Here is a 111,405-nt window from a genome sequence, read left to right on the forward strand (position 1 = left end):
CGAGGCCACCGGGCACTTCCTGGACCTGATCCACGCGCACGCGTCCACAGTGGACGGAATCAAGGTGTCGCTGCTCGACGCCGGGCACGAGATCGACCTGCGCAGGCGGCTGCCGGAAGGCGTGCGCTGCTACACCGGCGACGACTACCACTACCCGGAGCTGATCGCCGGCGACGAGCAGGGCCACAGCGACGCCCTGCTGGGCATCCTGGACGGCATCGCCCCGATCGCCGCCGCGGCACTGTCCCTGTTGGACGCCGGGGACACCGCGGGTTTCCGCGCGCAGCTGGCCACCACGGTCCCGCTGTCCAGCCATTTGTTCGCCACCCCGACCTACCACTACAAGACCGGGCTGACCTTCCTCGCCTGGCTCACCGGCCACCAGGCCAACTTCACCATGGTCAACGGCGCCCAGTCGGCCCGCTCCCTACCCCACCTGGCCGAGGTCCTCCGCCTGGCCGACCGGACGGGGCTGCTGCCCGACCCGGACCTGGCCGCCCACCGCTGGCGCACCTTCCTGGCCACCGCGGGAGTCGAGTCGTGAACCGCCTGTCCATGAACCAGATGACCGTCCGCAGCCTCACCGTGCCGCAGTTCCTGGACGCCTGCCGGCGCCACCAGGTCCCCGCGGTGGGCCTGTGGCGTGACCCGGTCCACACCAACGGCGTCAGCAAAACCGCCCACCAGGTAAGGGAATCCGGCCTCACAGTCACCTCCCTCTGCCGGGGCGGCTTCCTCACCAACCCCGCCAACCAGCCCGAGGCCCTCGCCGACAACCGCCGCGCCATCGACGAAGCCGCACAACTCGAAGCCCAGTCCCTGGTCCTGGTCGTCGGCGGCCTGTTCGACCGCGACCTGCCCGCCGCTCGAACCCGGGTCGCCGACGCGGTCGCCGAACTCGCCCCCTACGCCGCCGAACGGAACGTGGTCCTGGCCCTGGAACCGATGCACCCGGTCTTCTGCGCGGATCGCGGCGTGCTGTCTACGCTGAAACAGGCCCTGGACATGGTGGAGGCCATCGGCAGCCCCGTGGTGCGGGTGGTGGTGGACACCGTGCACGTGTGGTGGGACCCGGAGGTAGAGGCCCAGATCGCGCGGGCGGGGGAGCGGATCGCGCTGTACCAGGTGTGCGACTGGATCACTCCGTTGCCGGCGGATGTCCTTGCGGGGCGCGGGATTCCGGGGCAGGGGCACATCGACTTCGGGGTGCTGGGCGGGTGCGTGGCGGCTGCCGGGTACTCGGGGTTCGCGGAGGTGGAGGTGTTCCACGAGGAGGTGTGGGCGGCCGATCCGGAGGACGTGTTCGCCCGGGTGATCAAGGCGCACCGGGAACTCGTGTTGCCGGGCTTGGAGCGTCACCTCTCCGGGTGATGGCGACTGCGCTGGGATCCGCTTGCCTGGAGGCATGCGGATCTGGATCGCGATCGGCTCGGCGATGGGCCGGACGGCCCTGGTCGCCGCACTGGCCTGGCTGGGCTCGTCTCTGGCCGGTGTCCAGCCGCCCTGGCTGGGTCTGTCTGGTTTGCTGCTGGTCACCAGTCTCGCGGGCGTGCTGGCCACCCTGGCCCAGCCATGGACTCCCACGGAAGTGGTCGTATTCGGCGAGGCCCGCTACCGCAAGCTGGCGGCCCGGGTCGAGATTCTGATCAGTGCGCTGATCCAGGCCGTGCTGGTTTACCTGCTGCTGATCCCGATCGGCGCCGGGCTGGCGGTGCCCGTTCCTGGCACGGGTGTGCTGGTGGTGCTGGTCTGCCTGACCGCGCTGCCCGCGCCGTGGCTGGTGCCGCGTTCCGAGGTCAGCGGAGTCCGGCGGCTCGAAGAAGATCACCGCACCGCCCGCGCCATCGCCGATCGGCTGGACACGGTCATCGCCCGGCTGCTCGACCGGCCCGAGGTGCTGGGGCACACCGGCGGCGTCGTCGAGTTGCGCCGCCAGTTCGAGACGGACGCCCGGCGCACCCTCGCCCGGCACAGCCGGGCGCAGTTTCCTGGCCGGACCGAGCGCAGGCTGCGCGAACAGGCCGACCAGACCAGGCAGGCCGTGCTGCGCGCGGTCCCGGCGAGCTGGCCGGTGCGCCTGGCCCGCCACTGGCTGTTCCCGCTGCTGTGCTGGGTGGTGCTCGGGGCGGCCATCTCCGCAGCCGGGGTATTGGTCCTAGCCCCGCTGTCGCCGCTGGCGCGTGCGGTCGCGGTCTTCCTGGCGCTCACCGTGGCCCTGGTGGGCGCGCACCTGATCCGGCGGATGCGATGGGCGGCGGGACTCCCCGGTTACCTCCTCGGACTGGCGACCGCCGTGCTGGCGCTGGCCGGGCCCACCCACCCGGCCACCGTGGCGGCGGTGGTCCTCCCGGTCGCCGCCGTGCTGGGGTTGCTCATGCTGTTGCAGCGGCTGCGCAGCCTGCCCTACGGCGAACTGCTGCGCGCCCTCACCAAGACCGCCACCCTGGACTGGGACCGGGTTCCGGGGGTACCGCTGACCCTGGTCCACCAGGCCAAGACGGCCGAACTGGAGTTCCTCGACCGGCTGGTGGGCCTGCTGCTGCCCAGGCAGGACGCCGAGGCGGTGCCACGCCGGTACGGCCTGCTGCTGCCCGATCTCAACATCTGCTTCCTCGGTGAGCTGTCCCGCCCCGAAGGCTTCGTGCGCAGCGACACCAGCGACCGCATCGAATGGCTCGTCGACACCCTCGCCCAGAGCAGCGTCGGCGTCAGCGGCCCCCGAGGCGTCGGCAAGAGCACCCTGCTCCGCCGCCTCTGCGGCCGGGACCTCGCCGACCACCTCACCGTCTTCGTACCCGCGCCCACCAGCTACGACCGCCGCGAGTTCCTGGTGCACCTGTTCCAGACCGTCTGCGAACAGGTGGTGCGTACCTCGCCCGGCGGCCTGACCGAGCCCAGTGAGACGCCCTCCGCGCGCCGGTTGCTGGGCACGGGACTGGTCACGCTCGGCGCCCTGATCGCGGTGCTGGGTTTCGGCTGGGATCTGGTCAGCGCGGGGCGCGGCTGGGTGGCGGGCAATCCCGAAGTCGCCATTGGTATCGGCGGACTCGCGGTGGCACTGGCCGGGGTGGTCGTCGCCGAAGCGGACGCGCGGGCGGAACGGCGGCGTGGGCGGGAAGCCAGTTCGGTGGTGACACTGGCCAGGCAGAACCTGCGGACACTGCGATTCCAACGCAAGGACACCGCGAATCGGACCGGCGGGATGAAACTCGCCGCCGGGCTGGAATTCAGTGCCGGACGTGGCCGGGAACACACCGAACTCGTCCGCGGCTATCCGGAGCTTGTCGGTGACCTGCGGGAATTCCTGGAGTTACTCGGCCAGGACGGAAAGGTCGTCATCGGGATCGACGAGCTGGACAAGATCGACACCGCCGAGGACGCGGAACGATTCCTCAACGACCTCAAGTCGCTCTTCGGGGTCCGTGGCTGCCACTTCCTGGTCTCGGTCTCCGAGGACGCCCTCGCTGCCTTCGACCTGCGGGCGCTGACCGTGCGCAGCACCTTCGACAGCGCCTTCGACGAGGTGGTCGCGGTGTCCCGGCTCGACCTCGCCCACGCCCGGCAGTTGCTCGCCGGACGGGCCCTGGTCCTGCCCGAACCCTTCCTCTGGCTCTGTCACAGCCTGGCCGGAGGGCTGCCCCGTGACCTGCTCCGTGCCGTGCTGAACCTGGTGCACGCCAAGGAGAAAACCGGCTCCGCCGAGTTCACCGTCCTTTCCGGACACCTCATCGCCGCCGACCTGCGTTCCGTTGTGGACGGTCAACTCCGCCGCGCGGCCGCCCTCGACGACCCCACCGCCGCCGAGTTGACCGGCTGGCTCGCCAGGGCCACTGACCCCTCGCGACTCGGCCCGCTGCTCGCCGATCCGCCCGCGCTCCAGGGCGACGCGGTCGTGCTGGGCAGGCAGTCCGCGGCCTATCTCGGGTACCTCGCGACCATGGCCGGGCACGCGGCGGAGCCGGGGGAGTGGCGGGATCTGCCCGACGAAAAGCTGGACCTGCTGGCCCGCGCCCGTGCCGCGCTCGCGGTCGATCCGGATCTGGCGGTTGTGCTGACCAAGCGTTTTAGCAGTGAATGAGACCTGGGTCACCAGGTCCTTTCGTAGCACTTAATTCGGTGAAAGACGGGCCGTTGTCGAGTCAAATCGGACGCGCGTACTCTTCCGCCTTTGACAGGTCCGGTTAACCCGGGCGGTGTGACATCAGGAGGGACCTCACCGTGAGCGCGACCGTCAACGAAGCGGCGCCGCAACGCGGCTTCTTCGGCCAGCCAAGAGGGCTGTCCAGCCTCTTCTTCACCGAGATGTGGGAGCGGTTCTCCTATTACGGGATGAAGGCGCTGCTGGTCATCTACCTCTACAAGGCCGTGAGTGAGGGCGGTCTGGGCATCCCCAAGGAGACCGCGATCGCGGTCGGCTCGGTCTACGCCGCCGCGGTGTACATGGGCTCCCTGCCGGGTGGCTGGATCGCCGACCGCCTGCTCGGCGCGCAGAAAGCGCTGCTCTACGGCGGCATCCTGATCATGTTCGGGCACATCAGCATGGCCATCCCGGCCGGCGCCTCGACCACCTATGTGGGCCTGGTGCTGATCGTGCTGGGCACCAGCCTGCTCAAGCCGAACATCTCCAGCATCGTCGGCCGCCTCTACAGCGAGGACGACCCGCGCCGGGACGCCGGCTTCACCATCTTCTACATGTCGATCAACATCGGTGGCGGTATCGCGCCGCTGCTGTGCGGTTTCCTGGCCGCCCAGTGGGGCTACCACGTCGGCTTCGGCGTTGCCGCGGTCGGCATGTTCTTCGGCCTGGTTCAGTACGTGCTGACCCGCAAGAACCTCGGCGAGGCCGGGCTGCACCCGACCAACCCGCTGCCCGAGGACCAGCGCGCCAAGATCGTCGGCCGGCTGGTCGGCATCGTGCTCGCGGTGGTCGCCGCGGTGGTGGCCGCGATCCTGCTCGGCGTGCTGGAGGTCGGCGGCGTGGTGCTGCTGATCAGCGGCATGTCCATCCTGCTGCCCGCCGGCTACTTCGCCTTCATGCTGCGCAGCGACAAGACCACTCCGGTGGAGCGGGACCGGGTCAAGGCGTATATCCCGCTGTTCATCGGCGCCACCCTGTTCTGGATGATCTTCGAGCAGGCCGGCACGGTGCTCAACATCTACGCCGAGGAGCGGGTCGACCGGAACATCTTCGGCTGGGAGTTCCCGGCCCCCTGGTTCCAGTCGGTGAACCCGGCCTTCATCATCCTGCTGGCCCCCCTGGTCGCCGCGCTGTGGCTGCGCCTGGGCACCCGGCAGCCGTCCACCCCGCGCAAGTTCGCCGTCGCGCTGGTGCTGATCGGCCTGTCCTTCGGCATCCTCGCGGTGGCCGGGCTCAGCGGTGAGAAGGTCGGCGCGCTGTGGCTGCTGCTGGTCTTCGCGGTGCAGACGGTCGGCGAGCTGTGCCTGTCCCCGGTGGGCCTGTCCGCGACCACGAAGCTGGCCCCGGCCGCCTTCGCCTCGCAGATGATGGGCCTGTGGTTCCTGGCCACCGCGGCCGGCAACGGCATCGCCGGTCAGATCGCGCCGCTGTCCACCACCATGTCCGAACTGGCCTACTTCGGCCTGCTCGGCGGCGCCGCGATCCTGCTGGCCGTGTTCCTGTGGATCGGCGCCAACCGGGTCAAGCGACTCATGCACGGCGTCAACTGATCATCTGACGTCGCTGCCCGCGCCGGGTCAGGCCGCCGAACTGGCCGCCCGGCGCGGGCAGTGCACGGGCAGGCTGGTCAGCATCGGCAATGTCCGCCCGTCACCGCGTTCCGGCGCCCCGGCCAGCTCTAGCCGAGGGTGCCGCTGGAACAGCGCGCGCAACGCGATCCCGGCCTCCAGCCGGGCCAGCGCCGCGCCGACGCAGAAGTGGATCCCGCCGGAGAAGGCCAGGTGTTCCCTGGCGTTGGGGCGGGTCGGGTCGAACTGGTCCGGGTGGTCGAACACCGCCGGATCCCGGTTCGCCCCGGCGAGGGAGAGCACGATCTGCTCGCCCCGCCGGATCCGGAACCCGGCCACCTCGGCGTCCTTCCTGGCGAAGCGCGAGGTCAGGTGCACCGGCGGGTCGTAGCGCAGGGTCTCCTCCACCACCGCGGCGGCCAGTCCGGGATCGCGGCGCAGGTGGCCCAGCGCGTCCGGATGGGTGAGCAGGCCGAGCGCGCCCTTGCCGATCAGGTTCACCGTGGTGCCGAACCCGGCCAGCAGCAGCAACCCGCTGGTGGCCAGGAGATCCTTGGTGCTCAACGATTCCCCGTCGACCTTGGCGTGCACCAGTCCGCTGAGCATGTCCTCGGCCGGATGCCTGCGGCGGAAGGCGATCAGCTCGGTGAAGAACTCCTGCAGTTCGAGCATGACCTGCCGCAGCCGCTCGAACTCCCCGACCGAGTTGACCCCGTCGAAGGCGGGCGCGATCCGGTTGGCCCAGCCGCGGAAGCGCTCGTGCTCCGGCGCCGGCACGCCCAGCAGGTCGCAGATCACCTGCACCGGCACCCGGTTGGCGAACAACGGGATCAGGTCGACCTCGCCGGCGTCCTCGAACTCGTCCAGGCAGTCGGCCACGATCCGCTCGATCTCCTCGGCGCGCCGGGCCATCGTGCGCGAGGTGAACCAGGGCGCGACCAGCCTGCGCAGCCGGGTGTGGTCGGGCGGGTCCATCATCAGGAACGAGTCCTCGATCGGGTGCACCGGTTCGGTGGCGGCCCGTTGCGGGAACACCCCGTGCGGGCCGGGCATGCCGAAGCGCTCGTCCCGCAGCAGCCGCGCGGACAGCTCGTGCCCGGCGCCGACGTAGAAGCCGAACCGGCTGCGCACCAGCGGCCCGGCCTCGCGGATCTCCTCATACAGCGGGTACGGGTCGGCGGTGCCTCGGCGCACCAGCCGCGCGCCGGGATCACCGATCGCGGACGCTCCCCACAGCGCGGCGCGATGGCTCAGGAAGGTCAGCTGCGACCTCAGATGTCCCAGCACGGTCATCGGGCGACCCCTCTCAGCACGGTCTCGACCACCAGTTCCGGCGCCGCTCTCGGGGCCAGCTCGCCGTTGTCCACGGCCTCCCAGGCCGCGCACAGCACCGCCACGAACACCTGCACCACCCAGTGCGGCGCCAGGTGCGGGGCGAAGCGGCCCGCGGCCTGTTCGCGTTCCACCAGTTCGCTCAGCGGCCGGGCGACCCGCTCGAAGCCGGCCAGCACCTCGCGGTTGGCGGTCAGCGAACGCTCGTTGGCCAGCCAGGACACCCGGGGACCCAGCGGCAGCAACGCGGTGGCCAGCGCGAGCAGTGCCCGCTCCGGCGGTTCGGTGGCCATCGGGACTTCGCCGACGCCCTCCGCGATGGCGGCGAGGGCGTCGAAGGCCAGTGCCTGCAACAGATCGTCCCTGGTCGGATAGTGCCGGTGCACGGTGGTGCGCCCGATTCCGGCGGCCGCGGCGATCTCGCCCAGGCTCGCGCCCGGGTCCTTGGCCAGCAGCCGGGCGGCGGCGTCGAGCACCCGGTGCCGGGTGCGGGCCCCTCGGGACAACTGCGGTGTACTGGGCATGTCCTGCTCCAAGTGGAACAACTTTGTTCCACTGTCCCGTCACCCACTGCCACGGACAAGCGGCCGGACGGCGGGAGTGCCTTGACCCGTTCGGTTGGCCGCCGGTCCGCTTGACGAGAACTCTGCGTCACGAAAGAATCTCGCGCACTGAGAGAACCAGGGGGGACTGTCATGGCCGCCGAGGACGATCGTCCGGTGCTGCGGATCACCGACCAGGAGCGGGAGGTCGCGGTCGCCCAGCTCAACACCGCGGTCGCCGACGGCAGGCTGACCTGGCCCGAGCACAATGAGCGACTGGCCAGGGCCTATGACGCGCGCACCTCGGCCGAACTGTTGCCGGTGCTGGCCGATCTGGGCGCGCCCGCGGTGCCCGCGCAGCGGGTGGTCGCGGTGGGCAGCAAGATCCAGCGCGCGATGGAACCGGGGCGGGTGGAGGTCAAGGCGGTCTTCGGCGCGGTGATCCTGGACCTGTCCGGGCTCTCCGGGGACACCGAGGTCGAGGTGGTGGCCACCGCCTTCTGCGGCAAGGTGATCATCACGGTGCCGCCCGACGCGACCGTGCTGGACGAGGGCAGCGCGGTGCTGGGCAAGCGGGCGCTGCCGGGCGCCACCCAGGCTCGGGGGCCGCGGGTGCGGATCACCGGGCGCAGCACGTTGAGCAAGCTCGCGGTGCTGCGCGGCTAGATCGGGGCGCGCCGGGTGCGGTAGGCCAGCAGGCGCAGTGCGTTGGCCACCACGATGAGGGTGGAGCCCTCGTGGATGGCCACCGCGGGGCCGATGCCCAGGCCCAGGATGGTGGCCGGGATCAGCACCGCGACCACGCCGAGGCTGGCGAACAGGTTCTGCCGGATGATCCGCCCGGCCTGGCGGCTCAGGCCGACGGCGAAGGGCAGCGTGTCCAGGTCGTCGGCCATCAAGGCGACGTCGGCGGTTTCCAGGGCCACGTCGGAGCCGGCGGCGCCCATGGCGATGCCGACCGTGGCGGTGGCCATGGCCGGGGCGTCGTTCACGCCGTCGCCGACCATGGCGACCTTGCCCTCCCGCCGCCGCAGCCGGGTGACCTGGTCGACCTTGTGCTCGGGCAGCAGGTCGCCGTGCGCCTCGGTGACCCCGACCTCGGTCGCGACGGCGGTGACCACCTGCTGGTTGTCCCCGGAGATCATGATCGTGCGGCGGATGCCGAGCCGGTGCAGGCGGTTGATCACCGAGGCCGCCTGGGGCCGCGGCAGGTCCATCAGGCCGAGCCCGCCCAGCCAGCGCTGACCGGCGCGGACCAGCATCGTGGTGCGGCCGGCGGCTTCCAGACGGGTCAGGGCCTCGTCCAGTTCGCGCGGCGGCGTCAGGTCCACCTCGGTGAACAGCTCGCGCTTGCCGATCCAGACCTCGGTGCCCTCGACGGTGGCCAGCACGCCGCGTCCGGTGACCGAGCGGACCGCGGTCGCGGTCGGCGTCGGCGCGTCGCCGAGGCGGGCCCGGCCGTCCCGCACCACGGCCCTGGCCAGGGGGTGGTCGCTCTGGCTCTCGACGGCCACGGCGACCGCGAGCAGTTCCTCGGCACTGACACTGGCGGCGGTCACCACGTCGGCCAGGCGCGGGGTGCCCTGGGTCAGGGTGCCGGTCTTGTCGAAGGCGATCGCGCGCAGCCTGCCCAGCTGTTCCAGGGGCGCGCCGCCCTTGACCAGCACGCCGGCCCGCGCCGCGCGGGCCAGGGCGGAGAGCACCGCGCTCGGGGTGGCGATGGCCAGCGCGCACGGGCTGGCCGCGACCAGCACGGCGAGCGCCCGGTAGAGGGTGGCGCTGAACGGTTCGTCGAGGACCAGGCCGGCGAAGAGCAGCAGCACCACGATGGCGAGCACCACCGGGACGAAGATCCGCTGGAACCGGTCGGTGAACCGCTGGGTCGGCGAGGTCTCCTGCTGGGCTTCGGTGACCAGCCGGACCACCCTGGCCAGGGTGCTGTCCGCCGCGGGCCGGGTTACCCGCACTTCGAGCGCGCCGGCGCCGTTGATGGTGCCGGCGAACACCCGTGAGTGCGCCTGGATCAGCTCCGGGTTTGCCGCCGCGATCTCGGGGTCGGGCACCGGGCTCTTGTCGGCGGGCACGCTCTCCCCGGTCACCGGCGCCTGGTCGACGCTGCTCAGCCCGGCGATGACGAAGCCGTCGGCGGGCAGCCGCAGGTTCGGCCGGACCAGCACCACCTCGCCGATCCGCAGCTCCTCGATGTCCACCTCGGTGAGGTCGGCGCCGCGGCGGACCAGCGCGGTCCTGGGGGCCAGGTCGGCCAGTGCCTCGATGGAGCGCCGGGCCCTGGCCATCGCGTAGCTCTCCAGGGCGTGGCCGATGCCGAACAGGAACAGCAGCAACGCGCCTTCGGCGACCGAGCCGAGAGCCGCCGCGCCCGCGGCCGCCACCAGCATCAGGAAGTCGATCTCGAACCGCCTGGCCCGGATCTTCTGATACGCCTCGGGCACGGTGTGGTAGGCGCCGAACGCGAACGCCAGCACGTTGACGCCCAGCGTCAGGCCCGGTGCGGCGCCCAGCGCGTCCAGGGCCACGCCCATGCCCAGCAGGGCACCGGCGAGCAGCGCGAACACCAGCTCGCCGCGTTCGCCGAACAGTCCGCCATGTTTGGTGCTCGCCATCGTGTCGCTCCTGCCTCCGCCATGTGACTCATGCATACATTGCAATGTGACTATATGATGGGCTCACCAGCACGGCAACCGCAAGGGAGAAGTGAGATGAATCAGCTCAACAGGTACGTCGAATCCGCCAGGACGGCGGCAGGCTCCGGCGCGGCCCGGGGCGCCCGCCGGTTCCTGTTCCGGCTGCTGCTCGTGGGCGGCCTGCTGGCGGCGGTGCTGGTGATCGGGGCCGTCGCGATCGGGGTGTGGCTGATCGTCAACGCCGACTCGGCGCTGGCCTGGCTCAACGGCGTGCTCGACCGGCTCGGGCCGATCGCGACCTTCTTCGGCCGCTTCACCGGCGGCTGAGCTAGTCCGACTTGGCCCTGAGCATGCGGTAGGCGGTGAAGGCCAGCAGCGCGGCGAAAAGCACCACCGAGAGGCGTGGCGGCAGCAGTAGCGCGAGCAGCACGCCGCCGTAGGCCGAGACCACCCCGGCCAGGCCGAGGATCGCGGCCGACCGCAGATCGGTGTTGCCGCGCTTGAGGTTCTGCACGGTGGCGATGATCCCGGTCGGGATGACCACCAGCAGCGAGGTGCCCTTGGCCACCACGTCGCTGATGCCGAAGAGCAGGATCATCGCCGGCACCATGATGATCCCGCCGCCCACGCCGAACATCCCGGACAGCGTGCCCACCAGCAGGCCCAGCGCGAGCATCAGCGCCGCCCCGCCCACGCCGAGTTCGACCTCGCTGAGCCGTTGCGGGGTCTCGAAACCGAGCCGGATCGCGGTGAACAGCAGCACCGCGGCGAAGCCGTAGCGCAGCCAGCGCACCGGCAGCACGTGCAGCAGCCAGGTGCCCAGCACCGCACCCGCCATGGACCCGGCCGCCAGCAGCGCGGCCACCAGCCAGTTCACCGACCCGTCCACGGCGTAGCCGATCGCGCCGGTGATCGAGATCGGCACCACCGCGGCGAGTGAGGTGCCGTGCGCGAGCTTCTGGCCGAAACCCGCCAGCAGCACCAGGGCCGGAACGATCAGGACCCCGCCGCCGACACCGAACAATCCGGAGAGCAGACCGCTGGTCAGCCCGATGGCGAGCAGGGCGGTCGGCGCCTGCCGGACGGGGGAGTGCTGGACCTGGTCGAGCTGGTCGGGCATGCGCATCCTCGGTTTGGCGGCGGACGGAAATGGCTACAGTATTTGCAGCAGATTGTTGATATGGCAACTAGGAGGCGCTCGTGCCCAGGCCGCGCAATGACACGCCGACGGCCAAGGTAACCGAGCTGCCCGGACTCAGCGCGCCGACCCCGTTGGGACATCAGCTGTATCGCCTGCTGGAGGAGGCGATCCTGGACGGCGCCCTGACCCCGGGACAGCGCCTGGACCCGGACGAGCTGGCCCAGCATTTCGGGGTGAGCCGCCTCCCAGTCCGTGAGACGCTGCGCGCGCTGGACACCGCGGGCTGGATCGAGCTGCGGCCGCGGGAGGGCGCGTTCGTGCGCACCTGGTCCACTCAGGAGGTGGTGGACCTGTTCGAGGCGCGCACCGTGCTGGAGGGCGAGATCTCGGCCAAGGCCGCGTTGCGCCGCACCGAACCGCAGCTGGCCCGGCTGACCGAACTGGTCGAACTCGGCCGGGAGGCCCTCGACTGCGAGGAACCCGAGCGGCTGCCCACCATCAACGAGCACTTCCATGCCGCGATCGCGGCCTGCGCGCACAACGAGGTCCTCGCCGGGATCCGCGCCGGCCTGGCCAAACGGGTCCGCTTCTACTTCGCCGCGGTCGCCCCCGCCCGCGGCGCGGACAGCATCGCCGAACACCAGGCCCTGGTCACCGCGATCCGCAACCGGGACGCCGGCCTGGCCGCCGAACTCGCCCGCCAGCACGTCCGCCGCACCCGAGCCGCCCTCGGCGAACACCTCACCGACACCACCCCCACCCCCTAACCCACCCACAACAGCCAACACACCGTCCACAACGGCCAACACGCGCGCGGGCTTGGACCCCCGCGGCGTGTTGGCCGTTCTCGTACGCCGCGTTGGCCGTTCTGGTACGGCGTGTTGGCCGGTTTCGTACGTCTTGGTGGCGAATTTGCCCTGCGGTGCCGGGCTTTCGGCGAGTTGGGCCAAGTGGTACGCCGGTTTGGCTCAAGTGGGCGTGCCAGTTGGCCCAAGTGGGGCGGGGCAGGGGCTAGGGCAGGGAGCGGCGGTGGCGGCGGACGGTTTCCTCGACCAGGTCCAGCACTGGGTCGAGGTCGTCGGCGGGCAGGCCCATGGCCAGGTGCGAGACCAGGCCTTCCAGGACCAGTTCGAGGAATCCGGTCAGCACGTCGACGTCCACGTCGTCGCGGAGGTTTCCGGCCTCGCGCTGCCGTTGCAGCCGGGCTTTGGTGGCCGCGGTCAGTGCCTCGGAGCGTTCGGCCCAGCGGGCCCGGAAGTCCGGATCGGTGCGCAGTCGCCGGGAGACCTCCAGGCGGGTGCCCAGCCAGTCCGCCGGGTGCTCGCCGCCGTCGTGCGACTCGTGTTTGAGCAGCTCGCGCATCACCTGCACCAGGCCCTGCTCGGCCACCACCTGCGCCATCCGGTGCGCGTCGTCCTCGGCCAGCGCCAGGAACAACGACTCCTTGTCCCGGAAGTGGTGGAAGATGGCGCCGCGGGAGAGCGCGGTGGCTTCCTCCAGGCGGCGGACCGTGGCACCCTCGTACCCGAAGCGGGCAAAGCAACTCCGCGCCCCGTCGAGGATCTGGCGGCGGCGCGCGTCGAGGTGGTCCTGGCTTACCCGTGGCACCTACTGATCGTGACAGTCCGAACCGGGCGGGTGCAAACCGTACGTACGTACTTCACAGTCGGGATTCATCCCACGGCCGATCGGGTTCATTCCTGCAAACGTTCTCGCATCCCGACGACCGGCCGTTGACAGCCCGGGGTCGCGGTGGTGTTATCTGGCCCGCGGGTTAGGAAACTTTGTTTACTGTCCGCGTTTTCCGGCCAGGCACCAGGTGAGTCCGCCAGCTCGCGCACGTCCGCCGCCCCTGCAGACGACCGCACTTCCGCAAGCTGTGTGAGGTAACTGTGGCAACGAGTCCAGCCCGGTCACGACGTGTGACCGCGGCCTCCATCGCTGTGGCGCTCGCGGCGTTCGCCGTGGGCTCCGCTCCCGCCGCGAGCGCGGCGCCCACCGACTACGAGGCAGAGGACGCGTCGATCTCCCAGGGAGTCGTCGAGTCCAACCACACCGGGTTCACCGGACGGGGCTTCGTCAACTACACCAACGTGACCGGCAGCTACGTCGAGTGGACGGTCACCGCGGCCGCCGCGGGCGCCCAGACCCTCACCCTGCGCTATGCCAACGGCACCGCGGTGAACCGGGCCATGGATGTGGCCGTGGACGGCGCGATCGTGGCCAACGACCTGGCCTTCGAGGGCACCGGCGCGTGGACCACCTGGACCACCAAGAACATCACCGCCACCCTGAAGGCGGGCGCGAACAAGATCCGGGCCACCGCGGTGACCGCCAACGGCGGCCCGAACGTGGACAAGCTCTCGGTGGAGAGCAGCGACACCCAGGCGCCGACCCCGCCGCCGAACCTGCGCTCCACCGGCAAGACCGCCAGCTCGGTCTCGCTGGCCTGGGACGCGGCCAGTGACAACGTGGGCGTCACCGGCTACGACATCTACCAGCACGGCCAGCTGATGAAGAGCGTCGGCGCGGTCCTGGCGGCCACGGTGGACAACCTGGAGCCGGACACCCTCTACGACTGGACGGTCTTCGCCAAGGACGCCGCGGGCAACGTCTCGCCGGCCTCCAACGCGGTGCCGGTGCGCACCGACCCGGCCCCGCCGGACAACGAGAAGCCGACCGTCCCCGGTTCGCTGCGTTCCCCCGGCAAGACCTCGACCAGTGTCGACCTGGCCTGGAACGCCTCCACGGACAATGTGAAGGTCACCGGCTACGAGATCTTCACCGACGGCGCGCAGACCGGCACCGCCGACGGCAGCACCACCACGCACACCGCGGCCGGCCTGGCCGCGAACAAGGCCTACACCTTCCAGGTGCGGGCCAGGGACGCCGCGGGCAACCGCTCGGACCTCTCCGGCCCGATCACCGTGACCACCAGCCCCAGCGGCGGCACCGGCGTGCCCGAGCCGGGCGCGGTCAGCCAGATCGTCGGCGGCGTGGACGTGGCCTGGGGCCTGGCGTTCCTGCCGGACGGCTCCGCGCTGGTGACCGAGCGGGAGAGCTTCAACGTGCTGCGGGTGACCCCGGCCGGCCAGAAGACCGTGCTCGGCAAGATCCCCGGCGCGCAGAGCACCGGCGGCGAGGGCGGCGCGCTGGGCCTGGAGGTCTCGCCGAACTTCGCCAGTGACGGATTGGTCTACATCTACCACACGGCGTCCTCGGGCAACCAGCTCGTGCGGGTCAAGCTGGAGGGCAACACCCTCTCCGGCTGGCAGACCCTGCTCAGCGGCACCCCGAAGAGCCGCTTCCACAACGGCGGCAGGCTGCGCTTCAGCCCGGACGGCAAGCACCTGTTCATCTCCACCGGTGACGCCCAGAACGGCCCGAACGCGCAGAACCTGAACAACAACGCGGGCAAGATCCTGCGGCTCAACGCCGACGGCAGCATCCCCGCGGACAATCCCTTCCCCGGCAAGGCGATCTGGAGCTACGGCCACCGCAACGTGCAGGGCCTGGACTTCGACTCGCAGGGCCGGTTGTGGGCCTCGGAGTTCGGCAACTCCCAGCAGGACGAGGTCAACCTGATCACCAAGGGCGGCAACTACGGCTGGGACAAGTGCGAAGGCACCTCCGGCTCCGGTTGCGCGGGCACCATCCCGCCGAAGAAGACCTGGTCCACCAGTGCCGCCAGCCCCAGCGGGCTGACCATCATCAACGACCACGTCTTCGTCGCCACCACCAGGGGCGAGCGGATCTACCGGATGCGCATCGACGCCAGCGGCAACCTGGTCGACCAGAAGATCTACTTCCAGGGCAGCTACGGCAGGCTGCGCACGGTGGAGGTGGACAAGCAGGGCGACATCTGGCTGACCACCAGCACCGACAAGGACGGCACCACGGGCAACGACCGCATCCTGCGCATCGACGTCCAGTACGAGGGCGGCGAACCGCAGCCCGGCGACTTCAAGCTGTCCAGCACGGCCTTCGCCGACGACGCGATGATCCCGGCCCGGCACACCTGCGCCGGGGACAAGGTCGCCGGCCAGGACCCGTCCCCGCCGCTGGCCTGGGGCGCGGGCACGGTGGGCGCCAAGGCGTACGCGATCGTCTTCGCCGACCGGGTCAACAACGGCAACAAACTGCACTGGGCGATCTGGGACATCCCCGCCGCCACCCTCAAGCTGCCCGATGACCTGCCAGCGGGCTTCACCGTCCCCGGTCAGGGCGGCGCCAAGCAGAAGGCCATGGGCAGCGGGGCCAACGCGCAGAAGTTCTTCGGTCCCTGCCCCGGCGGCAACACCAACCCGTACACCTTCACCCTCTACGCCCTCAACACCACCACCGTCCCCGGTCTGACCTCCGGTTCGACCATGGCCCAGATCGAGGCCGCGATCAAGGCCAACAGCACCGCCAACACCGTGCTGCGCGGCCGTTCCAACGCCAAGGCCGGCTGACCACCCCAGCCGGTAGCCGCTGCGGGCGCAGACACCCAGCCCTGCGCCCGCAGCACCCCGGCATCCCTGCCCCGGTGTCCGGGCCACGATCGTCGCCCCCGGCGGCACCGTCTCCCCAGCTAGCCGATCGTTGGAGTGCGAGGTTCACTTTCGGCGTGTAGCTTCGGATGTCGGTCGATCACAAGGGGTGATCAAAAGTGATGCCGTCAGAAGCCACCACCTTCGCGGAACCGCTGTCCCAACCGCTGCACGACCGGGCGGAGGCAGAGGCATATGTCGCCTCTGTCTGCTTCAAAACCGGCCCACCCGAGCTGGTCGGGGTCGAACTGGAATGGACCGTGCACCACGCGGACCAGCCCGGTCGACCACTCAGTCTGAACACGCTCCGTGACGCACTGGGCACGCATGCACCACCGCTGCTGGTCCAGGGCAGCCCGCACCACCCGCTCCCGAACGGCTCCCTGATCACCGTCGAACCCGGTGGCCAGGTCGAGATTTCCACCCAACCGGCGCCCAGCCTGGCCGGGCTGCTGCCCGTGGCCACCGCCGACATCGCCTATCTCATCGAACTCCTGCGCGGCGCCGGACTCCGGCTGGGTCAGCACGGCATCGACGCGCACCGGCTCCCGCACCGACTGCTCCAGGTCCCGCGCTACGCGGCCATGGAGACCGCGTTCAACCGCCGCGGACCGGACGGCCGGACCATGATGTGCAGCACCGCCGGACTCCAGGTCTGCGTGGACGCGGGCGAACCCGGCCGGGTCGCCACCCGCTGGGCCGCAGCGCACGCGCTGGGGCCGGTGCTGGCGGCGGCCTTCGCCAACTCCGCGGAGTTCGCCGGGCGGCGCACCGGCTGGGCCTCGGCCCGGATGCGCACCCTGTTCGGCACCGATCCCAACCGCACCAGAGCCGGCGAGGTCAGCACCGACCCGGCCGCGGACTGGGCGCGCCGGGTCATGGACACCCCGCTGATCTGCCTGCGCCGCCCCGGCACCTGCTGGGACGCGCCGCCGGGCCTGACCTTCGGCGCCTGGGCCGACGGCGCGCTGGAGCGCCGCCCGAGCACCGACGACCTGGACTACCACCTCAGCACGATGTTCCCGCCGGTCCGCCCGCGCGGGTACCTCGAGATCCGCTACCTGGACACCCAGCCGACCGGCGAGTGGACCGTCCCGGTGGCACTGCTGATCGCGCTGTTCCACCGGGAGTCCACAGTGGACAGCGCGCTGGACGCGGTGAGTCAGGCCGCCGACCGCTGGGTCGAGGCGGCGCGGCACGGCCTCGCCGATCCGGTGCTGGCCATGGTGGCGCCACGGGTCTTCGACCTGGCGCTGCGCGCGTTGCCCGAGCTAGGGCTGCCAGCCGCCACCAGGGCGCTGGTCGAGGAGACCGTGGGATACCTGTTGGCCGGCCGTGCTCCGGTCGGCGCGGCCGAGGAGCTGGCATGACCGTCAACCCAGTCGATCTGCCCATCGAGCAGCTACGCGACACGGTCGCGGAATCCTTACAGCGGGCCAGGAATCGCAGCACCGGGCTCACCGAGTCCATCGACGAGGCCGATCTGGTCAAACAGCACTCCAAGCTGATGTCGCCGCTGATCTGGGACTACGCGCACATCGGCAACCAGGAGGAACTCTGGCTGGTGCGCGATGTCGGCGGCCGGGACCCGGTGCGCCAGGACATCGACGAGCTGTACGACGCCTTCAAACACCCCCGCGCAGGCCGTCCGCAACTCCCGCTGCTCAACCCGCGGGAGGCCAGGACCTATGTGCGCGAGGTGCGGGAGAAGGTCCTGGACGTGCTCGACACCTCGCCCCTGGAGGGCGGCCGGCTGCTCGACGGCGCGTTCGCCTTCGGCATGATCGCCCAGCACGAGCAGCAGCACGACGAGACCATGCTCGCCACCCACCAGCTCCGCATCGGCCCGGCCGCCCTGCACGCTCCACCGCCGCCGGACCCACCCTCCGATGTGGACAGACTGCCGGCCGAGGTGCTGATTCCCGGCGGCCGGTTCGAGATGGGCACCTCCACCGAACCGTGGGCGCTGGACAACGAACGCCCAGCGCATCCGGTGCAGGTGGCCGACTTCTTCCTGGACACCACCCCGGTCACCAACGGCGCCTACCGCCAGTTCATCGCCGCCGGCGGTTACGACGACGAACGCTGGTGGAGCGAGGCGGGCTGGGCGCACCGGCAGCGCGCCAACCTCTCCGCCCCGCTGTTCTGGCGTTCCGACGGCCACGACGGCTGGCTGCGCCGACGCTTCGGCGTGCTGGAACCGGTGCCGGACAACGAACCCGTGCTGCACGTCAGCTTCCACGAAGCCCAGGCGTACGCCCGCTGGGCGGGCAAGCGGCTGCCCACCGAACCGGAGTGGGAGAAGGCCGCCCGCTTCGACCCGGCCACCGGCCGCTCCCGCAGATATCCCTGGGGCGACGCCGATCCCGGTCCCGAACACGCCAACCTGGGCCAGCGGCACCTGCGTCCCGCGCCCGCCGGGTCCTATCCGGACGGCGCTTCCCCGCTGGGGGTGCGCCAGCTCATCGGCGATGTCTGGGAGTGGCTGGACAGCGACTTCCTGCCCTACCCGGGATTCGCCGCCTTCCCCTATGACGAGTACTCCAAGGTGTTCTTCCGCGGCGACTACAAGATGTTGCGCGGCGGCAGTTTCGGCACCGACCAGGTGTCGGTGCGCGGCACCTTCCGCAACTGGGACCACCCGGTCCGCCGACAGATCTTCAGTGGATTCCGGTGCGCGCGCGACGCGCGTGCAGAGGAAGTGAACCGCTAGGCGTGTGCCGCCATCTGGCTTACCTGGGCCCCGCCATGCCCTTGGCCGACCTGGTGCTGACCCCGCCGCACTCGTTGCTGCGGCAGTCCTGGGCGCCCGCGGACATGCGCGGCGGCGGCACGATCAACGCCGACGGTCACGGCGTCGGCTGGTACCCCCAGCCCGGCGCCGCCCCGGTCCGGCACCGCAGCGCCAGTCCACTCTGGACGGACACCTCCTTCGCCTCCTGGGCGGGCGCGGTGTCTTCCGGCGCGGTGCTGGCCGCGGTGCGCTCGGCCACCGTCGGCATGCCGGTGACCGAATCCGCCAACGCCCCCTTCCTGGACGGCCAATGGCTGTTCAGCCACAACGGAAAAGTCACCGGCTGGCCGCACTCCCTGGCCGCCCTGGCCGAGACCCTCCCGGCGACCGACCTGCTCACCCTGGACGCCGCCACCGACTCCGCCCTGCTGTGGGCGTTGCTGCGCAGGCGATTGCGCGCGGGCGAACCCGCCGCGACCGCGGTGTCCGATCTCGTCCGGACGGTGGCCGCGGCCGCCCCGGACTCCCGGCTCAACCTGTTGCTGACCGACGGCACGAACATCGTGGCCACTACGTGGTGGCACTCGTTGTCCGTGCTTCATACGGGAAAATCCGTGATCGTCGCCTCCGAACCCACTGATGAGCGCGACTGGCAGCCGGTCCCCGACCGGCATCTGGTGCTGGCCAATTCGTCCACTCTGGACATAATCTCCCTTGAGGATCATCGATGACCCTGCCTGTCCTGGACATCCATCTGACCGAGCACGACGCGGCCGCCGCACTGCGCGCCGATGTCCTCAGTGGACTCACCGCCAACCCGAAGTCCTTGCCGCCCAAGTGGTTCTACGACGAACGCGGCAGTGAGCTGTTCGAACAGATCACTGAACTACCCGAGTATTACCCCACCGGCGCCGAACGCGAGGTGCTGGCCCAGGTGGCCGGGGAGATCGCCGCCACCACCGGCGCGGAGACCATGGTGGAACTCGGCTCCGGCTCCTCCGTCAAAACCCGCCTGCTGCTGGATGCCTTGCGCGCCAACCACACCCTGCACCGCTTCGTGCCGCTGGACGTCTCGGCCGCCGCGCTGCTCCAGTCCACCGCCGCGCTGGCCGAGGACTACCCGGGCCTGGAGGTCCGCGGCGTGGTCGGCGACTTCACCCGCCACCTGGACCGGCTTCCGGTCGGCGGCAGGCGCCTGGTCGCCTTCCTGGGCGGCACCATCGGCAACCTGCTCCCGGCCGAACGCGCCGACTTCTTCGCCGACATCCGCGCCGCCCTGCAACCGGGGGAGTGGCTGCTGCTGGGCACCGACCTGGTCAAGGACCAGGACACCCTGGTCCGCGCCTACGACGACAGCCAGGGCGTGACCGCGGACTTCAACCGCAACGTGCTGCGCGTGCTCAACCGCGAACTGGCCGCCGACTTCGAGGTCGACGCCTTCGAGCACGTCGCGGTCTGGGACGAGGACTGGGAGTGGATCGAGATGCGGCTGCGCGCCACCAAGCCGATGAGCGTGCGCGTCGACGCCCTGGACCTGGAGGTCAAGTTCGACGCGGGGGAGGAGATGCGCACCGAGGTCTCGGCTAAGTTCCGCCAGTCCGGCGTCCGCCGGGAACTCGCCGCCGCAGGCTTCGACCTGCGCAAATGGTGGACCGACCCGGCGGGTAGGTTCGGGGTCTCGCTAGCCCGCGCCGAGGGATAATAAGGTCTAAACATGAATCTTGTTCGCAACCTGGCGGTCAAGTTCGGCCGCCAGGAGTGGTTCGCCAAACTCGGCCGCAAGCTCGTCCCGCTGGACGTCAAGATCCAGCAGCGCACCAAGGGCAAGATCAGCGTGTCCGAGCTGCTGGGCCTGCCCGCCCTGCTGCTGACCACCACGGGCCGCAAAAGCGGTCAACCCAGGTCGGTGCCGCTGTTGTTCGTGCCCTATGGCGAGCAGTTCATCGTCACCGGCTCGAACTGGGGCCAGCAGCACCACCCGGCCTGGTCGGTGAACCTCCTGGCGACCCCCGAGGCCCAGGTCACCTTGCGCGCCAAGAACTTCCCGGTGACCGGCCGTCTGGTCACCGGCGAGGAACGAGCCAAGGTCTGGTCCGAGATCGTCAAGGTCTGGCCCGCCTACAACACCTACGCCGAACGAGCGGGAAATCGCGAGATCCGAGTCTTCCTACTCACCAAGAACTGACCCCAGGGGCCGCCTCCGCCCAACCGTCGTGGGGGCGGCCCCTGCCCATGTCCTACTCCGCCCCCTCCAGATACCGCTTGGCCAGCCGAACTTCCTCCTCGACCTCTGCCAGCACCTGGCGTCGCAGCAACGGCTCCACCCAGCGCAACCAGGCCCGGAACCGGAAGTTGAGCGTCCGCACCAACCGGGTCCCACCCGCGACCGGCGTGCACACAAAGCTGGCGTCGAACTCGGAGAACAGCCGCCCCCGCCGATTGGCGGGCGACGGCGCCAGCGCGACATCAACCCGCAGCCCAGGCGTCAACCGCATCCGCGACACCGTCACCGGCCCCGGCAACCCCGCGATCCTGGCCCGGAACGCGAACTCGGTCACCTCCCCCTCCCGCCGCATCCACAACACAGGGTGGATCTTGCGGTCGACCTGGGCGTACCGCCGCGCGTCCAGCACGAACTCCAGCAGCTCCGCGGGCGTGCAGCCGATCGTCTCGGTGACCTCGATCGTGAGCATGCCGCCACGCTAACCAGGGTCGCGCCCCGAAGTCCGCCGAACAGACCGGATTCCGGGATGGGTGTGACGCTCCCGGGCGGATGCCACGGGCGGGGACACCGCCACGGGAACGTCACACAGGGCGTCCGGTGACTCCCGGAGGAGTTCGCCACACCGGACACCCAGTCATCGCCGCGGGCACCCGCGAGGTCAGGCCGGCAGAGCCTGGTCGATGTCCGCCCACAGGTCTTCCGCGTGTTCGATCCCCACCGACAACCGCACCATCCCCGCGCCGATCCCGGCCGCGGCCAGCTCCTGCTCGTTCAACTGCCGGTGCGAAGTGCTCGCCGGATGCAGCACAGTCGACTCCACCCCGCCCAGCGACGCGGCCAGCTGCACCACCCGCACCCCCTTGCTGAACGCGTGCCCGGCCGCCCGGCCGCCTGCCAGCTCGAAGGCGATCATGCCGCCGAAGTCCGCGAGCAACTCCTTGGCGATCTGGTGGTCTGGGTGGGAGGCCAATCCGGGCCAGTGCACCGCGGTCACCGCCGGGTGTTCGGTCAGGCGGTGCGCGAGCAGGGCGGCGTTCGCGCAGTGCTGGCGCATGCGTACGGGGAGGGTCTGGATGCCGCGGATGGTCAGCCAGGCGGCGAAGGGATCCGGCATGGCGCCCAGTTCCATCGAGTAGTGCCAGACCTTGTGGTGCAGTTCCTCGGTGGCGAAGGCCAGGATGCCGCCGGTGATGTCGCTGTGGCCGCCCAGATATTTGGTGGCGGAGTGCAGGACGATGTCGGCGCCGTGGGTGAGGGGCTGGCACAGCAGGGGCGTGGCGAAGGTGTTGTCGACCAGGGTGGTCAGGTTGGCGGCTTTGCCAGCGGCCAGGAAGGTGGGGAGGTTGATTACCCGGGTCACCGGGTTGGCGATGGTTTCCAGGTAGAGCAGACGGGTGTTGGGGCGTAGGGCTTTCTCGACCTCAGCGGGGTCTTCGCCGGGGATGTAGGTGACCTCGACGCCGAATCGGGCGGCCAGGTCGTTGAGGCTGGCGAAGGCGCCGCCGTAAATACATCGCTGGGCGATCACGTGGTCGCCGGAGCTGAGCAGGGCGAGCAGGGCCGAGTTGATCGCGCCCATGCCGGAGGCGGTGGCGACCGCGCCCACTCCGTTCTCCAGCGCCGCGAGGGTGTCTTCCAGGGCCCGGGTGGTGGGGTTGGCGTAGCGGCTGTAGACGAAGCCGCTGTCCGGGGAGTTCAGGGCGGCGGCCAGGGCATCCGGGTCGTCGAAGGCGAAATTGGATGCCTGGTAGAGCGGGACGCTGATGGGGCGGGAGTTGGGCAGGGCGGGGGCGGTGATGTGCACGGCGCGGGTTTCCGGGCGGGTGGAGGTCATGGGTTCAGCCTGGTGCGGGCCGTGGGGGTGGGACAGCGCCAATCTCGGGTAGATTGGTTTGGCAATGGAGCCAATACCGTGGGCGGTGGACCGACTCGTCGCGCAGCTCGGCCGGTGGTCGGCTGGGCGGGGGCCGTTGTACCTGTTGCTGGCCGAGCGGTTGCGGCTGCTCATCGACTCGGGACAGCTGCCGCCGCGGGCCGCGCTGCCGCCGGACCGGACCCTGGCCGAGCGGCTGGCGGTGGGGCGGACGACCGTGGTCGCCGCCTATGACCGGCTTCGGCAGGAGCGGAAGCTGGAGCGGCACCAGGGGCGGGGGACCTGGGTGGCGCCGGCGGTGCTCACCGGGTGGCGGGGCGCTCAGGTCGCGCCGGCCAATCCGTTGTTCCTGAATTACCTGGAACCCCTCGACGACATCCTGCCGCTGGCCTGTGCGGCGCCGTACGGGCCGCCGCCGGAACTCGCCGCCGCCTACCAGCGGGCCCTGCCTCGGCTGCCGGAGCTGGACAGCGGCGACATCGGCTACCACCCGATGGGCCATCCCGAGTTACGGGCCGCGCTCGCCGAACGGCACACCGGCCGCGGGCTGCCCACCGAACCGGGGCAGATCCTGGTCACCACCGGCGGACAGCAGGCCCTCGCGCTACTGGCCCGGCTCTTCCTCGAACCCGGCGACCAGGTGCTGGTGCAGGCGCCGACCTACCCGGGCGCCCTGGAGTTGTTCCGGGAGGCCGCCGCGCTGGTGCGGACCGCGCCGACCGGGCCGGACGGCCTGGATGTGGCGGCCTGGAGTCGCGCGGTCGCCGCGGACCGGCCCGATCTGGCCTACCTCAACCTCACCCACCACAATCCGACCGGCAGCACCGTGCCCGCCCTGGCCCGTCGGCGCATCGCCGAGGTCGCCGCCGAGCACGCGGTGCCGGTGATCGAGGACGACGTCCTGGCCGGGCTTTCCCTGGACGGCAGCGAGGATCCGCCGAACCTGGCCGCGTTCGCCCCGCCCGGGGTGGTGATCACCGTCGGCTCGCTGAGCAAGGTGGTGTGGGGCGGCATGCGGCTGGGCTGGATCCGGGCCTCGGCCGGCCAGATCGCGCAGCTCGCGCGGATCAAGTCCATCCACGACCTGGGCAGCGCGGTGCTCGAACAGCTCGCCGCGGCCGAACTGCTGCCCGCGCTGCCGGAGATCGCCCGCCGCCGCGGTGACCAGCTGCGGGAGCGGCACGACCACCTGTGCGGGCAACTCGCCGAACGACTGCCGGGCTGGCGGTTCCGGCAGGCGGGCGGCGGGCAGTGCCTGTGGGTGCGGCTGCCCAGTGGGGACGCCTCCGCCTACGCCCAGGTCGCGCTGCGGCACGGCGTGGCGGTGCTGCCGGGGGACTCGCTGTCCATGGACGGCAGCGGCGCCGACCACCTGCGCATCCCGTTCACCGCCCCGCCCGAGGACCTCACCGAGAGCGTGGTCCGGCTCGCCGCCGCCTGGCGGGCCTACCGGCGCACCGGGCACGCCCCGGCCGCGGTGCACGCCATGGTGGTGTGATCTGCCCCTGTTCACCCGCCGTTCCGGCCGTGTTCGGACTTCGGGTTGCCGCCGTTGAGGTTGGTGTTCCTAACATCCGGCCATGAGTGACGGACCCTCGGCGAACCGGCGCGCCTTCCTGCGCACCAGCGGCCTGCTCGGTGTGAGCGCGACCATGCTGGGCGGCGTGGCCCTGCCCGCGCACGCCGCGCCCGAGGAGGCCGGGGCGGCGAGCCACCGGGGCGCGGACACCGACAACCCGCGTTTCACCCTCGCCGTGGTGCCGGACACCCAGTACCTCTTCGACCTCGACCGCGGCGACCGGGAACCCCTGGAAGCCACCTTCGAGTACGTGCTCGACCAGGCCAGGGAACAGAACATCGTGTTCCTGGCCCACCTCGGCGATGTCACCGAGAACGGCCGGCCCGAGGAGATCGCCGAGGCCGACCGCGCCTTCCGGGTGCTCGACCGGCGACGTTTCCCCTACAGCGTGCTGGCAGGCAACCACGACATCAACTCGCGCACCGACGACCAGCGCGGCCGCAGCCCCTACCTGGATGCCTTTGGGCCGCACCGGTTCCGGCACTCGCCGACCTTCCGGGGCGCCGCGCCGGGCGGCTACAACAGCTACCACGTCTTCCGCGCCGCCGGCCGGGACTGGCTGCTGCTGGCCCTGGATTGGCGGGTCTCGGCCGGCGGCTACGCCTGGGTGCGGCAGGTACTGGCCAAACACCCGAAGCTGCCGGTCATCCTCACCACGCACGAACTCGTGCACGCCGACGGCGGCACCGGCGTGGCCGAGCTTTCCGTGGCGGGACAACAGATGTGGGACCAGCTCATCGCCGAGGAAGACCGGATCTTCCTGACCCTCAACGGGCACTTCTGGCCGCCCGGCCGCACCACGTTGCGCAACAAGGCGGGCACCGAGACGCACCTGCACATCGCCAACTACCAGGACCGCTACTACGGCGGCAGCGCCATGCTCCGGCTCTACCACTTCGACCTGGCGCGCAACGTGATCGACGTGGAAACCGTCTCGCCGTGGCTGCTCGGGCGCAAGCCGGAACGGCTGAACGTGCTGGAGCGGCAGGAGATCCAGCGCACCGGGCCCGCCGACCGGTTCACCGTGGAGATCGACTTCACCGAGCGGTTCCGCCGGTTCGCGCCGCCGCCGGTCCGCCCGGCCCGGCCCGCGCGCGAGCTGCTGATCCCCGGCACGGTGGCCTACTGGCGCTTCGACCAGGCCGGGAAATACGCCGACCTGTCCGGCCACGGCAACCACCTCACCAGGGACGCGCTGCCCGGCGCGCCGGCCGACACGCTCACCCACACCGCCGAACACCACCCGGACCAGCCCGGCCACGGCAGCCTGCGCCTGCGCGGCGGCGGCTACCTGCGCACCGCGGCCGACGCGCCGCTGACCCGGCTGACCTTCTCCCGCGGCTACACCATCGAGGCGTTCGTCAAGCTGCCCAAGGACTTCGACGGCCGCCACGCCTGGTGCGGGCTGTTCACCACGGTCGCCACCGGCGCGGACGCCGGCAAGACCGGCGACGACCCGCACGAGCCCCTGGCCACGCTGAACCTCTCCGACGGGGCCGCGTTCCAGTGGGCGGTGTTCCCGCGCAACCAGGAGGGCCTGTCCACCAACTGGGGCCACGAACTGCCGCGCGAGCACTGGTGGCACGTGGCCGTGGTCAACGACGGCCGCCGCAGCGTGCTGCACGTGGACGGCGCGCCACTGCTGCGCAACCCCGACACCCCGGCGATCGGCATCCCGGCCGCGGCCGGCGGCTGGGTGATCGGGGCCTACGCCTATGGGCGGAAGGTGGAGAAGAGCTACTACGGCTGGCTCGGCGATTTGCGGATCGTGGACCGCGCGCTTCAGCCGGGGGAGTTCCTGATCGGGCGCTGACCAGCGCGGGTTCAGCGCATTCAGTGAATGACCGGTGCTTGTCCGGGCCGCCGCGGGCTGTGAGGGTTCCACCCAGACTTGTGTTCGACCCAGCTAAGGAGACAGCGGTGGCCCGACAGGGTTTCAGGTGGCTGCGCAGAACAGGGGCGGTGACCGCGGTGGCGGTGGTCGCGGCCACCGCGCTGGCCGGCACCGGCGCGGCGGCGTCCGATGAGGAGAACCTCCAGCAGTTCGGCCTGGAGTCGGTGCAGTGGGCGCCGTGCCCCGACGCGGTGTTCGTCAACGACCCCCAAGCTGACCGCACCCGGTTCGGCTGCGCCACCTACAAGGTGCCGATCGACTACCGCAAGCCCAGCACCGGCTCGGTGGAGATCGCGCTGCTCCGGCGGCTGGCCGACGATCCGGCCCGCCGGATCGGCTCGATGTTCATCAACCCCGGCGGGCCCGGCGGCTCCGGCTACCTCGGCCCGATCCGGGCCGACCGGCGCTACGGCGCCGAGGTGCTCAAGCGGTTCGACATCGTCGGCTTCGACCCGCGCGGGGTGGCCCGCAGCAGCCCGCTGCGCTGCTTCACCACCGCCGAGGACGCGGAGAAGGTGTTCTCCCGGCAGCCCTCAGTGCCGTTCACCGCGCAGGAGGTCCGGGACGCCGTCCAGGCCGGCAAGGACTACAGCGCGGCCTGCGCGAAGAACGCCGGACCGCTGCTCCGGCACATGTCCACCAAGGACGTGGTCCGGGACCTGGACGTGCTCCGGCAGGCCGTGGGCGATGAGAAGCTGACCTTCGTCGGCTTCTCCTACGGCACCCTGATCGGGTCGACCTACGCCAACATGTTCCCCAAGCGGACCCGGGCGATCGTCATCGACGGCAACGTCGACCCCGAACTGCGCACCGGCGACGGCCTGGAGTCCGACCGGCAGCGCGCCGAGGGCTTCGAGCTGGCCCTGGACGGCTTCCTCAAGCGGTGCACGGCGGCCGGTCCGAAGTGCGCCTTCAGCGAGGGCGACACCCGGAAGAAGTTCGACGCGCTGCGCACCCGGCTGCAGCAGGAGCCGATCACCCTGCCCACCGGGGCCAAGCTGACGCTGAGCGCCTTCACCAGCAACGTCAGCAGCGCCATGTACGGCGCGGCCAACTTCGCGCCGCTGGCCGTGGCCCTGCAGCAGGCATACACCGCGATGACCCCGGCCGACGCGGGCATCATGATCGAATCGGCCCCCGCGGGCCCCTCGGACTTCCTGACCAGGAACAACCCGCAGGCCAAGCGGGACGCCCTGGCCGACACGCCCTACACCGCCGACGACTCCTTCTACGGCGTCAACTGCATCGACAAGCCCTACCTGCGGCTGTCCGCGGCCTACCCGGTGATCGCCAAGATCTGGGAGAAGCAGTTCCCCACCTTCGGCCGCTTCCAGGCCTTCGACGCGGTGCCCTGCGCCAGCTGGCCCGGCGGCTCGGACCGGTACGCCGGACCCTGGCACAAGAAGACGGCGAACCCGATCGTGGTGATCGGGAACTATTACGACCCGGCCACCCCGTACGCGTTCTCGCAGCGGATGGCCAAGCAGCTCGGCTCGGCCCGCCTGGTCAGCGTGGACTCCTTCGGCCACGCCATCCTGGGCCGCTCCAAGTGCGCCGACGACATCACCACCGCCTACCTGTCCGAGCTGAAGGCCCCGGCCGACGGGATCGTCTGCCAGCCCAACGCCCAGCCCTTCGCGTGAGCCGCTGAACCCGGCCTGCCGCACGTCCGCACGACCCCGTCCCGGCCTCCGGGGCGGGGTCGCGCGCGTGCCGGAGCCGCTGTCGATCTGTGTTATCGATTAACCAACAAGAGCGCTCGGTCTGCCAGCGACTTTCGGCCGTTCTCGGAGAACGGACAGTCGAGTGGAGGCAGCACAACGTGCCCGCATCGGAACGGTCACGAGGGGTGAAATCCTTTGCCCGCGCATGACCAGACTGCACGCCTTGAGTGAATGGGCGGGAGGGCACAAGGAGATGCGCAAGTCAGGCACGCTCGGCTTCCGTGCTGCGGCGGCCGTGCTGGTGGCGATGGTCCTCATCGCCGGCTGCGGCACCGCGCCGGAGGAGGAGGCCAGGGACGTTTCGGTGGTCAACCGGGCCGCCAAGACCAAGAAGCTCACCATCGGCATCGCCTATGACCAGCCTGGCCTGTCCGAACGGGTGGCGGAAGGCAAGTTCGAAGGCTTCGACGTGGACGTGGCCGAGTATGTGGCCAGGGAACTCGGCGTGGACGCGGGCAGCATCACCTGGCGGGAGACCAGGGCGGGGGACCGGGAGAAGTCGCTGCGGGACGGCTCGGTGGACCTGGTGGTGACCTCGTTCTCCATCACCGAGGACCGCAAGACCCGGATCGCCTTCGCCGGGCCGTACTTCATCGCCGGGCAGGGCCTGCTGGTCCGGTTGAACACCAACGACATCACCGGTCCGGAGTCGTTGAACGGCAAGAAGCTGTGCACGGTGCCGAACACCACCTCCGCGCAGACCATCAAGGACCGCTTCGCCAAGACCACGCAGCTGGTGGAGTACTTCCGGTACTCCGAGTGCATCAGCGCCCTGCTGCTGGGCAACGTGGACGCGGTGACCACCGACGACGTGATCCTGGCCGGGTACGCCGCGCAGAACCCGGAGCTGCTCAAGGTGGTGGGCAAGCCGTTCAACCCGGAGCGGTACGGGATCGGCATCGCCATCGAGGACCTGCCCGGCAAGGGCAAGGTGAACTCCGCGATCGAGAAGATGATCAGCAGCGGGGAGTGGAAGAAGTCCCTGGACAAGAACATCGGCCCGTCCGGCTATCCGGTTCCGGTGCCGCCCGCGGTGACCGAGCGCTGAGGTCTGTCCACACAGGACGGGGCGGGAAGACCATCGGCCTTCCCGCCCCGCCTCAGTTCTGCTCAGGTGGTCAGCTGCGGACCATCTTGCGCAGCACGTACTGCATGATGCCGCCGTTGCGGTAGTAGTCCGCCTCGCCGGGGGTGTCGATGCGCACGACCGCGTCGAACTCGACCTTCTCGCCATCGGTCTTGGTCGCGGTGACCTGGACCGTGCGCGGGGTGGTGCCGTTGTTCAGTTCGGTCACGCCGGCGAAGTCGTAGGTCTCGGTGCCGTTGAGCCCCAGGGTGGCCGCGGTCTGGCCTGCCGGGAACTGCAGCGGCAGCACGCCCATGCCGATCAGGTTCGAGCGGTGGATGCGCTCGAAGGACTCGGCGATGACCACCCGGACGCCCAGCAGGCTGGTGCCCTTGGCCGCCCAGTCCCGGGAGGAACCGGAGCCGTATTCCTTGCCGGCCAGGACCACCAGCGGGATGCCCGCCTCGGCGTAGGCCGCGCTGGCCTCGTAGATGGTGGTCTGTTCGCCGTCGGCCAGGAAGTTGCGGGTGAAGCCGCCTTGGACGTCGTCCAGGAGCAGGTTGCGCAGCCGGATGTTGGCGAAGGTGCCGCGGATCATGACCTCGTGGTTGCCGCGGCGGGAGCCGTAGCTGTTGAAGTCCTTGCGGGCCACGCCGTGCTCGCTGAGGTACTTGCCCGCGGGCGAGTCCGGCTTGATCGAACCGGCCGGGCTGATGTGGTCGGTGGTGACCGAGTCGCCCAGCAGGGCCAGCACCCGGGCGCCGCTGACGTCGGTGACCGGCTTGGTGGCCATCTCCATGCCCTCGAAGTACGGGGGCTTGCGCACGTAGGTGGAGTCATCGGCCCACTCGAAGGTCTTGCCCGTGGGGGTGGGCAGAGACTTCCAGCGCTCGTCACCGGCGAAGACGTCGGCGTAGTCCTTGACGAACATCTCCGAGTTGATCGAGGTCGCGATGACGTCCTGGATCTCCTGCGGGGTGGGCCAGATGTCGGCCAGGAACACCGGCTTGCCGTCCGGGTCGGTGCCCAGCGGTTCGGTGTTGAGGTCCAGGTCCATGGTGCCCGCGAGGGCGTAGGCCACCACCAGGGGCGGGGAGGCCAGGTAGTTCATCTTGATGTCGGGGCTGATCCGGCCCTCGAAGTTCCGGTTGCCGGAGAGCACCGAGACCACCGACAGGTCGTTGTCGTTGATGGCCTTGGAGATCTCCTCCGGCAGCGGGCCGGAGTTGCCGATGCAGGTGACGCAGCCGTAACCGACCAGGTGGAAGCCGAGCTTCTCCAGGTACGGCAGCAGTTCGGCCTTCTCGTAGTAGTCCATGACGACCTTGGAGCCCGGCGCCAGGGAGGTCTTCACCCACGGCTTGCGGGTCAGGCCGCGCTCCACCGCGTTCTTGGCCAGCAGGGCCGCGCCCAGCATCACCGAGGGGTTGGAGGTGTTGGTGCAGGAGGTGATCGAGGCGATCGCCACGTGCCCGTGGTCCAGGGTGGTCTCGGTGCCGTCGGCCAGGGTCACCGGGACGGTACGGTGCGGGCGGGCGCCGTTGGCGCGCGAGTTGCTCGCCGGGGCGTCGGAGGCCGGGAAGGACTCCTCGCTGGCCTCGTCCACGCCGTCCTCGTCCGCGACGTAGTTGCGGATGTCGGTGTGGAACTGCTCCTTGGCCCCGGACAGCGAGATCCGGTCCTGCGGCCGCTTCGGGCCTGCGATGGAGGGGACCACCGTGGACAGGTCCAGTTCCAGGTGCTCGGAGAAGTCCGGCTCGGCGGCCGGGTCGTGCCAGAGGCCCTGCTCCTTGGCGTAGGCCTCGACCAGCGCGAGCTGCTCGGCGCTGCGGCCGGTCAGGCGCAGGTAGTCCACGGTCTCCTGGTCGATCGGGAAGATCGCGGCGGTGGAGCCGAACTCGGGGCTCATGTTGCCGATGGTGGCGCGGTTGGCCAGCGGCACCGCGGTCACGCCCGAGCCGTAGAACTCGACGAACTTGCCGACCACGCCGTGCTTGCGCAGCATCTCGGTGATGGTCAGCACCAGGTCGGTGGCGGTGGCGCCGGGGGGCAGCTCGCCGTGCAGCTTGAAGCCGACCACGCGCGGGATCAGCATGGACACCGGCTGGCCGAGCATCGCGGCCTCGGCCTCGATGCCGCCCACGCCCCAGCCGAGCACGCCGATGCCGTTGACCATGGTGGTGTGGCTGTCGGTGCCGACCACGGTGTCCGGGTAGGCCTGGCCGTTGCGGATCATCACCACGCGCGCCAGGTGTTCGATGTTGACCTGGTGCACGATGCCGGTGCCCGGCGGGACGACCTTGAACTCGTCGAAGGCGGTCTGGCCCCAGCGCAGGAACTGGTAGCGCTCGCGGTTGCGCTCGTACTCCAGGTCCACGTTGCGCTCGAAGGCGTCCGGGCGGCCGAAGATGTCGGCGATCACCGAGTGGTCGATCACCAGTTCGGCGGGTGCCAGGGGGTTGACCTTCGAGGGGTCGCCACCGAGCTGGGTGACGGCCTCGCGCATGGTGGCCAGGTCAACGACACAGGGCACGCCGGTGAAGTCCTGCATGATCACCCGGGCCGGGGTGAACTGGATTTCGGTGGCGGGATCGGCCTTCGGGTCCCAGCTGCCCAGGGCGCGGACGTGGTCGGCGGTGATGTTCGCGCCGTCCTCGGTGCGCAGCAGGTTTTCCAGCAGGATCTTCAGGCTGTACGGCAGGCGCTGGGCGCCCTCCACGGCGCTGAGTCGGAACACCTCATAGGAGGCGTCGCCGACGGTCAGCGTGCCGCGTGCGCCGAAGCTGTCTTTGCTCACGGGTGCGGTCACGTGCAACTCCATCTCGCGGCGGTGCGTGCAAGTTCGGGGAACGAGGGCGAGTCTTGCGCACCCGGGCCGAGTGCGCCGCCGTGCCCTCCTGGCTCTAACAGTACGCTTGTCCTATATTCAGGTTCAACCGGGGGTGACGCGTGTCGGGTTGGATGGGACGTGGCACCGGACACACCGGGGGAGCGAGAGGACTGGGGATGCTGCGGCTGGAGGGGGTCGGCAAGCGCTACGGGCGTGGCCGGCTGGTGCTGAGCGAGGTCGAGCTGACCTTGCCCGGCGGGCAGACCACAGTGGTGCGTGGCCGCAACGGGTCGGGCAAGTCCACCCTGCTCCGGGTGGTCGCGGGTGTGTGCCAGCCGAGCCTGGGGCGGGTGCGCGGCAGGCCGGCGCAGGTGGGCTACGTGCCCGAACGGTTCCCGGCACACCTGCGGCTTTCCCCGCGGGACTACCTCCGACACCTGGGCGCCCTCCGCGGTCAGGCCCGCGCGGTCACCGAGTCCCGGATCGAGGAACTGCTCACCCGGCTGGCCTTCGCCGGGGAGCCGGACGAGCCGATGAACCGGCTCTCCAAGGGCAACACGCAGAAGATCGCGGTGACCCAGGCCCTGCTCGCGCCAACTGGGCTGCTGGTGCTGGACGAGCCGTGGGCCGGCCTGGACACCACCGCCGCCGGGGTGCTGGGCGAACTGCTCGCCGAGGCCGCGGCGGCGGGGACGAACGTGCTGCTCATCGACCACGAGGAGCATCACGAGCTGATCCGCCGGGACCGCCTGGTGGAGATCGCCGACGGCCGGATCCGGGTGCACGAGACCAGCCACGACGACCTGGTCGAACTGACCCTGCGGGTGCCCGCGCACCGGGCCGACGCGCTGCGCGCCACCGCCCGCGAACTCGGCGGCGGCGAGGTGACCCGGTGACCGTGCTGACCCGCCACCTGGCCCTGCTCCGCTACCTGGCCGCCGACCTGCTGCGCGCCCAGGTCTTCTTCCTGCCCGCGCTGGTGTTCCTGGCCGTGCTGGGCATGCTCAACAGCGGCGACCCCGGTCCGCCGCTGTCGGCCTACCAGGGCACCGCGCTGGTCCTCTACCCGGTGGCGGCCGCGCTGACCATGGTCATCTGCAACGCCGAGGACCCGGTCCAGCGGCAGGTCACCCTGGTCACCGCACGCGGCTGGGGCCGGGTGCTCGCCGCGCTGGTCACCCTGGCGGTACTGGCCCTGCTGACCCTCATCGCCATTGCGCTGCTCGTGCCCCTGGTCGTCAACCCGCGTCCGCAGCCACCCAGCCTGCTGCTCGCCGGCGCCCTCGCCCACCTGGGCAGCGGGCTGCTCGGCGTGGCCCTCGGACTGCTCTGCGCCCGCCCGCTGCTGCACCGCCCGGTGCACGCGGTCAGCACCATCCTGCTCGGCGTGGTCCTGGTCATCTTCCTCGGCCGGATCCCACCCATCGGCAACCTGATGACCCTCCTCGAAGGCGCCGACGGCACGCACGCCCTCGGCCAGCTTGCCCTCAACGTCACCCTGTCCGCGGGGTTGCTCGCCGCCACGGTCGCCCTGGTGCACGCACTCGGCCGAAAACGACTGTGAGACAAGGAGAACCACCATGATCCACCACGTCCAACTGGCAGGCCCACCCGGCTGCGAGGACACCATGCGCGCCTACTACACCGGCGTGCTCGGCTGGACCGAGATCCCCAAACCCCCGCTGCTGGCCGCCCGCGGCGGCTGCTGGTTCGCCGTGCCCGGCGGCGGCGAGCTGCACATCGGCGCCGAGGACGGCTTCCGGCCCTCGGCCAAGGCCCACCCCGCCTTCATCACCGACGTGCACACCCTGGCCGGCGTCCTCACCGCCGCAGGCCACCAGGTGAACTGGGCGGACCCAGCCGAGATCCCCGGCCGAGACCGCTTCCACACCACCGACCCAGTCGGCAACCGCCTCGAATTCCTCGCCACCTGACCCCAGGACCCCCCACGCGGAGTGTTGGCCGTTCTCGTACGCCGAGTTGGCCCAACTGGTACGCCGGTTTGGCCCAACTGGTACGCCGAGTTGGTCCAACTGGGCGGCGGGCGGCGGGCCCTCGGTCCGAAGTGGGCACAACCGCGTCGCACAACGGCCAACGTGGCGTACGACAACGGCCAACGTGGTGTACCAGAACGGCCAACACGCGGTGTGTTGGTTCTTGGGGGACCGTTTGGCGACTGGTGGGGCTCGTCTGCCGCTGGGTCACCCGGCGGGGGGAAGGGGTGAGCTGACAGCGGGAACCTGGGCTCACTACCGTCGGTGGCCATTCGGACGAACCGGAGGAGCCTGAACGATGCGGGTACCGTTGACCGTCGCCGACTTCCTTGACCGGGCGGAGACCGTCTTTCCCAGCAGCACCGCGGTGATCGACGAACCCAGCCAGCCGGCCGCGGTGGTGCCGGCCACGACCTATGGCGAGATGGCCCGGCGGGCGCGGGCCTGGCAGGCCGGGCTGGACCGGCTCGGGGTGGGCGAGGGCGAGCGGGTCGCCGTGGTCAGCCACAACTCGGCCCGGCTGCTCGAACTGTTGCACGCGGTCCCGGCCAGCGGGCGGATCTGCGTGCCGGTGAACTTCCGGCTGCGGCCGGAGGAGATCGACTACATCATCGGCCACAGTGGCGCCTCGGTGCTGCTGGTCGATCCCGAACTCGCGCCCGCGCTGACCGGGACCACCGCCCGGCACAAGTTCGTCCTCGGCGAGCAGACCGAGGCCGAGGTGATGCGCTTCGACACCGAGCCGAGGGCCTGGGCCGCGCCCGATGAGGACGCGACCGCCACCATCAACTACACCTCCGGCACCACCGCCCGCCCCAAGGGCGTGCAGATGACCCATCGCAACATCTGGATCAACGCGATGACCTTCGGCCTGCACGCCAGGGTCTGGGAACGCGATGTCTACCTGCACACGCTGCCGATGTTCCACTGCAACGGCTGGGGCATGCCCTTCGCCGCCACCGGGCTGGGCGTGCCGCAGGTGGTGCTGCGCAAGGTCGACGGCGCCGAGATCCTGCGCCGGGTGCAGCAGCACGGCGTCACGCTGGCCTGTGGCGCGCCCGCGGTGTGGAACCTGGTGCTGGACGCCGCGCAGGACTGGGACGGCGAGATCCCCGGCCGGGACAAGGTGCGCATCGTGTGCGCGGGCGCGCCGCCGCCCACCCGCACCATCGCCCGCATCGAGGAGGAACTCGGCTGGCAGTTCCAGCAGCTCTACGGCCTCACCGAGACCTCGCCCTTCCTCACCTTCAACCGCACCCGCCCCGCCGACACCGATCTCTCCACCGACGAGCGGGCCCGCAAGCTCTCCCGCGCGGGCGCGCCCGGCATCGGCGTGCGGCTCAAGATCTCCGGCACCGGCGAGGTGCTGGCCCGCGCCAACACCGTGCTCGGCGGCTACTGGGAGAACCCGGCGGCCACCGAGGCGGCCCTGGAAGGCGGCTGGTTCCACACCGGCGACGGCGGCACCCTGGACGAGGAGGGCCACCTGACGATCTCCGACCGCAAGAAGGACGTGATCATCACCGGCGGGGAGAACGTCTCCTCCATCGAGGTCGAGGACTGCGTGTTCAGTCACCCGTCCGTGGCTGAAGTAGCCGTCATCGGAGTACCGGATGACAAATGGGGTGAAACGATCAAGGCGCTGGTCGTGGTGAGCGAGGGCGCGCAGGTCAGCGAGGCCGACATCATCGCGCACTGCAAGCAAAAGCTGGCCGGCTACAAGGCGCCGACGACAGTCGAGTTCCGCGAGTCCATTCCGCGCACGGCCACCGGGAAAATCCAGAAGTTCAAGCTTCGCGAGCCCTACTGGGCCGGTTTGGACCGCAAGGTGAACTAGACCCTTTACCGGATCGTTTCCGCAGCTCGGGGCACCTCGTGTGCCCCGAGCTTTTTTGTGCACAGCGTGTGTGCTGAATGCCTCAATCGGGCGACATTGTCCCCAGTAAATGTGACACGTGTGAGGGATGAGGCGCGTGTTCATGTTGAGATCACTGGCGACTGGTGGGGCTGAATGTCACAGTTGCTCAGCGTGTCCGACCGCAGCCGTTCGGTACCCGGCGTGTAGGCCGAGCGGGGGTTGGCGGCTGGGCGCGACCGGCGGAGGGAAGGTTCGGAGGTGGGCGACATGCCGACACGACGGAACCTCGTCTTGGGCTTGGCGATGACCGCGCTGGCGGCCGCGCTACTGGCGGGCACGCCCGGCGTGGCGGTCGCCGTGCCGCCGCCACCGCCCAACCCCAGCGACGCCGACATCCGCGACGGGCGCGCCCAGGTCGACTCCAAGGCGGGCGAGGTCGGCAGGCTGGCCAACGAACTCAGCCGGGCCGAGGCCCGCCTGGACGAGCTGATGGCCGACGTCGAACTCCGCCGCGAGGAGGCGATGAAGGCCCTGGTCGACCTGGAAGCCGCCCAGGAGGTCGCGGACCGGGCCAAGGCCGAGGCCCGCGGCGCCCGCGCCGAGGCCGACGCCGCCGCCAAGGCCATCGACGACCTGCGCGCCAAGGCCGACGTCTTCGTCGCCGCGACCTACCAGAACGGCAACCTGCTCGACACCACCGGCGCGCTGTTCACCGCCAAGAACCCCCAGGAGATCCTGGACCGCACCGAGATGCTGGAGCTGATCAGCGGCTCCCAGGCCAACGTCCTGGAAGTCATGCGCCGGGCGCGCACGGACAAGGCCAACAAGGACTCGCTGGCCCGCAAGGCCCTGGAACTGGCCGAGGCCAAGCAGAACGAGGCCGAGGCGGCCAAGCGGGTCGCGGACAAGGCCCAGGCCGTGGCCGTGCAGGCGGGCAGCACCCAGGAAGCGCGGGCCAACGAGATCGAGGCCACCAGGACCTCGGTGGAGAAGCAGCTCTTCGAGGCGCGCAACCACGTCAGCGGCCTGCAGGGCCAGCGGCAGCGCTACGAGGACTGGCTGGCCGCCAAGCGGCGCGAGGAAGAGGAACGGCAGCGCCGCGAGGCCGAGGAAGCCCGCCGGGCCGCCGCGGCCGCCGCCGCGCAGGGCCGCCCGGCCTCCCGCCCGCAGACCGCGGCCAGGCCCACCGTCGCCCCGGCCCCCGGCCGCGGCGTGCAGATCGCGATCAACCGCGCGCTCGCCCAGCTCGGCGTGGTCTACGCCTGGGGCGGCGGCAACGGCTCCGGCCCCACCCGCGGCATCCGGGACGGTGGCGTGGCCGACTCCTACGGCGACTACCGCAAGGTCGGCTTCGACTGCTCCGGCCTGATGATCTACGCCTACGCCGGGATCGGCATCAACCTGCCGCACTACAGCGGCTACCAGTACAACTACGGCCGCCGGGTGCCGCTGTCCCAGATGGCAGCGGGCGACATGCTGTTCTGGGCCACCGGCGGGCGCATCCACCACGTGGCGATGTACCTGGGCGGCGGCCGGATGGTCGAGGCCCCACACTCCGGCTCCCGGGTACGGATCTCACCGGTGCGCTACGGCGGGCTGATGCCCTACGCGGTGCGCCTGGTCTGACCGGTCAGCGACCCAACCGGGCCGCGAGACCGTCGAGCACGCAGTCCAGGCCGAACGCGAACTCGGTGTCGGGGCCGAGTTCCTCGGCTTCGTGCACGCGGCGGGCGAGCATCGGGTGCTCGCCCGCCGCGAGCACCTCGCTGATGTAGGGGCCCACGCTGCGCTGCCACTGCTCCTCGGTCAGGCCGGTGCGCTGCTCGGCGCGCCGGGCAGCCTGCTGGTTGGCCACCGAGCCCAGCACGTAGGCGTGCACGGCGCCGAGCGCCTGGGCGGCCAGGGTGATGTCGGGGGTGAGCGCGACGGCGGCGCGCAGCGCGGATTCCGACCGCCGCAACGAGTTGGGGCCGAGCGAGGGCCTGCCGGCCAGTTCGCCCGCCAGCCACGGGTGCCGCAGCAGGGTCGCGCGCAGCGAGTGCGCGACCGCGGCCAGGTCGGCGCGCCAGTCCCGCGCGGGCTCGGGGAGCGAGTCCTCGCCCTGTGCCGCGTCGACCATCAGGTCCACCAGTTCGTCGCGGTTGGTGATGTAGCGGTAGAGGGTGGCCGTCCCGGAACCGAGGTCGCCCGCGACCCGGCGCATCGACACCGCGGCCAGGCCCTCCGCGTCGGCCACGGCCAGCGCCGCGGCCACGTACTGGTCCACCCCCGGCGCACGTCGGCGCGGTTCGGGGCGGGGCCTGGTCCACACCGACCAAGGAGCGGGTTCGGTCACGGGTGGTTCCTTTCTCCGTTGACCGGCATCCTACCTTCTGGCTACGGTGTAGCCATGACAGATACAACGTATCCAGAAGTGCCGGTGCTGGTGGTCGGCGGTGGCAGCGTCGGGCTGCTCGCCGCGGCACTGCTCACCCACCACGGCGTCCCCACGATGCTCGTCGAACGCCGGTCCGGGCCCTCGGCCCACCCGCGCGCCACCGGCATCGGGCCGCGCACCGTCGAGATCCTCCGCGAACTCGGCCTGGACGCCGCCGTCGACGCCGTCGCGGTCGACCTCCGCGGCGCCACGGCCAAGGCGGTGGCCCGGACCGTGGCCGAGATGGGCGCGGGCGACGTGGTGACCGTGCCCATGCCCGCCCCGCCCGCCCCGCCCGCCGCCGAACTGGACACAACGCCGTTCCGGCTGCGCGGGGTCTGCGCGCAGGACCGCCTCGACGCCGTGGTGGCGGCCGACCTGGCGCGCCGCGGCGCGGAGCTGCGCTGGTCGACCCGCCTGGTCGGGATCACCCAGGACGCCGGCGGGGTCGAGGTCGAACTGGACGGGCCCGACGGCCGCTACTCGGTGCGCTGCGCGTACGTGGTGGCCGCCGACGGCACGCACAGCGCCGTGCGGACTGCGCTGGGCGTGCGCACCTCCGGGGCGGGCGACCTGGGCAAGTCGATGATCAACATCCTGTTCCACGCCGACCTCCGGCCCCACCTGCGGGGAATGTCCTTCGGCACCTGCACGATCACCACACCGGCGGCGCCCGGGCTGCTGGCGACCGTGGACGGCGAGACGAACTGGGTCTTCCACATCGCCTGCGACGTCGACGGGGGCGAGCGCCCCGAGGACTTCACGCCCGAGCGCTGTGTCGCGGTCGTCCGGGCGGCGGTCGGCGATCCGGGCCTCGCCGTGGAGGTGCGCAGCGTGCTCCCGTGGCGGCCCTGCAGTGTCCTGGCCGACCGCTTCGCGCTCGGCCGGGTGTTCCTCGCCGGCGACGCCGCGCACACCGTGTCACCGCTGGGCGCGTTCGGCCTCAACACCGGGGTCGCGGACGCGCACAACCTGGCGTGGAAGCTGGCTGCCGTGCACCACGGCGCGGCGGGCGCCGGGCTGCTCGACACCTACCGGCAGGAGCGCGAGCCGGTCGCCGCGGCGACGATGGACCAGGCCACGCGCAGGCTCGCCGACCCGGCGCTGCACTGGGGGCTTGGACCGGAGGCCGACGCCGCCAGGGCGGCCGCGGGGGTGTGGGCGGCGCCGGTCGTGCACCTGGGCCAGCGGTACGACTCGGCCGCCGTCGTCGATGCTCGGCCGGAACTTCCGTCCACAGTGGACCTGGCGGTGGCGCTGGACGGGTCGCCGGGGTCCCGGGTGCCGCACGCGTGGGTCGACGGGGTCTCCACGCTCGACCTGGTCGCGTCCCGGTGGACCCTGCTGGCAGGCGCCGCGGGGGACCGGTGGCTTGATGCCGCGGCGGCGGCCGGACTGCCGGCGCACCGGGTTCGCGCACCGTGGCTGTCCGAGGACGGGGCCCTGCTCGTGCGACCGGACGCGATCGTCGCGATGCGGGTCACGACGCCGGTCCCGGACCCGGCGCGGTTCCTTACCGAAGTCCTGGACCAGGTGCTGGCCCGGCCGGTCCCGGCCCCGTGCGCCTGACCGGGGCGCCTCGGCGCAGGCGCTCGGCCGCCTGCACCCGGACGGCGTTGCCGCACACCGGTTTGTCGCCGTGCAGTGCCTCCCAGCGGGCGTTGTGCACGGCCGGCCACAGGCTGGCCGCCCACGCGATCTCCTGCTCCGCCTTGGTGAACCGGCGTCGCCGGATCTCCTGATACGCGGCCAGGAACGCGGCGGAACTCTCGATCGGGGCCAGGGTCGGCGGCGAGGCGCTGGCGAAGGTCCCGGATGCCGCGCCCACCAGGGCCGCCTCGGGCTGCCAGGCCAGGCTGTCCCAGTCGTGCACGGCCCACACGTTTCCGTTGCGCCAGCGCAGGTTCTGCGCCTCGAAGTCGGCGTGGCCCAGCACACACGGCAGGTCGGCGGCCAGCAACCGCGCGCGGGCCCGCTCGGCCGTGTCGACGACGTAACCGGGCACGGCACGCTGGTCCCGTTCGTCGAGGAAGCCGATCGCGGGCCACAGCCCGGAATCCCGGTGATCCCACCGCGCCCAGCGCGGATTCGGCAGCGGCGGCGGCACGGTCACCTCGGTCAGTGCGGCCATCAGCCGGGCGAACACCGCCGCGTAGCGCACCGCGACCGCCGGCGAATCACCGCGCAGCAGGTCACCGCCGGGCCGGGACTGCTCGGCGTGCACGGCCAGCGCGCCGACCCCGACCACCGGCGTGACCGGCCGGGGACACGGGAATCCCCGCTCCGCCAACAGTTTCTGCGCGGCCACACAGGACGCGGCCCGGCCGTCGTCCGTCCGTGCCTTCACCACTACGTCCCGCCCGCCGGCCAGCCGCAGCCCGTACACCGCCGAGATCGACCGCAGCGCGAACCGCACGCCGACCGGCTCGGCCCCCAGCACGTCCACACACCAGCCCGGCAACCACTCCGGCAGCTCCTCCGGTGTCATCAGGGCTGCGCCGCGCACGGCTTTCCCGCGGCCATCGAGGAGGCGGAGGTGGTGATGATGGCGTTGAGCCGGTCCCTGGTCGAGGTCAGCCCGGCGATCTGGCCGTTGATCCGGTCCCGCTCGGTGGTCAGCCGGTCGAGCAGCTCCGGGGTCACCTCGCCGGTCAGCACACACGGCAGGATGCCCAGGATGGTCCGGCTGGACAGGCCGGCCGCGTAGAGCTGCTGGATCAGCTGGACCCGGCCGACCGCGCCGTCGGGATAGTGCCGCTGCCCGCTCGCGCTGCGCTCCGACACCAGCAGTTGCTGTTCCTCGTAGTACCGCAGCGCCCGGACACTCACGCCCGTCCTGGCCGCCAGCTCGCCGATGCGCATGCCCAGACCCATTCCTTGCCTGTTCGGACCCACCTGTTGCCTGTTCGCACTCAACCCTTGCCTCTGACGTCAACGTCAGGTTTTAGCTTAACGGCATGACCGAGATCCGGGGCAAACACGATGCCCGATTCGAGACCGTCCGCGCCGCGTTCGCGGAGAACGTGGCCACCGGCGAGGAACTGGGCGCGTCCCTGGTGCTCGACATCGACGGCGAGACCGTGCTCGACCTCTGGGGCGGCTACCGCGACCAGGCCCGCGGCACGGTGTGGGACGAGCACACCATCACCAACGTCTGGTCCACCACCAAGACCGTCACCAGCCTGGCGGCGCTGATGCTGGTGGACCGCGGCGACCTCGACCTGTACGCGCCGGTGGCGAAGTACTGGCCCGAGTTCGCCGCCAACGGCAAGGCCGAGATCGAGGTCCGCCACCTGCTCTCGCACACCTCCGGCGTCTCGGCCTGGGACCAGCCCGTCGTGGCCGAGGACGTCTTCGACTGGGAGCGCTCCACCGCGATGCTGGCCGCGCAGGCCCCGTGGTGGGAACCGGGCACCGCCTCCGGCTACCACCTGCTCAACTTCGGCCACCTGGTCGGCGAGGTCGTCCGCCGGGTGAGCGGCAAGCCGCTGAAGCGGTTCGTCGCCGAGGAGATCGCCGGCCCACTGGGCGCGGACTTCCAGATCGGCGCGGCCGAGCAGGACTGGGGCCGGATCGCGGACCTGGTACCGCCGCCGCCCCTGGACTTCGACCTGGAAGCGCTGGGTCCGGACAGCCTGATCGTCCGGGGCCTGACCGGACCGGTGATGACCGCGGAGGTGGCCAAGACCGCGGCCTGGCGCGGCGCGGACATCGGCGGGGCGAACGGGCACGGCAACGCCCGATCAGTGGCCAGGATGCTCTCCGCGCTCGCCCTCGGCGGCACGGTCGACGGCGTCCGGCTGCTGGGCCAGGACACCATCGAGGCCATCTTCACCGAGCAGGCCAACGGCATCGACCTCTCCCTGGGCATCCCGCTGCGCTGGGGGATCGGCTACGCCCTGCCCCGTCAGGACCTGCTGCCCTGGATCCCCGAGGGCAAGATCTGCTTCTGGGGCGGCTGGGGCGGCTCGATGATCATCATGGATCTGGAGCGGCGGATGACGATCTCCTACGTGATGAACCGGATGGCGCCCGGCATCATCGGCTCCGACCGCAGCGGGACCTACGTCAAGGCGATCTACGACGCGCTGCGCTGAGCCGTGGGCTCAGATCCCCGGCCAGCCGCGTTCCAGGTGGGCGAAGGCGGTGTCCAGGGCGGCCCTCGGGTCGTCGGCCCGCGCGGCCAGGTCGGGGATCTCCAGCACGTAGCGAGCCAGCAGTCGCAGCGACAGATCGTCCTCGGCCCGGCCGGTCTCCGCGGCGAGCACCCTGGTCAGCGCGGCCTCGGCGCCGGTCCACAGGGTGCGGGCGTGCGCGCGCAGCGCGGGGGTGGCCACCACCAGGTCGGTGCGGCGGCGGTAGTCCGGGCCAGGATCCGGGTGGAACGGACCGCGGGTGGCCAGGAACTCCTTGAGCGCCACCAGGATCGAGCTGGCCACCGGGCGCTCGCGGACCGCGGCGGTCAGCGCGGCCGCCCGTTCGGCGCCGTCGCCCAGGATCAGCGCCTCCTTGCCGCCGGGGAAATGCGCGAACAGGGTGGACACCGCGGTGTCCGCGGCCTCGGCGATCTGGGCCACGGTGACCTGGTCGAAGCCCCGCTCCAGGAACAGTCGCAGCGCCGCGTCGGCCAGCGCCTGGCGGGTGGCGGCCTTCTTGCGTTCCCGCCGCCCGGTTGTGGGAGTCCGCGCCATGCCCGGACCGTACCTGAACGGCTAGTGACTACAAAGTCGGAGTCATTGCGACTTTGTAGCAATTCCGGCTATCTTGCGTCCATGTCGTTCAACCAGCGGGCCGAGGGTCGGAACTTCCTGGTCACCGGAGGCAACGCGGGCATCGGGTACTTCGTCGCCGAACAGCTCGCGGCCACCGGCGCCACGGTGCTGCTCGGCAGCCGGAACCCGGCCAGGGCCGAGGCCGCGCTGACCTCGATCCGCACCAGGGTGCCCGGCGCGCGGGTCCGCCACCTGGCCATGGACCTGGCCGACCTGTCCTCGCTCAAGTCCACTGTGGACGATCTGGCGGTGGACCGCCTCGATGCGGTGGTGCTCAACGCGGGCGTGTACCTGGACGAGCCGGACCGCCGGCTGAGCGCCGAGGGCCACGAGTTGATGTTCGCCACCAACCACCTCGGCCACTTCGCGCTGATCGCGCACCTGGCCCCGCTGCTGGCCGCCACCGCGGGCAGCCGGGTGGTGACCACCGGCAGCCTCACCGCGAAATCGGTCGCCCTGGACTTCGACGACCTGCACAGCACCCGGGACTACCAGCCTGCCCGCAGCTACGCCCGGTCCAAGCTGGCCCAGATGCTGTTCGGGTTCGAGTTCGCCCGCCGGAGCAGCACGACGCTGAGCGTCATCACCCATCCCGGCGGCGCCCTGGATTCGCTCACCCCGTCCCGGCCGCCGGTGCACGTGCGCACCACCGGTCAGCGCCTGGGCGCGCTGCCGGCCGGGATGTTGTTGCAGGGCAAGGACAAGGCCGCCCGGATCGCGGTGCACGCGGTGCTGGACCCGGCGGTGCGCCCTGGCCAGTTGTGGCTACCGCGGGTGTTCGGCCTGCGAGGTGCGCCGAGGGAGGCGGCGGTGCGCGGGGTGTTCGCGGACCGCGCGGCTGCGGCCCGGCTGTGGCAGGTCAGCGCCGAGCTGACCGGGATCGAACCGGAGCTGGGCTGAGCCGCGACGGGTGTAGGCGGCCTGGGCGGCGCACCCGTTCAGCGTGTTCGTCGACTGGCGGCGATGTCGGTCGTCCAAGTGACGACACAGTCGGTGGTGTCGTTGCTGGGTAAGAGTTTCCCCGGAGTAGGTGGCGGGCAGGTTGCGGCTGCGGCACCCGGGCGAGCAGGCAGGTCGGGTGTGACACGAGGCGATCTACTCCTGGATCTATGCGCTGCCGGTGCCGGACTCGAACGGGTAGGTGTCGTGCCGCCTACCGGGCTTACCCGCCGTCAGGGCCGTGCACAGCCCGTCAACCAGGCCCCTCGGGCCAGTGAACCTCCCGCTTCCCGATCATGATGCCGGTGATCCGGCGGAACTTGGCAATCCTGGTCAAGCGCGCTGCGCCGGCATCGTCGCGGCCAGGCGCATCCGGTGTGGCTACCCTGCGGCCTTCGGCGGATAACCGAGCTGACCGAGGAACTCCGCGACGCCGCTCTGGGTCACCTCCTCGGCGATGCGCCCGTCCCGGAACGTGCTGATGCTGATTCCATTGACGACGACCTCCTGGCCCCATGGGCCGTTGTCCTCGGGCTTGGGCGCCCGCGGCGAGGCCAGACGGGGCTCCACCACCGTGCCGGTGAGCTGCCATTGCCACGCGATCCGGTCCTCTTCGGCGACCGTCCTGATCACCTTCATCTGCACGGCGCTGTATAGCCCCAGCCATCGGGCGGTTTCCGTGACGAGTTGGTCGATGCCCACGATCGGTGCCTCATCGCCCAGCCCGCACAGTCGCACGTCCTCCCACATGAACTCGGGAAACCGGTGCAACTGCTGCTTGTTCCAGATGGCGTCCGCGAAGCTGTGCACCACATCCGCGTTTGACATGCTCGTCGTCCTTTCCTCTCATGATGGGGATTCAGGTGGCAAGGGCGGAGACTGGGGCAACCCCGAGCGTGATCAGGGCGCCGATGAGATCGTCGATGGTGCCCGGTCCGCCGCTCTCCTGCTCACCGGTCGTCACGCTCGTGGCGGTTCCCCGCACCAGCAAGTGGCCGTCTTCTGACAGCGTTCCCAAGACCCGGCGGGTGGCGGGTTTGGCGAGGCAGCCCGTCGGCAGCGACGGCACGAGCACCGTCGGCGCCGTCGCCGAATGGACTGTCGTCGAGGCGAGGTCGTCACACAGCCCGACGGTGAGTTTCGCGCAGAAGTTCATCGTCGCCGGCACCACCACTACGATCTCCGCCCACTGCGCCAGCACCACGTGCTCGGCACCCCCGCTCTGGTCCGCGCGCCAGGCCGGCCCGGCGATGGGGCGTCCAGTCAGCGCCGAAAGCGCTTGCGCGGAAACCAGTTCGGCCGCTGACTCGGTCAGCAGCACTTGCACCACACAGCGCAGCTCAGCGCGGATCAGCGAGATCCAGGTCGGCATGAAGGCGGCCATGATGCTGCCGGTGATGACCACCAGCACCCGCCGAGGCCGGACCGGCTCCTGCTCAGTCATCCGCTGCCCCGGAGAAGCCTGCCGACACGGGACTCCTGAGAGTCCAGGATCCGCCACAGTCGACGCAGGTCAGCCGCAGCGGTGAAGCTCCGGCCTCGGCTCTCAATGGCCTGCCAGACCAGTTCGCTGCGCTGCATGCCCAGACTGCCCTGGAATTCCTCGCCGACCTCGGGATGAGCGACGGCCAGACCGTGCCCGGCAGGGACGGCGAAACCCGCCGGCCGCGCCGTCCGGACCTGGGCCGGCGCCGCTTCGTCGATCACCGTGCGCACGGCTACGGCGGCGCCGCCGTGGCAGTACACGACGACGCTGTCCGGACGCTCGCTGTCCTTGAGGAGAATTTTGGACGCGAACGGCGCCTCAGTCTCGTCCAAGGCGGTGACCAGGTCGCCCCAGACGGCGGCGCGCTGCTCGCCGCGCAGGCCCAGATAGAAGCGCAGCAACGGTGTCCCGGTCTTGATCTCCTCGAAACGCCTGCCACTGAACCACACCCAGCCCGGCATCGTGCCGGTCTCCAGACTCGGCCACCGCACGGTCGCCGCGCCCGCTGCATCGCAGGTGTACTCCCCCGACTCGGCGGTCGCGAGCAGACCGTCCTGCCGTCGCAGCAGGGCTGCACCGTCGGAGTCTGGCTCGACCAGTCGCCAGCCTGTCTGCCCGCGCCGCCGCGCTCCGAGGCGTTCGCGGAGGGCAGCGGCGAACTCGGCGGTGATGTCCTCCGCGGTGGCGCCGTCCAGCCCGGATTCATCCGACAAACCCAGATGCAGTCGGGCGTACAGCAGTCGGGTGGCGCGGCGTTTTCCCGACGCCGGGCTGGAGTCGCCCTGCGCGCGGTACAACGACCACAATTCGTCGAGAAACCGCTGATCGGCGAGCAGTCGGGCCATTCTGGCGGAAGTCATCGGAATCTCCGCTCGAATAGTTCGGTCCGGAACACCATGTTCTTCGCGACGCGGACCAGGCTCCTTGGCAGGCGATCGAACGTACCGACGGCATCGGTGTAACCCGTGGCCCTCGCAAGCAGGAACCGGGCGCACAGCCGGATCAGTGTGTCCACCGGAACCGCGGCGCCCCCGCCCGGCGCCCGGTATCCGGCCAGGAACGCGGCGATCGCCGCCCACGCCTTGGTCGTCTCGGCGTCGGCCGTGTCCAGTCCTGACTCGACGGACACCTCTGCGGCCACTGCGCCGAGCCGGATGCCTTCATAGAGCAGGGAGGCCGAGAACGCCGCCAGGTCGATGACCGCCGCACCGCGCCCAGCGCATTCCCAGTCGATGAACTTCAGGTCAGCACCGGCGCGCGTGGTCAGGACGTTGTCGAACTTCAGGTCGCCGTGTGCGAACACGTCCGGCTGGTCCGGCGACTTCGCCGAGTACAGCACGTCAACGAAGCCCTCTCGCTGGAGCACCGCGGCGAGTTCGAGGGTCGCCCCCGACCGCTCGCCGATCGTGGCCAACGGAAACGGTTCCAATGGCGGGGACTCGACCGCGGCCGCCGGCAGGTTCGCCACTGTCGTGCGGTCGGTCCCGTGCAGCCAGGCAATGGCCGTGCCGACCCGACCGGCCACCTGGATGAGCAGATCGGGCTGGGTGAAGAGGTGCTCGACGGTCACCATGTCGTCGTAGTACCTCGTGGTGAGCGCCTCGCCGGTGCAGTGCAGGGGTGGCTCGACCGGACGCGGGCACCATCCCGCGAACCGGGCCGCGGCCGCGCTCTGCAGCTCCGCTTCCAGGAACAGGCCACGGCCTCGCCCGGCGCGAGTGGCGGGACGTGTCTTGCGGATGACCCACTGGTCGGCCTCGATCCCGCGGCGCACGTGCGCACGCCCGCCCAGAGCCGTCGTGTCGGCGATCACGCCTGGGCACCGTGCTCACGCGGTCGCAGTTCCAACAGTGAGCGGACCCTGGTCGCGGGTCCCCGCCAGGTAAGGTCCAGGCCCGCGCGATCCGCCAGTTCCAGCAGCTCGTCCACCGTCCGGTCCGGTTCGGTGATGCTCGCCTCCAGCCGCACCGCCATCGCGGTGCGCAGGGGCGGCTCCAGGTCCTCGTGGTCGGTCAGATGGACTTCCGCGAGCAACACCCGTCCGGTGGGACCGGCCGCCCGACCGCACCGCCGTAGGATCTCGACGGCCTGCTCGTCGGCCCAGTCCGCCAGGATCGCCGAGAGCAGGTACACGTCTCCGTGGTCGGGCAGAGGTTCGAAGAAGCTCCCCGGCAGCACGCTCACACGTTCCCCGACCTCCCAGTGCCGCATGGTCCGATGGCCGAGGTCGGCGAACTTCGGCAGATCGAGCAGCGTGCCCTTCAGCTGCGGATGGGCGTGCAGGATCGCGCCGAGCATCGCGCCGTTGTTCCCGCCAACGTCGATCACGTGGTGCCATCGGGACCAGTCGTAGCAATCGATGACCAGTTCGGCGTCGAATGCGGGCTCGATCGAGGCCAGCTCGGCGATTCCCTGGTCCGCACCGGCCCGCTCGTTGACGTCATCCCACAGAGTCCTGCCGCGCTCACCCTCGTACGCGGTGCGGCCGGTGCGCGCCGTGTGCAGCAGCCCAGTGATCGACATCTCAGCGCGGCCGGCCACGTCGTCCAGATCAAGGAAGGCGCGGAACGAGCCGTCTTCCCAACTGGGCAGCAACGGCAGTCCGAGAGGGGTCAACTCAAGGCTACCCGCCGCGTTCCAGTCAAAAATCTCCAGTGCCACCAGGTGATCCATGATCTTGCCCAGCACCCGGGGCACACAGCCGGTGCGCTCCGCCAGCTCCTCGACCGTGCCGGCTCCCTCCTGCACGTGCTCGGCCAGGCGCAGGGTTGCCGCGACCCGCAGCACCATCGGGGTTACGAGATCGGCCAGTTCAAAGAACCGAGGGATATCCGCTTCAGATCGCATTGCTTCTCCGGAGAACGCGGGGATATGGCTCGATACAAGAGGAGGAAGACGGCCGGGCCGATGACCGGCCCGGCCGCCATTCTCAGTGGATCCGGTGCAGGTGCCTGGTTGTCAGCACTTCTGCACGATGGAAATACGCCCGACGGTGGTGAGACACGGGATGGTGGTCATGACCAGGCCACCGCTGGTGTCGATGCCCGCCATTGACGAATCGAAGAGTTCCTTCTGCTCCTCAACCTCCCCGAACAGCGCTTCGAGGTTGGTGACCTCAAGAGTCTCCTGCGACATAGTCTCCCCTTATCGCCAAGACCTGTTCAACCGTCCAGCGGCTGAAAACAGGATGGTCGTTCTGACCACGAACGCAAGCATCTCCTGGCAGGGGAGGCCATCGCGGGAGCTGCCGGTATTTTTCCGAACGGTTGCGCGTGAGATTCGGGTGGATCGGCGGCAGTTCGGCTCGGGCGTCCGGTCAGATCGGCATCAGCACCCGGACACGGCGCTTGTGCACGCCCATCTGCCAGCCGAAGGTCGCCATATCGTTGATGCCGTCCCGCTCCGCGATCCGGTCGTCGACGATCTTCCAGTAGGTCATGCCACCGAAGTGGACCGGGAAGGTGCCGCGATCGCCGTCTCGCCAGTTTCCCGAGACTTCCCAGGTGAAGATGACGCTGTCCTCGCCCGCGACGATCGTCCCGATGTCGAGGCGGTGATCCGGCATGATGCGCAGGACCTCCCGTATGCGGTCCTTGAGTTCGTCGCGGCTGACGTAGGTGTCACCTTCCGGGTTGAGCAACAGGGTGCATGCAGGCGCGAAGTCGTCGACGGCAGCGAGATCGTGTTCGTTCCAGACTCGACGGGAGTACTCGGCCACCATCGTCCGAAGATCATTTTTCGTGGTCATCCTTGTCTCACATCTCCTATTTTCTGAGTGGCGCAACCGAAAAGCCGGTCGAGCATGCGATCGAGAGCCTGCGTAGCCTGTGTCGAATCCAACTGCCCCAACAGGATCTGCTGTCCGCAACCGTCTGCAAAACATGCAAGCAGAGTCGCCTCTTCCTCGGGAACCACCTCGGCGGGTAGTTCGCCCTGTTCCTTGGCCTGGCGTATCTGCCCGGAGAGGAAGTCGCGCATCTCCTCGGCGCTGGCCCGCAGTTCCCGCGCCCGCCCCTCATCCCGCAGGGCGGCTAGAGAATAGGAGAGCAGGACCTGGTATTGGGCGATCCGTTCATCATCGGCGGGGATCGTCGACTCCACCAGGACCATCCGGATGGTCGCCCTGACGGACTCTGGCGCACCCGAGAAATCCAGTCGCGCGCGCATCCGTTCCTGCGCGGCGGCGACCATGCTGTCGAGGGCGAACCTCTCCATCTCCTCCTTGCTGGAGAAGTAGTGCTGGACGAGCCCGATCGACATCCCGGCCCGATCCGCGACCCTGCGCATCGTCGCTCCGCCGGGCCCGTGTTCGCGGACGACCTGCCAGACGGCTTCGGCTACCTGGCGCCGGCGCGCTGCCCGGTCCACCACCTTCGGCATGCGGTCCTCCTACTTTGACAGTACGAACATATTGCTATCCTGCCCGACAGGATGCAATATGTATGTATGGTAAAAATCTCCCCGACCGCCACCGTGGCGCTGAAGTGCGCGGACGCCCACAAACGCTATGGCGACCGGACCGTGCTCGCCGACGCCTCGTTCACCTGCCCTGTCGGCGCGGTCACCGCGTTGATCGGACCGAACGGCGCGGGAAAGTCCACGTTCTTCCGGGCTTCGGTCGGGCTGATCAACCTCGACTCCGGCCGGATCACCGTTGGGGGACATGAGGCTGGGACTCCGCAGGCACAGCGCAGCACCTCACTGATGCCCGAACAGCCCGATCTCTACCCCGGAGTGTCCGTCTGGGAGCACATCGTGTTCGTCGCGCTGCTCTACCGGCTGGAGTGCTGGCGTCCCGCGGCTGAGGAACTGCTCGAACGATTCGGGCTCGCCGACCGCCGGGACACGCTGTCCCACGAGCTTTCCCAGGGGATGCGGCGGAGGCTGGCGCTGGTGATGGCCCTGCTGCGTGGTGCAGGCATGCTGTTGCTGGACGAGCCGTTCAACGGGCTTGATCCGCGGAACTCAGCGGAGCTGCGCACCCTGGTCCGTGAGCTCGCCGCGGATGGTGCTGGCGTGCTGGTCGCCACCCACATCCTCAGCGACGTGGTCCGGCTGGCGGATCGGGTGGTCGTGCTCGAGCGTGGGCGGGTGATCGCCCAGGGAACGCTGGACGAACTGTGTCGCGAAGCCGGGCTGCCCGCGGGCGCCGACCTGGAGAGCAGCTATCTCGCCTTGACCGACAGTCTCGGGGACTCCGCCGCCGGTGCGGTCTCCGGAGTTGGGGAGACATCGTGACCGCCGCCGCGCCCGTCCACGCCTGGGGTTACCTGACGCTACGTCGATGGCGGCGCAGGGTTCTGCTGACCAAGGAAAGGCCCGGCGCGCTGATCGCCGTTGTCCTCGGCCTGTTGGTGAGCGTCACCCTCCAGATCACCGTGCTGGGGGCCACCACGGGAGCCGCACTGCCCTCGTCGCTGGTGGACATCGTCGGTATGTGCGCGCCGTTCCTGTTGCCGGTCGTCGCCCTGACCGCCACGTTCCGCACCCCACTCCGGCTGGATGTCGCCGACGTGTCGTGGCTGATGACCGCGCCCGGCGGCCGACGGGTGCTGCTGGCCCGGCATCTGTTCGGTTATCCGGTGCTGCTGGCCCTGCTTGCCGGCGGTGGTGCGGCGGTGTCCCGGGCGCTGATGTCCCAGCCGGTACTTCCGGCGTGGAAGCTCGCCTTCGTGGTCGGCGTGGCTGTACTGACCGTGCGCCTGATCGGGCTGATGGCGCATCTCGCCGCGCGGCGGGCCACCTGGATCACCCGCGGGGTTGTGCTGGTCTTCGCTGGAGCACTCGCCCTGACGATAGGCGAGCCGGTCCTGCGGGGTGAGCTGGTGGTCCAGCGGTGGTTGCTGACGCTGGTCGAGCCGGCGGCGGTCGGAGCGCAGTGGGTAGTCGTTCCCATGGCCGGCGTCGCACTGCTGGCGGCCGTCGTGATCTGGCGGGCTCGCGGATACGTCGAAGCCGCGGACGAGCGAGCCCGTCAAAATGCCGAACTCCAGGTTGCCATGCGCCGGGACACGAGCGGCCTGGAGACCGGGTCGAACTGGTTCCAGACCGGTTTGCGCTCGTGGTCCGGCGACGCGCGGCTGACCGGCGAGCGGGCGTTGCTGTTCCGCGGCGCGGCCCAGCAACGCCGGATGATGCCCACCTTCGGCCTCGAACTCGGCGTGGAGTTGCTGATCACCGTCGCGCTGCTGGTCTTCGCGCCGGGCGTTGCCTGGCTCCCAGTGGCCTTCGTCCTGCTCATCACGGTCGTGACCAGTTCCTTCACCGGGATCGCCGTAGAACTCGACCACCATCACCTCTGGGTGGCGCCGCTGCGCCCGTTGCCGGCCCTGCTGTGCGTGACCGCTGTTCCGGCGGCTGCCGCGGCCATCGGCGCTGAACTGCCGTGGCTGGCACTGCTGGTCGGCGGCGCCATCGGCGGCGGCACCTGGCTGACCGGCGCCCTGCTGATTCCGATGGTGATCACCACCGTGCTGACGGCGGGCGCGCTGGCGGTGAGTCTCGGCGGCCGTGGCGTTCTACGCGTCCCGTTGTCCTTCGGCTTCACCGCAATCGGCCTCGCCCCAGCGGGCGTGCTGTTGTTCTCACGCACGCCCGTCACGGTCCTCGCCGTCGCGATCACGCTGCTCGGGGTCACGATCGCAGGTGCCGTCCTCACTGCCCGCACCCTCTGGTCGGCTGAGGGGGCGGTATGAGCCCGGCCGGGCTCATACCGGTTCACCTATCGAACTGGCGGGGCGAAGCACACGACCTGAATCATGTGCTCGACGGGCTCTCCCCGAAGGATTCCCTCGTGGACCAGGTTGAGCTCGGCGGAGGGTGGCATCCCGTTCTCCTCCACACACACCCGCTGCGCCTGACGGTAGGTCGCACTGGCTTCGGGGCCACGTCCGAGCGCGCTCTGGGCCAACATGAGCAGTACCCAGAAACGTTCCCGGATCGGGTACTGCACGGTGAGCATCCGAAGATTCGGTATGGCCTGCTCCGGGCGTCCGGTCACCAGTTGACACCGGATCAGATCCTGCTGACACTGCAGCCGCCATTCTTCGAGCCGAACGGCCTCACCTTCGAGTTCGATGATGTTACGCACATCAGTGAGGGCCTCCACGTCTCGCCATAGGGCAAGCGCTTTGAGTAGCCTCTCCTCGGCCATGATGAAGTCTCCCGACCGGACACCTTCCCTTGCCTGGCCAGCCAGAGACTCGAATACTCGAGCGTCAACGAAGGAGTCATTCACGTTGAGCCGGTAACCGCCATGAGTTGCAACCAGTGTCAACTCCTCGCTTTCCTCAATTGTTTGACGGATTTTCTTTACATGGTCACGAATCATTGATCTTGCAGAATTTGGCGGAGTGTCACCCCAGAGGGAGCGAATGATTCGAACGCTTGGCAACACGTTCCCCAGTGAAGTCAACAGCAATGCGAGCACCTGGCTTGTCTTGACCGGTAATTGCCTGTCGACGCCGTCGTGTCCACGGATGACCGTGGAGCCAAGAATCCCGAAAGAGATAGGATAAGTCAGCTCGCCACCCGGTCCGGCATGGGGCGTGGTCGAACGCATTCCCTGATCTGATTCATTACTAAACCGCAAACAGGTCACCCCCCGAAACAAAAATTCGCATATCGCGCGCAGAAAATCTGCCTGAAGTTGACGGGCTGGCTCTGGTTGCGAGAGGGATCGCGGTTGCCATAGTGGCAAACTCGATAAGCCCTAATTCAGATCGACCGCCACCCCGAATTTGGCGGACAATCCTCTCGCTGCCATACCTCAGGATTTCCCGCCTAAATACCGGCCGCCGCCAAGGGTTCCTCGGGCTTGTTGCTCGCATGCTCGATTCGAACCCGGTATTGCCCCGGCGTGCAGTCCACGAGATCCCCCTAGTAGCATAAATGCTAGCAAATGTATGCTACCGCACTCTGGCAATGCCTACATCTGGGCGACGTTAGTTCACGCGAATGGAGTAGTCAACTTGCTTCGGGTGACATAGCGGCTCTACGTCACCAGGCTGGGACGACGGGTTCGAATCCGTGATGTCAAGTGATCTTGGTGGATTCGTCCGTGGTTGAGCAATAGTCGCAATCGGTAGTTGGCGAAGGTGTGGAATCCTCGGGCTGTCCGCTTCAAGTTCTTGATCTTTAGGTTGTGGCATTCGGTCGGTTGGACACCTCGGGACGGTCGCGTGAGCGAGGAAGTTCGCACGCCAGGCGAGCAGAGTCCGGCCGAGGCTGGCGATCCAGGTGGCGGACAGCGTTGAGTGAGTGCCGGTCGCACGCGAGTGGGCGGTGTCGTCGACCCGACCGCATGATCGTCGCCCAGTCCACCCACTGCTGCCGCGCCATCCACACCACCGCGGGATCGTGGGAGGCGACGTGCTCGAACACCCACTTCCCCGCACGTTCGGTCAGACACGTCCGCGGTGCCACCGCATCATGCCGTTCGGTCCAGGGTCGTTTGGGGCACAACGCATGTAGCGGCACCACGGCCGCTTGTGCCCAGCACAGCACCACCGGCTGACCCGCCACCAGCCGGTCGTGCACCCACTCCGGCCGGCGGTCTCTCGCCCACGCGAGCGTCCCGCACGCCTGATAGCAGACCAGATCCGCGGATCGCGCGAGCCCCGAGCCCTTCACCAGGTCATTTCAGCCCGGCGTGTGGTCCGGAGATATAGCCACCACTCCCAGGTTGGTGGCGAGGAGTTATGCGGGCCGCCAGAAGCACCGCGACCAGGGTGAGCGCCGCGCCAGCCCAGGTGGCCAGGGTCGGGGTCGGGCCGGGGGTGACCGCGTCGATGACCACCGCGCCGAGCAGCTGTCCGGCCACGCTGGCCAGGCCGTAGACCAGGACGCCGATCTCGCGCACGGCCAGGGTGGCCACCGCGACCACGGCGATGCCGATCATGCCCGCCAGGTAGAACCACTGCTGCGCGGGGAAGTCCCGGCCGGGCCAGCCCTGCACGGCCACCTGCACGCCGAGCAGCACGGCCAGGGTCAGGGTGGCGACCAGGAAGTTGAGGGTGGTCGCGGGCCAGGGCGAACCCGCCGCGGCGGCCACCCGGCCGTTGAACGCCGACTGCACCGCCCCGGCCGCCCCCGCGATCAGGGGTAACGCCACCAGGATGAGGGTGCTGGTGTTGCCAAAGCGGTCCAGTCCGGCCACCGCGACCGCCAGCACGCACAGCAGCGCGCCGCCGAGCCGGGCCGTGGTCACCGGCCGCACGCCACCCGGTCCGAGCCCCCAGCGGTCCGCGGCCAGGCTGCCGCTGACCGTGCCGGCCACGATCGCCACAGTGAACACCGCGACCCCGAGGGAGGTGACCGTGACACCCTGACCACCCACGATCAGTGCGCCGGCGATCCCGCCCGCGCACTGCCACCAGCGCAACTCGCCGCCGCGCACCGCGTCCCGCAGCGTGCGCAGTCCGCGCCGGCCGGCCGGTAGCGCGGGCACCACGGCCAGCAGCACCAGCAACCCGCCCGCGGTGGTCAGCAGCGAGGCGGCGAACCCACTGCCGAGCCGGGCCCCGAACTCGCCGTTGATCCGCGCCTGTCCGGCCAGGCCCACCCCGGCGATCACCGTCGCCGACACCGCGAGCGCTCGCCGCGGCCTGATCTCCACAACTGTTGTCACGTGCACCGATTCTTATCAGCCGAACCCGGGAGCGCGCGCGGATTTCGGCCGTTCACCAGTCGCGCACCGCGTCCACCCCGGCCGCCAGGGCCGTGGCCACCGCCGGCTGGTCCGGCGCGATGGCGGTGAGCGCCTCGAACAGCTCCTCGCGTTCGACCGCGCCGATGAACGGGCTCCGGCCGTCCAGGCGGTTGAACAGCTCGCCGTACTCGCGGCCGATCTCGGCCAGCTGGGCGGGCCGGTCGGCGGCGGGGTCGGCGAGTACGGCCAGCACCGCGCGCCGGGTCTGCTTGTACTGGGCGATCGCCTTCTTGTACCGGGCCGGGCCGATGCCCTGCCGCCCGTCCCAGTTCCGCAGCGGGTTGTCCCGGTTCTCCGCCACCCACTCGGGTTTGCGGGCGCCGCGGATGTCCAGGTGCACGCCCTGGGGGATTTCCGGCTTCCACTTCTTGCGGGTGGCGGCGGCGTACTCGGCCGGGATGCCGTCCAGGCTGATCGCCTCGATCTCCGGGACCCGGTGCGGCAGCAGGCAATCGGCGGCGGTCATGCCGAACAGCTCCCACACGGCGAGCCTGCGCAGCCCGGTCAGCTCGTTGAGCGCGACGGCGTTGCGCAGCAGGCCCAGTCTGCCGCGCAGGGTGAGGTGCTGGAGGTGGGGGAATTTGGTGACCAGCGGCGCGCAGTCCAATTCCTCGACGCCGCGCACGGTCAGCCAGCGCACGCCCGGGTCCGGCTCGGCCCGGCCGATCTCGGCGCCGGTGTACTCGGCCGCCCACGGCGTGACCGGCTCCTCGGTGATCTGCGCGTCCCAGCGGCGTTGCAGGTGCAGCTGGTGCCCGAGGTACCAGCCGCTGGAGTAGGAGTTCGTCACCTCCGGGCCCAGCAGCGGCAGCGAGCCGAGCACCCGATAGCTGCGCGGCAGCACCCACTCCCAGTTGGTGTGCGCCAGGGTGCCGTTCCAGCTGTGGTGGGTCAGCCGCAACGGCTCCACCTCGCCCAGCTCGGCCACGGTGGCGGGCTCCGGGCCGGACCAGGCCAGCTCCAGCACCACGGCCAGTTCCGACTCCGGGGAGAGCCGGGTGACCTGGGCCGCGGTCCACTCGCCGAGGTGCTCGCTGAAGGCGGTCACGATGTCACCCGGCGCCAGCGGGCGCGGCGGAGTAGCGGTCATGACCGGCAGGGTAGGCCGAACGACTGACATTCCTGCCGGTTCGCTAACCGGGCCGGGCGGGCATTCGACAGACTGCGCACGGCACCGGAGACGGGGGAGGCTGTCATCAGCGGGCTGGAGCTGCTCGACCTGGGCAAGATCATCGCGGAGAAGGCGGTGACCGCGTGGCTGCGCAGGCACCGGGCCCGGCAGCAGCGCACGGCCAGCCTGGCCGAACTGGCCGCGGCGGAACTGGCCGGCCCGGTGCAGCGGGACAAGCTGAACCGGCTGCTGGGCAACGTCGGCGGGCAGGTCGCCGAACGCCTGGAACTGGTCCTGGCCACCCGGTTCAAATCCCTACCAGGAAACGAGATCGCCGCCGCGCTGGCCGGCGCCGGGGACGCCTTGGCCGAGGTCGAGCTGACCGATGAGCTGCTGTTCGCGGTCGACGCCGACGGGGACAAGCTCGCCGCGCACGTCCGCGCGGTCTGCCCGCCGCCCCGCGGCCTGGCCGAACCCGCCGCCCAGCTCTACGACATCGCCCTGGACCAGTCCTGCCGCTACCTGGCCCAGGTGATCCAGCACCTGCCCGCGCTGCCACCCCGCGCGCTCGCCGAAACCCTGTCCCGGCTGACCGCGCAGACCGCCCAGCTCGACGAGTTGCTGGCCCGGGTGCCGCGCTCCACCCTGCACGCGCCCCGGGCCACCGGCCACGACGCCGAGTTCACCGCGGCCTACCTGCGGCACATCGAGTCCACATTGGACAGTGTGCTGCTGCTCGGGCTGGCAACGCACGAACAGCCCAAGTTGGCGTTGAGCATGGCGTACCTGAGCCTGAGCGTGTCCAGTGTGGTGGACTGCCGCAGCCGGTCGACCCGGCGACGTCCGGACCGGCACTGGTTCGCCGAGACCGGCGAGGAGACCACCAGCACCGGCCGGGTGGAGGCCGCGATCGGCGCGGCGGACCGCAGTTTTGTCCGTGGTGAGGCGGGTTCCGGCAAGACCACCCTGCTGCACTGGCTCGCCGTCACCGCCGCCCGCGCCGCCTTCACCGAGCAGCTCGCGGACTGGAACTCCTGCGTGCCCTTCGTGATCCGGCTGCGCGCGCACGCCACCGGCGAGCTGCCCCGCCCGGAACAGTTCCTCCAGGACGCCTGGCCCAGCCGCGCCGCCGAAATGCCCGAACTGTGGGTGCACCGCCGCCTCGACGAAGGCAGTGCGTTGCTGCTGGTCGACGGAGTGGACGAGGTGCCGTCCGCGCGGCGGCCGCAGGTGCACGCCTGGCTGGCCGAACTGGCCCGCGAGTTCCCGCAAGCCCGGATCGTGGTCACCGCCCGCCCCGCCGCGGCCGAGGCGAAATGGCTGGCCGCCGAGGGTTTCGCCGCGGTCACCCTGGAACCGATGAACCGCGAGGACCTCGACCAGTTCGTGGCCCGCTGGCACGAGGCCGCGCACCGCGCGCACACCCTGCCCTGCGACCCGGCCGAACTGCCCGCCGCCCAGCGCCGCCTGCGCAACCAGTTCGCCAGCCGCCCACACCTGCGCACCCTGGCCGCGAACCCGTTGCTGGCCGCCATGTTGTGCGCCCTCAACCTGGACCAGGTCACCGAACTGCCACGCAACCGGATGGAGCTGTACCGCAGGGCCCTGGAAATGTTCCTGGAGACCAGGGACGTCAAGCGCGGCATCCCCGGAATCCTGGACGTGGCCCAGAAACGAGTCCTGTTGCGCGACCTGGCCTGGCGACTCACCGAGGCCAACCGGATCGAACTCTCCCGGTCCCGCGCCGAGGAACACGTGGCCCGCAAACTGCCCGCGATGCCGAATGTCACCGAGTCCGCGGATCACATCCTGGACCACCTCCTGGAACGCAGCGGCGTGTTGCGGGAACCGGTGCCGGGCACGGTGGACTTCGTGCACCGGACCTTCCAGGAGTACCTGGCGGCGAGTGAGGCGACCGAGCAGGGGCGGATCGAGAAGCTGGTCTCGCAGGCGCACCTGGACGTGTGGTGGGAGACCATCGTGATGGCCTGCGGACACGCGAAACGCACCCAGGCCGATCTGCTGCTGACCGAGATCCTGGATCGCGCGGAGTCGGAACCTCGGCGGGCCAGGCATTTGCGGCTGCTGGCGGCGGCCTGCCTGGAGACGGTGGATGAACTGGATCCGCCGGTGCGAGCGCGGGTGGATGCGGTGATCGAGCAGCATCTGGTGCCGCCGCGCAGTGTGCGTGAGGCGGGATCGCTTGCCACCATTGGGCATCGGGTGCTGCGGTACTTTCCGTCCACTTTGGACGATCTGTCCGAAGCTTCGGCGGCGGCGACTGTGCGGGCGGCGGCATTCACGGAGAACCAGGAGGCGCTGGCGCTGTTGCGCGGGTATGCGGGGGATCCGCGGCATCGGGTGCAGGAAGAGCTGTCCCGAGCCTGGCGGTACTTCGAACCGCAGCGGTACGCGGAGGAAGTGCTGGCCGAGGCGCCCTTGAAGGATGGGCATATCAAGGTGAAGGACGAGCACCTGCTGCCGTACGTCGATCGGCTGACCCGCCTACGCAGTCTGCGGGTCGACCTGGAGTCGGGCCGCCGCCTGGTGCCGCTGGACATCATCGCCGGTCTGCCCAAACTCACCGCGGTGAATCTTGATCTCCAGCACGAGACCGTTGATCTGGAACCATTGGCCGAACACCCACTGCTGCGCACCGTGGAACTCTTCGCCGCCGCGAACTACCAGCGGCATGACGTGCTGACCCGGTTGCCCGCGCTGGTCCACCTGGCGCTGTTCCAACTCGAACCCATGGCCGAGATCCGGTTCCTGCGTGCGCTGCCCAACCTGTTGACCCTGTCGCTGGATCAGCTCTACAACATCGACGACTATTCCCCACTCGACGACCTGAACTCCCTGTGGTGTTTGAACCTCTGGTCCCGCGCGAGCCTGGCAAGCAGTTCTGGGCAGGCTTGGCCGAGCGTCTCGCGGCTGCTGTTGGGCGAGGCAGGTCTCGATGTGCTTGACCGACTTCCGGACTTGTTTCCCAACCTGGACACACTGACCATCGATCGGTACGTCGCCCGCACCTCAGCTCCGCTGGAGCGGTTGTCGTTGCGGAAGTTGGAGATCCGGCGAAGCGACCACACCACGAGGAGGCCGTGATCAGCGGCGTGGAAGTGCTCAAACTCGGCCAGGCCGTGGCCACCAGGGCCGCGGCCGCCTGGCTGCGCAAGCACCGGGAACGCAAGGAACGCGTCTCCACCCTCGCCGAACTGGCCGCCGAACAACTCGCCAGTCCACTGCACCTGCGCAAGTGGGACAACTTCCTTAACAACCTCGGCCTCCAAGTCGCCGAACGCCTCGAACCCTTGCTGGACAACCGCTTTCCCGGCCTACCCGGCAACGAGATCCAGGCCGCCCTGGACGCCGCCGGGGACGCCCTCGCCGAGGTCGAACTCTCCGACGACCTGCTCCTGGGGGTCGACCTCGACGCCGACAAGCTCGCCGCGCACGTGCGCTCGGTGTGTCCCGGCCAGGTCCGGGTGGCCGGGCTGTCCGAAGACGGGGCCCGGCTCTACGAGGTCGCCCTCGACCAGAGCTGCCGGTACCTGGTCGAGGTGGTGCGCTGGCTGCCCGCCTTCCAACCCAGGGCCCTCGCCGAGGCGCTCGGGCGGCTGGGCGCGTTGAGCGGGCAACTGGACGAGGTGCTGGCCCGGATCCCGCGCAGCACCCTGCACGCCCCGCGCGGAACGGGACACGACGCCGAGTTCACCGCCGGGTACCTGCGGCACCTCCAGTCCACATTGGACAGACTGGAACTGCTGGGGCTCACCATGCAGGAACAGCCGCGGCTGGCGTTGAGCGTGGCTTACCTGAGCCTGTCGGTGTCCGAGACCACGCAGCCGCGGGCCCGGCGGGAACTCGCCGACGGACGCTGGTTCGGCGAGATCGAACGCGGGCCGGTCAGCGGACGGGTGGAGGCCGCGATCGGGGCCACCGAACGCACCCTGGTGCGCGGCGAGGCCGGCTCCGGCAAGACCACCCTTCTCGACTGGCTCGCGGTCACCGCGGCCCGCGGCCACTTCACCGGAGGGCTCGCCGAGTGGAACGGGTGCGTGCCGTTCCCGGTGCGGCTACGCAGTTTCGCCGCGGGGGAGCTGCCCCGGCCGGAACAACTGCTCACGCACGCCTGGCCGATGCGCGGGGCCCAGATGCCCGAAGGCTGGGCGCACCGGCGGCTCAGCGACGGGACCGGACTGGTGCTCCTGGACGGCGTCGACGAAGTGCCCGCCGGGCAACGCGCCGAGGTGCGCAACTGGCTGCGGCAACTCGTCGCCGAATTCCCCCTCGCCCGGATCGTGGTCACCGCTCGGCCCGCCGCGGTGGAGGAGAAATGGCTGGCCGACGAAGGATTCCGGGCCGTGCTCCTCGAACCCATGGCCGGTGACGACATCCGCCAGTTCATCGAACGCTGGCACACCGCCGCCGAACAAGCCAAGTTCCTGCCCTGCGCACCCGGCGACCTGCCCGCCGCCCGGCAACGCCTGCTCAACCAGTTCGCCAACCGTCCGCAACTCCGCGCACTGGCCGCGAACCCGTTGCTGTGCGCCCTGTTGTGCGCGCTCAACCTGGACCACGTGGGTGATCTGCCACGCAGCCGGATGGAACTCTACGAACGCGCCCTGGCCATGCTCCTCGACATCCGGGACGCCAAACGCCGCATCGCCGGACTCCTGGACGTCGCCCAGAAACGGGTGCTGCTGCGCGACCTCGCCTGGCGGCTCACCCTGGCCAACCGGATCGAACTGCCCAGGGACAAGGCCCTCGGCCACCTCGCCCGCAAACTCCCGGCCATGCCCAACGTCACCGAAGCAGCACCGGAAATCCTCGACCACCTCCTGGAACGCAGTGGCGTGCTGCGCGAACCCGTGCCCGGCCGGGTCGACTTCCTGCACCGCACCTTCCAGGAGTACCTGGCTGCCAGCGAAGCCACCGAACAGGACCACATCGACACCCTGGTCGCGCACGCCCACCTCGACAGTTGGTGGGAAACCGTGGTGATGGCCGCCGGCCACGCCAAACGCACCCAGGCCGACGAACTCCTGACCGAGATCCTGGACCGAGCCGACCGCGAACCCCGACGCGCCAGGCGTTTGCGCCTGCTCGCCGCGGCCTGCCTGGAAACCGTGCAGGAGATCGACGCCGGCCTGCACGACCGGATCGACACCCTCATCCGCACCCACCTGGTGCCACCCCGCAGCATCCGGGAAACCGAGTCCCTGGCCGCGATCGGCCATCGCCTGCTGCGCTACCTACCGTCCACAGTGGACGAACTCTCCGAGGCCGCGGCGGTGGCCACCGTGCAGGCCGCCGCACTCACCGGCAGCACCGAGGCCCGCACCACCCTGGCCGGATACGCGCGGGATCCACGGCACCGCGTGCAGCAGGAGCTGATCCGGGCCTGGCGGATGTTCGACCCGGCCCGCTACGCCGAGGAGGTCCTGGCCGACGCGCCACTGCACAACGGCCTCATCCAGATCAGCCGGGGCCGGTTCCTGCCGCACCTGGCCAAGCTGCGCCGGCTGACCCAGGTGGGCGTGGCGGTGGCCGAGGACCAGGTGGGCGGCCTGGAAGTGCTCGACGGGCTGCCGCTGACCAACGCGCTGTGGCTCAGATTCGACGGGCAGCCGGTGGACCTCGGCCCGCTGCTGGGCCACCGCCGGATCCGGCATCTGCACCTGATGGGCGCCGCGCACTACCGGCGGCTCGACGTGCTGGCCCAGCTCCCCGGGCTGACCGATCTCACGCTGTACCAACGAGAACCCTGGGCGGATCTGGAGTTCCTGCGACCGCTGACCGGGCTGCGCACCCTGAAACTCGACCAGCTGACCCGGATCACCGACTACGCCGCACTGGACGACCTGCCCAGGCTGGACCGGCTGTCCCTGAACGACCTGGCCAGGCTCGACTCGTCCACGGGACGGGCCTGGGCGACCGTGCGCACCCTGTACTTCAGCTGGTGGGCCGATCCGCGCTGCCTCGACCAGCTCGCCGACCGCTTCCCGGCACTGAGCAGCCTCCGGCTCTTCGGCGGCGAGCTGCCCTCGGCCGAGCCGATCGCCGCCCTGCCGCTGAGCACGCTCTACCTGTCCCGCTGCGGATCTCCCGACCTGAGTCCACTGGACGGCCGGGACATCGAAATCCACGTGGACGGTGTTGCCCGCTCTCAACCGTGAGAGCGGGCAAACCCCCAGTACAACCACTCACACCGAGGCGAAGAACACCTTCGCGTTGGCCATCGCCTCGGTGTCGGCCAGCACGTCGTCCGGCTTGCTGCCGTTGCCGGTCAGCGCACCCCCGAACTCCATCTTCAAGTACTCCGCCGACCGCCGGAGCGTGTCGATCAAGGCGTCCGCCTGGTGCGGCTCCTCGCTCAACGCGGTGATCACCCACAGGCGCTTCCCGGCCATCCGGCCCTTGAAGCCCAGCTCCTCGATGTCGAACCAATCGCTCCAATAATCGAGGTAGCGCTTGGTCGAGGAGGACACCGTGTACCAGTAGGTCGGCGAGGCGATCACGATGTCGGTGGCTGCCACGGTGGCGTCCAGCAGGAGCTTCTCGGTGCCCTGTGGCGCCGCGTGCAGACGATTGCCCGGCACATGGCGGCGGTCCGCATAGTCCGTCAGGGGCATCGTGGCGAGGTTGAACCACTGTTGCTCGACGTTCGTAGGGAGATTTTCCGCTGCGTTACGTGCCAATGTCTCTGTGTTACCACCCAGGCGTGAGCTGCCGAGGAGGAACAAGAACGAGCGCATAGGACGGGGACCTTCCTAGGGGATAGAGTAGATGCATGCACCTACATGTACTTCGACCGAGTTGGATACTGGCACCGGAGGTAGGCTCCGGTCAAGGGGCGTGGTTGTGGGGAAGACAGTGACGGCGAAGAACACGACGACGGCCGCGCCGGACGCGGTCGACGAACCGGCCTGGCGCCGGGTGATCACCCTGCACGGGCGGATCGAGCAGGAGCTGGCCAAGGCGTTGCAGCGGCGGTTCGGGCTCGGGCTGACCGAGTACCGGGCGCTGAGCAGGCTGGCCGAGGTGGACGGGTGCAGCCTGCGCATGCAGGTGCTCGCCGACGCCATCGGGCTCAACCAGAGTTCGGTGTCCCGGCTGGTCGCGCGGCTGGAGGAGGCCGGGCTGACCGTGCGGGACCCCTGCGAGAACGATCGGCGCGGGGTGTACTCGATGCTCACCCCGGAAGGCAGGGAACGCCAGGCGCTGGCCGAACCGGTCTACCGGGAAACGCTCAGTTCCGCGCTGGACAAGGCCGCCAACGACCCCGACCTCGCCGAGGCCGTGGCCGCGTTGCGGGCGGCGGGCTGATCATCGATGACACGCTGGGACGCCGTGGTGCTCGCCGGGGGACGGGCGAGCCGATTGCACGGCGTGGACAAACCGGCCCTGCGACTCGGCGGACGCAGCCTGCTGGACCACGCGCTGGACGCTGTCGCGGCGGCGGAGCGCGTGGTGGTGGTCGGTCCACAACGGACGGTGACCCGCCCGGTGTCCTGGACACGTGAGGAACCAGTCGGATCGGGACCGCTTGCGGCACTGGGGGCCGGGCTGTCCCGACTGTCTGCATCGGAGGGTCTGGTGGCGGTGCTCGCCGCCGACCAACCGGGTGTCACCGCCGCCACGGTGTCCCGGCTGCGCGCCGCACTGTCCGAAGTGGACGAAGCGGATGGCGCGCTGCTGGTGGCTGAGGGCAGGCGGCAGTGGCTCACCGGGGTGTGGCGGATCGGCGCGTTGCGCGCGGCCATGCCGGACAATCTCGTCGGCGCGGCGTTGCGCGCGCTCTTCGGCGGGTTGACCGTGGTGGAGGTGCCCGCGGACGTGCGCGAGGGGCGGGATGTGGACACGCCCGAGGACCTCGCCGCCTGGCGGGCCGGTTATCCGGATTCGGGCAGCTCGCGCTGATCCGGCGCGGTGGTCAGCATGGCCCCGTAGGCCCGCTCGATCAGCTTCGAGGGATCGTAGGTCTGGCCCAGGTTCCACGGCATCAGCATGCTCAGCTGCAGGCCGCGCAGGAAGATCCCGATCATGTCCAGGGTCTCCCGGTCGGCCGGGAGGCCCTGTAGTCGGTGGTTGAGCCCCATCTGCTTGGTGACCAGCTCGTTCAGCTCGTGCAGGGTCGGCCGCAGGCCCGGTCGCCGGATCGCCTCCAGGTTCAGCTCCAGCATGGCCAGGTTGAAGATCCGGCCCTCGTCCTCCACCCCGGTCAGCATCAGGCCGATCGCCTCGGACGCCTCGTCCGGGGTGGCCATCTTCCCCGGGAAACCCTCGATGGTGCTGATGATCTCCCAGTGCCGTTCGGCCACCCGGTTGGCCACCGCCACCCAGAGCGCGTCCCTGGTGCGGAAGTAGTTCGAGGTCGTCCCGGTGGGCACCGCGGCGTGTTTGTCCACCGTCCGGTGGGTCAGCCCGTGGCCGCCGTCCCTGGCCAGGACGTCGATCGCGGCGTCGGCCAGGTGCTTCTTGCGCGCTTCGTTCTGGGGTGGCACGTGATCAGTCTGCCGCACTCCCGCCCGCTCGCCCGGAAAGTCACTGCTATGGTAGTACTACGAACGTAGTGAACTGGTGTTGAGGAGGGGAAATGTCGACCACGCGGTACGAGGAAGACCAGATCGTCGCGAGCATCCAGGCGTTGGGCCCGGCCCTGGCGGAGATCACCGAGCCGGAGCCGCCGAAGCTGCTCTGGGAGCGGGGCGGGCGGCAGCAGTGGGCGCTCACCCGGCACGCCGATGTCACCGCGCTGCTGGCCGCGCCGCAGGCCACCGTGCGGGTGCAGGTGCCGGCCAACCCGCGGGGCCCGATCGGCGAGGCGCTGATGGCCATCGGCGAGCTGCTCGGCGGGTCGATGCTGCAACTGGACCCGCCGGAGCACACCCGGCAGCGCAAGCTCGTGGTGCGCGCCTTCAGCGCCCGCCGGGTGGACGCGCTGCGGCCGCGGATCGAACAGATTTCCGGGGAGCTGCTCGACGAGCTGGCCGGGCGGACCGGGCCGGTGGATCTGGTGGCGGAGTACGCCTTCCAGGTGCCGATCAGGGTGATCTGCGAGCTGCTCGGCGCGCCGGTGGACAAGCGGGAGCTGTTCCGGGAGTGGTCGCACGCGATGACCTCGCTGTTCGTCGATCTGGCCAACGCGCCCAAGCACATCGGGCTGCTCAACGACATGGCCGAGTACCTGCGTGAGCTGGTCGTGGTCAAACGGGGCGAGGGCGCGGGGGACCTGCTCGGCGACCTGGCCGCGGTGGAGGTCGACGGCCAGCACCTCAGCGACGCGGAGATGGTCGCGATGTCCGCGTTGCTGATCTTCGCCGGGCACGAGACCACCACCAACCTGATCGCGCTGGGCATGCGCGCGCTGCTCACCCACCCCGACCAGTTCGAGGTGCTGCGCACCCGGCCGGAGCTGCGCAACAGCGCGATGGAGGAGATCCTGCGCTTCGACGGGCCGATCAACCCCGGCCTCAACCGGGCCATCACCGCGGACCTGCCGGTGGGCGGCGTGGTGATCCCGGCCGGCAGCGCGGTCTACGCCGGGGTGACCTTGGCCAACCGGGACCCGGCGGTCTTCACCGACCCGGACCGCCTGGACGTCACCAGGGACGCGGGCAAGCACCTCGGTTTCGGCCACGGCATCCACTTCTGCCTCGGCGCGCGACTGGCCAAACTGGAGGGTGAGGTGGCCGTGGGCGCGCTGATCGAGCGTTTCCCCGGGATGCGGCTGGCAGTGCCGGCCGAGGAGCTGAAGCTGCGGATCAGCGGCATGCGGGCGCTGGACACCCTGCCGGTTCTCTTGGACTGATCTTCACAGCCGTCATACCCGACGCGAGGTTTGCTGTGTACCGGCACGAGTGGGGTGCGTGCCGGTACACAGTCTTTCGTTCTAGGAGGTTCGCCAGTGACCGAGCCCGGGTACGCCGAGGGCGCGGCCGCGATCACGCCCGCGCGCGACGCACAACTGCTCGAGCGCACCGTGTTCGAGGTCAAGCGCGTCATCGTCGGCCAGGACCGGCTGGTGGAACGCATGCTGGTGGGCCTGCTCGCCAAGGGGCACCTGCTGCTGGAGGGCGTGCCCGGCGTGGCCAAGACCCTCGCGGTGGAGACCTTCGCGCGGGTGGTCGGCGGCTCCTTCTCCCGCCTCCAGTTCACCCCCGACCTGGTGCCGGCCGACATCCTTGGCACCCGGATCTACCGGCAGGGCACCGAGAGCTTCGACGTCGAGCTGGGCCCGGTGGTGGCCAACTTCGTGCTCGCCGACGAGATCAACCGCGCGCCCGCCAAGGTGCAGTCGGCCATGCTGGAGGTGATGGCCGAGCGGCACGTGTCCATCGGCGGCAAGACCTTCCCGATGCCCGACCCGTTCCTGGTGCTGGCCACCCAGAACCCGATCGAGAACGAGGGTGTCTACCCGCTGCCCGAGGCGCAGCGCGACCGCTTCCTGTTCAAGATCATCGTGGAGTACCCGACCGCCGAGGAAGAGCGCGAGATCGTCTACCGGATGGGCGTCACCCCGCCGGAGCCGTCCCAGGTGCTCAGCCCGGAGGAGCTGGTCCGGCTGCAGGGCGTGGCCAGCAAGGTCTTCGTGCACCACGCGCTGGTCGACTACGTGGTCCGGGTGGTGCTGGCCACCCGCTCGCCCAACGAGCACGGCCTCGGCGACGTGGCGGGCTGGATCGCCTACGGCGCCTCCCCGCGCGCCACCCTGGGCATCGTGGCCGCCGCCCGCGCGCTGGCCCTGGTCCGCGGCCGGGACTACGTGCTGCCGCAGGACGTGGTGGACGTGGTGCCGGACGTGCTGCGGCACCGCCTGGTGCTGTCCTACGACGCGCTCGCCGACGGTGTGCCCATGGACCACCTGGTCTCCCGGGTGCTGCAGACCGTGCCGCTGCCGCAGGTCTCCGCGCGCCCGCAGGCGCCGCAGCCGCAGCTTGGCGCGCCGATGCAGCCGCCGCCCGTCCCGCAGGCCGCGCCGGTCCAGCGCCCGTGACCGGCACGCCGACCCCCGACACCCCGGCCGCGCCGGAGACCCCGGCGGTCAAGCGGCCGTCCTGGGCGCCGCCCGCGCTGGACGAGGGTCGCCTCGACGTGGCGTTGCGCACCCTGGAGCTGACCGTCCGGCGCAGGCTGGACGGGTTGCTGCAGGGCAACCACCTCGGCCTGGTGCCGGGGCCGGGCACCGAACCGGGCGAGGCGCGGCCGTACCAGCCGGGTGACGACGTGCGCCGGATGGACTGGGCGGTCACCGCCCGCACCACCGTGCCGCACATCCGGGAGACGGTGGCCGACCGCGAGCTGGAGACCTGGGTCGTGGTCGACCTGTCGCCGAGCCTGGACTTCGGCACCGCCGCCTGCGAGAAGCGGGAGCTGGCGGTGGCCGCGGTGTCCGCGGTGACGCACCTGACCGGGGGCGGTGGCAACCGGATCGGCGCGATCGTGTCCACCGGCGAGCACACCGAACGCGTCCCCGCCCGCGGTGGCCTCGCGCACGGCAGCGGCCTGCTGCGCCGGATCGCGCAGACCAAACGCGCCCCGGACGGCACCCGCGGCGACCTGGCGCTGGCCCTGGAACAGTTGCGCCGCCCGCCGCGCCGGCGCGGCCTGGCCGTGGTGATCTCGGACTTCCTCGGTCCGCTGAGCTGGGAGCGCCCCATGCGCGCGCTGTCGGCCCGGCACGACCTGCTGGCCATCGAGGTGCTCGACCCGCGAGACGTGGAGCTGCCCGACGTGGGAACCGTCGTCCTGTCCGATCCGGAGAGCGGCAAACAGCGCGAGGTGCACACCACCCCGTTGCTGCGCAAGGAATTCGCCGCCGCGGCCAGTGCGCACCGGGACCAGGTGGCCGCGGTGCTGCGTGGCGCCGGCGCCGGTCACCTGGTGCTGCGCACCGACTCGGACTGGGTCGCCGACACCGTCCGGTTCGTGGTGGCCCGCAAGCGCCGCTGGTCGGGAGGAGTGGCCTGATGTTCGGCCTCAGCCTGCGCGGATTCACCGCGCCCTGGTGGTTCCTGCTGGCGCTCGCGGTGGCGGTGCTGGTGGTGGTGTACCTGCTGGTGCAGCGGCGCCGGCGCCGGTATGTCATGCGCTTCACCAACCTGGAGCTGCTCGAGAAGGTCATCCCCAAGCGGCAGAACTGGGTCCGGCACGTGCCGCCCGCGCTGCTGGCGGTGTCGCTGATCCTGCTCACCGTCGCGCTTACCGGCCCGACCTCGGAACAGCGGGTGCCGCGCAACCGGGCCACGGTGATGCTGGTGATCGACGTGTCGCTGTCCATGCAGGCCACCGACATCAAACCGACCCGGCTGGAAGCGGCGAAGAAGTCGGCCAAGTCCTTCACCGAGGGTCTGACCAAGGGCGTCAACCTGGGCCTGATCTCCTTCGCGGGCTCCGCGGTGGTGCTGGTCTCGCCCACGGTCGACCGCAAACCGGTGGCCGACTCCATCGACACCCTCAAGCTGGGCCCCGCCACCGCCACCGGTGACGCGCTGAACGCGGCCATGGCCACCATCGAGTCCTTCGGCAAACTGCTCACCGGCGCGGACGGCCCGCCGCCCGCCCGGATCGTGCTGATGACCGACGGCAAGAAGACGGTCGGCGCGGAGCCGGTCGAGGTCGCGACCCGGGCGGGCAAGGCGAAGATCCCGATCTCGGCGATCGCCTTCGGCACGGACTACGGCACGATCGAGACCGAGGGCCGGGTCACCAACGTGCCCGCGGACGTGGAGACCATGAAGGAGATCGCCGAGGCTTCCGGCGGCGACTTCCACAAGGCGGACACCGCGGAGCAGCTGCAGAAGGTCTACGACACCCTGGGCGAACAGATCGGCTACGAGACCAAGGAAGACGACGCCAGCCGCCCCTGGCTGATGCTCGGCACCCTGGCCCTCATCGTCGCGGCCGGCACCTCCCTCCTCTTCGGCCAACGCCTCCCCTGATGCCCACTTGGGCCAAGTAGTACGCCCACTTTGCCCAAATTGGCGTACGACTTGGCCCAAGTGGGCCGTGGGTTACCAGGCGATGGGCATGGTGCGGGGGCCTCGGACGATCATCTGGGTTTTCCAGGTGATGTCGCCTGCCAGGTGGAGGCCGGGGAGGCGGGCCAGGAGGACCCGGAGGGCTTCCTGGAGTTCCATGCGGGCGAGTTGGGCGCCCAGGCAGTGGTGGACGCCGTGGCCGAAGCCGAGGTGCTGGATGTTCTCCCTGGTCACGTCCAGGACGCCGGGGTCGGTGAACTTGAGGGCGTCTCGGTTGGCTGAGCCTACCGAGACGAGTACCGGCTCGCCTGCCTTGACCAGGACCTCGCCGACATGCACGTCCTCGGTGGCGTAGCGGGGGAAGCTGGCGCCGACGCCCAGGGGGGTGAAGCGGAGGAGTTCCTCTACCGCGTTGGGGATCAGTTCTGGTTCGGCCTGGAGTTTTTTGAGCTGGTCGGGGTTGTCCAGGAGCATCCAGAGGAAGTTGGGGATCTGGGTGGCGGTGGTTTCGTGGCCTGCGATGAGGATGCCGACGCACAGGTCGACCATTTCCAGTTCGGTGAGGCGGTCGCCCACGTCGCGGGCCTCGATCAGGGCGGTCATCAGGTCGTCCTGCGGGGCGGCGCGGTGTTCGTTGATCAGCTTGCCCATGTAGGCGCGCAGGTCTTCCTGGTTCTGCGCCATTTCCTCCGGGGTCAGGCCGGTGGTGGACAGCGCGTTGTCGCTCCACACCCGGAACTGCGGGCGGTCCTCGGTCGGGACGCCCAGGAGTTCGCAGATCACCGCGACCGGGATGGGGAGGGCGTACTCCTCCACCAGGTCGGCGGGCGGGCCCTTTTCGATCAGGCCGGTGATCAGGGACTCGGCCAGGTCGATCACCCTCGGGCGGAGTTGCTCGACGCGGCGCACGGTGAAGGCCTTGGTGACCAGGGTGCGCAGGCGGGTGTGGTCGGGTGGGTCCATCGCCAGGATGCCGCCGGGGCGGATCACCGGCCACTGCCGCGGCGCGTCCTTGACCTCGGCCATCGCCCGGCTGAACCGCTTGTCGCCCAACACAAAACGGGCGTCGGCGTAGCGGGTGGCCAGCCAGGCCGGTTCGCCGTAGGGGAGGGTGACCCGCAGCATGCCGGGGGTGTTGCGGATCTGCTCGTAGAGATCGGACAGACCCAGGCCCGCGGCCTCGTTGAACGGGTACGGGATGGGGTCGAGATCCGTGGCGGCAGCTCTCGTGGTGGTCATTGCGACGCTCCCGACTTCGCTTGTAAGCAACTGCTTACAAAGCTAGGCCGGTGCGCTGTGACCGTCAATGCGCGATCGGGTGGATCGGTTCCCGCCACCTGGCTCTGGCGGGGAAGTGGTTACGGGGAGCAGAATTTCTGCCCGATTTACCCGGGTTTACGCCGAACGGGTGGGTGATCGAGTGGTCTATACCGCTACTCTCGGTACTAGCCCGATGTGAGCCACGCCATGGGTAGGGGGCCCTATGAGCGGCGTAGAGGATCGAGATCCACCGATCCACTCCTCGACGTGGGACGAACCCGAGATGCGCACCGCGTTGGTGCGCCGGGACATCTCCCGCGTCTACCAGCTGTTGCGCCGACTCGGCATCACCCAGAAGCGCATTGCCGCCCGGACCGGACAGTCGCAGTCCGAGGTCTCCGAGATCACCAAGGGCCGTCAGGTGATGGCCTATGACGTGCTCGCCCGTATAGGTGACGGATTAGGCATTCCGCGTGGTTACATGGGGATGGGTTACTCACCTGGAGTAGCCGCGGTTGGGCCATCCGGCGGGAGGGAGGACGAGGACGTGCAACGGCGCAGGTTCCTCGCCGCCGCCGCGAGCGCCGTCGTCGGTGCGACGCTGGACTTCGGCTGGGGGCAACTGGGACCACTGCGCGATGTGGCCAGTCCGACCCCCGTGCCAGGCCGGCTGGGACTGGAGGACGTGCGGCGGATCGAGGCAGCGACGGGGGCGTTGAAGGCCCTGGACTACCAGCAGGGCGGGGGGTCGGTCCGGGACGCGGCCATCGCGCATGTCTCCTGGTGCAGACGATTGCTCGACGCGGACTGCACGGACGCGGTCCGCGAACGACTGCTCAGCGCGGTCGCCGGCGCGCACCGGTTCGCCGGCTGGACCTCCTTCGACGTCGGCCTGGCCGACGCCGCCCGCTACCACTACGTGCAGGCGGTGGAACTGGCCAAGCAGGCCGGGGACCACGGCCTGATGTGCAGCGTGCTCTACGCCGCGGCCCGGATCGAGCTGCACAACGGCGCGGTCAACGACGCGCTGAAACTGTTCCAGCTGGGCGAGATCCCGGCCGCGGACGCCGCCGACGCGCATGCCGGCGCGGTGCTCGCGGCCAACCAGGCCTGGGCCTACGGCAAGCTCAACCGGCCGGATCTGGCCGGCACCGCGATGGCCCGCGCGCGCCGGGACTTCGCCCGCGCCCAGGAGTACGGCGCACCGGAACGGCCCAGCTGGGCCTCGTTCTTCACCGCGGCCGACCTGGCCGCGAGCGAGGGCATGATGCACCTGGAGATGCGCGACGGCGACCCGTTCCGGGCCATCCCGCTCTTCGAGCACTCCATCGGGCTGCGCACCGAACTCACCGCGCGCAGCCAGACCTTCGAGCGGATCGCCCTGGCCACCGGGTATCTGCGCGCGGGTGATCACCGGCTCGGCGTCCCGGCGGCGGTGGCCGCGGTCGCCTCGGCCGAACAGCTTCAGTCCCGCCGGGTGCTGGACCGGCTGACGCCGCTGCGCCTGGAAGCGGCCCGCCGCCGGGACCCGGACTGCCAGCAGCTCGTGCACGAGATCACCGCCGTGCAGTCGCAGTACGCCGCCTGACCTCTGCCACCGGGGTCAGTCCGTGATGGTCAGGCGCCTGGCCCGGCCTCCCGCCGGGCCAGGACCTGTTCCAGGCCACTGATCAGCAGGTCCAGCCCGAACTCGTACTGGGCCGGGCCGCCGCTGCGGTTGAGTTCGGGCACCAGGTCCACCAGGGTCGGATACCTGGTGCGGGACAAGCCATCCAGGGTCTCGCGCAGGGCCCGCCGGCCCGCCGGGTCGGCCAGTTGCCTGCTGAGCTGGACCTCCCAGGCGGCCACGCCGAGCACGTGGTTGAACAGGGTGAGGTAGGCCCGGACCGCGGACTCCCGGTCGAACCCGGCCGCGCGCAGCACGCTGAGCAGCGCTTCCACCGCGTGCGGCACCTCGTGCCCGGCCAGCGGGCGCGCGGTGAACAACTGCACCAGGCAGGGGTGGGCCAGCATCATGTCCCGGATGGCCCGGCAGGCCACCCGGACCCGCTCTTGCCAGGTTTCGCCTTCGGCCCGCACCGGGTGCTCGGCCATGGCATGGTCACGGACGGCGTCGAACAACTCGTCCCGGCCGCGGAAGTAGGTGTAGAGGGCCATCGGGCCGACGCCGAGTTGCTTGGCCAGCGCGCGCATGCCGAAGGACTCCACGCCCTCGGCGTCGAGCAGGTCCAGGGCGGTGCGCACGATCAGCTCGGGGTTGAGCGTGTTACGAGGCGCACGTTTGCGCTGCAGCTGTTCGGTCATGGTTGCCTCCTCCTTACTGTACAGCGTACTGTACGCCGTACAGCAGTTGTAGGCACTGGGGCAGGGCAAAGGAGCGGCACGTGCGCGCGGTACAGATCACCGAGTTCGGCGGACCCGAGGTCATGCAGCTGGTGGACCTGCCGGATCCGGTCGCGGGGGACGGGCAGGTGCTGGTCGAGGTCGACCGCGTCGGCGTCAACTACGGCGACACCCACAACGTGGAGAACTCCTACCTGGCCCCGGCCAAGCTGCCGCTGATCCCGGGCGGTGAGGTCATCGGCCGCACCGCGGAGGGCCGCCGGGTGATCGCGCTGATCGACTCCGGTGGTTACGCGAGCAAGGTGGTGGCCGCGCCGGAGCGTCTTTTCGACGTGCCGGAGGACATCTCCAGCGGCGACGCGCTCGCGCTGATCTGCCAGGGCACCACCGCCTGGCACATTCTCAAGACCTCCGCGCGGATCCAGCCGGGCGAGTCGGTGGTGGTGCACGCCGCCGCCGGTGGCGTGGGTTCGCTCGCGGTGCAGCTGGCCAAGGCTTTCGGCGCGGGCACCGTGATCGCCACCGCCTCCACCGAGGACAAGCGCAAGCTGGCCCTGGACCTGGGCGCGGACGTCGCGGTCGACGGCGCGCCGGAGGGTCTGGCCGAGCGGCTGCGGGAGGCCAACGGCGGCAAGCGGATCGACGTGGTCCTGGAAATGGTCGGCGGGCCGGTGTTCGACGACTCGCTGAGCGTGCTGGCCCCCTTCGGCCGGATCGTGGCCTACGGCAGCGCGGGCCGGGTGCAGCCCACCCCGGTGCTGCCGGCCAAGCTGATGCGCGGCTCCCAGTCCATCGTCGGCTTCTGGCTGATCGACTGCCTGCGTGACCCGGCCACCCTGGTGCAGGCGCCCTTCGACGAGATGGTGGCGCTGGTGCGCGAGGGCAAGCTGCGCCCGCAGATCGGTGGCGAGTACCCGATGTCGGCGTCCCGCACCGCGCACGAGGACCTGCGGGCCCGCCGCACCGTCGGCAAACTCGTCCTGGACCCGGCCCTCTGAGTTAGGAGTTCGCTGTGCGAGACCTGACCGGCAAAGTCGCCGTCATCACCGGTGCCGCTGGCGGCATCGGCACCGCCCTGGCCACCGCCTTCGCCGCCCAGGGCATGCGCCTCGCGCTGTCCGATGTGGACTCCTCGGCCCTCGAAGCACTGGTGAAGTCCTTCCAGGACAAGGGTGTCCAGGCCATCGGTGTGCAGGCGGACGTGGCCAAGGCCGCGGACCTGGAGACCCTCGCCGAGCGCACCTATGACGAGTTCGGCGCCGCGCATGTGCTGTGCAACAACGCGGGCATCGGCAGTTCCGGGCTGACCTGGCGGCTCACCCTGGAGGAGTGGAAGCGCGCCATCGACATCAACCTGTGGGGCGTGATCCACGGCCAGCACGCCTTCCTGCCCAGGATGATGGCCCAGGACGAGGGCCACATCGTCAACACCGCGTCGATGAGCGGCCTGCTCGCCGGGATGGGCAACGGTCCTTACGCGGCAACAAAACACGCGGTGGTCGGGCTGACCGAGACCATGCACCACGAGTTCGTGATCACCGGATCCCCGCTGCGCGCCTCGGTGTTGTGCCCGGCCTGGACCAAGTCCAACATCGCCGCCAGCACCCCGCCCGCCAACGGGGAGGGCCTGGAGGCCAAGTTGATGGCCAAGGCCAGCGAGGCGATCGGCGCGGCGGTCCGCGCGGGCAAGCCCGCCGAGGAGGTCGCGGACGCGGTCGTCGACGCGGTGCGGGAGCAGCGGTTCTGGGTGCTCACCCACCCGGAGTTCCTGTCCGTGGTGACCGATCGGTTCAGCCGCGCGGTCAACGGCGAGGATCCGGTGATCCCGCCGGTCATCCCGAAGCAGCGCTGAACTCAGCCGTGTAGTTCGCGGTAGACCCCGGCCGCGCCGGGGTGCAGTGGAATGGCCGCGGTGCTGATCAGCGCCCGCGGATCGAGGAACTGGATGCCGAGGGCGTCTTGCGGGATCAGGCGGTCGGCCCGGGTGAGCAGCACCCGGGTCACCGCCGCCGCCACCTCAACCGGGAGTTCTTCCCGGCACACCACCAGATTCGCCACCCCGATGGTCGGGATCGGCCGCGGCGCGCGATATACGCCGCTGGGCACCGACACCTGTTCGTACACCGGGCCGTGCGCGCCGCGCAGCGCGGGCAGCACGTCGTCCAGGGGCAGCAACCGGATCGGCGTGCGGATGTCGAGTTCCTCCAGGGCCGGGGTGGGCACTCCGCCGGACCACACCAGCGCGTCCACCCTGCCCTCGGCGAGTGCGGCGGCGGCCTCGGCCAGCCGCAGTTGCGGGCCGGGGGTGAGGTTGAGCCGGGTGGTGATGCGGTCGGCGACCATGGCCGCGCCGGAACCCGGTGCGCCCATGGCGATCCGGCGGCCCGCGAGTTCGGCCACCCGGCGCACCGGACTGGCTGCCGGGACCGCGATCTGCAGGTAGTTCTCGTAGATCCGGCCGAGCGCGCGCAGCGGCAGACGGTCGGTGAACGGGGCGGCGGCGGTGGCGGCGGCCTCGCAGGCGTCGGCGTGTGCCAGGGCCAGGTCGACCTCGCGGGTGCCGAGCAGGCGCAGGTTGGCCACGCTGGCCTGGGTTTGCGCCGGGGTGGCACGCAAATCGGGTTCGGCGGCGGCGATCTCGGCGGCCAGCCGGGTGGCGAAGGCCAGGTAGGGGCCGCCGGGTTCGCCCGCGCCGATGGACAGCGGGCGCGGCGGGCCGGGGTAGTCCCTGGCGGTGCAGGCCAGCGCGGCCAGTGGGGTGAGCAGGAACAGCCTGCGGGACAGGGTCATCCGGCGGCCCTGGGGAGTCCGATGTGGACGGACAGGCCGTGCGGTTGCGCCGCTTCCAGGGAGAGTCGGCCGCCGTGGGCGGTGACGAGTTGTTCGGCGATGGCCAGGCCCAGGCCGGTGCCGCGGCTGCCGCGATGTTCCTGCGAGCGCCAGAACCGTTCGGTGGCCAGGGCGAGTTCCTCGGCGGACAGGCCGGGGCCGTTGTCGGTGACGCTGAGCCGCAGGGTTTCCGGTTCGGCCTGCAACGCCAGGGTGATCACGGCGTCGGGTCCGGCGTACTTGATCGCGTTGTCCAGGACCACGTCGAGGACCTGGGCGAGTTCGTCGGCGGGGAAGGCGGCCAGCACCGGCGTGCCGGGGGTGCGGCCGATGTGCAGGGTGATCCCGGCGGCGGTGGCCGCGGCGGACCAGGCGTCCCGGCGATCGGCCAGCACCAGCAGCGGTTCGCAGTCCGCCGGGGGTTCGTCCAATGTGGACGGTGAGCGGAGTTCGGCGGCCCGGTTTTCCGCGCTGGCCAGGGTGAGCAGCCCGTCGAGGAGTGATTCCAGGCGGTCGACCTCGCCGAGCACGGACTGGTAGGAGCGCTGGGCGGGCTGGGCGACCGAGGGGCCGAGCGCGTCCACTCGCAGCCGCAGCGCGGTCATCGGGTTGCGCAGCTGGTGCGAGGCTTCGGCGACCAGGCGGCGCTGGCGTTCGGCGGCGTCGGAGACCGCGTCGGACATCTGGTTGAACGCCGCGGCCACCACCCGGAGTTCGGCCGGGCCGTGCACCGCGACCTGGGCGTGCGGCTCCCCGGAGGCCACCGCGCGCACCCCGCGTTCCAGTGCGCGCAGCGGCCGCAGCACCCAGCGGGACACGCCAAGGGCCAGGCTCACGCAGGCCAGCGCGGCGGCCAGCGCGCCGAGCAGCACCACACTCCAGCGGCGGGCGATGTCCCCGGCGGCGGCGGTCACCGCGGCGCGCAGCACCACCGCCCCGGTGACCCGGATGCCGGTGCCGATCGGGCGGGCCAGCAGCACCGGCTCGCTGGACCAGGGCGTCAACGGGTCCACTGTGGACTGACGTTCGTTGCGCAGCGCGCCGTCGACCAGGCGGACCACGGCCGGGTCGGCGGGGCGGAGGTCGCCGGTGGCCGCCAGGGGGCCGCGGCGGGTGTCCACCACCAGCACCGCCTCGCCGTACAGTTCGCCGTAGCGCTGGATCTCCGCGGTCAGCGCGCCCAGATCGCCAGTCGTGCCCGCGGTGTCGGCCAGTGCGGCGAAGCGGTCCAGGTCGGCGGTGCGGGAGAGCAGGAGTTGCTGGGTGCGTTCGGTGGCGGTGCTCATCAGCAGCGGCCAGGCGAAGGCGGCCACCGCCAGCACGGAGAAGGCCAGCAGCACCACCAGGAGTCGCCGCCGCACCTAGGACTCCAGCCGGTAGCCGAAACCGCGGATGGTGCTGATCAGGGTGGGGCGGCCCAGTTTGGCCCGCAGCTGGGCGATGTGCACGTCCAGGGACCGGGAGATCGCCAGGTAGGCGTCGCCCCAGAGTTCGTCCATGAGCTGCTGGCGGCTGACCGCGGCCCCGATCCGGCGGGCCAGCGCGGCGAGGAGGTCGAATTCCTTGGCGGTCAACGTGATCGGCGCCCCGGCCACCTCGACCCGGCGGCTGGCCAGGTCGATCCGGACGTCGCCGGTGACCACCTCGTCCGTGGGTTCCCCGGCGGCGGCCCGGTGCGCGGCGCGCCGGGTGACCACGTCCATCCTGGCCAGCAACTCGGCCAGCCGGACCGGTTTGACCAGGTAGTCGTCGGCGCCCAGGCGCAGACCGCGCACGACGGAGCGTTCGTCGCCGCGCGCGGTCAGCACCATCACCGGCACGGTGGCCACCCGGCGCAGCTTGCGCAGCACCTCAAGGCCGTCGCCGTCGGGCAGACCCAGATCGAGGAGCACCAGGTCCACCTCCCGGTGCCCGGTCAGCGCGTCCGCGCCGTGCCGGACCCGGCGGGGCTGGTGCCCGTGCGCGGTGAGGACCTCGACGAGGGCGTCCGCGACCCCGTCGTCGTCCTCCACCAGCAGCACCTTCATGTGTGGCAGCCTATTTGGGCTGGCCGACCTCGTACTCACCGGAGTCGTTGGTGACCTTCACCGGCACCTGCCGCTGCTTGCCGTCCACGGTGGCGGTGCAGGTGAAGGTGTTACCGGACTTGATCGCGGGCTGGTTCGGGCAGGTCACCGCGGTGACCTTGGCGATGCCGAAGTTCTCGGTCAGCACCTTCTGCACGCCCGTCTGCACCGCCTTGGTGTCCAGGACCTTGCTGGTGAACACGCCCAGGAAGGCCAGCACACCGAAGACGATCCCGATCAGCACCAGGCCGACCAGGCCGTAGAGCAGCGGCTTCTTCGCGCTGCCGTCGGACTTCTTCGGCTCCTGCTGCGGCTGCCCGCCGTAGGGCGCGCCGCCGTAGGGACCGCCAGGGCCGCCGGGGCCCTGCGGCTGGGGGTAGCCGGGCGGCGGGGTGGGCGCGCCCTGCTGCGGGTAGCCGGGCGTCGGCGTCGGCTGCCCGCCCCACTGCGGTTGCGCGGGCAGCGGCTGCTGCGGCTGCTGGTACGGATTCGGCTGCTGCGGCTGACCGCCCCACTGCGGCTGCTGCGGCTGGTACGGGTTGCTCATCTCTTACCTCGGTATCTACAGCGCGGCGAGCCGGTTGAAGAAGTCCTTGCGGGCGTTCAGATCGGGCAGATCGGTCCGGTCCAGCGGCGAGGGCTCCGGCGGGAAGTCCTTCGCGGTGGCCTTGCCCAGGATCTCGTACCCCACCTGGATCTCGACCTTCGGACCACCCTTGTCCACGATCCCGTTGATCTCGATCTTCTTGAGCTGCCCCTGCGGGTCCAGGACCACCGTGGTGCGCAGGAAGGACTCCAGCATCGGCGGGGTCATCTGCTTCTTGAACTCCTCCGGGAAGCTCAGCACCCGGTTGTCCACAAAGGACTTGAGGGTGACCCCGGTGAGCAGTTCGGCGGAGCCGTCGGCCTGCTGCCGGTACTCCTTGATCAGCCCGGCCGGCGAGGACTTCTGGGTGGCCTTCATCGCGTCCTGCATGGCGCACACCGTCTGCACCCCGGTCAGCAGGCACACGTTGAACCCGTCCTTGGGGGTGAAGGTCGGGAACCGCACCCACGGGGTGGTGGCCAGCGAGCGGAACCGCTCACCCAGCAGCAGGTAGTCCCACTCCGAGCCGCTCGGGTGGTACTGGTCCAGGTTGTCCTTCATGTCCTTGCTGGTGCGGGACTTGGTGAAGATCGCGGGCGGCTCCGGCTTGCCCTTGTCCGCCGCCTGGTAGCGGAAGACGTCGATCTCCTTGTCCGTCTTGCGTTCGTTGAACCGCCCGTGCCAGAACACGGTCGACTTCTCGTCCCGTGGTTTGATCAGCTCCTGGTCGAGTTTCTTGAACGCGCCGTCGAACTGGGCCGCCATGTAGGCGGTGACCGCCTGCTGGTCGGCCAGGGCGAGCCCGGGGGAGGCGCTGCTGCACCCCGCCGCGGTGATCGTCACGGCCAGTGCGCCGGCCAGCGCGGCCAGCCGGCCGCGCCGCTGGGTCATCGTCATCATCCCGCGTCCGCCTGCTTGTAGAGGTTGTGCGCCACCTGGCCGAGCACCGCGCCGGAGAGCGTCCTGGCGTTGCCCACCGAGGACACCGAGACCACGATTCCGGCGCCGCGCCCCGGATCGAACCGGGTGAACCAGGGTCCGCCCGAACAGCCGGGCGTCATCACGCAGTTGATGGTGTAGTCGCCGAAGGGGCCCTTGACCCAGTTCGGCGAGGAGCAGTACCGCATCACCTTGCCGTCAAAGGGCGGCGCGGTCGGGTAGCCGATCGCGGTCAGCCCCTCGGCCAGCACGCCGAAGGCCATGCCCTGCGCGCCGAGCGCGTCCTGGATCTTCTTGCCGTTGAGCGGCCGCATCCGCAGGAAGGCGATGTCGTAGGCCCAGCCCTCGCCGGAGGTGCCCCGGTCGGAGCTTTCCGCCTTGGTCAGGAACTCGCGGGTGGTGTAGATCGACTCCGCCGCCCACTTGCCGTGCGGGGACTGCCCGGCCCGGTCACCGGGCACGAACATCACGTTGTCCGCCCACATCTTCTCGCCCTGGGTCTCCCACACGCAGTGCCCCGCGGTGGCCACCAGGACCTTGGACCCCGAGTTGACCACCGAGGCCGAGCACACGTACGGCTTGCCGCCGAAGGTGTAGTAGAGCCTGCCCACCGTGGTCTCGCTCAGCCCGGCCCGCGACCAGGCGTCGCCGCGCGGGTTGGTGCCGTTGGAGTCCGGCTTGACCTGCCCGATCACCCCGTCGGATGGCTGGATCACCACCTGCGCGCCCGGGTTCTCCTTCGGCACGTCGCTGCCGCCGTCGTTGGGACCGGGCTGCTTGGGCCGGGCGTCCCGCAGCCGGTCGCTGTTCCAGTAGTCGTTGACCTGCTGCGGAGTGGTGGAGAAGGTCTTGCGCAGCTCGGAGGTCGGACCACCCTTGATCTCATCAGCGATGTTGCGGGTGGAAGGCCCGGCCTTCGGTGTCCCAGGAGAGACCTGGGTGCAGGCCGTGAGCGCGGTGGCGGTGAGCAACACCGCCATCACGGCACTCAGTTGTCGCATCGTCAATACCCCAGATGGCCGTGAAACGCGGATACCGCGGGCAGATTAGCCCGATCGGAGCCATCGCACCCGGGGAAGTGGCCAAAAGCCCGCCGGGTGGGCGACAAGCACCACCCGGCGGGCCCGGTGATCAGCGGAAATCGGGTCCATCAGAAACAGTGATGATCAAGAGCTGTGATGATCAAGAACGGCGATCAGCGGAACGAGCCCTCTTCCAGGGGGGAGGACTTCGAGGTCTCCCGCATGCTGCTGTAGACGATCAGCGAGACCAGCACGCACCCGGCGACGTAGTAGAAGTACACCGACTCCATGCCCTGCAGCTTCAGCCAGAGCGCGATGCCCTCCGCGGACCCGCCGAAGATGGCCACGGTCAGCGCGTACGGCAGACCGACACCCAACGCGCGGATGTTGGTGGGGAACAGCTCGGCCTTCACGATCGCGTTGATCGAGGTGTAGCCGGTGACGATGATCAGCCCGGCCAGCATCAGGAAGAACGCGGCGACGGGGGAGTTGGTGCCGGCCAGCGCGGTCAGCAGCGGGACGGTGCCCAGGGTGCCGCAGACGCCGAAGAACAGCAGCAGCGGCCGTCGCCCGATCCGGTCGGACAGCTTGCCCGCCAGGGGCTGGATCACCACGAAGACGACCAGGGCGAGAAAGTTGATCCAGGCCGCGTTCTGCTTGCTGATGCCGCTGGTGTTGACCATGAACTTCTGGAGGTAGGTGGTGTAGGTGTAGAAGGCCACCGTGCCGCCCAGGGTCAGGCCGACCACCAGCAGGCACTCCCTGGGGTGCTGCAGCAGGGCGCGCAGGGTGCCGCGCTGCGGGGTCTTGCCCTCCTCGGCCTGGGCGACCTTCTTGAAGCTCTCCGACTCGTCCATGCTGCGCCGCAGCCACATCACCACGATCGCGCCCGCCGCGCCGATGACGAAGGCGATCCGCCAGCCCCAGGAGTGCATCTGCTCCTCGGTCAGCACCTGCTGCAGCACGATCTGCACGCCGAGGGCGAGCAGCTGGCCCGCGGTCAGCGTGACGTACTGGAAGCTGGAGTAGAACCCGCGCTTGCCCGGTGAGGCGACCTCGGAGAGGTAGGTCGCCGAGGTGGCGTACTCACCGCCCACCGACAGGCCCTGCAACAGTCGCGCGGCCACCAGCAGCGCGGGCGCGGCCAGACCGATCGAGGTGTAGGACGGGGTGACCGCGATGACCAGGGACCCGGCCGCCATCAGCGTCACGGACAGGGTCAGCGCGGCCCGGCGGCCGAACCGGTCGGCGTAGCGGCCCAGCATCCAGCCGCCGATGGGACGCATCAGGAAGCCGACCGCGAACACCGCGGCGGTGTTCAGCAGCTCCGCGGTGGAGTCGTTCTTGGGGAAGAACGAACTGGCGAAGTAGATGCTGAACGCTGTGTACGCATACCAGTCGTACCATTCGACCAGGTTGCCGATCGAGCCGCGCAGCACGTTCGCCACGACCCGCTTCTCACCCTGTTTGCCCCCGCCGCTGGGGACGTCCGCGCTGACGCCAACCGACATGTGCCCTCCTAGAGACCCCTGTCACAGTCGTGGCCGGGGGAGGTGAGGGCAAGCGGGAACGGGCAGAACTTACCTCCGCTTGAGGTAGGAGTTGTGGATCTTGGTGCTAGCCAGTTTTGGGACAAATCTGGGACAGACCATCGCTCGGCAACGGTGGCCCTGGGTAGCCGCCTGCCCACACTGAGCGGGCGGCGGCTGCCCAGGTTGCGTCCCCACGCGCTATCGTGAGGGTCACGTTAGGCGCGGAAGGGGACACCCGTGCACGAACTGACAGATGGTCAACGCCTGCGCGAACTGCGCGCGATCCGCGGCAAGAACATGCGGCAGATCGCCGGGCTGGCCGGAATCAGCGCCTCCTACTACGGACGCCTGGAACGAGACGAGCAGCCGCTGAATTCGCGTAGCACGATCTGCGCGCTGGCGGCCGCGTTCGAAGTTGCGCCGTCCGCATTGACCGGCCAGCCTTCGCAGTCGACCGACCCGGCCATGGCTGAAGCGCAAGCCACACTTCCAGCGCTCCGGGTCGCCTTGGTCACCACAGAGTTCGGCAAGCCTGCCGAGGGGGCCAGGCGGCCGGTGCGGCAGTTGGTTACGGAAACGCAACAAGCGATCGGGTACCGAACCGATTGTGATTTCGCCGCGCTCGGCCGGATTCTCCCCAGCTTGGTGACTGGACTTCACACGGCGGTCGTCCAGGAACGAGGCGAAGAGCGCGTCGAGGCCATGCAGGCGCTGATCCACACGCTCGTTTCGGCGTCGGCGCTGATGCACGCCTTCTCCTATTCGATGGAGGCGTACACCGCATCAGATCGCGCGGTTCAGGTTGCGACCGAACTGGGTGACGGGTGGACGGCGGTCGCTAAGTTCTCGTTGGCTCACGCTCTTCTGCCCATGGGCAACGACGCGATGGCGCACGCCTATCGCATCGCGTCCGAGAGCGCCGACGTGGCCCGGTCGCTCACAGGCCGGATCGAGGGTGACCCAGCCATCGCCGCATACGGCTCGCTGTGCCTGGTCTCCGCGCTCACCGCTGCGGTCACCGGCCGTGCGGCCGAGGCGGACGAGCGACTGGCCGCAGCCGCGGAGGTGGCCAAGCGGGCTGGTGACTGTAGTCCGACTGTCGCGACCTTCGGCCCGACGAACGTGCTCCTCTACCAGGCGAGCACGGCTCTGGAACGTGGCGACTACGAGGAGTCGATTCGGTTCGGCGACAGCGTCAACCTTGCCGCGATCACCAACCCGGAGCGCGCGGCGAAGTTCTGTATCGACCGCGGCCGGGCACTTGCCGAGGTGCGTGGACGTGAGGCCGATGCAGTTGCGGAGTTCCGCAAGGGCGAGGCGTTGGCCCCGCTTCGGGTGCGGTCGAACAACTTCGCGAGGGCCACCGTCACGGGGCTGCTCAACCGGGTGCGCCGAGAAGCTGTCAGTCACGATCTTCGGGGTCTCGCGTACCGCATGGGGATGACCGCTTAACCCGTCCGAGCGAACAACGCGCTTGTGCCCTTGTAGGGCACAAGCGCGTTTTTGCTGGTCATACCGTTCGTCGTGACAGAAGGAGAAGTCGCGATGGACGGAAATTCCAGCATCCCCGTCGAGTACGGCATGCTGTGCTCCGACACGGACTACCTGTGGCCAGGTGCTCCGGTCCCCACCGACGTGCTCGCCGATGGCGGAGGCTCTGCCCCGCACTCCTGAGACGGGCCCCCGGGTCGCGTGTCCCCACATAGCGACCCGGGGGCCTTCCTGTTCAGCCGACAGGTGGGGAGGCAGGGCGATGACAGAACAGCAACTTCCAGGCCCGGAACGGCGGGCTGTCGGCGTCGGCCGACAGGGACAGCCGCGGACCATCACCACTCGACAGCTTCCCGACGACCGGATTCATCTCCAGATCGGTGCGGACGAGCCCGTCATCCTCTCCGCGGAGGAGGGGGCGCGGCACCGCAACCACGTGATCGACGCGCTCCCGAAGTCATGGTCGTACGGTGCAGAAGAGCCCGGCGAGGGCTGGGTACCTGACTTTGACGGCCGGGGCAAACCCAAGCGAGGCCCGCGATGAGCGCGGCCCTGTGGTTCGTCGCCATCACGGCGGCGGTCGGGGTGCCGCTGTTCGCGGTGCTGGCGATCCGCCGCGGCGGGCGGCCCGCCGTCTTCCCCGGCTCGGTGTCGGTGGCCGAGCTGCTCGACCGCGAGGACGCGACCTCCCTGCCGATGTATCCCAGCCCGGTCCGGCGGGAGTCGAACAATGGATGAGCTGGTCTTCCGGGTGGCGGTGCTGCTGCCGGTCCTCGCGCTGGCCTACCGGGCGTTGGTGTCCGAGCCGGTGCGCGCAACCCTCCGGCGCGCGGCCGCCCGCCATGCCACCCGCGTCCTGCGAGGACGTGACTCGACGCCGAGTCTGGTGCGGCAGTTCCGCGAGGCTGGCCTCACCGCCAGCACCCAGGTTGAACAGGATCCGGTCCCTGCGTTTTGTGTGGGCGCAGGGCCGGTAGCGGGATCCCAGGTCGTGCTGGCTGGGTCCCGTGTGGTGGTGCGCCGTGCTGGCCGGCGCGGCGCATGGGTGGGGACGGTCGAGCGGGGCGGTGGCCTGCCTGCTCCCGTCTCCGCCCCACCAACCCCGGCGGCATTCCCCCCTCGGCCGTCGGATCCGACCGCAGCACACGGGCACCACCCCGTGCGGCGCGGTCGGGCAGTGGAGACGGCGGCGGCCTCCGGCCCCCCATCCGTCGCCGTCTCCGCGCGGGGGTCAGCATGAGCACACCGACACCAGCGCCCGTGCCGTGCGTGTGGCGGCGCAGCACCTATGACGGCCTGGCCCACGCGATGATGCTGACCGAGGTCACGGACTCGACGAAGAAGAGCCTCAGCGCGGTCTGCACACACACCGCGCCCGCGCACAGCTGGACGGTGCTCACCGGCCCCGTGCCACCGGGCTGCGGGGCGTGCATGCTGGAGATCGGGTCACTACTGCCCGACCCGGCCGCGCGGCCGCGCGGCGCGCGCGAGCAGCCCGGCACGCTGTGGCGGTACGGGTGACCAGCCCGCTGTACCGGTGGGTACGCGGCCGCTCAGGCACCGTCGAGCGGGCCCACCAGGTGTACTCGGCAGGGCTGGACAGCGCGCTGCCGGTGGTGTCGGCGCGGTGCTGCTGGGTGGTGCAGATCGTGGAGCTGCTCGACCGCAGCCCCCTAGCGCCGCCGCTGCCGAACGCACCGGCGGTAGACGCGCCGGTGGTGGAGGTGTGCGAGGACTGCCAGCGGCAGATCGAGCAGGACGAAGAGCGGTTGCGCTGGAGCTGGCGGTGACACCAGCCCGGTGGGACCCGACAGCATCATCTGGCCGGTGAACTCGGTGTGCGCCGACTGTGCTGACCTCGATGAGAAGTACCGATGGTGCAGGAAGGCTCCGGTGCGCGCGTACGCGCCGGTGAAGGAGATCCACGGGAGGAAGCAGATGGGCGAGAACAACGGTGTTGACGTCGAGATCGGTCGGGACACCGCGCAGGACATCGTCCCGGTGGCCAAGACCGGACCTGCGGTGTGGGCAGCGCTGACCGGGGAGGCGCGTACCTCCTTCGAGGACGAGTTCAGGGCGGCGCTGGCCAAGACCGGAGAGGACTTCGACCTCGACCGGCTGACCAAGGTCGTGCACGCCTGGTGGCCTGCTGCGTGGGGCACCGCCAACCCCGACCGCGAGGTGGACGAGGCGATCGAGCGGTACCGCGACGGCGACGAGTCCGAGGTCAGCCCGGCACCGGTCTATGACGGCGGCGAGAGGCCATGACCTACGAGGTGCTCGTTGCCGACGTCGCCAAGGCCACCCTGGCCACCGCGCCCGCGGCTGCGAAGGCGGCGTTCGAGCGGAAGCGGCGGCAACTGTTGACCGATCCGCACGACGCGGGCCGGTACGTGGAGAAGGAAGACCGCTACTACGGGGACATGGGCGAGCACGGCATCGTCTGCTACACCATCCACGACTCCGTGGTGCGCGTCGTGATCTGGCGCGTGCAGTTCAGCTGACCAGGTCCGCGGTAGCGCCTGGCCTGCGAACCGGCCGCGCTAGCTGATTACGCACAAACGCGCCCCACCCTCCCGGCGCGGGAGGGTGGGGCGCGTTGTTGTGGGACCGGCCGAGAGGAAGGGCGGCCGGGCCTACCGCTGTGCGGTGCGGTAGGCGTCCAGGGTGCGGTGCAGGTAGGCCACCGCGGTCACCAGCGCCGTCCGGCCGACCGAGGCCAGCACCAGGCTCCAGGCGATGGTCTCGGACGAGATCAGTGGCAGGGCCACGACCAGCACGGCCAGGCCGACATCGATCAGCAAGTTCTGGCCGAGTGTGCGCAGCGCGCGGGACCGGGCGTCCCCGGCCGGGACGGGCTGGGTCATGCCGGGTCCTCCGCAGTGTCGAGACGAACGCGCGCGCGGCGGTCGAGTTCGTTCGCGGTGGCGGTGGCCAGCTCGCTGAGCAGCGTGGAGGAGACCGTGCCCCAGTTGATGTTGCGGGCAAGCTCGGCCTCGTCGACATCATCGTTCTCGGCCGCACGCGCGATCAGCGCGGCGAGGAACCCGCCGGGGCGGAGCAGGCCGAGGACCTCGCCGATCGGCGGGGCGAGCTGGCCGACGATGTGGTCGGCCCGCCAGTCGCAGTGCGCGATCTGCTGGCGCAGTGTGGTGTTGCGGCCCGACTCGTTCGGGTTGGCGAACTCTTCGTTGAGCACGTCCCTGATCGCGCGGTACGCGTCGTCGTAGGACACGTCGTCACCTCCTGTTGAGTCCCCGGCCTTGGCCATGACCAAGTCCCAGGGGAAGTGCGGTCCGGGATCCCAGTGGGAGCCCTCCTTCATGCCCTCCGTCCAGTCGTGATGCCCGCACACCCCGGACTCCCCGGCCGCGACCTGGGCTGGGGTGAGCTTGCGGATCGGGATGCCGCGTGCCGAACAGCGTTGCCAGATCCACGCCGCGGTGAGGTCGAGCATCCGTGGGTGGCGCAGCCATTCGGCGCGGTCCCAGCGGGCGAAGCCGCACAGCTCGGCGTTGTCGCTGACCGGGTTGCCGGAGCGCAGCGTCCACGCCGCGCGGTCGTAGGGCACGTACTGCTCGATGCGGTGGTCGTCGATGCCGACGTGGCTGGATGCCTGGGTCTTGCCCTGGAAGAACCGGCCGAGCGCCTCGACGGTGCGGGCGCCCTCGGCGGTGTGGACGACGACCAGGCGGACCCGGGCGCCGCCGCGGCCGGAGTGGTGTGGGGACGCGATCATGTGACCTCCGAACTCGTCGCGAAACCAGAAGTCACCGGGCGCTGGTGCGGGTCGGTGCCGTCGTCGGCCTGGCCCTCGGTGTCGAACTCGGCACGGTCGTGGGGGTGATGGTGGCGCAGGCCGGTCCCGCGTCCTCGGTCTCGCCGGTGGAGTAGGTGACGTACCAGCGGCACTCGCGCACCTCGGTGCGGGTGATCCCGCGACCCGCCGGTCCGGGCGGGCCCGGTGGGCCGGGCGGCAGGGCTCCCGCGTCCTGGGTGGTGCCGTCGTCGTAGGTGACCACCAGGCGCCCCTCGGCCACGGTCACCGAACGGATGCCGCGGCCGGTCGCGCCGGTGGGGCCGATGACCCGGCCGAGGATCTCGGCGCGGCCATCCGACCAGCGCAGCACCAGCACGCCGTCGAGCAGCTCGGCGCCGGTGATCCCCGGTGGGGACACACCGTCCTTGCCGTCCTTGCCCAGGACGCGGCCCTTGTCCTCGGTCACGCCATCGGAGTAGGCCACCAGCAGGCGCCCGTCGGTGGTGACCGTGGTCCCGGCGATCCCCCGTGCGGGCACCGGGGTGGGCGGGTCCGGGCGCGGGGTGACCACCGGGGTCTGCCCGAGCGCGCGGACCTGATCAGCCAGTGCGCGGGCGGCGGCGTCGGCCGCGGCCGCGCTGGTCTGCATCGCCGCGGCCTGGCGGCCCAGCTGATCGATCTCGCCCCGCAGCTCCGAACGTTGGTTCAGGTAGACCAGGCCGAAAGCGCACATCGCGGCCGCGGCGAGCAGGGCCAGCAGGAGGCCGAGGCGGTGCCCGCGCGTGTCCCGCGCCCGGCGCACGGCCGGTTCGGCCATCTCGCGGAACTGGTCATCGGTCATCGCCGTCCTCCTCGTCCCGCATGATCTCGGCGATCTCCTCGACGGTGATCACGCCGTCCTCGGCGGCCGCGCGGAGTCGGTCAAGGACGTCATCCGCCGCGGCGGACCGCTCGCGGCGGCTGGTACGGAGGGAGTTGATCAACAACGCGGTGGTGGCGCCGATCGCGGTGATCAGGGTCCCGATCGCGGTGAGCAGCGCGGCAAGGTCACCCATGATCACCTCGGCCCGGTTAGTCCACTTAGGACGAAATCCACTGTGCCCGGAAATGCGGGCCGACGTCACCGCCGGAAACCTCGGTCCCCCAAGCGGATCCCGCGTCATGCCACGCCTGCACCTCGACGTAGTCACCGACGCCCAAGTAGACGATGTCGTCGGTACGGGCCGAGGAGAAGTTGTTGTTGGACTTCCCGTGAAACTCGGCGCTGCCGTTGACCGGGGTGCCGTTGACCGCCAGGCGGGTGGCCACGATTGAGGTGCCGGTGAAGTTGAAGGTGACCCCGCCGCCGACGCGGTAACGCCCGGCGGTCTGGGAGGTGTAGCGGCTGGTGTTGACGCTGGTGGAGTGGCCGTTGTCGCGGTCGAGGTCCTCGGTGGTGAAGGTCAGCGACGTCCACGTGGTGTTGTTCAGCACCTGCGAGACGGACTGCACCGCTTTGAACAGCGGGTATCCGCCGAGGATCCAGGAGATCGCGGAGTTGATGTCACTGTTCATGTACCCGGCAGTAACAACCTCGCCACTGACCCAGGTGCGGGGCGCGGGGACGGTGCCCACGGATCACCTCCCCTGCGGCGGCTGGCGGTCCGGGCGCGGTGGCCGGTCTGGTCGGCGGGGCGGGTCGATCTGCTGGCGCACATGGCGTGCGGCCGGAGCACGGTCGGAGGCGTGGGCCCACATCGTCGGGCCGGAGCGGGCCAGCGCCGCGGTCTCCACCGCCGGGCGGTCCTCCGGCCACAGCACTGGCCGCCACAGACCGGTGGCGTTGTTGGCGCATTCGATGCAGTAGAACCGCGGGTCGCTGGTCGCGGCCAGCTGGGCACTGGAGCACTCCGGGCACTGCACGATCCACCGACTGTGGTCCAGGCGTGCGTACACCGGATGCTCGGCGTCCAGCCCGGAGGGCATCGGATGGCCGAGCCGCACCAGGGTGTCCTGCACCTGCCACAGCCCGCGTTCAGCGGCGGGCAGGGCCTTCCAGTCCTGTGTGGACCAGCCCTCCGGCGCGTCCGGCCACGCGCTTTCCACGGTCTTGATCGGCACGGGTTTCCCCCTTTCACTTCACAGGGCCAGGCGGGTCGAGGTGCCCAGCACCGAGTAGATGGAGCTGTCCAGCACCCACACCTGGTCCACAGAGGACGGGCTGGTGTCGAAGGTCCAGCGGTGCTGACCCGGGGAGATCACCTCGGTGTAGCCCTCGACGGTGACCGTCGCCGAGGACGCTGGGGCTTGGCTTTGCAGGCCGGTGACGGTGATGACGTCGCTGATCGTGACGTCCAGCAGCGCCCGGTAGGTCGCGGTGGGCAGATGGGCCGCCTCGATCGGCAGCCTGCCCAGCCGGGGTGCCGGGTCGGCGTGCCGGTTCAACCGCCAGTTGACCGCGTCCAGCAAGTTGGAATCGTTGTAGTGCAGCAGGTTCAGATCGGATTCGTAGTGGCCGTGCGCGGTGATCGAGGCGGTGTCGCGGACCCGGATCGCCGGTCCGTTGGGACGGGATCCGTTGACGATGTTGGCCAGGAACTGATCGTCGTCGGCCCAGGCAACATCGCCCTCCAGGTCGAGGGCGGCCAGGGTCACCGAGGACGTGCGGTTGTAGCGGATGTCCCGGGACTGGTAGGTGATGCCGTTGCTGCGCGCGGCGAACAGCTGCGCGCTCTCGGTGGCCGCGGCTTCCTGCATCATCGCCAGCACCGTTTTGCCCCCGGCGCCCTGGGAGGCCAGCTGTGTCCACAGGGTTCCCTGGGTGGCCACGCTGATCGCGCCGGCGTAGGCAGCCAGCCGCGGCACCCTGGCGTTGCCGCCCTCACCGGCGAATCCGGTGGCTCCGGCGGTGTTGTGCACACCGATGCGGGTACCACCCAGCCCACCGGCGGTGGCGTAGATGGCCACGTGGCTGATCCCGCCGCCGGTCCACAGGCCCACGCCGTCGGTGCCGCCGACCTCCAACCTGCGGAGGTTGGCCAGCAGCAGCGCACCGGCCTGCAATCCTTCGTCGACACCGTCGACCCACACCCGTCCGCCGGAGGCGGATTCCTCGTAGACGATGTGGTGTACCGAGGTGTCGGCGAGGTTGGGGGTGTCCCACACGACGGTCGCGCTGGCCAGCTGCTGCTGAAAAACGATCTTGAGTTTGCCGGTGCCGGACTCCAGCGAGACAGTGGCTTTGTAGGCGTGGTCGCTGGAGCGGACCATCATCAGCGTGCGGCCCTGGGTGTCGGTGGAGAGCCAGCACTCCAGGCTGATGTAGCCGATCCCGGTCTGCTGCTCGACCATGCTGCCCAAGTCGGAGAACAGGTACAGGCCGTTGTTGGCGTCCACCGGGGTGAACTTCGGTGCGGACAGCCCGTCGGCGGCCGGGCCGGTGGAGCCGCCGAACTCCAGGGTGCCGCCGCTGCCGGCCTGGACCAGGCCGAGGCTGCCGTTGCCGGAGATGCCGGAGATGTCCCCGCAGTACAGGGAATCCCGGGGTTCGCTCATCGGGTAGTAGGCCAGCGGGGCGTCGACCAGCACTTCCTCTTCGAGGAGGGAGCGCAGCTTGCGCTGGTTGAGGCGCTTGAACAGGTCGGTGGCGCCGAGGTCGACCTCGGACATGAGTCCGCCGCCGGGCCAGTGCACCGGCCAGCCGGAGACGAACCCGTTGTAGCGGGAGGACACCAGCGCGCCGGTGGCGGAGAAGGTGACCGGAGTTGACCCGGCACCCACCATCACCTCATCCAGCCACACCTGGTGGCCCGAGGTCGGGCTGGTGGACGGGGTCAGCTGCAGGGTGTGCTGGACCGCGGTCGCCGTCCAGGTGTAGGTGATCTGTTCCCACGCGCCGGTGGTGGTGCTGGCGGTGCCGGTGGCGATACCGGCCACGCCGAGCCGGACGGCCACCGAGCCGCCCGCGACCCACACCCACGCGGCGGCGGTGTAGGCGGTGCCGACCTCCAGGCCGAGCACGGTGATCTGGGCGGCCGGGCCGATCCCGCCGGTGCCCCAGGTGACCAGCAGCGATTTGGTGCCGTGGTGCGCGCGGGTCGCGGACTGCGCCACGGTGGGCAGCACGGTCCCGGCCGCACTCCAGTCGGCGGCGTCGGTCTCCATGCTCGGGTTGGTGATGTAGTTGGTCTCGACATGGACCAGGCGGACCCGCATCCGCCTGCCTTTGACCACGTACGGGTAGTACGGGCTGGCCGCGTTGTCGGGGGTGAACCGACCGTCGCGGTTGCCCAGCGTCATGCGGCAGGTCCCGGCCTGGATGATGGCCAGCTCGTCACTGCGACCACGCCGGATCGCGATGCCCTGCTGTAGCCGGACATGCCGGGTGATGTCGGTCCACACCGGACTGGCCGAGAGCGGATCGGTCGAGAAGGCGACTTCGACCACGGGCACCGACGGCATGGACTCACCCCTCCTAGTCGTCGAAGCCGAGGCCCGCGCCGCCGAGTTCGCGGCGCAGCTGCAGCAGCGAGCGCCGCACTTCCTCAGCGACGGCCCTGGCGTCGGTGGCGCCGTGGATGTTGATGGTCACCGTTATCGCGCCGGTGCCGGACGGGGTGCGCGGGGCGGGCACCAGCACCTGGGTGGGGGCACGGCCGCCCAGGACGCGTTCGGTGGCGTCGTTGGGGATGATCGTGCCGTCCTGGTCAGGGCGGAACAGCTCCACACCCTGCTCACCGACCATGTACACCTGGCCGGCCTTGACCGGGCCGCCGGCGGCCCGGCCCCCCGCGATGCCGTTGCCGGACTTGAGCGCCCCGGCGTGCACGGAGGCGTAGTAGTGGATGGTGCCCTGCAAGGAGCGCGGGATGTTGCTGATCGCGTTCAGCGCCGGCCTGGTGTTCGCGGAGATCAGCACGTCGCCGTCCTTGAGGCGTTCCACCGTGCCACCGAAATGCTCGACCATCCGCTGTGCCTCTTCGGACAGGCTCTTGACCCTGATGGGCTTGTCCGGCGGGATGCCCTTGAGCAGCGCGCCCAGCATCGTCAGCTCCCGCTGGGCCTCCGGCATGCCCGGCTGCTTGATCAAGGTCGCGATCAGCTCGGGGTAGATGTCGTACTGGTCGGCCAGCAACTTGGCTTCGTCCTTGTTCAGGCCCAATGCCTTGGCATGTTTGAGGATGCCGTCGCGGCTGGTCTGTACCACCTTGGTCGCCTTGTCCAGCGCGACCGGGATCGAGTCTCCCTGCGCGATGGCCAGATCGTAGGTTTTCTGCGCGGCTTCGGCCGTGGAATCGCGCAGCCCGGTCATGACGTCCAGGAGGCCGCGGCCGTTTTTGGTGGCGGTGTTGACGTGCCCGTCCTGGGTGATCAGCGACTTGCCCCACCCGTCGGCCTTGTTCACCGACTTGTCGAACATGTCGCCGAGCTTGGCCAGGCCGTCGTGGATCTTGGCGGTACTCTGCTCCAGGGAGATGTCCGTCCCCGACAGCGCGTTCAGCGCATCCACCAGCGCCTTGGCTTTCTCATCCCCGGTGGCCATGGCATCGCTGAGGATTTTGATGGCCGCGCCGAACTGCTTGCCCGCGCCGGAGGAGTCCAGCAGGGACCGGCCCACGGTCTGGGTCGCCGTGGCGTAATCCTTCTCGGCCTGGACCTGCTCCTTGGTCTTCTGGCTCAGCGCGTTGAGGTCCTCGAGCAGGCTGCGGGCGTTGTCTCCCTTGGTGGTGTAGGCCCCGGTCCAGGTGTCCAGCCCGGTGCGGGTGGAGTGCTGCATGACCTTCTCGGCCTCGACGACCTTTTCCAGCTTGGCCCGCAGCTCGTCCATGGCCTTGCCCTGGCCCAGCACCCCGTCCACGACCTGGGCACTGGCGATGCCGAAGTCCCGCGCTGACTTGATCGCCTTGGCGGTGCCTTCATCGGCGGCGGCCTGCTTGCGCACGTTGGCATCGATGACCCCACCGGATTCCCGCAGCGCCGCGGAGAGGGTCTGGGCGAACCCGGCATGGCGGGCGGCGGCCTCGGCGCTGGACTCCTGGGCGCCACCGAGCAGCCCGAGGCCGATGGTCACCGCGCCGATGGCCAGCCCCAGCGGTCCGCCCAGCAGCCCGCCCAGGCCGCGCATCCGGGCGAAGAACCCGGAGGCGCCGGTGGTGGCCTCGGCCATCTTGGTGCGCACACGGTCGATGCCGCCGATCACGGTGGTGATCCCGGCGGAGGCGGCCGAGAACACTTTCCAGGCCAGGGCACCGGCCAGGATCGCGCCGGTGACCGAACCCAGCACCCCGGCCAAGGGGGACAGGATCGAGCTGACGCCCTCCAGGACGTGGGCCGCCGCGGTCAGCGCCACGGTCAGCACCGGCAGCGCCCCGCCGGAGAGCTGACCGAAAACCTGGACCGCGCCCAGCACGGCGCCGGAGATGGCGCCGAAGCTTCCGGCCGCGCCGTCGGAGAGTTGCCGGATCAGCGCACCGGCGGCCGGGAGGATGCTGCGCAGCAGCCCGCCGAGTCCACTCAGGACAGTCCCGGCGCCGGTCGAGCCCTTCGACAGCTCATCCAGGAAACCCGACACGCCGGAACCGACGTCGGCGAGCAGATCCCGCAGGCCCTCGAACACTGGTCCGGCGCGCTGGACGCTGCGGACCATCCCTGGCATGGCGTTGAGGGCGAACGCGCTGACCCCGTCGGTCAGGGTTTGCAGCTGAGGCCCGGCGGCATTGAACGCGGTCTGCAACAGCGGCTTGAGCTGACCGAAAGTCGTGGTCAGCTTCCCGGCCACCGCCTCCAGCTCGGGGGCGATGTGGGAGGTCATGGCGGTGATCTCGGTGCGCACCCCGCCACCGAGTTCGGCGAAGCTGGAACGCACGCGCTCGTTGCTGGCCTGCGCGGCCACGGCCATCCCGAGGAACGCGACGCTGCTGCCGGCCATCGCCCCGCCGATGAGCACCGAGGACGCGGTGCCCGCGGCCGCGACCCCGCCCAGGGCCTTGATGCTGACCGAGCCGAGGTTCTCCAACCGCTGCGCGGCCCGGTCCACGGCTTTGGCGACGTTGTCGAAGGCGGGCGAACCGCGGTCGATGCCGAGGATGGTGTAGGTGAGGTCAGCCACGGCTCACCCCCCGGATGTGTTGGTGTTCCTAGGAATCCGGGGATTGATCCGGTGCGGCGAACTGGCTGCGCCAGTCATCGGCGAATTGCCGGTGCCGCAACCAGGCAACGTAGGAGAGTCGGCGAGTCTGGGCGGGAGTGAGGTGGAACAGGTGCCGGAACAGCGGCTCGTAGCGGTCTAGGTCGGCACTGAGACTGGGTCGGTCTCGGGCTGGTCCAAAGGGTCGCCCGGTGCAGCCTCCTCGGTGCCGGGCGCGGTGACGACCATGAACGTGGCCTTCACGTTGAACCGCAGCTCGCTGTACTTGAGGTCGATCCCGGCTCGGCGCACCGCCAGCCACACGAACGCGCGGATCCCGGCGGCCCGATCCTGGGTGAACTCGTCATGGACTACGGCGATGGCTTTGCCGGTGACCTTCTCCACGTCCTCGGCTTCATCGAGCATCAGCACGTCGGTGTCGAGCTCGATGGTCTTGCCGACCAGCTCGGGGTTGGCCAGCTCGTCGAAGGTGTAGCGCAGCAGCGGCACGGGGGCCTCCTCTCGGTGTGTCCTAGATGGACCTGATGGCGGCAGTGACCTGGCGGTCGATCTCGCGGCGCACGGCCGGACCGTGCTTGCGCAATGTCCCTTTGAACCAGTTCGGGGTGGAGGTCTGGGCAACCCAGTTCTGCTGGTTGCCGAACACCGGATGCCTCCACGAGCCCTTCTCCATGTGGCCGGGCAGCTTCCGCTGATCCGGCGGCATGAGGTTTCGCTCGACCTTGATCCGCACCGCGGCGGTGGGGCGGCCGCTGGCGCGGATGTGGGTGCGGATGGCGCGGCTGACGCTGGCCCGCAGGCCGCTGCCCGCCTGGGCCTTGGCGCGGGCAGCGGCGCTGATCTTGCGGCGCTTGGACAGGGCGTGTGCGGAGCGGGCGCGGGCACCGCCACCTCTGCCGCCGGAGCCCTGGCCGTCGATCTGCAGGGACTCCACCGTTCGTTTGACGTCGTCGACGGCGTCTTTGGTGGAGACCCGGATGGCTTTGGCCAGGGACCGGTAGATCCCGGTGTGGCCGGCCTTCTTCAACTTGGCGGCAACGACCTTGAACCGGTCGGCGCCGAACACGCGCATGTCGACCACCACCGCGCACCCCCCGTTCTCACAGCGCGGTGTCCACGCTGATGATCTCCACCGTGGCCGGGGCGTTGGTGCCGTCGTTGAGGACGGTGAACTTCAGCGGCATCTTCACCAGCCCCGGGCCGTCCGGGCTCGGGCTCTGGTCATCCAGGAACACCGCGGGCAGGGTGAAGCGCAGCGTCTCGGAGTAGGAGGTTTCGATGACATCGCCCACGAACTCCCAGATCAGGGAGAACTGGGTGTCGTCGCGGAACCGGTCGGCGAAATCCGCCTTGGTGATGTAGTCGGCCTCCATCGTTCCGGTGATCTCGGTGAAGTCATTGAGGATCGGCTCGTCCTTGAGACCACCGCCACCGAAATATTGGCGCTCGACATCCATTTTTCTGTCGAACTTCAGCGCCATCTTGCGGACGCCGTCGACCGCGGCGGCCGCGCCGACGGTGGCCCCGACCTTGATCGTGCCCAGGCCGAAGTGCCATGCCTTCGTCGCGGCCAGATAGCTTGGCGCGACAAGGGTTTCGGCTTCGGTGACATCGCGGGAGTCGACCTCGAAGCTCGCCATCAGGTACTCGTCGATCCCGCAGGAGAACTCCGCCGCGGTCAACTTGGCGCCGAGGTGGGTGTAGGGGCGGGAGGTGCCCCCGGCATCCGGGGTGCCGAGCTGGAGGGTCAGGCTCTTGCCGAAGGGATCCGTTGTGGCGCCGAGCGGATGGGTCTGGAGATAGGCGGCGGTGGCGGCCTGCTGGGCCGGGGTGACCGTGCCACCGATCAGCGTGTTGAGCAGCAACCCCAGCCCGCCCTTGCGCGAGACCTCCATCTCGAAGGAACCGCCACCGCCCCTGGTGGTGACCGCGCGGCGACTGGCCGGCGACACCGTGCGCGTGGCCAGGGCCTTGGACATCACGACGTTCTTGGTCTTGCCGAGCTTGACCGAGTTGCACTCATACCAGCGCAAGTTCGGCGCCAGGTACGTGCCGTAGGTGCTCTCGGCGCGGGCGCCGAGGCTGCTGCCCAGACCGGATCCGATCCCCATCTCAGCCCTCCACGATCTCTTCGGCGGCGGCCTTCTTGCGTGGCGCCGCGGGCTTGTCGGCCTCGGTCCACCCGGCGGCCAGGAAGTTCTCGACGAACTCGGCCGGGACCTCGACCACCTCGTCAGGGCTGACGTCTCGGCCCAGCCACGGGATGTGGCGGTCCTCGTCGTAGGGGCTGCGCATTCGGGGCACGGTGCCTCCAAGGCGTGCGGCAGCGCGCCGGGTGCGATCCGGTCAGACGCTGAAGATGTTGGGGTGTCAGGAGATCAGGTCAGGCGCGACTCGAACTTCAGTTCGTAGGTCAGCAGGCTGGTGGCGCCGTCATCGGTGAGTTCGTACTCCAGCTCCACCGAGTCCACCCCTCCGTAGAGCAGGCCCGCCGGGTCGGTCAGGTTGGCATCGGCGGCGACAGCCTCTTCCAGGACCAGGCCCAGCGCGGTAGCGCGCTCGTCGGTCTCCTCCACACTGCCGCCGGGAAGGATGACGATGATGTGCACGGAGACCATGAGCGTTTCGTGCCGCGGGATCCTGCCCGTGGCTTTGAACGCGGCGTACTCCTGGCTGGCGCGCACCCGGCCCAGATGGATGAGTTCGCGCTCGGTGATCCGGCCCGGCCACTGATACGCCACCTGCACACTGGCCAGCGACGGCGCCGCGGTGAGCAGAGCCACCAGGGCCTTCTTGATCACCACCGCGTTGGTTCCGGCCATCAGCGCCTCCCACCGTGGTAGAGCGAGTAGTACTGCGGATCGAAGTCCAGCGTCCGCGAGGCCGGCCCGCCGCTGGTGCCGCCCTCGCCGTCCTCGGAACTCGCACGCCGGGAGTAGCGGGCGTAGATCGCATCGACCTCCGGCAAGCCCGTCTGGTACTTGGCGGGCAGGGTCAGCCGGTAGGTGCCGCCCTCGGAGCTGACGAAGCTGGCGGCGCGGTCGGGGATGTTGGTGCGCGTGAGGTTCAACCGGCTGCGAAGCCGTTGCAGCGCAGCCTTTTTCAGATCCGCCGGCGGCGCGTCCCAGCCGTGCTCGTACTCGACGATGACGTTGGCCAGGCCCTCGGTGAAGACGTTGCTGTCCACCCGGCGCAGGACCTGGGCCTCAGTAGCGACGAGCGCGGCCAGCTCGGAGGCGGTGAACGCGGTGAACGTCCCGCCCGCCCGGGGCGCCATGCGCACCGCGCGAATCGAGCGCACGTCGCTGGTGGGCAACACCAGCTCGGAGGTGCCGGTGCCATCCAGCAGGGCACGGCGGTAGCGCGGCACGAAGGCCCGGTCGCAAATCTCTTCGCACTCCTGCTCGACCTCCAGCCGGGCCTCGACCAGCTTCGCTGTGGGGTACTTCGTGGTCGAGGTCAGCGACTCATCCGAGCCGCGGCCCTCGACCAGGGTGAACAGGAACCCGCCGGTGATCTCCACCTGATCCTGCTCGGTCACCGCGGTGGCGGCGATGGTCGCCGACCAGGCCACCGTCAGCAGCCCCAGCAGGGCCTGGCCGGGCAACGGGAAGGTGTAGCGGCCGGTGGCGGCGCCGGCGGAGGTGGCGTTGCCGGAGATGACCGTGGCGCCGTTGGCGTCGGTGACGGCCACGGTCACCGTGGTGGTGGAGTCCGTGGCCGTCTCGCCCACCAGGAAAACGTGGTCCAGCGTGGCCGCGCTGGTGCGGGCTACGCGGGTCAGCGTGGGCATGGCTGCATCACCCCACCCTGACCGAACCCTCGACCGCCCCGGCCACCACCGAGAAGTAGATGCCGGTGGTGGCCCGGACACCGTCGGGCAGGTTCTCGGCGAAGGACCCGTTGGCGGGCAGGGAGATCGCCGCGAGAAGGGTACCGGCGGCCGTGGTGCCGTCGAAGATACGCAGCGAGGCCACCGCCCCGGCAGTCTCCCGCACCGACACCCCCTTGTAGACGCACGCGCCGGAGAACACCGCGGCGGAGGTGGTGACCCCGACCGGGTTGGCTGCGGGACGGTTGCTCATCAGCGGACCTGGAGGGCGACCATGACCACACCGGCGGGCATCGCCAGGCCGTCACCGGCGACGAGCTTCTCCACCGAGAGGTGGTCGCCCTCGGCGACGTTGAGGTTGGCCGCGGTCCCCGACAGGGTCATCGACTCCGGGGCCATGGCGACGGAGTTGACCGCGGAATACGCGCGACTGGCTGCCAGCAGGGAGCCCGCCCCGGTAGTCCGGTTGCGCAGGGTCAGCGTGAAGTAGTTGGCGGCGTGGGCGGTGATGGAGGACTCCGGCACCCACTTGGCCGCGGTGACCTTGGCATTGAACGGCACGATCAGTCCGGCGAACTCCGCCACGGTGGCGGCCACCCCGGCACCGGCGACGTTGATCGCAAACCACTGGTCGCCCCGGATTTCCTTGAGCTGCGGCACTGTTATCTCCTTGCAGGACAACGGTTCTAGGGGGAGGCGTCCGTGCTTCACCTCGGCGAGCGCTCGCCGAGGTGAAGCACGGACTTGTGGGAGGGTGGGTCAGTTGGCGCCGCGGTAGAACCCGCGGTGGTCCAGGACCGCGCCGGAGTAGGTGTGCCTGATCTTGTAGGTGATCTTGTCGGCGTCGAACATCGAGCCCACCGACGGATCGGCCTGGGTGAACAATTCCGGATCCTCGCGGCCCTGGTAGAAGCCCATCTCGATCGTGGGGCAGTAGCTCGGATCGCAGATGACGAACCAGTCGTTGGCGTCGCTGTAGTAGTCGATGACCAGCATCTGCATGCCCTGGTGCAGGTTCGGGGTGTCCGACGGGCCGGCCGGAGTGGAGGGGATCGCCACCGCCGAGGTGACCAGCTGGAAGGCAATCTCTTCCAGCGCGGAGGGCACCACCAGCGTGCGCGGGATGATCGAGAGCACATCGGAGGAATCGCCGTAGGCGGTCTGCTGGCGCATCTTGCGGCGCCCGGTGGCCAGTGTGGACTGTCCCAGCACCGCAGCCGCGTCGGTGTTGGCGTGGTTGGTGTGGAACAACGCCGTGCTGTCGTAGCTGGTCGCGGCGTTGGTGGGCAGGATGTCCCACACGAAGCGGTACAGCGTCTGCGCGGCGGCCAGGCCGAGCTTGGTGGGCAGCTGCTGGATGGAACGGATGTCGTCGTTGGCCAGCATCTCCAGGGTGAGGTCTTCGGTCCCGCCGCGCTTGGTGATCGCGTAGCTGGCTTCCTCATCCCCAGGGCTGGTCAGCGGCTGATAGGGAGCGCCCTGGTTGACCGCGGGCAGGACACCGTACCCGCCGAGCCGGTCGATCTTCTGCGACCGGAAGTCGTTGACCGGCACGATGCTGGAGACAATCTGCCGCCAGGTCTGCAAGTTCGGCCGGCCGTACTCGGCGACCATGCGGCGGGTGATGCTGTCGCCGAGGATGGCATCCCAGCTGGTGGAGGTCAGCGACTCGGTGGACCGGCTGGTCCGGGCGGAGTCATAGTTGCCGCGGCCGCCGATGGACTCCCGCAGCATCGTCTTGTTGAAGTCGTCGTCGAGGGCCAGCGGCCGGACGCCGCTGATGTCGACGAAGGCTTCCTTGAACGAGCGGTAGCCCTCGCGGTAGTTGGCGGCGAAGAAGTTGTCCAGCGCGGTCTTCTTCTTGTCCAGGGCTTCCTGGGTGACCTGGACCGCGGCGGTGTGCTGCGGGGTCAGCCCGGCGCGCTCGATCAAGCCGAGGCTGGCCTTGATCGCGGCGATGTGGGTGTCCACGGTGGACTCGGTGATGCGCTCGGGCAGCGCCTCGGTCACCGCCTCCACCGTGGTCTCGGGCAGGCCCGCCTCGGCCAGCTTGCCTCGGATCATCAGGCGGCCGAGGTAGCTGGTCTTCAGCTCGCCCACGGGCTCGGGCGGCGGTGCCGTCGATTCCGTGGTGGCGGCCGCGGTGTCCTTGCGCAGACCGACCGCGGCGAGCTGCTCGTCCGTGGCGGTCCCGAGTGCGGCGAGCACGCTCTCAGTGGTGGTCACGCTGTCCTCCTCCGTGCTGTCTCCGGCTGGCGGGGTGCCTGCCGGGTCGGGGTCGATGCCGCCGGCCACCGCGCGGGTGGCCTGGCCGCCGGCGGCGGGGCTGGCGACGATGTCCACCGAGTTGACCTTGCGGATCGCGGTGGCTTCCTGGATGCGGCGGCCGCCGATCTGCAGCGGCCGCCACTCGGCCATCACGTCGTGGGAGATCCCCACGACCGGGGCCAGGCCTTCGGCCTGCGCGGCCAGGCTGGCATCGAGGGCCTCGGCGGCGTGGGCCGCGGAGGGCAGCAGGTGCAGGTCGGCTTCGAGGCCGTCGGCGGTGGCCTCGACGCTGCGGTAGTGCCCGACCAGTCCGGCGATGGTGGAGGTCCGCAGCTCGGCGTCGTCGCGGTGGTGGTCATAGGCCCCGGCGCCTTCGTAGAGCGCCACCGCCTCGCGCAATACCGACTCGGGGTAGCGGCGGCCGTTCTTGCTGTCGCCGTAGGCGATGACCCGGACCCGGAAGATCCGCCCGCCGCCGGCGGTGTTGCCCTTGGACTCGATGACGCGGCCCAGGATGTGGGCGCGTTCCTCGGTGACCGCCTCGGTGACCGCCTCGGTCTCGGTGTCCGAAGCGGACAGGGGGGCGTAGGTGCGCGCGACCTCGACGGACTCGCCCAGGGTGACCGTGGTCTTGCCGTCCGGGCCGGTGCTCAGGGTGTAGGAGCACTGGTACAGGCCGGTGTCATCGGACTGGTAGACGACCTCGGCGCCGGTCAGGTCGACCACCCACACCCAGCAGTACCCGCCCACGGCCGCCTGGGCGCGTTCGCGCAAGGCGGCACCGAGCAGTTCCTGAACGTCGCTGTAGGAAAGCTGGCCGTTGATCAGCGCTTCGGCCGCGGCCTCGGCGAGCTGGATCTTGAAGCCGCGCGCGGCGCGCTTGATCCGGGCGCGGATCCGGTTGAGGTCGCCCTTCTTGTACTTCGCGGCGTTGGCGGGCCGGGAGATGTAGGACCAGGCGGCCTTGACGTGCTTGGCGGTGTCGATCGGGTACCGCTTCTTGCCGTCGGCCTGGTAGCCCGGGTCGGCGTACTCGACCTCGCCGTAGGGCTTGTCGCCGTCCTCGGCTTCGGTGGCTCGCGCCAGGCGGTCCGGGGTGAACCGGGTACCGCAGCTGGGGCAGGTGAGCTGCTCGGGTGTGGGCTGGGTCAGGTGGGACAGCTCGCCGCGGAATCCGGCCTGCAGGGACTCGTGGCTGCACGGGGCGCAGCGGCCCGGCCCGCCGCAGTTCTCCCGGGTCCCGTCCGGGCGCGGGGTGACCCAGCCGTGCCTCTGCTCGGTCACGGGGTCGCCAGCCTCTCCAGTTCCTTGGACAGCGTCACGCGCGGACGCTCCCGGGCCTGCTCGTGCTCCAGGGCCAGGCGGGCGCGCTCGGTGTCCTCTCCGACCCAGGCCAGGACTTCTTCGGCGGTGCCTTCGGGAACCGGGTCCTCGTCGACCTCCTCGCCGTCGGCAGCCGGGTCGGTCTCGGCCGGCGGAACGGGTTCGCTGTGCTCGCCGAGCAACTCGCCTCCGGTCAGCGGCACGGCCTGGCCCTCGGGGGTGATCAGGGTGCGCTGGCCGTCGTGGGTGGTGACCACCTGACCGCTGGCGGTGCGCTGCACGTCGGTGATCTCGCTGACCTTCATGCCGAGGATGTGGGCGGCCAACTCGTGGTACTGCGTCATGACAGAGCCCTCCGGGGCGGTGGTACGGATCAGGTCACCGCGCGCAGCGGCGCGGACGCGGTGTCGTCGATATGGGTGGCGATGTCGTCCCGGTCGGCCTCGGGGCTGTCGAGGTCGTGGTGATAGGGCACCCCGACGTAGTCCTCCCAGGCGCGGCGGGCGGCCATCTGCGCGGCCTCGGTGCTCAGGGCGCCGGTGGCGACGAGCTTTTCCAGGCCGGTGGACAGGTTGAGCAGGACCTGGGCGGTGATCTGGGCGTCGGCGGCGGCGACCTCGGGGCCGGTGACCATCACCGACTGGCAGGCCGGGATGTCGTAGGTGGTCCCGGATTTCGGGTCGGTCGCGGTCACCGTCTCCGGCAGACGGCGGGCGGCCACGGCCTTGTCGACGGCGTAGCGCGTCATCTCGGTCTGGTTGCCCAGCCACACCTTCTGCACCCCGGCGACCCGGCGGCGCACCGGCTCGGCCATCGTCAAGCTCGTGGCGCGGTTGGCGTCCTCGGGCTCGGCCAGCCAGGTCTTGGCCAGGCCGGTACCACCGGCGACCAGGGTCAGCACCGCTTTGGCGGCCGCGGAGTCCTCATACGCGCCGGTCTGGACGTTCTTGGCTTCCCACTTCACCGCGGCGTTGTGGACCTCGACCCCGCCGGAGCGCGGCACGTGCAGCCCGCCGCGGGCGCGCACGAACGCGTCGATCTCCTCCTGGCCGCCGTCGACGGTGACGTCCCAGACCAGGTAGCGGGCCAGCGCGGTGCGGTCGATCAGGTTGGACAGCACGGTGTCGTAGGAGTCCAGCCAGTCCAGCACCGGCTCCAGGAACGGCTGGCCGCGCCGGTCGGACATCAACGCCTTGAACGGGGTCCACCACATCGCCTCGCCGTCACGCAGGCCGGTGCTGTCATCAACCTGAGCGACGGTGAGTTCGCGCCGTTGCTCGCCCGCACCGAGGACGACCGCGCGGGGCCACAGCGGATTTCCCTTCTCCAGCAACACATCGGTGACCGCGGTGGTGTCGATCGGGGAGAAACGCGTCACCCCGGAGACCGTGCCGGTCATCATCTCCAGCAGCGTCTCGCCGGTGAGCAGCTGGTCCCGCAGCATCGCCTCCTGCCGGTCACCGAGCCGGTTACGCGGGTCGTTCCAGAACTCGGCGACCACCTGGCCTACCTCGGCGTTGGTGGCCACTGTGGACACACCGGAATCGCCGACACAGAAGCTCGTGTAGGTGTCGATGATGGCCCTGGCCATGGGGTTGGCGCGGTAGGCCGCCACCGAGTAGATCCGCGACTTCTCCTGGGTCCACGGTGGAACCTCACGGCGGCCGGACCCGGCGGGCTTCCACCCGCGGTCGTCATCGAGAGGATCGGTGCCCCAGGCGCCCCCGGCCGCGCCGGTGGCCACCACCTGCGCGGGGGTCGCCTCGGTCGCCCGGGTCGGAAACAGCCAGCTCCTCACACGCCACCTCGCCTGGGTTCGGGCGCCGCGGCCGCGGGCGGTGTGTTCGGCGCGGGCTCGGCGGGTGGGGTGTGGGTGTAGATCGCGTAGGCCACGGACAGCAGCAGCAGGCTGGCCAGCAGCAGCGTCCACCACGGCGAGCCGGTCAGCATGAACACCGCCAGCACCAGGCCGGTCAGCCCGGCCACGCCGAGCACGTTGGACAGCAGCACGGCCTGTCCTCCTTGGGTTAGAGGCTGAGTCGTTGGGTAGGGCGGAACAGGTCGCTGGTGTCGTTCCCGGCCGGGGCGTTGTTGGCCGCGGCCGCCGGCGGGGCCTCCGGTTCGGGGACTTCGTGCAGCACCCACACGCCCATGCACATCGCGATGCAGGCGTCGATGTGCCGCTTGGACCGGCCCTTGGACAAGGTGAAGCCGCGTTCCTGCAGGCGCTTGGTGGCCGAGAGGACGTGCGCGGCCAGGTCCTCGTCGCCGTTGTGGACGATGGTGGCGGCCAGGATGAGGTCGAAGGTCAGTCCGCAGGCCGGTGCCATCCGCTGGGCGGTCTGGTCGAACTGGATGACCGGGATTCCCTCGTCCTCCAGCAGCCGGGCGGGCACCTCGAAGAAACGCGGGTCGTAGACCACCCCGCGGAAGCCGGAGCCGCGGGCGTGCTTCTTGACGTGGTCCCACACCACGGCGTGGTTGATCCGCCCGTCCTTGGACTTCTCCGCGGTCCAGATGGTCGTGGTGACCGCGATCCGCCCGTCGGGCAGCAGCTCGACGCGGGCCACGGCCACGCTGTCGTGTTTGAGCGCCATGTCCACCGTGAGCACCCAGGGGTTGCTGTCGGAGGAGGACCAGCGGCCTTCGCAGCTGGCCCATGCGCCGGGGTGGTCCTTGAGCCAGGAGTCTTCGGTCACGGGTACCCACCGGTTGGCGAAGTAGCGGATCCACTCGTGCGCCGGGTACTTCGGCTTGCCCCACTCGGCCACCCGGTCGGCCACCGACCACTGGAGGTCAGCGGCCTGGGAGGCGGCGCGGACGGCGATCTCGCGGTCCTTGGCCAGCTTGTAGTCCAGCCCGGCGGGCGCCTCCTGCCAGTCGAAGAGGAACCGTGGCGCGAGGCTCGGCTTCTTCGCCGCCTTCTTGCCGAGCTTGTACATCGCGCCCAGCAGGGAGTGGTCGACGTCGAACCCGGCGGTGGACAGGTTCAGGATGCGTCCGGCCCCGCGCGGCATCCGCCGCTTTTTGGTGCTCTTGCCGATGACGGTGGCCACGCGGGCGCGGTTGGAGCCGACCTCGCCCCACTCGTGCAGCTCGTCGCACACGAACAGCGAGGGCAGGCCACCCTCGTTCGTGCCGGCCACCGCGGCGACCCGGTGGATCTTTCCGGGCTTGCCGTCCCGGCGGGTGATCACGGTGTCGTAGACCTCGAACATCCCGCAGAGCGGGGACTCGGTGGCGATGTTGTCGCGGCCGCCCAGCATCGTGGCCACGACGCTGAAGAGCAGGTTGGCCTGGTCGAAGCTGGCCGCGGCGATCGGGATGTTCGGGCTGGGCGGGGCGATCGAGGAGGGTCCGGCGAACTCCAGGCACACGATGGCGGCCACGAACGCGGTCTTGCCGTCGCCGGTGGCGGCCCCGCGCAGGGCTTCGTCGTAGCGCCACTGCCCGCACTTGCGGTTGCCGCAGTGCTCGTACCAGCGGTAGAGGAACAGCTTCTGGTCGCGGCGGAGCTTGAACTTCTGCCCGTACCAGTCGCCTTCCCCGTGGATGAGGTTGTCCTGGATCCAGCGCACCGCCGTGTGCCCCTGGGAGGGCCACAGTTTCCCGGTTGCCGGGCGCCAGCCGCAGGCTTGGCAGGCCGGGTCAGTCCGCCGTGCGGCGGGGGTCCTCGTCGTCGGCTTCTTCGGGGACGTGGTCGGTGCGGCCATCCTCGCCCCCGTACTGCGCGTTGAGATCGTTGAGCGTGCGCTGCTGCTCGACCACCGCGATGCCCAGGCCCGCCCGGTTCTTCGGCCCGTACCCCAGCTGCACCTCATCGGCGCGCAGGCTGGCCTCCAGCTTCAGCGCCAGGTCGTAGGCGGGGTTGAGACGCTGCTGGCCCATGGAGCCGAGCACCATCGGCTCGGCATCCGCGGCGCTCATGAGGATCTGGTAGCGGTTGAAGTTCGAGATCCATCGTCTGACCAGCCACAACTCCGAGGGCTGGCAGACCCCGGCGATCACATCCGCCCAGTAGGCCCGCCAGAGTTTCATCGCATCCGCGCGCATCCCGCGCGGCGCCGGCGGCGTCTTGGCGGGGGTGTCCCCGCCGGTGATCACGATCAGCTCGGCGCGCTGCCCGTTGCGGGAGTCGATGGCTTGACCAGCGGGTTTCTTCGTCCGCGGCATCCCAACCCCCTTCACGCTGAGTGATGACTCCTCACGGAAAATGGGCCGTTCGGGGAAAACGGGGGCCGGTGGTACCACCAAAAAAAGGGAGGCTGTGGCGGGGTCACGTTTGCCCAGGTCGGAGGGATCAAGACCGGGGGGTGGCATTCGGAGCAGCCCGACCATGATCAGACTCGATGTCACTGATTGTGACGGTCAGGCCATGCCCCCTTGCGGCCGTTGCATGATCGACAGAGCACACCGAGTGCCCCACCCTCCTGCCCTCCTGCCCCCACCGGGGTGTGGTGGTCGGCGGTCAGGTCGCTGGCCCGGTGGGCCGGCACCTCCCACCCTGGGCAGACATCACCGTGCTGTGCGCGGTGAGCGGCGACAGCACGCGCGCGCCGGGTTCGCTCGGCCGCGGTGTACGGGCGCTTGGCCCGCTTGCCCTGGGTGCGCGTCAGCTCGACCTCGGCGGTGCAGGTGCGGCAGCGCGGGTTCGGGGTGAGCTGGCCGCAGCGGCGTGCCGACGTGCCGAGGCAGGGGCGCAGCGGCATGGCACCCCCTGCTCAGAAGGGCAGTGGGTCGGCGGGTGGGTGTGCTGGGGTGCAGGTGCATTCCGGCGGGGCCTGGCAGTCCGCCTCGTGCAGCGCGGCCGCGGCCTCGATGGGCACGGCGTGCTCGTCACAGCCCAGCTTGACCGCGGCGGCCTGCCCTTCGGCGGCGGCCAGCTCGGGCAGCGAGGCGAGTTCGGCCGCGGTGGCGGCACGCTGCCAGCACCGGGTGGCCGGGGCATCGCAGCCTGGGGCGTGGCAGATGGGGATCACGGTGGACCTCCAGGTCAGAGCAGGGCGCGGACCATGCAGTCCTTGGCTTCCAGCAGCTTGCGCAGGCCGGTGGTCAGCTCCGGGCCGTCGGGGACCAGGGCGAGCAGGTCGGCCGCGGCGTCGTGGATGACCTGTGCTGGGGCCTGGAGGTGCTCGGGCAGGTGGCTGTAGGCGAAGAACCTGCCGAGGTGCTGGGTGCTGGGGTGGCGGTTGGCCAGCTGCATGGTCTCTCCCTGCTACGCCGAGACCCCCGCACCATGTCCGGTGCGGGGGTCTCGGTGATGAACTCCGTAACCACGCCGTGACTGCCGCTGCCCGCAGCAGTTCCAGCAGAGCACACGTTATGTTCGCCGCAGGTCAGCGGCAAGTACCTAGAGAGTTCATGGCGTGTCGCAGGCCGCGGGCACGGGCGGGGTCAGCCTGCCGCGCAGGGTGGTGGCCAGGGTCCAGGACACCGCAGTGGCCCAGTCGGCCAGCGCCTCGGGCAGGCGCTCGGCTTCCTCAAGGAGGGCGTCGTACTCCTCGATCATGTGCTCGGCGGGGCTGGTGTCGATGATCTCGCCGGTGTCTGGGTCCTCCCACTCGCACAGCTCCCGGGCGCCGCGCGCGGCCTCCTCGACCTCCTCCAGACCTCGCTCCGCGGTGCCCAGCAGTGAGTAGCCCTTCTCCCAGCGCGGGATACCAGCGGGCAAGATCGGAAGCTGGTCGAGGTGGTACGGGCTGAGCCCAGGCTCGCCGGGCAGCCGGTCCCAGGCGTTGGCTGGCCCGCGCCCGGCAGCTACGGCGGTGATCGCCGCCTGCGCGCAGGCGGTGTAGGCGTGCACAGCCAGCTCCCATTCCTGCACCGCGGTCGTGGAGGAGCGCATGTACGCTGCCGCGCGAGCGGTCAGCAGCATCAACCGCCGGTCCTCGTCGTCAGGGCCGGGCAGGTCCGCGCTGATCGCGTCCATCGCCTGGCGGCGCACGGAGTAGGAGTCGCCTTCTCGGGCCTGTTCCAGGATGCGGGTTACCTGCGTGAGGGTCTCGACGAAAACGGAGTGGGCGAGCAGCCGGTCCAGGACTCCATGCCAGGGGTTGCCGCAGTCACGTTCCTCTGTTCGCGCGGTGCTGAGTGCGGCCCAGAGCTCGGCCCGTGTGGGCCAGGCCCGCTCGGATGAGGTGGCCGCGGAGGAGTCGGTCATGGGGGTGAGTGCCCTTTCTTGGCGCGGGTGGCGTTCAGGTGACGGCGGAATCAGGCGGCTCGCCGGGGTCGGTGCCGTGGCGGCGGGTCCAGGAGGCCAGGGCTTCCGCGCGCAGCCAGGTCTCGCGGCCTCGGCCGCGTGCTGGGTCTGGGGTCCAGCGGTCTTGGGCGCGCCAGCGGCGCAGGGTCCCGGTTGGGATGTTGAGCCAGGTGGCCAGCTGGGCGTAGTCAGAGCGCGGGTCGCCGAGGGCCTGGCCGAGTTCACCCCACCGGTGGCGCGGCCACACCGTGTCGCAGGCCGAACAGCGGATCCGGCTGGCGGCGGGGCGCACGTGCAGAGTCCGGCCGCAGGGCCGGATCCTGCCTGCGGCGAGCACCTTGGTGGGGCATGGGCCGATGGGCACCGGCCGGTGCTCCAGGCGCAGCGCCGCGATCACGGCCTGGGTCAGCTCGCGGATCTCGGTGGCGAACTCATCGACCCACGGTTGCCGGGCGATCCAGCCCCATTGCCCGGCCAGGTAGTTCACGTCGGCGGCGACGGTGGCAGGGCCGGGGGGCAGGGCGCCGGTCTCCTCGGCGACCTGTCGCACCCACTGGGAGAGCACCGCGGGCACAGAGCGGGCGCGCAGGGACTCATCGAGGGTGGTGCGAGGGTCGGTGAGGATGATGACGTCGTCGTTGGCCGGGGACCGCGAGCCGTATCCGGGGGTGGCTCGGCCGGTGCCGCTGCTGGTGCCGGGCAGGCGGAGGCTGGTGCTGGTGGCCACGATCGCGTAGGTCTCGGTGAGTCGGCGCAGGGCCAGCCACAGTTCGTTGGAGCATCGCGGGCACAGCATGGAGCCCAGGTCTGTGGTTCGCGGGCACAGCAGGCACAGGCCGCCGGTGATCACTGTGGCCGCCATTCGGCGAGGTAGTCCGGGTGGTCGGCCCAGCGGGTGACCAGCAGCCGGACCGCGATGTCCAGCCCGGTGCGGAGACCCCAGGCAACATAGTCATTGCCGCCCGGGGTGACCGCGTAGGAGACCTCGATGTAGAGGTCGAGCAGCTCGCGGGCGGCAGCCACATCGCGGAGCACGCGGGCCGGGCTGATGTAGAGGGTCACGTACTCGGGTGAGACCTCCAGGTTGTCGACCTCGTACCGGTCTGGTCGCACGCCATCGAACTGGCGGGCTTCCGCCTCGTCCTCAGTGAGCCGGGCGCGGATGAAGTCGATCAAGTCCATGTCGCTCCCTGGTCAGCGCTGGGGGTTTCGTTGCCGCGTGCCTGGTGTTTGCGGCGTCGGGGTTGGCGGGCGAACGCGGTCAGGCCGAGGTGGTGCAGCAGGTCCGCGCACACCTGGACCGCCTGGTCCCCGGTGGCCCCGGTCCCCAGGACCCAGCAGGCCGCGGCGAGTCCGGCGCGGCGTTCGTCTGCGGTGGCCACCGGCCGGCCGGTGGCCATGCGGCCGGGGTCCAGCTCGGCCATCAGGACCGCCGCCGGGCGAGGGCGTGGACCGCGCGGACCACCAGCCGCAGGCTGCGGACCTCGTCGGCCAGCTGTCCCACGATGGCCGCGACGATCCGGCCCGCGTGGTGCAGCAGCTGCCCGGCCGTGGGGGCGAGCTCGGACCAGGCCCGGACCAGAGCGGACCGGGGCGGTGGTGGCGGTGGCGGCGGGGCCAGGTCCGCTATGGCCCGCGCGACGGTCGCGGACAGCCGGACCGGTGCCGCGGACATCATCGCGGCGAGGTTGCGCTGAAGGTTCCTGGTGGCCGCCGCGGCGGCCACGCCGTCCATGCCGAGGGCCACGGCCGACCGCGCCCGGTCCGCGGTCACCTCGCGCAGGCCGGTCACCGGGTCAGGCTGACGGTTCCGGACACGGGCGGTCCGGACCGGCTGACCCGCTCCCTGACCGCGGTCCGGGCCGGGGTGGAGCTCGGCGGCCATCCGGTCCAGGAGCTCCTGGACCTGGCGGTGTTCCCGGGCCCAGTCGGTCCGGGCCGGGGCCAGGCCGATCCGGCCTCCGGCCAGAGCCGCCAGCATGTGGTCCGCGGTCACGACCGTGCCCGGCACCCACAGCGGGGAGAACCGTCGCTGCCTGCTGGCCCCGCCGGAGCGGACCGGGCGCCCGGAGGTCTGCGCCCGGTCCTCAGGGCCGGCCAGCTCGTCGGCCTCGACCAGCGGGTCGGTCTGGTGCTCCAGGAACAGCTGCTGGCAGGTCTCCTCGCAGAAGTCCGGCGACGGCGCGGCCGGGTCCAGCCGGGCCTGGCGCCAGCCACACACCGGGGCCAGCGCGTCGTCGATGGCGGCCAGGACCGCGGTCAGGTCGGTCTCGGTCACTGTGGTCCTCCCGAGTGGCGGGCGCGGGCCTGGCGGAGTAGGTCCCCGGCGGTGGTGGTGCCGACCTGGTGCCCGGCGTCGCGGATGGCCTCGACGAGCTGGCGGCGGGTCGGCGGGCGGTCCGGACCCGCCTTGAGGACCAGGCGCTCGGCGATGGCCAGGCGCGGGTCTCGGTCCAGGACCGCGCGGACCTCGGTTCGCGGGACCGCGGCGGCGTAGGCCGGGGCCGGGGTCCGGACCGGCGGTCCGGGGACCAGGTCCGTGGTCCGCGCGGTCCGCGGTCCGCGGCCCTGGTCCGGGCGGCCCTGGTCCGGGTCCGGTCCGCGGTCCGGACCGGCGGGCGCGGCGGCGCGGACCGGCGGTCCGGGGCGCGGGGGCTGGACCGGCGGGGCGGTCCGGTCCGGGCTCGGGTCGTGGTCCGCGGTCCGGACGGTGACCGGCTCCGCGGGTGCCGGGTCCGGGGTGGGGGTGGTGGTCCGGCCGAGGACCAGCTTGACCACCGCGAGCAGGCCGAGGGCGGGGACCGCGGACAGGGTCCAGCCCCACGGCGAGGGGTGGGCCTCGGCGACCTGGCAGGCCAGGGAGACCAGGACGGCCACGGCGAGGACTCCGGCGGCGAAGGCGGGGGTCTTGCCCTCGCGCCGACGCCGCCGCAGCTCCAGCCCGGCGGTCACGGCGAGCAGCTCGATGACGACGGCGTTGCTCCAGCCCTGCCAGTCGGGCAGGCCGTAGCTGACGGACAGGTCGTGCACGTGGGTGAAGGCGCTGGCTCCGGCGGCCACGGCGATCAGGCACATGATCGCGTTCTGCACGGCCTGCTCGACGCGGGCCGCGGCGTCGTGGGCGGTGTCGGCGTTGGCGGTCATCGGGTCGGGTCCTGTCGGGGGTCGGTGGTACTGGGGGCGGGCGGCGGTGCGGGGTCGGGGAGGTCGCCGGCCAGCAGGGCACGGGTGGCGATGGCCAGGCGCCGGGGGTGGTCCATGTGCTCCATCGGCACGCCGTCACGGCGCAGGCACGGCGCGCCGGGGGCGGCTTCGCAGCCGGGGTCCGGGCACGGCACGCGCTGGGCGAGGTCGCGGTGACCGCAGCGGCCGGGGAAGGCGAGGGCGATCGGGTCGCGGGGGTCCATCAGCCACCACCGGCGACGGCGCTGAGGTGACGCGGCACCTCCGGGACGAACTCGCCTTGCGGGTTGCAGTCCGGGCAGCGCACGGGCAGGCCCTCGGCGTTGATGCGGTGACGGCCCTCGTGGTCGGAGCAGGGCGGGGGCAGCGAGGCGCGCAGGGCGGCCTTGGCGCAGGCGAGGCAGTTTCGGCGCGGCCGCCCGTGGCGTTGGCAACTGGGCGGTGGTGGGCGTTCTGCCTGCTGGCGGGGGGAGGGGGGGTCTTGTGGTGCAGGTGCACCAGCACCTGCACCTACACCAGGCCCCTCGCGAGGGGTTGCGACAGGGGTTGGGGCAGG

Annotated in this window: 112 protein-coding genes (2 of these 112 running past the window's edge); 45 read left to right on the forward strand and 67 right to left on the reverse strand. The window is 70.4% G+C overall.

All coding sequences use genetic code 11. The features are described from left to right. The 4 genes from MZC64_RS29840 to MZC64_RS29855 all read left to right on the forward strand — a co-directional run. Window positions 1-544 carry the 3' end of a dihydrodipicolinate synthase family protein gene (locus MZC64_RS29840; protein WP_247762547.1) on the forward strand. Its footprint begins 617 nt before the window's first position, so only the last 544 of its 1,161 coding nucleotides appear in the window; its start codon lies beyond the left edge, outside the window; it ends in the stop codon at window positions 542-544. Continuing rightward, window positions 541-1,371, forward strand: coding sequence for a sugar phosphate isomerase/epimerase family protein (locus MZC64_RS29845; RefSeq protein WP_247762548.1), 831 nt, complete (start codon window positions 541-543; stop codon window positions 1,369-1,371). Before MZC64_RS29840 ends, MZC64_RS29845 begins: the two co-directional genes overlap by 4 nt. 34 nt (window positions 1,372-1,405) lie before the next feature. Then, on the forward strand, window positions 1,406-4,078 hold the full coding sequence (locus MZC64_RS29850; protein WP_247762549.1) for a hypothetical protein: 2,673 nt from the start codon (window positions 1,406-1,408) through the stop codon (window positions 4,076-4,078). 140 nt (window positions 4,079-4,218) lie between these two features. Next, the gene (locus tag MZC64_RS29855; RefSeq protein ID WP_247762550.1) at window positions 4,219-5,688 is read left to right on the forward strand and encodes a peptide MFS transporter; all 1,470 of its coding nucleotides are present in this window, start codon (window positions 4,219-4,221) and stop codon (window positions 5,686-5,688) included. A 27-nt stretch (window positions 5,689-5,715) separates the two neighbouring features. On the opposite strand, the gene MZC64_RS29860 is transcribed toward MZC64_RS29855, so the two are convergent. Continuing rightward, window positions 5,716-6,999 (reverse strand): cytochrome P450, encoded by a 1,284-nt coding sequence (locus MZC64_RS29860; RefSeq protein WP_247762551.1) that lies wholly within the window; start codon window positions 6,997-6,999, stop codon window positions 5,716-5,718. Continuing rightward, window positions 6,996-7,562: a TetR/AcrR family transcriptional regulator gene (locus MZC64_RS29865; protein WP_247762552.1), complete on the reverse strand. Its 567-nt coding sequence runs from the start codon at window positions 7,560-7,562 to the stop codon at window positions 6,996-6,998. The genes MZC64_RS29860 and MZC64_RS29865 overlap by 4 nt, the downstream gene beginning before the upstream one ends. Before the next feature lie 171 nt (window positions 7,563-7,733). Between MZC64_RS29865 and MZC64_RS29870 the strand changes: the two genes are divergently transcribed. Beyond that, window positions 7,734-8,246: a DUF1707 domain-containing protein gene (locus tag MZC64_RS29870; protein WP_247762560.1), complete on the forward strand. Its 513-nt coding sequence runs from the start codon at window positions 7,734-7,736 to the stop codon at window positions 8,244-8,246. Here the strand turns inward: MZC64_RS29870 and MZC64_RS29875 are convergent. Next, window positions 8,243-10,204, reverse strand: a complete 1,962-nt coding sequence (locus MZC64_RS29875) for a heavy metal translocating P-type ATPase (protein WP_247762562.1) — start codon at window positions 10,202-10,204, stop codon at window positions 8,243-8,245. The genes MZC64_RS29870 and MZC64_RS29875 overlap by 4 nt on opposite strands. A gap of 96 nt (window positions 10,205-10,300) precedes the next feature. Here MZC64_RS29875 and MZC64_RS29880 point away from each other — a divergent pair, with 96 nt between their 5' ends. Beyond that, window positions 10,301-10,552, forward strand: a complete 252-nt coding sequence (locus MZC64_RS29880; protein ID WP_247762564.1) for a hypothetical protein — start codon at window positions 10,301-10,303, stop codon at window positions 10,550-10,552. 1 nt (window position 10,553) lies between these two features. On the opposite strand, the gene MZC64_RS29885 is transcribed toward MZC64_RS29880, so the two are convergent. Then, complete coding sequence (locus MZC64_RS29885) at window positions 10,554-11,345, reverse strand: sulfite exporter TauE/SafE family protein (RefSeq protein ID WP_247762566.1); 792 nt, start codon at window positions 11,343-11,345, stop codon at window positions 10,554-10,556. An 80-nt stretch (window positions 11,346-11,425) separates the two neighbouring features. Here MZC64_RS29885 and MZC64_RS29890 point away from each other — a divergent pair, with 80 nt between their 5' ends. Further along, complete coding sequence (locus MZC64_RS29890) at window positions 11,426-12,133, forward strand: GntR family transcriptional regulator (RefSeq protein WP_247762567.1); 708 nt, start codon at window positions 11,426-11,428, stop codon at window positions 12,131-12,133. 244 nt (window positions 12,134-12,377) lie between these two features. Here MZC64_RS29890 and MZC64_RS29895 read toward each other — a convergent pair whose 3' ends face one another. After that, on the reverse strand, window positions 12,378-12,974 hold the full coding sequence (locus MZC64_RS29895; protein WP_247762569.1) for a TetR/AcrR family transcriptional regulator: 597 nt from the start codon (window positions 12,972-12,974) through the stop codon (window positions 12,378-12,380). Window positions 12,975-13,288: 314 nt separating this feature from the next. On the opposite strand from MZC64_RS29895, the gene MZC64_RS29900 reads away from it, so the two are divergent. The 6 genes from MZC64_RS29900 (at window position 13,289) to MZC64_RS29925 (ending at window position 20,817) form a co-directional block, all read left to right on the forward strand. After that, on the forward strand, window positions 13,289-15,820 hold the full coding sequence (locus MZC64_RS29900) for a PQQ-dependent sugar dehydrogenase (RefSeq protein ID WP_247762571.1): 2,532 nt from the start codon (window positions 13,289-13,291) through the stop codon (window positions 15,818-15,820). A gap of 200 nt (window positions 15,821-16,020) precedes the next feature. Then, on the forward strand, window positions 16,021-17,268 hold the full coding sequence (gene egtA, locus MZC64_RS29905) for an ergothioneine biosynthesis glutamate--cysteine ligase EgtA (protein ID WP_247762573.1): 1,248 nt from the start codon (window positions 16,021-16,023) through the stop codon (window positions 17,266-17,268). Further along, on the forward strand, window positions 17,265-18,611 hold the full coding sequence (gene egtB / locus MZC64_RS29910) for an ergothioneine biosynthesis protein EgtB (RefSeq protein ID WP_247762575.1): 1,347 nt from the start codon (window positions 17,265-17,267) through the stop codon (window positions 18,609-18,611). The genes egtA and egtB overlap by 4 nt, the downstream gene beginning before the upstream one ends. 2 nt (window positions 18,612-18,613) lie before the next feature. Continuing rightward, complete coding sequence (gene egtC, locus MZC64_RS29915; RefSeq protein WP_247762577.1) at window positions 18,614-19,363, forward strand: ergothioneine biosynthesis protein EgtC; 750 nt, start codon at window positions 18,614-18,616, stop codon at window positions 19,361-19,363. Beyond that, on the forward strand, window positions 19,360-20,334 hold the full coding sequence (gene egtD / locus MZC64_RS29920; protein WP_247762579.1) for an L-histidine N(alpha)-methyltransferase: 975 nt from the start codon (window positions 19,360-19,362) through the stop codon (window positions 20,332-20,334). Before egtC ends, egtD begins: the two co-directional genes overlap by 4 nt. Window positions 20,335-20,346: 12 nt before the next feature. Continuing rightward, window positions 20,347-20,817, forward strand: coding sequence for a nitroreductase family deazaflavin-dependent oxidoreductase (locus MZC64_RS29925; protein ID WP_247762581.1), 471 nt, complete (start codon window positions 20,347-20,349; stop codon window positions 20,815-20,817). A gap of 52 nt (window positions 20,818-20,869) precedes the next feature. On the opposite strand, the gene MZC64_RS29930 is transcribed toward MZC64_RS29925, so the two are convergent. Together MZC64_RS29930 and MZC64_RS29935 are read right to left on the reverse strand one after the other, a co-directional pair. Next, window positions 20,870-21,325 carry an SRPBCC family protein gene (locus MZC64_RS29930; RefSeq protein ID WP_247762582.1) on the reverse strand — a complete coding sequence of 152 codons (456 nt, stop codon included), beginning with the start codon at window positions 21,323-21,325 and terminating at the stop codon, window positions 20,870-20,872. A 189-nt stretch (window positions 21,326-21,514) separates the two neighbouring features. Next, a complete protein-coding gene (locus tag MZC64_RS29935) occupies window positions 21,515-22,690 on the reverse strand; it encodes a PLP-dependent aspartate aminotransferase family protein (protein WP_247762583.1) in 1,176 nt (391 codons plus the stop codon). An 85-nt stretch (window positions 22,691-22,775) separates the two neighbouring features. Here MZC64_RS29935 and MZC64_RS29940 point away from each other — a divergent pair, with 85 nt between their 5' ends. The 4 genes from MZC64_RS29940 to MZC64_RS29955 all read left to right on the forward strand — a co-directional run bounded on the left by MZC64_RS29940 (window position 22,776) and on the right by MZC64_RS29955 (window position 28,974). After that, entirely contained in the window at window positions 22,776-24,227 is a 1,452-nt protein-coding gene (locus MZC64_RS29940; protein ID WP_247762585.1) for a PLP-dependent aminotransferase family protein, read from the forward strand. A gap of 82 nt (window positions 24,228-24,309) precedes the next feature. After that, window positions 24,310-26,121 (forward strand): LamG-like jellyroll fold domain-containing protein, encoded by a 1,812-nt coding sequence (locus MZC64_RS29945; RefSeq protein WP_247762587.1) that lies wholly within the window; start codon window positions 24,310-24,312, stop codon window positions 26,119-26,121. 107 nt (window positions 26,122-26,228) lie between these two features. After that, window positions 26,229-27,845, forward strand: a complete 1,617-nt coding sequence (locus MZC64_RS29950; RefSeq protein ID WP_247762589.1) for an alpha/beta hydrolase — start codon at window positions 26,229-26,231, stop codon at window positions 27,843-27,845. 244 nt (window positions 27,846-28,089) lie between these two features. Then, entirely contained in the window at window positions 28,090-28,974 is an 885-nt protein-coding gene (locus tag MZC64_RS29955) for a glutamate ABC transporter substrate-binding protein (protein ID WP_374205802.1), read from the forward strand. A 70-nt stretch (window positions 28,975-29,044) separates the two neighbouring features. On the opposite strand, the gene acnA is transcribed toward MZC64_RS29955, so the two are convergent. Beyond that, window positions 29,045-31,801, reverse strand: a complete 2,757-nt coding sequence (gene acnA, locus MZC64_RS29960) for an aconitate hydratase AcnA (protein WP_247762597.1) — start codon at window positions 31,799-31,801, stop codon at window positions 29,045-29,047. Between the two features lie 197 nt (window positions 31,802-31,998). On the opposite strand from acnA, the gene MZC64_RS29965 reads away from it, so the two are divergent. The 5 genes from MZC64_RS29965 (at window position 31,999) to MZC64_RS29985 (ending at window position 37,300) form a co-directional block, all read left to right on the forward strand. Then, a complete protein-coding gene (locus tag MZC64_RS29965) occupies window positions 31,999-32,718 on the forward strand; it encodes an ATP-binding cassette domain-containing protein (RefSeq protein WP_247762599.1) in 720 nt (239 codons plus the stop codon). Beyond that, window positions 32,715-33,386: a hypothetical protein gene (locus MZC64_RS29970; protein WP_247762601.1), complete on the forward strand. Its 672-nt coding sequence runs from the start codon at window positions 32,715-32,717 to the stop codon at window positions 33,384-33,386. Before MZC64_RS29965 ends, MZC64_RS29970 begins: the two co-directional genes overlap by 4 nt. Before the next feature lie 16 nt (window positions 33,387-33,402). Further along, on the forward strand, window positions 33,403-33,756 hold the full coding sequence (locus MZC64_RS29975; RefSeq protein WP_247762602.1) for a glyoxalase: 354 nt from the start codon (window positions 33,403-33,405) through the stop codon (window positions 33,754-33,756). A 358-nt stretch (window positions 33,757-34,114) separates the two neighbouring features. Further along, window positions 34,115-35,653, forward strand: coding sequence for an AMP-binding protein (locus MZC64_RS29980; protein WP_247762603.1), 1,539 nt, complete (start codon window positions 34,115-34,117; stop codon window positions 35,651-35,653). Window positions 35,654-35,941: 288 nt separating this feature from the next. Next, window positions 35,942-37,300, forward strand: coding sequence for an NlpC/P60 family protein (locus MZC64_RS29985; protein ID WP_247762605.1), 1,359 nt, complete (start codon window positions 35,942-35,944; stop codon window positions 37,298-37,300). A gap of 4 nt (window positions 37,301-37,304) precedes the next feature. Here the strand turns inward: MZC64_RS29985 and MZC64_RS29990 are convergent, their stop codons facing one another. Continuing rightward, window positions 37,305-38,009 carry a TetR/AcrR family transcriptional regulator C-terminal domain-containing protein gene (locus tag MZC64_RS29990; RefSeq protein ID WP_247762607.1) on the reverse strand — a complete coding sequence of 235 codons (705 nt, stop codon included), beginning with the start codon at window positions 38,007-38,009 and terminating at the stop codon, window positions 37,305-37,307. Between the two features lie 54 nt (window positions 38,010-38,063). Between MZC64_RS29990 and MZC64_RS29995 the strand changes: the two genes are divergently transcribed. After that, window positions 38,064-39,659, forward strand: coding sequence for an FAD-dependent monooxygenase (locus tag MZC64_RS29995; RefSeq protein ID WP_247762609.1), 1,596 nt, complete (start codon window positions 38,064-38,066; stop codon window positions 39,657-39,659). Here MZC64_RS29995 and MZC64_RS30000 read toward each other — a convergent pair. Together MZC64_RS30000 and MZC64_RS30005 are read right to left on the reverse strand one after the other, a co-directional pair. Then, window positions 39,604-40,578, reverse strand: coding sequence for a phosphotransferase (locus MZC64_RS30000; RefSeq protein ID WP_247762611.1), 975 nt, complete (start codon window positions 40,576-40,578; stop codon window positions 39,604-39,606). The two genes, MZC64_RS29995 and MZC64_RS30000, sit on opposite strands and share 56 nt — an antisense overlap. Continuing rightward, window positions 40,578-40,952, reverse strand: coding sequence for a MerR family transcriptional regulator (locus tag MZC64_RS30005; protein ID WP_247762613.1), 375 nt, complete (start codon window positions 40,950-40,952; stop codon window positions 40,578-40,580). The genes MZC64_RS30000 and MZC64_RS30005 overlap by 1 nt, the downstream gene beginning before the upstream one ends. Window positions 40,953-41,047: 95 nt before the next feature. On the opposite strand from MZC64_RS30005, the gene MZC64_RS30010 reads away from it, so the two are divergent. Beyond that, a complete protein-coding gene (locus tag MZC64_RS30010; RefSeq protein WP_247762614.1) occupies window positions 41,048-42,187 on the forward strand; it encodes a serine hydrolase in 1,140 nt (379 codons plus the stop codon). Window positions 42,188-42,196: 9 nt separating this feature from the next. On the opposite strand, the gene MZC64_RS30015 is transcribed toward MZC64_RS30010, so the two are convergent. Further along, entirely contained in the window at window positions 42,197-42,781 is a 585-nt protein-coding gene (locus MZC64_RS30015) for a TetR/AcrR family transcriptional regulator (protein ID WP_247762615.1), read from the reverse strand. Between the two features lie 81 nt (window positions 42,782-42,862). On the opposite strand from MZC64_RS30015, the gene MZC64_RS30020 reads away from it, so the two are divergent. Then, a complete protein-coding gene (locus MZC64_RS30020; RefSeq protein WP_247762616.1) occupies window positions 42,863-43,762 on the forward strand; it encodes an SDR family NAD(P)-dependent oxidoreductase in 900 nt (299 codons plus the stop codon). A gap of 420 nt (window positions 43,763-44,182) precedes the next feature. On the opposite strand, the gene MZC64_RS30025 is transcribed toward MZC64_RS30020, so the two are convergent. The 8 genes from MZC64_RS30025 to MZC64_RS30060 all read right to left on the reverse strand — a co-directional run bounded on the left by MZC64_RS30025 (window position 44,183) and on the right by MZC64_RS30060 (window position 49,667). Beyond that, entirely contained in the window at window positions 44,183-44,629 is a 447-nt protein-coding gene (locus MZC64_RS30025) for an ester cyclase (protein ID WP_247762617.1), read from the reverse strand. Window positions 44,630-44,660: 31 nt separating this feature from the next. After that, the gene (locus MZC64_RS30030; RefSeq protein WP_247762618.1) at window positions 44,661-45,245 is read right to left on the reverse strand and encodes a flavoprotein; all 585 of its coding nucleotides are present in this window, start codon (window positions 45,243-45,245) and stop codon (window positions 44,661-44,663) included. Then, a complete protein-coding gene (locus tag MZC64_RS30035; RefSeq protein ID WP_247762619.1) occupies window positions 45,242-46,132 on the reverse strand; it encodes a T3SS effector HopA1 family protein in 891 nt (296 codons plus the stop codon). Before MZC64_RS30035 ends, MZC64_RS30030 begins: the two co-directional genes overlap by 4 nt. Before the next feature lie 11 nt (window positions 46,133-46,143). Beyond that, entirely contained in the window at window positions 46,144-47,100 is a 957-nt protein-coding gene (locus MZC64_RS30040) for a phosphotransferase (RefSeq protein ID WP_247762620.1), read from the reverse strand. Next, window positions 47,097-48,134 carry a methyltransferase gene (locus tag MZC64_RS30045; protein ID WP_247762622.1) on the reverse strand — a complete coding sequence of 346 codons (1,038 nt, stop codon included), beginning with the start codon at window positions 48,132-48,134 and terminating at the stop codon, window positions 47,097-47,099. The genes MZC64_RS30040 and MZC64_RS30045 overlap by 4 nt, the downstream gene beginning before the upstream one ends. A 111-nt stretch (window positions 48,135-48,245) precedes the next feature. After that, on the reverse strand, window positions 48,246-48,422 hold the full coding sequence (locus tag MZC64_RS30050; protein ID WP_247762623.1) for a hypothetical protein: 177 nt from the start codon (window positions 48,420-48,422) through the stop codon (window positions 48,246-48,248). A gap of 181 nt (window positions 48,423-48,603) precedes the next feature. Then, window positions 48,604-49,035, reverse strand: coding sequence for a nuclear transport factor 2 family protein (locus MZC64_RS30055; RefSeq protein WP_247762624.1), 432 nt, complete (start codon window positions 49,033-49,035; stop codon window positions 48,604-48,606). Then, window positions 49,032-49,667 carry a TetR/AcrR family transcriptional regulator gene (locus tag MZC64_RS30060; protein ID WP_247762625.1) on the reverse strand — a complete coding sequence of 212 codons (636 nt, stop codon included), beginning with the start codon at window positions 49,665-49,667 and terminating at the stop codon, window positions 49,032-49,034. Before MZC64_RS30060 ends, MZC64_RS30055 begins: the two co-directional genes overlap by 4 nt. A 66-nt stretch (window positions 49,668-49,733) precedes the next feature. Here MZC64_RS30060 and MZC64_RS30065 point away from each other — a divergent pair, with 66 nt between their 5' ends. Beyond that, window positions 49,734-50,525: an ABC transporter ATP-binding protein gene (locus tag MZC64_RS30065; RefSeq protein ID WP_247762626.1), complete on the forward strand. Its 792-nt coding sequence runs from the start codon at window positions 49,734-49,736 to the stop codon at window positions 50,523-50,525. Then, the gene (locus tag MZC64_RS30070) at window positions 50,522-51,982 is read left to right on the forward strand and encodes a hypothetical protein (RefSeq protein ID WP_247762627.1); all 1,461 of its coding nucleotides are present in this window, start codon (window positions 50,522-50,524) and stop codon (window positions 51,980-51,982) included. Before MZC64_RS30065 ends, MZC64_RS30070 begins: the two co-directional genes overlap by 4 nt. Before the next feature lie 26 nt (window positions 51,983-52,008). Here MZC64_RS30070 and MZC64_RS30075 read toward each other — a convergent pair whose 3' ends face one another. The 4 genes from MZC64_RS30075 to MZC64_RS30085 all read right to left on the reverse strand — a co-directional run bounded on the left by MZC64_RS30075 (window position 52,009) and on the right by MZC64_RS30085 (window position 56,086). Then, entirely contained in the window at window positions 52,009-52,848 is an 840-nt protein-coding gene (locus MZC64_RS30075; protein WP_247762628.1) for an AfsR/SARP family transcriptional regulator, read from the reverse strand. Between the two features lie 432 nt (window positions 52,849-53,280). Then, window positions 53,281-53,697: a transposase gene (locus MZC64_RS49185; protein ID WP_374205803.1), complete on the reverse strand. Its 417-nt coding sequence runs from the start codon at window positions 53,695-53,697 to the stop codon at window positions 53,281-53,283. Window positions 53,698-53,922: 225 nt separating this feature from the next. Further along, window positions 53,923-54,915, reverse strand: a complete 993-nt coding sequence (locus MZC64_RS48875) for a DMT family transporter (RefSeq protein ID WP_247762629.1) — start codon at window positions 54,913-54,915, stop codon at window positions 53,923-53,925. Window positions 54,916-54,967: 52 nt separating this feature from the next. Next, complete coding sequence (locus MZC64_RS30085; protein ID WP_247762630.1) at window positions 54,968-56,086, reverse strand: hypothetical protein; 1,119 nt, start codon at window positions 56,084-56,086, stop codon at window positions 54,968-54,970. A gap of 129 nt (window positions 56,087-56,215) precedes the next feature. Between MZC64_RS30085 and MZC64_RS30090 the strand changes: the two genes are divergently transcribed. Continuing rightward, window positions 56,216-59,212, forward strand: coding sequence for an NACHT domain-containing NTPase (locus tag MZC64_RS30090; protein WP_374205806.1), 2,997 nt, complete (start codon window positions 56,216-56,218; stop codon window positions 59,210-59,212). Then, window positions 59,209-62,286: an NACHT domain-containing NTPase gene (locus MZC64_RS30095; RefSeq protein WP_247762634.1), complete on the forward strand. Its 3,078-nt coding sequence runs from the start codon at window positions 59,209-59,211 to the stop codon at window positions 62,284-62,286. Before MZC64_RS30090 ends, MZC64_RS30095 begins: the two co-directional genes overlap by 4 nt. A 27-nt stretch (window positions 62,287-62,313) precedes the next feature. Here the strand turns inward: MZC64_RS30095 and MZC64_RS30100 are convergent, their stop codons facing one another. Next, window positions 62,314-62,865: a flavodoxin family protein gene (locus tag MZC64_RS30100; RefSeq protein ID WP_247762635.1), complete on the reverse strand. Its 552-nt coding sequence runs from the start codon at window positions 62,863-62,865 to the stop codon at window positions 62,314-62,316. A 106-nt stretch (window positions 62,866-62,971) separates the two neighbouring features. Here MZC64_RS30100 and MZC64_RS30105 point away from each other — a divergent pair, with 106 nt between their 5' ends. Beyond that, window positions 62,972-63,436, forward strand: coding sequence for a MarR family transcriptional regulator (locus tag MZC64_RS30105; protein WP_247762637.1), 465 nt, complete (start codon window positions 62,972-62,974; stop codon window positions 63,434-63,436). A gap of 6 nt (window positions 63,437-63,442) precedes the next feature. Continuing rightward, entirely contained in the window at window positions 63,443-64,030 is a 588-nt protein-coding gene (locus tag MZC64_RS30110) for a molybdenum cofactor guanylyltransferase (RefSeq protein WP_247762638.1), read from the forward strand. On the opposite strand, the gene MZC64_RS30115 is transcribed toward MZC64_RS30110, so the two are convergent. Then, window positions 64,003-64,614 carry a TetR/AcrR family transcriptional regulator gene (locus MZC64_RS30115; RefSeq protein WP_247762640.1) on the reverse strand — a complete coding sequence of 204 codons (612 nt, stop codon included), beginning with the start codon at window positions 64,612-64,614 and terminating at the stop codon, window positions 64,003-64,005. The two genes, MZC64_RS30110 and MZC64_RS30115, sit on opposite strands and share 28 nt — an antisense overlap. 92 nt (window positions 64,615-64,706) lie before the next feature. On the opposite strand from MZC64_RS30115, the gene MZC64_RS30120 reads away from it, so the two are divergent. The 4 genes from MZC64_RS30120 (at window position 64,707) to MZC64_RS30135 (ending at window position 69,051) form a co-directional block, all read left to right on the forward strand. After that, window positions 64,707-65,921, forward strand: a complete 1,215-nt coding sequence (locus MZC64_RS30120; protein WP_247762642.1) for a cytochrome P450 — start codon at window positions 64,707-64,709, stop codon at window positions 65,919-65,921. Window positions 65,922-66,017: 96 nt separating this feature from the next. Continuing rightward, window positions 66,018-67,106, forward strand: a complete 1,089-nt coding sequence (locus tag MZC64_RS30125; protein ID WP_247762644.1) for an AAA family ATPase — start codon at window positions 66,018-66,020, stop codon at window positions 67,104-67,106. Continuing rightward, window positions 67,103-68,080, forward strand: coding sequence for a DUF58 domain-containing protein (locus tag MZC64_RS30130; RefSeq protein ID WP_247762646.1), 978 nt, complete (start codon window positions 67,103-67,105; stop codon window positions 68,078-68,080). Before MZC64_RS30125 ends, MZC64_RS30130 begins: the two co-directional genes overlap by 4 nt. Next, the gene (locus tag MZC64_RS30135) at window positions 68,080-69,051 is read left to right on the forward strand and encodes a VWA domain-containing protein (protein WP_247762647.1); all 972 of its coding nucleotides are present in this window, start codon (window positions 68,080-68,082) and stop codon (window positions 69,049-69,051) included. The genes MZC64_RS30130 and MZC64_RS30135 overlap by 1 nt, the downstream gene beginning before the upstream one ends. Before the next feature lie 72 nt (window positions 69,052-69,123). Here the strand turns inward: MZC64_RS30135 and MZC64_RS30140 are convergent, their stop codons facing one another. Further along, window positions 69,124-70,329 (reverse strand): cytochrome P450, encoded by a 1,206-nt coding sequence (locus tag MZC64_RS30140; RefSeq protein WP_247762648.1) that lies wholly within the window; start codon window positions 70,327-70,329, stop codon window positions 69,124-69,126. A 304-nt stretch (window positions 70,330-70,633) separates the two neighbouring features. Between MZC64_RS30140 and MZC64_RS30145 the strand changes: the two genes are divergently transcribed. Then, the gene (locus MZC64_RS30145) at window positions 70,634-71,938 is read left to right on the forward strand and encodes a helix-turn-helix transcriptional regulator (protein WP_247762649.1); all 1,305 of its coding nucleotides are present in this window, start codon (window positions 70,634-70,636) and stop codon (window positions 71,936-71,938) included. Window positions 71,939-71,967: 29 nt separating this feature from the next. Here MZC64_RS30145 and MZC64_RS30150 read toward each other — a convergent pair whose 3' ends face one another. After that, window positions 71,968-72,654 carry a TetR/AcrR family transcriptional regulator gene (locus MZC64_RS30150; RefSeq protein ID WP_247762650.1) on the reverse strand — a complete coding sequence of 229 codons (687 nt, stop codon included), beginning with the start codon at window positions 72,652-72,654 and terminating at the stop codon, window positions 71,968-71,970. 80 nt (window positions 72,655-72,734) lie between these two features. Between MZC64_RS30150 and MZC64_RS30155 the strand changes: the two genes are divergently transcribed. Both MZC64_RS30155 and MZC64_RS30160 read left to right on the forward strand, forming a co-directional pair. Then, window positions 72,735-73,691 carry an NADPH:quinone oxidoreductase family protein gene (locus tag MZC64_RS30155; RefSeq protein ID WP_247762651.1) on the forward strand — a complete coding sequence of 319 codons (957 nt, stop codon included), beginning with the start codon at window positions 72,735-72,737 and terminating at the stop codon, window positions 73,689-73,691. Between the two features lie 14 nt (window positions 73,692-73,705). Continuing rightward, a complete protein-coding gene (locus MZC64_RS30160) occupies window positions 73,706-74,545 on the forward strand; it encodes an SDR family NAD(P)-dependent oxidoreductase (protein WP_247762652.1) in 840 nt (279 codons plus the stop codon). 2 nt (window positions 74,546-74,547) lie between these two features. On the opposite strand, the gene MZC64_RS30165 is transcribed toward MZC64_RS30160, so the two are convergent. The 7 genes from MZC64_RS30165 to MZC64_RS30195 all read right to left on the reverse strand — a co-directional run bounded on the left by MZC64_RS30165 (window position 74,548) and on the right by MZC64_RS30195 (window position 81,646). Continuing rightward, a complete protein-coding gene (locus MZC64_RS30165) occupies window positions 74,548-75,483 on the reverse strand; it encodes a TAXI family TRAP transporter solute-binding subunit (RefSeq protein WP_247762657.1) in 936 nt (311 codons plus the stop codon). Beyond that, the gene (locus MZC64_RS30170; RefSeq protein ID WP_247762659.1) at window positions 75,480-76,883 is read right to left on the reverse strand and encodes a HAMP domain-containing sensor histidine kinase; all 1,404 of its coding nucleotides are present in this window, start codon (window positions 76,881-76,883) and stop codon (window positions 75,480-75,482) included. The genes MZC64_RS30165 and MZC64_RS30170 overlap by 4 nt, the downstream gene beginning before the upstream one ends. Next, window positions 76,884-77,549: a response regulator transcription factor gene (locus MZC64_RS30175; RefSeq protein WP_247762661.1), complete on the reverse strand. Its 666-nt coding sequence runs from the start codon at window positions 77,547-77,549 to the stop codon at window positions 76,884-76,886. It abuts the gene before it with no gap. A 10-nt stretch (window positions 77,550-77,559) separates the two neighbouring features. Beyond that, entirely contained in the window at window positions 77,560-78,135 is a 576-nt protein-coding gene (locus MZC64_RS30180) for a DUF4333 domain-containing protein (protein WP_247762663.1), read from the reverse strand. Window positions 78,136-78,150: 15 nt separating this feature from the next. After that, window positions 78,151-79,065 (reverse strand): hypothetical protein, encoded by a 915-nt coding sequence (locus tag MZC64_RS30185; protein WP_247762665.1) that lies wholly within the window; start codon window positions 79,063-79,065, stop codon window positions 78,151-78,153. Between the two features lie 5 nt (window positions 79,066-79,070). Beyond that, a complete protein-coding gene (locus MZC64_RS30190) occupies window positions 79,071-80,114 on the reverse strand; it encodes a serine protease (RefSeq protein WP_247762667.1) in 1,044 nt (347 codons plus the stop codon). 194 nt (window positions 80,115-80,308) lie between these two features. Then, entirely contained in the window at window positions 80,309-81,646 is a 1,338-nt protein-coding gene (locus MZC64_RS30195) for an MFS transporter (RefSeq protein WP_247762668.1), read from the reverse strand. A 258-nt stretch (window positions 81,647-81,904) separates the two neighbouring features. Here MZC64_RS30195 and MZC64_RS30200 point away from each other — a divergent pair, with 258 nt between their 5' ends. The 7 genes from MZC64_RS30200 to MZC64_RS30225 all read left to right on the forward strand — a co-directional run bounded on the left by MZC64_RS30200 (window position 81,905) and on the right by MZC64_RS30225 (window position 85,662). Beyond that, window positions 81,905-83,119, forward strand: a complete 1,215-nt coding sequence (locus tag MZC64_RS30200; RefSeq protein WP_247762669.1) for a helix-turn-helix transcriptional regulator — start codon at window positions 81,905-81,907, stop codon at window positions 83,117-83,119. A 93-nt stretch (window positions 83,120-83,212) separates the two neighbouring features. Beyond that, window positions 83,213-83,341: a hypothetical protein gene (locus MZC64_RS48150; RefSeq protein WP_282106095.1), complete on the forward strand. Its 129-nt coding sequence runs from the start codon at window positions 83,213-83,215 to the stop codon at window positions 83,339-83,341. 357 nt (window positions 83,342-83,698) lie between these two features. Then, the gene (locus MZC64_RS30205; RefSeq protein WP_247762671.1) at window positions 83,699-83,896 is read left to right on the forward strand and encodes a hypothetical protein; all 198 of its coding nucleotides are present in this window, start codon (window positions 83,699-83,701) and stop codon (window positions 83,894-83,896) included. A 498-nt stretch (window positions 83,897-84,394) separates the two neighbouring features. Then, window positions 84,395-84,679: a hypothetical protein gene (locus MZC64_RS30210; protein ID WP_247762673.1), complete on the forward strand. Its 285-nt coding sequence runs from the start codon at window positions 84,395-84,397 to the stop codon at window positions 84,677-84,679. Continuing rightward, window positions 84,676-84,948 (forward strand): hypothetical protein, encoded by a 273-nt coding sequence (locus MZC64_RS30215; protein WP_247762675.1) that lies wholly within the window; start codon window positions 84,676-84,678, stop codon window positions 84,946-84,948. Before MZC64_RS30210 ends, MZC64_RS30215 begins: the two co-directional genes overlap by 4 nt. A 103-nt stretch (window positions 84,949-85,051) precedes the next feature. After that, window positions 85,052-85,426, forward strand: coding sequence for a DUF6247 family protein (locus tag MZC64_RS30220; protein WP_247762677.1), 375 nt, complete (start codon window positions 85,052-85,054; stop codon window positions 85,424-85,426). Next, window positions 85,423-85,662, forward strand: a complete 240-nt coding sequence (locus tag MZC64_RS30225; protein ID WP_247762678.1) for a hypothetical protein — start codon at window positions 85,423-85,425, stop codon at window positions 85,660-85,662. The genes MZC64_RS30220 and MZC64_RS30225 overlap by 4 nt, the downstream gene beginning before the upstream one ends. A 132-nt stretch (window positions 85,663-85,794) precedes the next feature. Here the strand turns inward: MZC64_RS30225 and MZC64_RS30230 are convergent, their stop codons facing one another. From MZC64_RS30230 to MZC64_RS30390, 32 genes are all read right to left on the reverse strand, one after another. After that, window positions 85,795-86,025: a hypothetical protein gene (locus MZC64_RS30230; RefSeq protein ID WP_247762679.1), complete on the reverse strand. Its 231-nt coding sequence runs from the start codon at window positions 86,023-86,025 to the stop codon at window positions 85,795-85,797. Then, the gene (locus MZC64_RS30235; RefSeq protein WP_247762681.1) at window positions 86,022-86,897 is read right to left on the reverse strand and encodes an N-acetylmuramoyl-L-alanine amidase; all 876 of its coding nucleotides are present in this window, start codon (window positions 86,895-86,897) and stop codon (window positions 86,022-86,024) included. Before MZC64_RS30235 ends, MZC64_RS30230 begins: the two co-directional genes overlap by 4 nt. 31 nt (window positions 86,898-86,928) lie before the next feature. After that, window positions 86,929-87,759, reverse strand: coding sequence for a hypothetical protein (locus MZC64_RS30240; RefSeq protein ID WP_247762683.1), 831 nt, complete (start codon window positions 87,757-87,759; stop codon window positions 86,929-86,931). Then, the gene (locus MZC64_RS30245; protein ID WP_247762685.1) at window positions 87,749-87,973 is read right to left on the reverse strand and encodes a hypothetical protein; all 225 of its coding nucleotides are present in this window, start codon (window positions 87,971-87,973) and stop codon (window positions 87,749-87,751) included. The genes MZC64_RS30240 and MZC64_RS30245 overlap by 11 nt, the downstream gene beginning before the upstream one ends. Window positions 87,974-87,998: 25 nt before the next feature. Continuing rightward, complete coding sequence (locus MZC64_RS30250) at window positions 87,999-88,472, reverse strand: hypothetical protein (protein WP_247762687.1); 474 nt, start codon at window positions 88,470-88,472, stop codon at window positions 87,999-88,001. 63 nt (window positions 88,473-88,535) lie between these two features. Beyond that, the gene (locus MZC64_RS30255; protein ID WP_247762688.1) at window positions 88,536-89,018 is read right to left on the reverse strand and encodes a hypothetical protein; all 483 of its coding nucleotides are present in this window, start codon (window positions 89,016-89,018) and stop codon (window positions 88,536-88,538) included. An 18-nt stretch (window positions 89,019-89,036) separates the two neighbouring features. After that, complete coding sequence (locus tag MZC64_RS30260) at window positions 89,037-91,358, reverse strand: carbohydrate binding domain-containing protein (RefSeq protein WP_247762689.1); 2,322 nt, start codon at window positions 91,356-91,358, stop codon at window positions 89,037-89,039. A 13-nt stretch (window positions 91,359-91,371) separates the two neighbouring features. Beyond that, window positions 91,372-94,005 (reverse strand): hypothetical protein, encoded by a 2,634-nt coding sequence (locus MZC64_RS30265; RefSeq protein ID WP_247762690.1) that lies wholly within the window; start codon window positions 94,003-94,005, stop codon window positions 91,372-91,374. Window positions 94,006-94,182: 177 nt separating this feature from the next. Continuing rightward, window positions 94,183-94,533, reverse strand: coding sequence for a hypothetical protein (locus tag MZC64_RS30270; protein ID WP_247762691.1), 351 nt, complete (start codon window positions 94,531-94,533; stop codon window positions 94,183-94,185). A 22-nt stretch (window positions 94,534-94,555) separates the two neighbouring features. Further along, complete coding sequence (locus tag MZC64_RS30275) at window positions 94,556-95,116, reverse strand: hypothetical protein (protein ID WP_247762692.1); 561 nt, start codon at window positions 95,114-95,116, stop codon at window positions 94,556-94,558. A gap of 28 nt (window positions 95,117-95,144) precedes the next feature. Next, window positions 95,145-96,155: a phage tail tube protein gene (locus MZC64_RS30280; protein ID WP_247762693.1), complete on the reverse strand. Its 1,011-nt coding sequence runs from the start codon at window positions 96,153-96,155 to the stop codon at window positions 95,145-95,147. Window position 96,156: 1 nt separating this feature from the next. Then, complete coding sequence (locus tag MZC64_RS30285) at window positions 96,157-96,339, reverse strand: hypothetical protein (protein ID WP_247762694.1); 183 nt, start codon at window positions 96,337-96,339, stop codon at window positions 96,157-96,159. 83 nt (window positions 96,340-96,422) lie between these two features. Then, on the reverse strand, window positions 96,423-96,866 hold the full coding sequence (locus tag MZC64_RS30290; protein ID WP_247762696.1) for a hypothetical protein: 444 nt from the start codon (window positions 96,864-96,866) through the stop codon (window positions 96,423-96,425). After that, the gene (locus tag MZC64_RS30295) at window positions 96,866-97,837 is read right to left on the reverse strand and encodes a hypothetical protein (RefSeq protein WP_247762698.1); all 972 of its coding nucleotides are present in this window, start codon (window positions 97,835-97,837) and stop codon (window positions 96,866-96,868) included. The genes MZC64_RS30290 and MZC64_RS30295 overlap by 1 nt, the downstream gene beginning before the upstream one ends. A 7-nt stretch (window positions 97,838-97,844) precedes the next feature. Further along, window positions 97,845-98,129 carry a hypothetical protein gene (locus MZC64_RS30300; RefSeq protein WP_247762700.1) on the reverse strand — a complete coding sequence of 95 codons (285 nt, stop codon included), beginning with the start codon at window positions 98,127-98,129 and terminating at the stop codon, window positions 97,845-97,847. Next, window positions 98,129-98,536, reverse strand: coding sequence for a hypothetical protein (locus MZC64_RS30305; RefSeq protein WP_247762702.1), 408 nt, complete (start codon window positions 98,534-98,536; stop codon window positions 98,129-98,131). The genes MZC64_RS30300 and MZC64_RS30305 overlap by 1 nt, the downstream gene beginning before the upstream one ends. A 99-nt stretch (window positions 98,537-98,635) precedes the next feature. Then, window positions 98,636-101,428, reverse strand: coding sequence for a DUF6582 domain-containing protein (locus MZC64_RS30310; RefSeq protein ID WP_247762703.1), 2,793 nt, complete (start codon window positions 101,426-101,428; stop codon window positions 98,636-98,638). Continuing rightward, window positions 101,425-101,811 carry a hypothetical protein gene (locus tag MZC64_RS30315; protein ID WP_247762705.1) on the reverse strand — a complete coding sequence of 129 codons (387 nt, stop codon included), beginning with the start codon at window positions 101,809-101,811 and terminating at the stop codon, window positions 101,425-101,427. The genes MZC64_RS30310 and MZC64_RS30315 overlap by 4 nt, the downstream gene beginning before the upstream one ends. A gap of 29 nt (window positions 101,812-101,840) precedes the next feature. Next, window positions 101,841-103,265 (reverse strand): hypothetical protein, encoded by a 1,425-nt coding sequence (locus tag MZC64_RS30320; protein ID WP_247762707.1) that lies wholly within the window; start codon window positions 103,263-103,265, stop codon window positions 101,841-101,843. Continuing rightward, entirely contained in the window at window positions 103,262-103,477 is a 216-nt protein-coding gene (locus MZC64_RS30325) for a hypothetical protein (protein WP_247762709.1), read from the reverse strand. Before MZC64_RS30325 ends, MZC64_RS30320 begins: the two co-directional genes overlap by 4 nt. 17 nt (window positions 103,478-103,494) lie before the next feature. Then, on the reverse strand, window positions 103,495-105,045 hold the full coding sequence (locus MZC64_RS30330; RefSeq protein WP_247762711.1) for a hypothetical protein: 1,551 nt from the start codon (window positions 105,043-105,045) through the stop codon (window positions 103,495-103,497). A 70-nt stretch (window positions 105,046-105,115) separates the two neighbouring features. Then, complete coding sequence (locus tag MZC64_RS30335) at window positions 105,116-105,640, reverse strand: hypothetical protein (protein ID WP_247762712.1); 525 nt, start codon at window positions 105,638-105,640, stop codon at window positions 105,116-105,118. Between the two features lie 548 nt (window positions 105,641-106,188). After that, window positions 106,189-106,446 (reverse strand): hypothetical protein, encoded by a 258-nt coding sequence (locus MZC64_RS30340; protein ID WP_247762713.1) that lies wholly within the window; start codon window positions 106,444-106,446, stop codon window positions 106,189-106,191. A gap of 14 nt (window positions 106,447-106,460) precedes the next feature. Further along, complete coding sequence (locus MZC64_RS30345) at window positions 106,461-106,670, reverse strand: hypothetical protein (RefSeq protein WP_247762715.1); 210 nt, start codon at window positions 106,668-106,670, stop codon at window positions 106,461-106,463. A gap of 156 nt (window positions 106,671-106,826) precedes the next feature. Beyond that, window positions 106,827-107,627, reverse strand: coding sequence for a hypothetical protein (locus MZC64_RS30350; RefSeq protein ID WP_247762717.1), 801 nt, complete (start codon window positions 107,625-107,627; stop codon window positions 106,827-106,829). A gap of 34 nt (window positions 107,628-107,661) precedes the next feature. Beyond that, window positions 107,662-108,528 (reverse strand): hypothetical protein, encoded by an 867-nt coding sequence (locus tag MZC64_RS30355; protein WP_247762719.1) that lies wholly within the window; start codon window positions 108,526-108,528, stop codon window positions 107,662-107,664. Then, on the reverse strand, window positions 108,513-108,848 hold the full coding sequence (locus MZC64_RS30360; RefSeq protein ID WP_247762720.1) for a DUF6221 family protein: 336 nt from the start codon (window positions 108,846-108,848) through the stop codon (window positions 108,513-108,515). Before MZC64_RS30360 ends, MZC64_RS30355 begins: the two co-directional genes overlap by 16 nt. Next, window positions 108,839-109,090, reverse strand: a complete 252-nt coding sequence (locus MZC64_RS30365) for a hypothetical protein (RefSeq protein WP_247762721.1) — start codon at window positions 109,088-109,090, stop codon at window positions 108,839-108,841. The genes MZC64_RS30360 and MZC64_RS30365 overlap by 10 nt, the downstream gene beginning before the upstream one ends. Beyond that, entirely contained in the window at window positions 109,090-109,944 is an 855-nt protein-coding gene (locus tag MZC64_RS30370) for a hypothetical protein (RefSeq protein WP_247762722.1), read from the reverse strand. The genes MZC64_RS30365 and MZC64_RS30370 overlap by 1 nt, the downstream gene beginning before the upstream one ends. Further along, a complete protein-coding gene (locus MZC64_RS48155) occupies window positions 109,941-110,810 on the reverse strand; it encodes a DUF2637 domain-containing protein (protein WP_282106096.1) in 870 nt (289 codons plus the stop codon). Before MZC64_RS48155 ends, MZC64_RS30370 begins: the two co-directional genes overlap by 4 nt. Further along, window positions 110,807-111,073, reverse strand: a complete 267-nt coding sequence (locus MZC64_RS30385; RefSeq protein WP_247762723.1) for a hypothetical protein — start codon at window positions 111,071-111,073, stop codon at window positions 110,807-110,809. Before MZC64_RS30385 ends, MZC64_RS48155 begins: the two co-directional genes overlap by 4 nt. Beyond that, window positions 111,073-111,405, reverse strand: the 3' end of a protein-coding gene (locus MZC64_RS30390; RefSeq protein WP_247762725.1) for a hypothetical protein. 585 nt of this gene lie beyond the right edge of the window; 333 of the gene's 918 nt are visible here — the last part of the coding sequence; its start codon lies beyond the right edge, outside the window; the stop codon is at window positions 111,073-111,075. The genes MZC64_RS30385 and MZC64_RS30390 overlap by 1 nt, the downstream gene beginning before the upstream one ends.

The organism is Crossiella sp. S99.2 (genome assembly GCF_023094165.1).
Lineage (GTDB): Bacteria > Actinomycetota > Actinomycetes > Mycobacteriales > Pseudonocardiaceae > Crossiella.

What these genes read in the sequence shown, in the direction of transcription:
- MZC64_RS30235 (WP_247762681.1), bottom strand. Translation starts at nt 86,897, where the DNA reads ATGATCGCGTCCCCACACCACTCCGGCCGCGGCGGCGCCCGGGTCCGC.
- MZC64_RS30035 (WP_247762619.1), bottom strand. Translation starts at nt 46,132, where the DNA reads ATGGCCCGACTGCTCGCCGATCAGCGGTTTCTCGACGAATTGTGGTCG.
- egtA (WP_247762573.1), top strand. Translation starts at nt 16,021, where the DNA reads ATGCCGTCAGAAGCCACCACCTTCGCGGAACCGCTGTCCCAACCGCTG.
- MZC64_RS30165 (WP_247762657.1), bottom strand. Translation starts at nt 75,483, where the DNA reads ATGACCCTGTCCCGCAGGCTGTTCCTGCTCACCCCACTGGCCGCGCTG.
- MZC64_RS30020 (WP_247762616.1), top strand. Translation starts at nt 42,863, where the DNA reads ATGTCGTTCAACCAGCGGGCCGAGGGTCGGAACTTCCTGGTCACCGGA.
- MZC64_RS29930 (WP_247762582.1), bottom strand. Translation starts at nt 21,325, where the DNA reads ATGCTCACGATCGAGGTCACCGAGACGATCGGCTGCACGCCCGCGGAG.
- MZC64_RS48150 (WP_282106095.1), top strand. Translation starts at nt 83,213, where the DNA reads ATGGACGGAAATTCCAGCATCCCCGTCGAGTACGGCATGCTGTGCTCC.
- MZC64_RS29850 (WP_247762549.1), top strand. Translation starts at nt 1,406, where the DNA reads ATGCGGATCTGGATCGCGATCGGCTCGGCGATGGGCCGGACGGCCCTG.
- MZC64_RS30385 (WP_247762723.1), bottom strand. Translation starts at nt 111,073, where the DNA reads ATGGACCCCCGCGACCCGATCGCCCTCGCCTTCCCCGGCCGCTGCGGT.
- MZC64_RS30060 (WP_247762625.1), bottom strand. Translation starts at nt 49,667, where the DNA reads ATGCCGAAGGTGGTGGACCGGGCAGCGCGCCGGCGCCAGGTAGCCGAA.
- MZC64_RS30230 (WP_247762679.1), bottom strand. Translation starts at nt 86,025, where the DNA reads ATGACCCAGCCCGTCCCGGCCGGGGACGCCCGGTCCCGCGCGCTGCGC.
- MZC64_RS29865 (WP_247762552.1), bottom strand. Translation starts at nt 7,562, where the DNA reads ATGCCCAGTACACCGCAGTTGTCCCGAGGGGCCCGCACCCGGCACCGG.
- egtD (WP_247762579.1), top strand. Translation starts at nt 19,360, where the DNA reads ATGACCCTGCCTGTCCTGGACATCCATCTGACCGAGCACGACGCGGCC.
- MZC64_RS30260 (WP_247762689.1), bottom strand. Translation starts at nt 91,358, where the DNA reads ATGCCGTCGGTGCCCGTGGTCGAAGTCGCCTTCTCGACCGATCCGCTC.
- MZC64_RS29880 (WP_247762564.1), top strand. Translation starts at nt 10,301, where the DNA reads ATGAATCAGCTCAACAGGTACGTCGAATCCGCCAGGACGGCGGCAGGC.
- MZC64_RS30295 (WP_247762698.1), bottom strand. Translation starts at nt 97,837, where the DNA reads ATGCCCACGCTGACCCGCGTAGCCCGCACCAGCGCGGCCACGCTGGAC.
- MZC64_RS29965 (WP_247762599.1), top strand. Translation starts at nt 31,999, where the DNA reads ATGCTGCGGCTGGAGGGGGTCGGCAAGCGCTACGGGCGTGGCCGGCTG.
- egtB (WP_247762575.1), top strand. Translation starts at nt 17,265, where the DNA reads ATGACCGTCAACCCAGTCGATCTGCCCATCGAGCAGCTACGCGACACG.
- MZC64_RS30345 (WP_247762715.1), bottom strand. Translation starts at nt 106,670, where the DNA reads ATGCAGCTGGCCAACCGCCACCCCAGCACCCAGCACCTCGGCAGGTTC.
- MZC64_RS29975 (WP_247762602.1), top strand. Translation starts at nt 33,403, where the DNA reads ATGATCCACCACGTCCAACTGGCAGGCCCACCCGGCTGCGAGGACACC.
- MZC64_RS30355 (WP_247762719.1), bottom strand. Translation starts at nt 108,528, where the DNA reads ATGGCGGCCACAGTGATCACCGGCGGCCTGTGCCTGCTGTGCCCGCGA.
- MZC64_RS30190 (WP_247762667.1), bottom strand. Translation starts at nt 80,114, where the DNA reads ATGCGACAACTGAGTGCCGTGATGGCGGTGTTGCTCACCGCCACCGCG.
- MZC64_RS30175 (WP_247762661.1), bottom strand. Translation starts at nt 77,549, where the DNA reads ATGAAGGTGCTGCTGGTGGAGGACGACGACGGGGTCGCGGACGCCCTC.
- MZC64_RS30050 (WP_247762623.1), bottom strand. Translation starts at nt 48,422, where the DNA reads ATGTCGCAGGAGACTCTTGAGGTCACCAACCTCGAAGCGCTGTTCGGG.
- MZC64_RS30075 (WP_247762628.1), bottom strand. Translation starts at nt 52,848, where the DNA reads ATGCGTTCGACCACGCCCCATGCCGGACCGGGTGGCGAGCTGACTTAT.
- MZC64_RS30055 (WP_247762624.1), bottom strand. Translation starts at nt 49,035, where the DNA reads ATGACCACGAAAAATGATCTTCGGACGATGGTGGCCGAGTACTCCCGT.
- MZC64_RS29980 (WP_247762603.1), top strand. Translation starts at nt 34,115, where the DNA reads ATGCGGGTACCGTTGACCGTCGCCGACTTCCTTGACCGGGCGGAGACC.
- MZC64_RS30120 (WP_247762642.1), top strand. Translation starts at nt 64,707, where the DNA reads ATGTCGACCACGCGGTACGAGGAAGACCAGATCGTCGCGAGCATCCAG.
- MZC64_RS30085 (WP_247762630.1), bottom strand. Translation starts at nt 56,086, where the DNA reads ATGACCGCTACTCCGCCGCGCCCGCTGGCGCCGGGTGACATCGTGACC.
- MZC64_RS48155 (WP_282106096.1), bottom strand. Translation starts at nt 110,810, where the DNA reads ATGACCGCCAACGCCGACACCGCCCACGACGCCGCGGCCCGCGTCGAG.
- MZC64_RS29875 (WP_247762562.1), bottom strand. Translation starts at nt 10,204, where the DNA reads ATGGCGAGCACCAAACATGGCGGACTGTTCGGCGAACGCGGCGAGCTG.
- MZC64_RS30025 (WP_247762617.1), bottom strand. Translation starts at nt 44,629, where the DNA reads ATGTCAAACGCGGATGTGGTGCACAGCTTCGCGGACGCCATCTGGAAC.
- MZC64_RS30245 (WP_247762685.1), bottom strand. Translation starts at nt 87,973, where the DNA reads ATGGGTGACCTTGCCGCGCTGCTCACCGCGATCGGGACCCTGATCACC.
- MZC64_RS30195 (WP_247762668.1), bottom strand. Translation starts at nt 81,646, where the DNA reads ATGTCGGTTGGCGTCAGCGCGGACGTCCCCAGCGGCGGGGGCAAACAG.
- MZC64_RS30180 (WP_247762663.1), bottom strand. Translation starts at nt 78,135, where the DNA reads ATGAGCAACCCGTACCAGCCGCAGCAGCCGCAGTGGGGCGGTCAGCCG.
- MZC64_RS29995 (WP_247762609.1), top strand. Translation starts at nt 38,064, where the DNA reads ATGACAGATACAACGTATCCAGAAGTGCCGGTGCTGGTGGTCGGCGGT.
- MZC64_RS30045 (WP_247762622.1), bottom strand. Translation starts at nt 48,134, where the DNA reads ATGCGATCTGAAGCGGATATCCCTCGGTTCTTTGAACTGGCCGATCTC.
- MZC64_RS29985 (WP_247762605.1), top strand. Translation starts at nt 35,942, where the DNA reads ATGCCGACACGACGGAACCTCGTCTTGGGCTTGGCGATGACCGCGCTG.
- MZC64_RS29860 (WP_247762551.1), bottom strand. Translation starts at nt 6,999, where the DNA reads ATGACCGTGCTGGGACATCTGAGGTCGCAGCTGACCTTCCTGAGCCAT.
- MZC64_RS30210 (WP_247762673.1), top strand. Translation starts at nt 84,395, where the DNA reads ATGAGCACACCGACACCAGCGCCCGTGCCGTGCGTGTGGCGGCGCAGC.
- MZC64_RS30015 (WP_247762615.1), bottom strand. Translation starts at nt 42,781, where the DNA reads ATGGCGCGGACTCCCACAACCGGGCGGCGGGAACGCAAGAAGGCCGCC.
- MZC64_RS30000 (WP_247762611.1), bottom strand. Translation starts at nt 40,578, where the DNA reads ATGACACCGGAGGAGCTGCCGGAGTGGTTGCCGGGCTGGTGTGTGGAC.
- MZC64_RS30140 (WP_247762648.1), bottom strand. Translation starts at nt 70,329, where the DNA reads ATGACCACCACGAGAGCTGCCGCCACGGATCTCGACCCCATCCCGTAC.
- MZC64_RS30315 (WP_247762705.1), bottom strand. Translation starts at nt 101,811, where the DNA reads ATGACGCAGTACCACGAGTTGGCCGCCCACATCCTCGGCATGAAGGTC.
- MZC64_RS30030 (WP_247762618.1), bottom strand. Translation starts at nt 45,245, where the DNA reads ATGACTGAGCAGGAGCCGGTCCGGCCTCGGCGGGTGCTGGTGGTCATC.
- MZC64_RS30205 (WP_247762671.1), top strand. Translation starts at nt 83,699, where the DNA reads ATGAGCGCGGCCCTGTGGTTCGTCGCCATCACGGCGGCGGTCGGGGTG.
- MZC64_RS29885 (WP_247762566.1), bottom strand. Translation starts at nt 11,345, where the DNA reads ATGCCCGACCAGCTCGACCAGGTCCAGCACTCCCCCGTCCGGCAGGCG.
- MZC64_RS30350 (WP_247762717.1), bottom strand. Translation starts at nt 107,627, where the DNA reads ATGACCGACTCCTCCGCGGCCACCTCATCCGAGCGGGCCTGGCCCACA.
- MZC64_RS30010 (WP_247762614.1), top strand. Translation starts at nt 41,048, where the DNA reads ATGACCGAGATCCGGGGCAAACACGATGCCCGATTCGAGACCGTCCGC.
- MZC64_RS29870 (WP_247762560.1), top strand. Translation starts at nt 7,734, where the DNA reads ATGGCCGCCGAGGACGATCGTCCGGTGCTGCGGATCACCGACCAGGAG.
- MZC64_RS30335 (WP_247762712.1), bottom strand. Translation starts at nt 105,640, where the DNA reads ATGCCGCGGACGAAGAAACCCGCTGGTCAAGCCATCGACTCCCGCAAC.
- MZC64_RS30185 (WP_247762665.1), bottom strand. Translation starts at nt 79,065, where the DNA reads ATGACCCAGCGGCGCGGCCGGCTGGCCGCGCTGGCCGGCGCACTGGCC.
- MZC64_RS30280 (WP_247762693.1), bottom strand. Translation starts at nt 96,155, where the DNA reads ATGGGGATCGGATCCGGTCTGGGCAGCAGCCTCGGCGCCCGCGCCGAG.
- MZC64_RS30065 (WP_247762626.1), top strand. Translation starts at nt 49,734, where the DNA reads ATGGTAAAAATCTCCCCGACCGCCACCGTGGCGCTGAAGTGCGCGGAC.
- MZC64_RS30275 (WP_247762692.1), bottom strand. Translation starts at nt 95,116, where the DNA reads ATGCGCGTGTTCGGCGCCGACCGGTTCAAGGTCGTTGCCGCCAAGTTG.
- MZC64_RS30145 (WP_247762649.1), top strand. Translation starts at nt 70,634, where the DNA reads ATGCGCACCGCGTTGGTGCGCCGGGACATCTCCCGCGTCTACCAGCTG.
- MZC64_RS30225 (WP_247762678.1), top strand. Translation starts at nt 85,423, where the DNA reads ATGACCTACGAGGTGCTCGTTGCCGACGTCGCCAAGGCCACCCTGGCC.
- MZC64_RS29925 (WP_247762581.1), top strand. Translation starts at nt 20,347, where the DNA reads ATGAATCTTGTTCGCAACCTGGCGGTCAAGTTCGGCCGCCAGGAGTGG.
- MZC64_RS30240 (WP_247762683.1), bottom strand. Translation starts at nt 87,759, where the DNA reads ATGACCGATGACCAGTTCCGCGAGATGGCCGAACCGGCCGTGCGCCGG.
- MZC64_RS30300 (WP_247762700.1), bottom strand. Translation starts at nt 98,129, where the DNA reads ATGAGCAACCGTCCCGCAGCCAACCCGGTCGGGGTCACCACCTCCGCC.
- MZC64_RS30365 (WP_247762721.1), bottom strand. Translation starts at nt 109,090, where the DNA reads ATGGCCGAGCTGGACCCCGGCCGCATGGCCACCGGCCGGCCGGTGGCC.
- MZC64_RS30005 (WP_247762613.1), bottom strand. Translation starts at nt 40,952, where the DNA reads ATGCGCATCGGCGAGCTGGCGGCCAGGACGGGCGTGAGTGTCCGGGCG.
- MZC64_RS30100 (WP_247762635.1), bottom strand. Translation starts at nt 62,865, where the DNA reads ATGCGCTCGTTCTTGTTCCTCCTCGGCAGCTCACGCCTGGGTGGTAAC.
- MZC64_RS29945 (WP_247762587.1), top strand. Translation starts at nt 24,310, where the DNA reads ATGAGTGACGGACCCTCGGCGAACCGGCGCGCCTTCCTGCGCACCAGC.
- MZC64_RS30110 (WP_247762638.1), top strand. Translation starts at nt 63,443, where the DNA reads ATGACACGCTGGGACGCCGTGGTGCTCGCCGGGGGACGGGCGAGCCGA.
- MZC64_RS30285 (WP_247762694.1), bottom strand. Translation starts at nt 96,339, where the DNA reads ATGCGCAGCCCCTACGACGAGGACCGCCACATCCCGTGGCTGGGCCGA.
- MZC64_RS29935 (WP_247762583.1), bottom strand. Translation starts at nt 22,690, where the DNA reads ATGACCTCCACCCGCCCGGAAACCCGCGCCGTGCACATCACCGCCCCC.
- MZC64_RS30290 (WP_247762696.1), bottom strand. Translation starts at nt 96,866, where the DNA reads ATGGCCGGAACCAACGCGGTGGTGATCAAGAAGGCCCTGGTGGCTCTG.
- MZC64_RS30150 (WP_247762650.1), bottom strand. Translation starts at nt 72,654, where the DNA reads ATGACCGAACAGCTGCAGCGCAAACGTGCGCCTCGTAACACGCTCAAC.
- MZC64_RS30135 (WP_247762647.1), top strand. Translation starts at nt 68,080, where the DNA reads ATGTTCGGCCTCAGCCTGCGCGGATTCACCGCGCCCTGGTGGTTCCTG.
- MZC64_RS30360 (WP_247762720.1), bottom strand. Translation starts at nt 108,848, where the DNA reads ATGGACTTGATCGACTTCATCCGCGCCCGGCTCACTGAGGACGAGGCG.
- MZC64_RS30250 (WP_247762687.1), bottom strand. Translation starts at nt 88,472, where the DNA reads ATGAACAGTGACATCAACTCCGCGATCTCCTGGATCCTCGGCGGATAC.